This is a genomic window from Bradyrhizobium sp. CCGB20 (genome assembly GCF_024199855.1).
Lineage (GTDB): Bacteria > Pseudomonadota > Alphaproteobacteria > Rhizobiales > Xanthobacteraceae > Bradyrhizobium.
On the sequence record NZ_JANADN010000001.1, the window covers coordinates 343,030 to 453,517 of the forward strand.

The following is a 110,488-nucleotide window of genomic DNA, read 5'->3' on the forward strand; positions in this document are numbered from 1 at the left end:
TTTGCGAAGCTGCGAGCTCGATCAGCACGGGTGCGGTGAACTCGCCTTCGGCAAGCTTGCCGGCGGGCGGCTGCTCGCCGCGGCCCAGCGCCAGGCCGAGCGCGAAATTGCGCGATTGCGGGCTAGAGCAGGTCAGGATCAGATCGCCGAAGCCGGACAGGCCGGTGAGTGTCTCGCCGCGCGCGCCGAGCGCGCGACCCAGGCGCGTGAGCTCGGCAAAGCCGCGGGTCGTGAGCGCAGCCTGCGCCGAGGCGCCGAGCTTGCGCCCGACCGCGATGCCGACTGCGATCGCCAGCACGTTCTTGGCCGCGCCGCCGATCTCGACGCCTCGGATATCGGTGGAGTGATAGGGACGGAAGGTCGGCGAGCCCAGCGCCTGCACCAGGCTGCTCGCCAACGTTTCATCCTTCGCCGCCAGTGTCACCGCCGTCGGCAGGCCGCGTGCGACGTCGTCGGCGAAGCTCGGGCCCGACAGGATCGCCGGCTGCGCCTGAGGCGCGGCCTCGGCAATGATTTCGGTCATGAATTTGTGGGTGCCGTGCTCGATGCCCTTGGCGCAGGCGACGATCGGCACCGGTTTTGTCAGGTGCGAGGCCAGCATGTTGACCGCGCCACGCAAATGCTGTGCGGGCGTTGCGATCAGCACCATGTCCGCGCGCGCGGCCTCCGCAAGCGCGTGCGTCACGACGATCTCCGGCGCCAGCCGCACGCCGGGCAGCCGCGGATTGTCGCGGGTCGAGGCGATTCGCGCGGCATGTTCGGCATTGCGCGCCCAGAGCGTCACGTTCCGTCCGGCGCGCGCCGCTACCGTCGCCAGTGCCGTGCCCCATGCGCCCGCACCGATCACTGCGACGGACTGAAACGCAGCCATTGCTAGTATCCCGCCCGCGTCTTGCCGTAACCGGCGGGCGCCGTCGCGTTTGCGTCGAGCAGCCAGCGCGCGCGGGGCTGGGCTTCCATCGTGTCGGTCATGCCCAGCGCGAGGCGCTCGGCACCGGCCCAGGCGATCATTGCGCCGTTGTCGGTGCAGAGCGCGGGCGGCGGCATGATCAGCTGCGTGTCCGCCTCTCGCGCGACGCCGTACAGGGCGCCGCGGATCGCATGATTGGCGGCGACGCCGCCGGCCGCCACCAGCGCATTTGGTGCGCCGAACCGCTCGCGGAAAAGCCTCAAGCCGACGTTGAGACGGTCGGCCGTCGAGTCCAGCACGGCAGCCTGAAAACTCGCGCAGAGATCGTTGATATCCTGCGGCGTGATCTCGGTGAGCCGGCTCGCTTCAGTGCGCACCGCGGTCTTCAATCCCGATAGCGAGAAATTGGCATCGGGCCGTCCCTGCATCGGCCGCGGGAACGCGAAGCGCGAGGCATCGCCGTTTGCTGCTGCGCGCTCGACCTGCGGACCGCCGGGATAGGGCAGGCCCAGCATCTTCGCGACCTTGTCGAAGGCCTCGCCGATCGCGTCGTCGACGGTGGTGCCGAGCCGCACATATTGGCCGACGCCGGTGACCGCGACGATCTGGGTATGCCCGCCCGAGGCGAGGAACAGGCAATAGGGAAACTCAATTCCGTCGGTGAGGCGCGGCGTCAGTGCATGTGCTTCGAGATGGTTCACCGCGACCAGCGGCGTGTCGTGCACCATCGCGATCGCCTTTGCGGTGGTGAGGCCGACGATGACGCCGCCGATCAGCCCCGGCCCCGCGGCGGCCGCGACGCCGTTGAGCTGCGCATAGTCGATGCCGGCCTCGTGCATGGCGCGGTCGATGATGCCGTCGAGCAGGTCGACATGCGCGCGCGCGGCGATCTCCGGCACCACGCCGCCGAAGCGGGCGTGCTCCTCGACCTGCGACCGCACGATGTTGGACAGGATCCTGCCGATGCCGTCGGGCGCGCGTTCGATGACGGCCGCGGCGGTCTCGTCGCAGGTGGTTTCGATGCCCAGCACCAGCATTGGCGAATCGTTATCCAATTTGCGCCCTTGCGCTCATCCGGAAAGCAGCGTTCTGGTACATCCGGTAGCATTCCGGGGTCGGCTTGCGCAATCGTCACGCGCAGCCGTCCTCGTGAATGCGTCACCGCCAGGTTCGGGAACACAAGCGATGTCCATTCTTGTCACACGGCCGCATCCCGACAATGAGGCGACGGCGGAGAATTTGCGGGCGCGGGGTCATGTGGTGCTGCTCGCGCCGATGCTCAGGTTCGAGCCGGTCGCCTTCCATGACGAGAGTGAGGCGGACTACAGCGCCGTCATCGTCACGTCGGCCAATGCGATCCGCGCCATCGCGTTGCAATTGCAAGATCTTGGCTTGAAGAATCTTGGCCTGCTGGAGCTGCCGCTGTTCGCGGTCGGCGAGCACACGGCTGCCGTGGCGCGCGACGCCGGCTTCACTGATGTGATCGTCGCCGGCGGCGACGCTGCGGCCTTGCGTGACAAGGTGATACAGAGCGCACGCGACAAGTTGCTGAAGAAGAAAAGCACGCTGCTCTATCTCGCTGGCGCGGATTTGTCGCGCGATCTCGGCGGCGAGCTTGGCGCGGAGGGCTTTAGCGTGGTGACGCAGACCACCTATCGCATGGCTCCGGTCAAGATCCTGCCGCGCGATGTCTGCGAAGGCTTTGCCGCGCATGGGATCGACGCGGTGCTGCATTACTCCCGTCGCAGCGCGCGGGCCTTCCTGGACGCGGCACGGGACGAAGGCGTCGAAATCTCGGCGCTGGCGATCCCGCAATGCTGCCTGTCCGAGACGGTCGCCAGCGTGCTGCGCGACGCCGGCGCGTCACAGGTTCTGGGGGCTGCGACGCCGGACGAAAATGCCTTATTTGATACCTTGGAGCGTGCTTTGCGGACCCGTTTGGCGTAAGAGGTCGAGCCGAATCCGACGCAATCGGGTCCGTTTGGGGCATGTAAGTGTGAGGAACCGTCACGATGGCCGACGACAAGCCTGAAGACGCAGGATTGGCTCCCGAGTCCGGCCGTGCCAGGCGCACCCCGCCCACCATCGACCTTGAGGCAACCGAAGTCTCGACCCAGCCGCAGGAGGTGACGGGCGAGCCGGAGGCTCAGGCGGCGTCCGAGCAAGCCACGCAGGAGCAGGCCACGGTCGACGAGTCCAAATCCGAGGCGGCTGACCCGGACCCGCAGCCCGCCGAGGAGCAGCCTTCCGTTGCGGCCGCACCCGTATCGCCCTGGATCGTCGCTCCGTTCTCTGGTGCCGTTGCAGCGGCCGTCGTGATCGGGGTCGGCTGGATGCTGGGCTGGCCCGCCGTGCAGGCGCCGCCGGCCGCTCCGCAAGTGACGAGCGCAACGGTCGACGCGCTCAGCGGACGTGTCGCCGCGGTCGAGGCCAAGGCGGGCAAGCCCGCGGCCGATCCGGCCATGGTGGCGCGGATCGACGCGCTGGAGAAATCCGTCAATGCCTTGCGCGGCGACGTCGCCAATCTGCGCGCGCAGTCCGACAAGACCGCGAGCGCGTTGAACGACGCGAAATCCACTCCGCGCGACGCCGCGGCATTGTCCGATCTCGCCAACCGCGTCGCGCAGCTCGAGCGCGCCAGCAAGACCGAACGCGCCGAGCTCGCGCAGCAGGGCGAGAAGATCGCCGATGCCAAGACGATGGACGACAAGCCGCTGCGCTATGTCGTGGCAGCGTCCCTGCTCGACGTCGCCGTTCGCCATGGCGACCCCTATCAGTCGCAACTGTCCGCGGCGCGGTCGCTGACCGCCAAGCCCGAATTGCTGAAGCCGCTCGACACCTTTGCATCGTCAGGGATCCCGACGCCGGTCGCGCTGAGCCGCGAGCTGCTCAACATCGTGCCAAAGCTCTCTCCGCCGGCGGAAGCCCCGGCGGCCAGCGCCGGCATCGTCGAGCGTCTCCAGGCGGGGGCCTCGAAACTCGTTCGCATCGAGCGCACCGACGGTGTCGGCAATGATCGCGGGGCCATCGTCGCACGGCTGACGGCGGCGGCGCTCCGCAACGATTTCGCAGAGGCGCGGCGCGAGCTGAAGACGCTGCCGGAGGCCGATCGCGCACCGGCGCAAGCCTGGCTCGACAAGGCCGATGCCCGCGACGCCGCCCTCGCCGCCTCACGCAAATTCGCCGACGATGCCATGGCGGATCTCGCCAAGTCCGATCCGGTCAAGCCTGCTCAGTAAAGGTTCGCGCAATAATCAGCGCGTAATAGGGATCGCCATGCTTCGCATCGTCCTCTTCCTCGTCCTGATTGCACTCGCTGGCGCCGGCGCGGCCTGGGTTGCCGACCAGCCCGGCGAAGTCGTGATGACCTGGGGCGGCTGGCGAGCCTCTCCGACCATTCCGGTGTTCGTGCTCCTTCTCGGCATATTTGCCGTGGCGATCGTCCTGCTCTGGAGCCTCCTGACCGCGACCTGGCGATTGCCGGGCCGCATGCGCCGCCGCCGTCACGAAAAGCGCCATGCCCGCGGTCGCCACGCCATCACCCACGGCCTGCTCGCGATCGGCCATGGCGATACCGCCCTCGCCCGCCGTCACGCCGATACCGCGCGGCGGCTGGCCGCCAACGATCCGCTCGCGCTGCTGCTGCACGCGCAGTCGGCCCAGCTCGAGGGCAATCGCGACGAGGCGCAGCGCGTCTTTCGCGTCATGGCCGAGCGCGAGGATACGCGCCTGCTCGGCCTGCGCGGCCTGTTCATCGAGGCGCAGCGTGCCGACGATGCGGTCGGCGCCGTGATGATCGCGGAGGAAGCCATCAAGCTGTCGCCGTCCTCGACCTGGGCTTCGCACGCGGTGCTCGGTTTCCGCTGCGCGCGCGGCGACTGGAGCGGCGCGCTCGCGATCCTGGACTCGAATCTGTCCGCGGGCCTGATCGACAAGGCGGGCTATCGCCGGCAGCGCGGCGTGCTGCTCACGGCGCGCGCGCTGGAATTGGAAACCATGGACCGCGACGTCGCGCGCGAAAGCGTGATGGAGGCGATCAAGCTTGCGCCGACGCTGGTGCCGGCCGCGGTGCTCGCCGCCAAATTCGAGAGCGAAGCGCATCAGGTGCGCCGCGCGATGAAGCTGGTCGAAGCTGCGTGGCTCGCCAATCCGCATCCGGATCTTGCCGACGCCTACGCGCATGTGAAGCTCGGCGATTCCGCGCGGCAGCGCTTGCAGCGCGTCGAGACGCTCGCGGCCAAGACAAACGACAAGACCGCCGACAAGCCCGGCCATGTCGAGGGCCAGCTGGCGATCGCGCGCGCCGCAATCGACGCGTCGGAGTTCGCCCGTGCGCGCGACGTGCTGGCGCCTTACGTCAACGATCCGACCCAGCGCGTCGCGCTGCTGATGGCCGAGATCGAGCGTACCGAGCACGGCGACGGCGGCCGTGCCCGCGCCTGGACCCTGCGCGCGGTGCGCGCCCGCCACGATCCGGCCTGGACCGCGGACGGCTATGTCAGCGACCGCTGGCGTCCGGTCTCGCCGGTCACCGGCCGCCTCGATGCCTTCCAGTGGCAGACGCCGGTCGCGAGCCTGCCCTCCGACAAGGGCGCCACGATCGAATCCTCGGCCTTCGAGGAAGCCATGCTGGCCGCTCCGCCGCCGAAGCGGGTGACGGCAGCCCCGAGCGAAGCCCCGGTGGAACCGGTTGTAACTACTCCGGTGCCAGCCGCGCAGGACAATTCACCTCCTGAGGCTGAGGCCAAGGAGACTGGCAAGGAAGCTGCCCAGGAGACCGTCAGGGAGACTGTCAAGGAAGAGCCCGCGGTCGCGCCTGCCGAGCCGGTCGCGCCGGCCCCGGAGGCGGCCGAATCATCGCCGGTGGCGGCAACCCCGGTGTTCCGGACCCGCGCCGACCTCGGCAAGCCCGCACAGGCGCCGATCCAGGCTGTCATCCCGATCGTCCGCGCCCCCGATGATCCCGGGATCGATGACGAGGGTCCCAGCGATGAATTTACGGAACAAATCGGAACGCCCGCCCATGCAAAGGCCCAGGCCGGTGGTTGGCGCGGATTCTGGTCCCGTTGGGGCGCGTGAGACGCATTTCGGACCCTGCTCCACCTTGCCAATTCGGGCCATGCCCGATATCAGGAGCGCGCGTATCGGGACCGGCATTGCCTGGTTCCGGCAGGGTTCGCCGCAATAGCTCAGTCGGTAGAGCACGTCATTCGTAATGACGGGGTCGGGGGTTCGAATCCCTCTTGCGGCACCAGCGCTCCCAATTCAACCAATCGTCATAAGTCAGCGTTTTGGCCGCGGCATCTGGCCGGCATGAGCGCGCGCAGGTTCGAGATCGCGCGGCACTCTGAGTGATCCCGGTCACATTATCCCCAACGCGAGATCCGTAATGTCCCGATCACGCCAACTCGGGGAGATCTCACATGCGCAAGATCATTCTGGTTGCCGCCATGGTCCTGGCTTCCGCGTCTGCCCATGCAGGCGACCGCAGCCTGTCGCTGGGCCAGGTCAACGCGCCGGCTCCGCAGGCCACCACGACAAGCACCGCTGCAACGACGCAAACCAGCGAAGTTGTGCCGGCGGTCGAAGCTCCGAAGTATATCGAACGTCCGTCGGCAGTCTCGGCTCCTGCACCCGCTGCAGCGAGCACTCCCGCAGCGACCACGACAACGACGGCCTCGGCCCCGCCGGTGACAAGCAAGCCTGCTACGAAGACGGCAAGAGCGAACAAGCCGAGACGTAACCATGAATGGACCGAGCGCCGCATCATCAGCGAGCTGCATCGCCACGGCATCTACTGGTAAGCGATCCCTACCCCCAAAAAGCAAATGGCCGGGCGAAGCCCGGCCATGCACGTTTTGGAACGGCGATTGAACAGTGCTTACTGCGAAACCGTCTGCACCACGCTCGAGATCGGACGCATACTCGTGCTGGCGGTCGGCACCTTCATGTCCTTCATCAGCGCCTCGTCGTATTCAGGCAGCGTCTGAAGCGTTGTCTTCGCTTTCATCTGCACGACCTTGTAGCCGCCGGCCTTGAGCCGTGCGAGCAGCGCCGGCATCGCTTCGCCGGTGTGCTTCTGGAAATCGTGCATCAGGATGATGCCCTTGCCGAGCTTGTCGAGCCGCGTCATCACCGTCTCGATGATCTTCTCCGGCGTCGCACCCTTCCGGAAGTCGAAGGAGTCGATGTCGGTCGAGAACATCGCGACGTTGCGGGTGCCGAAATAGCTCACGATTGCCGGATTGTGCTGAAGCTGCGGGAAGCGGAAGAACGGCGCGGGATTGGCACCGAGCGCGAATTTCACCGCGCTGATGCCCTTTTCGACCTCGTCCTTGGCCATCTGCTCGGTCATCTTCTTGCCGTTCAGATTGACGTGCGACCAGGTGTGGGTGCCGACCGTGTGGCCCTGGGCCAGTACCTGGCGCAGGATTTCCGGATGATAGGTCGCATGCTTGCCGACCGAGAAGAACAGGCCCTTGGTGCATTCATCCGCGAGCGCCTTCAGCACCGCGGGCGTGTTCACCGGCCAGGGACCGTCGTCGAAGGTCAGCACGACCTCCTTGTCGGTGAGGAAGTCGAACTGCTTGAAATGGTCGAAGCCGAAGCCGGGGCCGCCGGTGGTGTCGATCTCGACCACGCGGGAGACGCCCAGCGCGTTCGGGTTGGCGCAGGCCTGCTTCGGCTGAACTGGCGCGACCGGGGCGGGCGCAGGCGCGGGTGCCTGGGCAATTGCCGTCGGCTTGGCCGCGATCGTCGCGGTGGTCGCAACGTCGTCCTTGGCGGCGAGCTTCGCCTGTGCCGGCAATGGATCGGCGGCACGGGCGGCAACTGTCTTGGGAGCGCCCTGATCGGCGCGCGAGGAATAATAAAACCAACCGCCGGCGGCAATCACGACCGCGGCAACTACACTGGCCAGCATCAGGCCCAACGCATTACGCATCGCTATTCTTTCCAATTACGCAACCAACCCGGCGGAATTTCCCGCGCGACGAGCCATTAATGCGAAGGAACAGTTAACGTGACACCAACACGACAGCGTTTGCGCCGGATTTTCAGCGAGGTGCGCCAAAGTGACCGATGTCACAGAGGACCGGTCTCCCGTGATGGTCATCACAGTAGAAACTGTTTTGCTGGAGCATCGTAGTTCCCATCAACAACGGGCTCCGTTCCCAGCGGCGCCATTGGGAGCTTCAAATGACCACGTCTTTCTCCGACAAGTCCTCTGCAAAGTCCCTGACGAGCAGGATCCGCGACACCAGCCTGGCGCTGGGCCTTGCGGCCATCGTCTCGATCCTTTCGACGAGCGCGAGCTTCGCCTTCTCGTCTGAAGCGCAGCAGCAGTGCACCGGCGATGCCTTCCGCCTGTGCTCCTCGGAAATCCCCAACATCCCGAAGATCACCGCGTGCATGATGAAGCATCGGTCGGACCTCAGCGCGGGCTGCCGCGCGGTGATGGACAAGGACCTCGCCAAGGGCGCCTCACGCAAGGTCGCTGACGCCCAGAACCAATAAGAGCGACGTAGCGATCGTTGCGTCGGTTAGCTCCCCTCGCGATGTGCCCCGGCGTCAAGCCGGGGCCACGCGGTGGCGCCATGCAGCCCATCAATAAAGCCGTTGCGGCTCCGGGATCGTCGCACTAGCTTCGCCCGCTCATCTCGAGGGGTAAGAGGCATTACGCGATGACCAGATTTCTTTTCATTGTTTCTTTGATCCTGTGCGCATCGGGGGCATCCGCGCAGCAGCAGCCCGGGCACGATGCCTGCGCGCGCGACGTCACGCGCTTCTGCCGCGCCGTGATGAACAATGGCGATGGCGCCGTGCTCGCTTGCCTCAAGCAGAACCGCACCCGGCTGAGCAAAGGCTGCGACAAGGTGCTGACGGACCACGGGCAGTAAGACGTGGCGTCGTAGCCCGGATGAGCGAAGCGATATCCGGGACTTCTGTCCCGCATGTCGCTGCGCTCATCCGGGCTACGAACTTAAAAAAATCTACGTGCTGCTCCCCGCCGCGGTGGCGACCACCGGCAGCACCTCGGCGCTGGCACGATCCGGCGTCTCTTCCTTCCAGCGCACCGAGCCGAACGGACGCTCCAGCATGCGGCGGATCCGCACCGGATCAGGTCCGATGTGAAAGGCGATCGCCTCCTGATGCAGCGCGCGCTCGGACTGGGTCGAGCGGTTGCGCTGGCGTAAGTAGTCGAGCCAGGTCGGACAGTGGTAGCGCTCGGTCCACAATTCGGGGTCGGCGATGTCGCGCGCGATCGACCAGCCATAAGCGCCATTGCGCTGCCGGGAGAGTTGCACGTCTTGCATCACATTGTGGAAGGCGCGCGCGTTCTCCTGCGAGACCCGGTACTCGATCTCGACCACCAGCGGCCCGCTGCGCGCCGTGAGCGATAGTTTGACTTCCGGATCGGCCAGCACGTCCGCATCCTCGTTGCGCGCGCCGACGCGCGGCATCGTGAGCCAGAATCCGAGCAGTGGCGAGATCAGCATCAGGCCGGCGGCCGTCAGCAGCGCGATCTCGACGCCGGCATAGTCGGTGAGATGGCCCCAGCCCCAGGCACCGATCGCAATGCCGCCGGAAATCGAGGCCTGGAACGCCGCGAGCGAACGGCCCGCGACCCAGCGCGGCGCCGAGAGCTGCACGCCGATGTTGAACAGCGCGACCGCGGCCATCCAGACCGCACCGGCGAGCACCAGCGCGGTCGCGGTCAGCACCGGCTCCGTGCTCACGGCAAGCGCGGCCATCGCGAATGCCATCGAGATCGTACAGGCCCGGATCGCAGCCTCGCCGCTCATGCGCTTGCGCAATTCGTGGATGTTGAGCGCGCCGACCACGGCGCCCATGCCGAAGGCACCCAGCATGATGCCGTAGGTCTGCGCGCCGCCATGCAGCAGGTCGCGCGCGACCAGCGGCATCAGCGCCATGATGGCACCGCCGATCAGGCCCATCACCAGCGTGCGCAACAGCACGATCTTGATCGGCGGCGAATTGGTGATGTAGCGGAAGCCCGAGACCATCGCACGGTTGAGCTTCTCCCGCGGCAGGCGCGACGGCTCGGTGTTGCGCCGCCAGAGCAGCAGCACCACCAGCAGCGGCAGATAGAGGATGGCGTTGCAGGCGAAGGCGGCCACCGCGCCGAGCGCGGCGACGATGACGCCGCCGACCGCGGGACCGAAGCTGCGCGCGATGTTGTAGCTGATGCCGTTCAGCGCGACCGCCGACGGCAGCGCATCGGGCGGCACCTGCTCGCTGACCGAGGACTGCCAGGCCGGACCGAACAGCGCGTTGCCGCTGCCCACGACGAAGCAGAAGGCGAGCAGCAATTCCGGGGTAATGAGGTTGAGCCAGGCCAGCACCGTGAGCGCGGTCGCGCCGATCAGGGCGATTGCCAGCGAGACCAGGGTGACGATGCGGCGGTCATACATGTCGGCGATGGCGCCGGCCGGCATCGAGATCAGCATGATCGGCAGCATCAGGGCGGTCTGCACCAGCGCCACCTTGTCGGCCGAGGCCGCCATCTGCGTCATCGCCCAGGCCGCGCCCACGCCCTGGATCAGCAGGCCGAGATTGGAGAGCAGGCTGGCGAGCCAGATGCGCCGGAACACGGTGTACCGCAAGGGCGCGGTGATCCCGTCGCCGGCGAATTTCTGACGGTTCGGCTGCTCGGTCATATCCCCTTCCATATGGGCTGGCAGAAGTGGGCTTGGAGTGATCTTTGGGTGATTCCGGCAAATTCAGTGATGCCCGCGAAAGTCCTTCGCTGTCCAGTGGTTAGGCCGGTATAAGCGGTGCAAAGGCATGGTTTTCTCGGAGGAATATATGAAGCTGTCGCGACGGTTGATCTTGCTAGGGGCAGGCAGCTTGCCTTTCGCGGTTGCGAGCTTGCGGACGGCCGCCTACGCCCAGACCACGCCCGCGGCGCAGACTACCGAGGTGCCGCCGGTCCTGTTCGTCCACGGCAATGGCGACTACGACGCGCTCTGGATGACGACGCTTTGGCGAATGGAATCCAACGGTATCGCGCGCGACCGCATGGCGGCGATCAATTTCACCGATCCGCTGGCTCGCAGTGACGACAAGGTCGAGCAGGCGAACCGCTCCTCGACCGAGGACCAGCGCCGCGAGCTCACTGCTGCCATCGCGGACCTGAAGCGCCGCACCGGCGCGGCCCGCGTGGCACTGGTCGGTAGCTCGCGCGGCGGCTATGCGATCCGCAACGTCATCAGGAATGGCGGCGCCGGCGATGTCAGCCATGCCGTCCTGTGCGGCACGCCCAATCACGGCGTGTTCGCGACCGACGATCAGCCGTACAACGAATTCAACGGCCGCGGCACATACCTGCGCGGCCTGAACGAGGGCGAGAGCGAGGTGACGCCGGGCGTGGCCTTCCTTACGCTGCGTAGCGACGGCATGGACAAATACGCCCAGGCCGACGGCCGGTTCATCGGCAAGCCCGGCACGCCGACCGGCGTCACCGTTGAAGGGCCGGAATTGAAGGGCGCCACCAACCTCGTGCTCGGCGCGCTCGATCATCGCGAAGTGGCGTTCCACCCGCGCGCCTTCCGTGAGATCTACAAATTCATCGCCGGCCGCGAGCCCGCGCGCCTCGCGATCGTGCCGGACCAGAGCGTCAGGCTGAGCGGCCTCGTGACCGGCACACCGGGCGGCGTATCGACCAATCGTCCGGTGACAGGTGCAACCGTCGACGTCTTCCGCGTCGATCCCGAAACCGGTGAGCGCAAGGGCGGCGCCGTGCACAGCGCGAAGACCGGCGCCGACGGCCGCTGGGGTCCGGCGCAGGTCGAGCCGTCCTGGTCGCTCGAATTCGTCCTGACATCGCCGGATGCGCCGACGACGCACATTTACCGCTCGCCCTTCCCGCGCTCGTCCGATGTCGTGCATCTGCGTGCCGCGCGCCCGCTCGGGCCGGCGGACAAGGATGCCGGCGCCGTTGTGATCATGTCGCGACCGCGCGGCTATTTCGGCCTGCCGCGGGACGTGGTGCTGCTCGACGGCAAGGAGCCGGCCGACGTCAAGCCGGGTGTGCCCACGGATTCGGCAGCAACCTTGCGGCTTCCGGCCGCGGAGGTCGGGCGTAACATCGTGGCCCAGTTCGGCGAAGAACGAATTGTGGCACGCACCTGGCCCGCCTCCGAGAACAGGATTGCGGTTGCCGAGCTGACTTACTAGCTAATTGCCTGCGTCACATCTCTCGGGAGGGAGCCATGAATATCGCCAGTGTGCGTCGGCCCATCATCCCTCCGACCCCGCCGCGCGCGCCCGACGACATGTCGTTTTTCGGCAGGGTCGCGGTCCTCAGGCAGAACATGATCGCAACCTGGGGGCAGCGTGCGTACGAGGAAGACGTCATCAAGGGCCGTTTCTTCCTCCACAACAGCTTCATCCTGAATCAGCCGGATGCAATCCGGCACGTCCTGCTCAGCAACTATGAGAACTACACCCGCACGCCGGCGGGGATCCGCATGCTGCGTCCCGTGCTCGGCGAAGGACTTCTGATCGCGGAAGGCCACGCCTGGGCGCATCAGCGCCGGACGCTCGCGCCGGCCTTCACGCCGCGCGCGACCGCAAATCTGGTCCCGCACATGACGGCGGTGCTCGACGAGACCATCGCGAAGCTCGATGAACGAACAGGCGACCCGGTCGACCTGCGCGAGACGATGCAGCGCATGACGCTCGAGATCGCCGGGCGCACGATGTTCTCGTTCGGCATGGACCGGCACGGTGCGACCTTGCGCAATTTCGTCATGGAATATGGCGAGCGGCTGGGACGGCCGTATTTCCTCGACATGCTGCTGCCGGTGTCCTGGCCGACCCCGATGGATCGGGCGCGCGCCCGCTTCCGCAAACGCTGGACGGAATTCGTCGCCATGCTGGTCGCCGAGCGGCGTGCGATGGGCAAGAAGGACGGCGCGCCGCCGCGCGACCTGTTCGATCTCATGGACGCGGCGCGCGACCCTGAAACCGGCAAGGGCTTTTCCGACGAGCAGCTGGTCGATGAGGTCGCGACCATGATCCTGGCGGGTCACGAGACCACGGCGACCGCGCTGTTCTGGGCGCTCTACCTGCTTGCGCTCGATCCGGAGACGCAGGAAGAGGTCGCCTCCGAAACCCGCGGCGAACATCTCGACAGCATGGCCGACATCGATCGCCAGAAGTTCACCCGCGCGGTGATTGAGGAGACCATGCGGCTCTATCCGCCGGCCTTCCTGGTCGCGCGTGCCGCGCGCGAAAAGGACAATGCGGCCGGCGTCGAGATCGGCAAGGGCGACATCATCATGATCGCGCCCTGGCTGCTGCATCGGCACGAGAAGCTGTGGGATCAGCCGAACGCCTTCATTCCCAAGCGCTTCATGTCGGCGGAAGCGCCCGACCGCTTCGCCTATTTGCCGTTCGGCGCGGGCCCGCGCGTCTGCATCGGCGCGCCGTTCGCGCAGGCCGAATCCGTGCTGGCACTGGCCCGGCTGATCGGTGCTTTCCGTGTCGAGCTTGCCGAGACGACCAGTCCCGTGATTCCGCTCGGCGTGGTCACGACCCAGCCGGACCATTCACCCATGTTCCGCATCACGCGTCGATGACAGGCGCCCGCCTCGCCGACGGCGTGGTCCAACCCAGATAGAGCCCCTGCCATGAGCGACATCCAGGCCCAGCTTTCCGTTCTCAAGCAGACCGCCGATGCGAAGGTGGTCGACGCAATCGCGCGTCTCATCGAGGACGGCGAGGATCACGAGCTCAACCGCGTCAATGTCCTCGACTTTGCCACGCAGCATGGCGTCGACGAAGAGCATGCGATCTCCGCCTTCCTGCACGCGGCGCGGCTCGGGCTGTTCGATCTCGGCTGGAACGTGCTGTGCCCGGGCTGCGGTGGCGTGTTGGGGGCGCATTCGACCCTGAAGGCGCTCAAGCCGGGTGACTACCACTGCGCGCTCTGCGCCTGCGGTTACAAGGCCTCGGTCGACGACCAGGTCGAGGTGTCGTTCACCGTGAACTCGCGCGTCCGGCGCATCGCTGCGCACGACCCTGATACGCTTCCGGTCTGGGAATATTTCAAGCAGGTGTTCTGGAGCTCCGGCGTCGACTTCAACAAGGAATCGTTCGCGACGCTGGCCAACGAGGTGACGCTGGATACGATGGAGCTGCCGGCCGGCGAGAAGGCGACGATGTCGCTGCAACTGCCGAGCGACTTCATCATCATCTTCGAGCCGGTGACGCACGCTGCCCAGTTCATCGACGTCCAGGGCGAGCCGACCAAGGACCGTCAGCAACTCGGCATCATGTACAATAAGGTGCAGGCGCCGACGGGAACCACGACCATGCGGCCGGGTCCGCTGCGGCTGTCGCTGGAGAACCAGGCCGGCGTGCGCGTGCTGCCGTCGGTATTCATCGCGGCCGAGGCGCTCCATCATCTGATCGGCAAGCGCAAGCCGTTCCTCACCGCCAAGCGCATGCTGTCGAACCAGACATTCCGCGACGTCTTCAAGGCGGACAATCTCAGTCTCGACCAGCGGCTCCAGATCACCTCGTTGACCTTCCTGTTCACCGATCTGAAGGGCTCGACCGCGCTCTACGAGCGTGTCGGCGATCTCGCTGCCTTCGATCTCGTGCGCGCGCATTTCCATGCGCTGCTCGAGATCATCTCCTCCGAGAAGGGCGCCGTGGTGAAGACCATCGGCGACGCCGTGATGGCGACCTTCGTCCGTCCCGAGCACGCGATCGTCGCCGGCTTCCGGATGCGCGCGGCGATGGACGAGCTGAACAAGCAGCGCGGCACCGAGGATCTCATCGTCAAGATCGGCATCCATGAGGGGCCGTGTCTCGCGGTGATGCTCAACGAGCGGCAGGATTATTTCGGCCAGACCGTCAACATCGCCGCGCGCGTGCAGAGCTTGTCGACCGCGCAGGAAATCCACATCACCGGCCCCGTGCTCGATGCGCCCGCGGTCGCCGAGTTGCTCGAGCAGCGTGCGATCAAGCCGATCCAGAAGCAGGCGGCGCTCCGCGGCATCGCCGACAAGATGGTGGTGTACGAGATACCGTGAGGGGCTTTCGCTGTCGTCCGCGCGAAACGCGGGGATCCATACCGCGTGATTTCTGAAATCGGCAGGATGGTCGTTGCCCAAATCGTCGCCAAACCACAGCCTGTGGTTATGGGTCCCTGCTTTCGCAGGGACGACATCTGAGGGTCGGCTTGCTACTCGCGCCTAATCACAGCGGCCAGATTGCAGAAACGTAATGCGCGCGCGAAACTGACGCACGTTGCGGCGGTCGGGTTTCCCGCTCATATAGTGCTGGTGGCGGCCGCGACCCCCGCGGCTTCATTGATTTCGGTAGGATCTTATGCTCGACGGCCTGCGCCAATTCATTGCGGACATTGTCGCCCCTCAGGCGCAGGACCGCGCATTCGGTGATAGCGATTACCGGCTTGCGGCCACCGCGCTGCTGGTTCACGTGGTCTCGCTGGACGGTCAACCGACGGCGACCGAGCAGCGCAAGCTGCACAGCCTGATCGAGAGCCACTTTGGGCTGGATCGCGGCACCGCGGATCGCCTGATCGCGGACGCCACAGAGGTCGAGGGCGAGGCCGTCGACCTCTATCATTTCACCAGTGTCATCATGCGCTCGCTCGACGAAGGGGGCCGCAAGCGCATCGTCCAGATGATGTGGGAGCTCGTCTATGCCGATGGCCAGGTCACCGAGTTCGAGGACAACGTCGTCTGGCGGGCGTCCGACCTGCTCGGGATTTCCCAGCGCGACCGGATCGAGCTGAAGCATGCGGTCGCGGACCGCGCCGGTACCCAGATCAAGGACGACGCCGTCGGCGGGTGAGCTACGCCGGCACGATCGTATTGCCGGTTGTACGGACCACATGACAAAACTTTAATGTAGCCCTCGGCCGCGCGGGTTCCGGATTCCCCCGTGAATCCGCGGTTTTCCTGCTTTCCCTGCCGCCTGCTCAAGCAGCCATGCCACCGGCGCCGCTTGCCTGTCGAGCACGGCCTATGCTCTCGTTCCCTGATTGCGGGGCCTGAAAACTTCAATTCAAGAGACTTCGATCGTGGCTGAGCGGGTAACGTTGATCACCGGTGCTTCGGCGGGCATCGGCACGGAGCTGGCGCGTGTGTTCGCCGCCAATGGACACCGCCTCGCGCTGACGGCGCGCCGGGCGGACCGGCTGGAAGCGCTCGCGAACGAGCTGGTCGCCAAGGGCGGCAAGAAGCCGATCGTGATTTCCTGCGATCTGCAGGCGGCAGATGCCGGCGAGAAGATCGCCGCCGCGCTCGCGGCCGAAGGCGTCGAGCTCGATCATCTCGTCAACAATGCCGGCTTCGGCGTCTTCGGTGACGCAATCGAGCGCGACCGCGCCGAGCAGGTCGGCATCGTCGATGTCAACGTGCGGGCGCTGACGGATCTGTCGCTGCGCTTTGCCGATCAGCTCATCAGAAACAAGGGCGGTCTTCTCAATGTCGGATCGGTCGCGGGCTTTCTTCCCGGCCCCGGCATGGCCGTCTATTACGCGTCGAAGGCCTATGTGATTTCCCTCACCGAAGCCTTGCGGGCGGAGCTCGCGCCGCGCGGCGTTCGCGTCACCGTGCTTTGCCCGGGTCCGGTGCCCACCGAATTCCAGGCGCGCGCCGGCGTCGGGGCCGGACATGACACGGCCCTTCTCAATGTTCCTGCCGCCGAAGTTGCGCAGCAGGCCTATCGTGGCCTGATGGCCAACAAACGGGCTGTGCTGCCCGGTCTCGGCATCAAGATCGTGCCATTCGCGCTGCGTTTCTTCCCGCGCGGCTTCATCCTGTCCGCCACCAGCCGGTTCCAGCGGCAGAGGCACTAAAGAGTCCGTAGTGGCCCGGAGCTTGCTTCACTATCGGACGTGTGTGCGCAAACTCACACGAAATTAACGATCGCTTAGTTATGCTGGCGATCTGAACCGATAGCACTCGCAGGGGCCATGTTGTTCCGGACGGACAGGTTTGGTGGCGCAGAAGTGGTGCCCTTCCCCAGAAGGACGCCGAGCGCCGCCGCCTCCGAAACCCGCTTGCCGGTTCTGATCGTCCTGCATCAGGAATCCTCGACGCCCGGCCGCGTCGGCAATGCGCTACGTGCGCTCGGCCATCGCCTCGACATCCGCCGTCCCCGTTTCGGCGATCCCCTGCCCGAGACACTCGATCAACACGCCGGCGCTGTTTTCTTCGGCGGTCCGATGAGTGCCAACGATTCCGACGACTACATCCGCCGCGAGATCGACTGGATCGAAATTCCGCTCCGCGAACAGCGGCCGTTCCTCGGCATCTGCCTCGGCGCGCAGATGCTGGCGATGCAGTTAGGGGCCCGCGTTGCGCCGCATGCGGAGGCACTGACCCAGATCGGCTACTATCCGATCCGCCCGACCCCCGCGGGCCACGCGCTCTGCCCGAATTGGCCGGCGCAGGTCTATCACTGGCATCGCGAAGGATTTGAACTGCCAGTCGGCGCCGAACTGCTTGCGGAAGGCGATGATTTTCCGATCCAGGCGTTCCGCACCGGCAACGCTTTCGGGGTGCAGTTTCATCCTGACGTGACCTACGCAATGATGCATTGCTGGACCACGCGGGGCTATGACGGCCTCGGCGCGCCCGGCGCGCGCGAGCGGCATCACCATTTCGCGGACCGTGCCGTGTACGATGCGGCCGAACGCGCCTGGCTCGATCATTTCATCGACGGCTGGCTGGCGCGCCGGCCAATGCTGGCGCAAGCCGCCGAGTGATCGCGCCTTCGCGCGACAAGCCCCTGCCTCATCCTTTTATATGCTAGGCTCGCTCCCAACGAGCACGCGCGAAACCGTGCCGGCAGACAAAGGGAGAGCGCCATGGCCTACGAGCACATTCTCTACGACGTCAGCGACAAGATCGCGACCATCACGCTGAATCGTCCTGATCGCATGAATGCGTGGACCCCGATCATGGAGCGCGACGTGCGCCATGCGATGGAGGCATCGAGCGCGGATGACAATGTCCGCGTCATCGTGATCACCGGCGCGGGCCGCGCCTTCTGCGCCGGCGCCGACATGGGTGCGCTGAAAGTGCTCGATCCCAACGACGTCAGGCGCGCCTCGAACCTGCCGCCCTTCGACATGAACCGCCGGCCGGACTGGCAGACGCGCTACGGCTTCTATCCCTCGATCAAGAAGCCGGTCATCGCGATGCTCAACGGCGCGACCGCCGGCATCGGCCTTGTCCACGCGCTCTATTGCGACCTGCGCTTTGCCGCCGACAATGCCGTCTTCACGACGGCCTTCGCGCGGCGTGGCCTGATCGCGGAGCACGGCATCAGCTGGATGCTGCCGCGCATCGTCGGCCACGCCCATGCGATGGATCTGCTGCTCTCGGCGAGGCGTGTGACCAGCGATGAGGCGCTGCGGATCGGGCTGGTCAACCGGCTCTGCTCGCCTGAAAAGCTGCGCGAGGAGACCTACGCCTATGCGCGCGACCTTGCCGATTTCGTCTCGCCGAGCGCGATGGCCGTGATCAAGCGGCAACTCTACGAGGTGCCGTTCCAGACGCTGGCGGAGGCGACGATCGAGGCCAACCGGGAGATGATGGTCGCATTGAACGGCAGCGATTTCAGGGAGGGCGTGGCGAGCTTCATGGAGAAGCGGCCGCCGAGGTTTACGGGGAGGTAGGGGGAAGTGTTCCTCAGCCAGTCCGTCTTCGCCCTTTGGGCTTCGCCGGACACCACGCTTCGCCCTTCAAGCTCTGCGCGGCTGCGCCACGCGTAGCCCGAAGGGCGAAGCGTGGTGGAGCCAGGCGGGATCGAACCGCCGACCTCGTCATTGCGAACGACGCGCTCTCCCAGCTGAGCTATGGCCCCGTTTGCTGGCCGCTCTGGTGAATGCGGCCGACAACCGGGCGCCATTTAAGTCCCCGCCAAGGTCAAGTCAAGGACGCGTGTAACCCGGTTTTAGCCATCCTGGTACCGACTTCACTTGTTTGGGCCGAGGGGAACCGATATCTAGCAAAAAGCGTCAATCCCGACCGCAGCCAGAGTTTTTAAAAGCCATGCGTGCCGTTCTCGACATCGTCATCATCGTGCTCGACCTCTACGTCTGGCTGCTGATCGCTTCCGCGATCCTGTCCTGGCTGATCGCCTTCAACGTCGTGAACACCCGCAACCAGTTCGTTTCGGCGGTGGCGGAGTTCCTGTACCGGATCACCGAGCCGGTCCTGGCGCCGATTCGCAACTTCCTGCCCAGCCTCGGCGGCCTCGACATCTCGCCGATCATCCTGATCCTGCTCATCATGTTCATCGAGCGGGTGATCCTGTACTACATCTACCCGAACGTGATCTAAGCAGGCGGGAGCGCCTTGATTGCCAAAGAACCTTGTTTTCAAGGAGCCTTGGCGCTACTCGGCCACGGGAATCAGCATCGCGCTGCGGGTGACGCCGCGCGGCGGCCGCGACGATATCGACGGGATCGAACAGCTGGCCGATGGCCGCAGCGTGCTCAAGGTGCGGGTGCGCGCCATCGCTGATGGCGGCGAGGCCAACAGGGCCGTTCTGGTCCTGCTGGCGAAATCGCTTGGCGTCCCCAAGGCCAGCGTCAAGCTCCTGTCCGGAGCGACTTCGCGGCTGAAGCAGATTGCGGTGGACGGCGATCCGGCGCGGCTCGGCGACGTCCTGCGTAAGCTTGCCTCGGCCAAATCGACAGACCAAGGGAACTGACATGACCGCCAAGATCATCGATGGAAAAGTCATTGCCGCGGAACTCCGCGCGCGCGTCGCTGATGAGGTCGCCCGCGTCAAGCGCGAGCACAGCCTGGTGCCGGGCCTTGCTGTGGTGCTGGTCGGCAACGACGCTGCCAGTGAGGTCTATGTCCGCTCCAAGCACACGCAGACCCAGGCCGCCGGCATGGCCTCGTTCGAGCACAAGCTGCCGGCCGACGTCTCGCAAGCCGATCTGCTGGCCGTTGTTGCAAAGCTCAACCGCGATCCCGCCGTGCACGGCATTCTGGTGCAACTGCCGCTGCCGAAGGGCCTCAACACCGAGGCCGTCATCAATGCCATCGATCCCGCCAAGGATGTCGACGGTCTGCATCCGAACAACGCCGGCCGGCTCGCCGGCGGTTTCGAGGCCCTGTCGCCCTGCACGCCGCTCGGCTGCATCATCCTGACCAAGAGCGTGCACGCCTCGCTCGAAGGCATGAACGCCATCGTCATCGGCCGTTCAAATCTTGTCGGCCGCCCGCTGGTGCAATTGCTGCTGAATGAGAACGCCACGGTGACGATCGCGCATTCGCGCTCGCGCGACCTGCCCGGCCTCGTGAAGCGCGCCGACCTCGTCTACGCCGCGGTCGGCAAGCCTGAGATGGTGCGCGGCGACTGGCTGAAGCCGGGCGCGACCGTGATCGACGTCGGCATCAACCGGATTCCAAAGGACGACGGCAAGACGCGCTTGGTCGGCGATGTCGCCTATCAGGAAGCGCTCGGCATTGCGGGCGCGGTGACGCCGGTGCCGGGCGGTGTCGGTCAGATGACGGTTGCCTGCCTGCTGGTGAATACGCTGCGCGCGGCTTGCGCGATTGCAGGGCTGCCGAAGCCGGCGGTGTAGATTTTCTTCACCTCGCCCGCCTGCGGGGAGAGGTCGGAATTCGCGCGAAGCGCGGATTCCGGGTGAGGGGGACTCTCCGCGAGTCCAACTCTCACCTCACTCGCGGAGACTCCCCCTCACCCCGACCCTCCCCCGCAAGCGAGGGAGAAGGCCTCAGCCCTTCTTTTTCTTTTCGCGCTCGATGCCTTCGAGGATCAGCTTCTGTGCTTCCTCCGGGCCGCCCCAGCGCAAAATCTTCACCCACTTGCCCTTCTCGAGATCCTTGTAGTGCTCGAAGAAGTGCTGGATCTGCTGCAGCGTGATGTCCGGCAGGTCGGAGTACGACTTCACCTTGTCGTAGCGCTGCGTCAGCTTCGACGACGGCACCGCGAGAATCTTCTCGTCGCCGCCGGCTTCGTCTTCCATGAACAGCACGCCGACCGGACGCACGCTCATGACGGCGCCGGGGATGATGGCGCGGGTGTTGACGATCAGCACGTCGCAGGGGTCGCCGTCATCGGACAGCGTATGCGGAATGAAGCCGTAGTTACCGGGGTAACGCATCGGCGTGTAGAGGAAGCGGTCGACCACCAGCGTGCCGGCCTCCTTGTCCATCTCGTATTTGATCGGTTCGCCGCCCACGGGGACTTCGATGATGACGTTGACTTCGTGTGGCGTGTTTTTTCCGATCGAGACCGCATCGATACGCATTCAAGGCTCCGTTGTTGCCGAGGTTAAATCGCGCCCGGCAGCGATTTTGGCGCTGTCATACGCGGGCTTGGCCCGCCAATCCATCGTGTTTTTGTGAAATAATGAATCCAGCGACTACCGGCGCAAAAGGCGGGCGGTATCGACGGATGGGAAGCGCTGCCGGCTAGACTTTCAGCAGCTCAATTGGTCCAAGCGAAGGCAACCTTGTCGAGCGACTTCGGCCCGAAACGCTCGGAGGAGCGCGCCACCATGCGGCCGCCCAGGGCACGGTAGAACTCGGTCGCCGGATCGTTGTCCGAGAGTGCCCACACCACCATGCTCTTCAAGCCGCTCTGCATCAGGTCGCGGCGGGCGGCTGTGAACAGGCGACGGCCGAAGCCGAGACCCTGGAATTCCGGACGCAGATAGAGTTCGTAGATCTCGCCGTCGAAGTGCAGGCTGCGGGCGCGGTTGCGGCCGTAATTGGCGTAGCCGGCGATCTTGTCGCCGAACACCAGCACGCTGACGCGGCTGCCCTTGCGAATCGCGCTGTCCCACCACTGCGGACCGCGGCGGTTGATCAGCTTCTCCAGCTCGCCGCCGGGAATGATGCCCTGATAGGCGGAGCGCCAGGCTTCGTCATGGGTGGACGCCACCGCAGTTGCATCTGCGGCTTTGGCCGGCCGGACCTCGATCAGGGTTGTGCTCATGGACGCAATCAAACCAAGTCGCCGCGCCGGCGGCAAGACCTATCGTTAATTATCGGTTAACGTGTGGACTTTGTGCATCAGTATTTAACCATGTTGTGCCGAAAAAACACAAGACGCCATTTCGAACGGCACCGGCCTGCCGTCGTCGGTGCAAAACTGCCTTGCGGCAACCAATGAACCGCGATGGCAACGCAAAAAGTCCGCCGACAATGATTCGTTCCTACCGGTCTGTCGCTGTCCGTGTTCGCCTTCGGCAATTCATGCGGCGCTTCAACATCTTCGCCCTGCTGCCTCTGCTGGCTTTGTCGACGGCGCCGCCGCTGTGCGCGCAGGTCACGTTTGGGTCATCGGGTGCGGAGGGCGAGCCGTTTCGCCGGCAACAATGGCGTGTGCCATCGCCGGATACCGACATTGCCGCGCATGCGCTGCTGTTTCGCCCCGGCGGCGCCGGTCCGTTTCGGCTTGCGGTCGTCGCACATGCCTCGACGCAGAACGTGTTGCGTCGGGCGCAAATGCCGCAGCCGGAGTACCCCGCCCTTGTCGCGTTTCTCGTCGCACGCGGCTTCGCCGTGCTGGTGCCGGAACGGCTCGGCCATGGTGCAACCGGCGGCCGCTATGTCGAGGATCAGGGCGGCTGCGACGAGGCGGATTACGCGCGTTCGGGTCGCGTGACGGCCGCCGAAATCTCGCTCGCGCTGGACTATCTGCGCAAGCAGGACTTCGTGCGCAAGGATGCCGCGGTTGTCATCGGCCATTCCGCTGGCGGTTGGGGTACGCTGACGCTCGCGAACGCCGATCCGAACGCGATCTCCGCGATCATCGCGTTTGCGCCGGGGCGCGGTGGCCATGCCAATGATGAACCGAACAGGATCTGCGCGCCGCAGACGCTTCTTGCGGCCGTGGCCGAGTTCGGCAAAGCGGCGCGTATTCCCGTCACATGGCTCGTGGCGACCAATGACAGCTATTTCTCGCCGGCGTTCTCGCGGCGATTGGCGGATGCGTTTCGCGGCGGAGGCGGCAAGGTCGACTTCCGCACCTTGCCGGCCGTCGGCAGCGAAGGGCATTGGATGATCGAGAGCGAAGCCGGCGTCAAAGCCGCCAGCCGCGAGCTCGAGCTTGCGCTGAACCGGTCCAAAGCTGCGGCGGCCAAGAAGCCATGACGCTGTATTTCCTGGTCAAATTCCTCCACGTGCTCGGTGTCATCGTCATCCTTGGCACTGGAACGGGCATCGCCTTCTTCATGCTGATGGCGCATCGCACGAACGACGCAGAATTCATCGCGCGCACCGCGTCGGTGGTGGTGATTGCGGATGCGATCTTCACGCTGTCGGCCGTGGTCCTGCAACCGATCACGGGCGGCCTGCTGATGATGCTTTCGGCGATGCCGATCACGGAACGCTGGCTGCTGGCCTCGCTTGCGCTCTACGTCTTTGCCGGCCTGTTCTGGATCCCCGTCGTCTTCATGCAGATCGAGATGCGCGATCTCGCGCGCAAGGCGGCCGGGCAGCGCAGCGCTCTGCCTGAGCGCTACTTCGTGCTCTACCGCCGCTGGTTCGCGTTCGGCTTCCCCGGCTTCGGCGCGACGATGTTGATCCTGTGGCTGATGATCGCGAAACCGTTTTGAGAGATGCGATGACCCAGCGAACCATTTTGGTGCTCGGCGCCTCCGGCCTGATCGGCCGCTTCATCACCGACGATCTGCGCGCACGGGGATTTCGCATGGTTGGTGTGGCGCGCAGCCTGTCGCCGGCGCAGAAGATGGGCGCACAGGATATCGAGCGGCCGATCCTCTCGCTCGATACAGCCGCGCTGGCGCGGCTCATCAGCGAGCATGCCGTCGATGTCGTCGTGAACTGTCTCGGCGTGCTCCAGGACGGCCCCGGCAGCGATACCAGCGCGGTGCATCGCGATTTCGTTGCGCGCCTGCTTCAGGCGATCGGCGCCAGCGGCCGCGCGATCCGGCTGGTGCACATCTCGATCCCCGGGACCGCGGAGGCGGATCGTACCGCCTTCGCGACGACAAAGCGCGAGGCCGAGCGCCTGATCGCGGCCTCCGGCGTTCCCCACGCCATCTTGCGGCCCGGCTTTGTCGTCGCACCGTCAGCCTATGGCGGCAGCGCCATGCTTCGCGCGCTCGCCGCTCTCCCGCTCGATCTGCCGGGCAAGGAGATGGCGACGCCGTTCCAGCCTGTCGCTGTCGAGGACATCGCCGCCACCATCGCCTGGCTCGCTGCGCGCGACATCGACGATGCCTCGGTCAAAGCCGTGAGCTGGGATCTGATGCAGGCCGATCCGGTCACCATGGCCGGCGTCGTCACACAGTTTCGTCTCGCCTTCGGCACGGCCGGCTGGCCGCGCATCGCGATGCCGTCCCTTATGCTCGATCGCGGCGCAAGGCTTGGCGATCTCGCCAATCATCTCGGCTGGATGCCGCCCATGCGCACCACGGCTATTGCCGAGCTGCGCCGCGGCGTGAGTGGTGAACCCTCGGCGTGGATTGCCGCCACACGCATCACGCCGAAGACGCTGGCTGAGACGGTCGGACGCCATCCGGCAAGTATCCAGGACAAATGGTTCGCACGACTGTTTTTGGTCAAGGCGCTGATCTTCGCGAGCCTGGTCGCGTTCTGGATCGTCTCCGGCTTCATCGCGCTGTTCGTGTCCTATCGTGCCGCCGCCGGAATCCTCAGCGCGCATAACTTCCCGCCCGCGCTGGTCGATCCCATCACCATCGGCACCAGCCTCATGGACATGAGCATCGGCGTGCTGATCGCGTTCCGCCGCACCGCGGCGATCGGGCTGGTCGCAGGCATCGTCGCCTCGCTCGGCTATATGGTAGGCGCGGCGATCCTGACGCCCGACCTCTGGATCGAGCCCCTCGGCGCGCTGGTGAAGACGGGACCTGCGATCGTGCTGATGCTGGTGGCTTTGCTCATGCTGGATAATCGGTAGCGTTTTCGAGCGAAGTGGATCCCGGTTCGCGTGAAGAAAACGCGTCAAAAAGAGAGCGCTGATGCCCAAATGGCCCGACGACGACGTGATCCTGTTCGACGGCGTCTGCATCTTCTGCTCGCGCTGGGTTCGTTTCGTCGCGCAGCGCGACACGGCAAGGCGATTTCGCTTCACGCCGGTTCAATCGGACTATGGCGCGAAACTCGCGCGCACGTTCGGCATCGATCCGGATGATCCCGATACCAATGCCGTGGTCCATGGCGGTGAGGTGTTCACGAAGTCGGATGCCGCGCTGACCGTGCTGTCGCAGTTGCCGCGTTGGGGCTGGGTACGCATGTTGTTTGCCGTGCCAAAGCCGCTGCGCGACCCCGTCTACAGCCTCATCGCGCGCAATCGTTATCGCATCTTCGGGAAGTATGATGCGTGCTTCGTGCCGGATGGCGATTTGCGGGCGCGGGTGATCGAGTGATTTTGGCTGTGCAGAGAATCCGCTATCAGGCTATAAGAAAGCCCACTGCGGAGCAATAAAGTCCAAGGAATGCCGAAGGTAGTTCTCACAACGAAAGTGACTCCTGGGTACAAAGATTTGCCGGAAGTCCGCTACCATTTTCCTCGTACCTATCTCAATCAGGTTCGGCAGGCGGTCGGCGACTATGTTCTCTATTACGAGCCCAGGCGTACCACAGTAGATCTGTCGAGTTTCGGTGGGCGGCAATCGTACTTCGGAGTCGCGCGTGTAGTTGATCTCATAGAAGACAAGGACAAAGCAGATCACTATTACGCTCTCGTCGATGACTATTTGGACTTCGATCGACCAGTGCCTTTCGCCGAAGGCAGCCACTACTATGAAAGCGCTCTGAGAAAATCAGATGGAAGTACTAACAAGGGCGCCTTCGGCCGTGCCGTTCGGCTGATCCCTGATGCTGAATTTGATCAGATTTTGAAAGCCGGGTTTGCACCGATCCTCGGTGAGGAACCACCACGCCTTCAGCCGCGGCAGTTCGAAATATCTGAGCCAAATACTTCCTTTGAACGTCCGATAATCGAGATGACGATATCGCGGCCATTTCGCGAGAAGTCGTTCATGTACAACGTTCGTGCTGCGTATGAGAATCGATGCGCGATGACGGGACTTCGACTTATCAATGGAGGTGGTCGCCCGGAGGTCCAGGCGGCGCACATTCAGCCCGTCGCGGAGAAAGGACCGGACTCGATTCGCAATGGGTTAGCGCTTTCCGGCACCGTGCACTGGATGTTTGATCGAGGTCTTATCTCGATAGGGGACGATTACAAAATCCTAACTGCGGAAAATCACGTGCCAGACGACGCTCTACGGCTGCTCAATCAAAGCCGGACGATCAATCTCCCAAACGATCCAGCGTTCTATCCGAATGCGCTCTTTCTGAAGTTTCATAGAGACAAGATATTTAAGGGCTAGCGCTTCCCAGTCGCGGCTAATACTTCCTTCGCCGCCCGCTCCCCACTATCCCGCGCCCCATGCGCCGTCGTGAAAAACTCCGGCGACGTCGCTTCTCCCGCAAAAAACAATCGCCCATCCACCGGCGCAGCCAGCATGGCGCGATCACCGGCATGGCCGGGCAGCGCGTGTGAATACGAGCCGCGTGCAAACGGATCATGCGCCCAGCGCGACTCGTACAGCGGCTTCAGCTTGCGGCGGATGTCGTTGCCGAGAAAGCCCGCGATCTCGTCGATGCCTTGCGCGGCGATGGCGCCTTCGCCGGCGTTTTCCAGCGCGCGCGCAAAGCTGCCGCCGAAAAAGCCTTCGATGCAGGGCTGGCCGAACGGGCGGATGTGGTAGGTGCCCATCTCGGTGCGCATGGTGGCGCCGCGCAAATTGCCTTCCTTCGGGAAGGCTTCGGCATCGCTCAGCGCCAGCGTCACCTTGTCGTCGACGCCGAGCGGCAGGCCGGCTGCGGCATCGACCTTGGCCGGAAGCGGCGGCGAGAAACGGATGGCTTCATCGGCGATCAGGTTGGTCGGCACGGTGACGATCACCTTGTCCGCGGTCAGTGTGCCCTGCGACGTCGCGATGCGGATGCGCCTGTCCGAGTGATCGATCAGCGTCACGTTGCAGTTCAGCGCCACCGGGCAGGGTGCGCCATAGGCCGTAACAAGCGTGCCATAGCCGCGGCGGACGCGCCAGTTGAGGTCGCTGTCCTCATAGGCGTCCCAGTCCAGCGTCGACAGGTCCTTCAGTTCGCAGCCGTTGATGTAGGTCGAGACCGCGTCGATCATCGGATTCCAGCGATTGCCGGGCTCGAGGCTCAGGCTCGCGGGCTCGTCCTTGCCGTTTTGCGCGGTCTGCCAGAGGCGCTCATAGAACGCCCCCATCGCGCGCATGAAATCGTCGCGCTCGCTTTGCGGAAACGCATTGCCGAAGGCCCGCTCGCGCCAGGGCGGCAGGTCCCTGTTGACCTCGAAATCGAGCTGCTTCGCGATGGCGGCGAAGGAATTCTTGTCTGCCGAGTGTAGCCAGCCGCAGCCGACGTCGAACGTGACCTCGGGCGAGGCCTGCACGGTCCAGGCCCGGCCGCCGAGCCGGTCGCGCGCCTCCAGCACGATCACGGAGAGGCCGGAGCCGCCCAGCGCGTGCGCTGCGCCGAGGCCGGCGGCACCCGCGCCGATGATCGCGACGTCGACGGAGGAGGGTAGGGAAGCCATGGGTCGGCTCTAGCACGTTCGCGAAGTGCGCTGAAGCCGCTGCGCGCAAGTGTCATCACCCGGTGCGCAATTGCGCACTGGGGCGGGTGATCCAGTATTCCGGAGGCGGTTTCGTAGGGTGGGCAAAGGCGCTCTTGCGCCGTGCCCACCATTGTCGTCCGGGATTTCGCGTGGTGGGCACGCTACGCTTTGCCCACCCTACAGCACCACGGCGCGCGGTAGCTTACGCCACCGCTTCCTTGGCCTTTTCCGCGCGCTTGCGCTCGTTCGGATCGAGATGCTTCTTGCGCAGGCGGATCGACTTCGGGGTGATCTCCACCAGCTCGTCGTCCTCGATATAGGCCAGCGCCTTTTCCAGCGTCATGCGGATCGGCGGGGTCAGGCGCACAGCCTCGTCCTTCGAGGTGGTGCGGATGTTGGTGAGCTGCTTGCCCTTGAGAACGTTGATCTCGAGATCGTTGTCGCGGGTGTGCTCGCCGACGATCATGCCCTTGTAGACCTTCCAGCCGGGCTCGATCATCATCGGGCCGCGGTCTTCCAGCTTGAACATGGCATAGGCCACCGACTCGCCCTGGTCGTTCGAGATCAGCACGCCGTTGCGACGGCCCTGGATCGCGCCCTTGTAGGGCAGGTAGTTGTGGAACAGGCGGTTCATGATCGCCGTACCCTTGGTATCGGTCATCAGCTCGCCCTGGTAGCCGATCAGCCCGCGGGTCGGCGCGTAGAACACCAGACGCAGGCGGTTGCCGCCGGACGGCTTCATCTCGATCAGCTCGGACTTGCGCTCGCTCATCTTCTGCACGACGACGCCAGAATGCTCCTCGTCGACGTCGACCACGACCTCCTCGATCGGCTCCAAGGTCTGGCCGGTGGCTTCGTCCTTCTGGAACACGACGCGCGGACGCGACACGGAGAGCTCAAAGCCCTCGCGGCGCATGGTCTCGATCAGGATCGCGAGCTGCAATTCGCCGCGACCCGATACTTCCATCGCGTCCTTGTCCTGGGACTCGACGACGCGCAGCGCGACATTGCCTTCGGCCTCGCGCAGCAGGCGGTCGCGGATCAGGCGACTGGTGACCTTGTCGCCCTCGGTGCCGGCGAGCGGCGAATTGTTGACGATGAAGGTCATCGACACGGTCGGCGGATCGATCGGCTGCGCCTGCAGCGGGCTCTCGACCGCGGGATCGCAGAAGGTGTCGGCGACGGTGCCCTTGGTGAGGCCCGCGATGGCGACGATGTCGCCGGCCTCGGCGAACTCGACCGGCTGACGCTCGAGGCCGCGGAACGCCAGGATCTTGGTGATGCGGCCGCTCTCGATCAGCTTGCCTTCGCGCGACAGCACCTTGACGGCCTGGTTCGGCTTCACAGAACCCGACGCGATGCGGCCGGTGATGATGCGGCCGAGATAGGGATTGGCCTCGATGATGGTGCCGAGCAGCCGGAACGGGCCTTCCTGGACCACGGGGGGCGCCACATGCTTGAGCACGAGCTCGAACAGCGGCCTCATGCCGACATCATGGGAGGCGTCGGGCGAGTTCGCCATCCAGCCGTTCTTGCCCGAGCCGTAGAGAATCGGGAAGTCGAGCTGCTCGTCGGTGGCGTCGAGGGCGGCGAACAGGTCGAACACCTCGTTGACGACTTCGGAGATGCGGGCGTCAGGACGATCGACCTTGTTGATGGCGACGATCGGCTTCAGGCCGAGCTTGAGCGCCTTGCCGACCACGAATTTGGTCTGCGGCATCGGGCCTTCGGCGGCGTCGACCAGCACGATCACGCCGTCGACCATCGACAGGATGCGCTCGACCTCGCCGCCGAAATCGGCGTGGCCGGGGGTGTCGACGATGTTGATCTGGGTGTTTTCCCAAGTCACCGAGGTGCACTTGGCCAGAATGGTGATGCCGCGCTCGCGCTCCAGATCGTTGGAGTCCATGGCGCGCTCGGCGACCTTCTGGTTGTCGCGATAGGTGCCGGATTGCTGCAGCAGCTTGTCGACCAGGGTGGTTTTGCCGTGGTCGACGTGGGCGATGATGGCGATGTTACGAAGATTCATGAGTGAGCTTCTTTGCGGTCGGACAATGGGTTAAGCGCGATCTCGCCGGTCAAGCCGGGACCTTCTTTCGAAACAACGCTGGAAGACCTGGAAACGGGGCGCTTTCCGCCCAAAAAGGAAGCCCGGTCATATCGACCGGGCAGCCTATGCGTTGCGGCGCAATATAGGCAAAAACCGCCAAAAAACAATGTGTTCTTTGCCGCTTGGTTGACTGAATTTTGTCCGGGAATCTCCGGGGGTTAGGGGCGGTTCCGGGCCGGGCTAGCCTTTCGCCCCCTGATGGCCACCCAGATCAAGGCGACGCCTCCGATGCCGACGACCAATCCCAGGAAGACCAGCGGCGCGATGTCCGAGTCGATCCGTCCCCCGTCGACCACGGAGGCCCCGCCAAACAGCAGCGCACAAAGGCCCGGCAGCAACATGATGACCCCGAAGATCACCATGATCGCGGTCAGGCAGCCGCTGCGCTGCGGCGGGGCGGCCGGAGAAGGCGCGGGCGGGGGTTCGATGTTGCTCATGACGATGCGACGCTACTGCCGGGGCCCGGGTGGGGTCGCCACGCGGATGAAGAGGAAGATCGCGATTCCGATCAGGACCAATCCAATCGGGACAAATGCACCGGCTTGGGCGCCAAATGCCAGGAAGCATAGGCCGGGGAAAAGCAGCACCACGCCGGCGATCACCATGAAAGCGGTCAGGCAGCCGCTGCGCTGCGGCGGCGCGGCCGGGGACGCGTCCTCTTGAAGCGGCGGCTTCGGAGCCGGAGGAGGCGTGCCGGTGTCGCTCATCGCGGCATCGCCTCGCCCTGCCTGGCTTCCCGATAAGTCTGCCCCGCCAGCTCCGCGCGGATGCCGTCGATCTTTCCGTTGCGGTAGAACAGGTTGTAGGTGTCGAACGGAATGATCGCGCCGCTCTCGGTGACGAAATGGATGCAGCTGCGCTTGACGTTGCCGACGCAGAAATTGAAGCGATCGAGGAATTGCACGATGGTGACGCGGAATACGTTCTCGTAAGTGAGGCCCTGCGGCACCTCGAAGCTCGGCAGACAGCACAGCAATTCGCAGACGCGCTCGCTGGTGTTCAGCGGTCCCGATGACAGCGAAAACAGATCGACGAATTTTTCCCGCAGCACCGGATGTTTCTCCGGGCTGATGGTGTTGGGCATCACGGCCACGAGCTGATCCTGCGGGATCAGCGAGGTCAGCGGCAGCACCTTCTCGCCATTGCGCAGCCCGTAGCCGATCGAGATGCTTTCGGGATTGCAAGGCAGCGGGATCATGTCCTTGTCGCCGAACACGCCGGTTTCGACCACGCGCTTGCGGATCTCCGACAGCATGATGCGGTCGGTGTTCTTGTCGAAATTCTCGTTGCGGCCGGCGTCCTGAACCGGCTGCAGCGTGACGCCGCGAACGCACTTCCAGCTCAGGGCATGGCGGACGATATCGCCGATCTCGGCATCGTTGACGCCGCGCTTGATGGTCGCGACAAGCGTGGTCGACACGCCGTAATGCTCCAGATTTTCCAGCGCCTGCTGGCGGATCTTGCGCAGATCCGCGCCGCGCAGATTGATCAATGCGTCGCGCTCGAGCGAATCGAACTGGAGATAGATTTCCAGCCCGCGCTTGTTCTCGGCGAGCCGCGCCACGAAATCCTTTTCGCGGGCGATGCGCAGGCCGTTGGTGTTGATCATGACGTGGCGGATCGGTCGGGCGCGCACGGCTTCCAGGATCTCGAAGAAATCCGGATGCAGCGTCGGCTCGCCGCCGGAAATCTGCACCAGATCAGGCTCGCCTTCGCTCGCGACCAGCGCGTCCAGCATCTTCTCGACCGTCGCCAGCGGCGTGAAGCGCGTCCGCGCAGGCGAGGATTCGGCGAAGCAGACCGGGCAGGTGAGGTTGCAATGCTCGGTGATCTCGATCAGCGCCAGGCAGGAATGCTGCTCGTGGTCGGCACACAGGCCGCAATCATAGGGACAGCCGAATTCCGTGCGCTGCTGGAATTGCAGCGGCCGGTCGCCCGGCTTGATGAAATCCTTGCACAGGCGCCAATAGGCGGCATCCGTCGAAACCAGCGTCGACTGAACGCCATGCTCCTTGCAGCGCTTCTCGTACCAGACCTCGTTGTCGAGGATCTGGATCTTGGTCGGCACCAGCTTCAGGCAGGTTTCGCAAAGAGACTGGGTCTGGCCCCAGAAGATATAGGGCCGCGACTTACGCAACGGCGCGTTCATGCATGGGTCTCGCTTTGGGCGCCGTTGCCAGCATGGCGGCGGCGTAGAGCAGGATGGACAGCGACAGCAGGTGAAACAGGGTGAACGGGCCGATCAGCGTGCCGTAGGGCTTGAGGAATTCCCACAGGAAGCGTTGCGCGCCATAATAGAGGAGAACCAGGTAGAAACCATTGGTGATCACAAACCCGTTCCGGTTCACGACAGCCAGCACATAGACGAGCGCGAACACGGCCATTGCCGCGCTCTCGTAGAGCTGCACGGGATGGCGCAGAACGCCGTCGCCGAAATCATGGCCAAAAGGCAGCGCCGTCGGCGTGCCGTAGGTGAAATCGTCGAGGCCGGCGAAGTAGCAGCCGAGCCGGCCGATCGCGATGCCGAGCGCCAGCGGCAGCGCAAAACGGGCGCCGGTCCGCACGGCGATCCCAGCGGACCATTTGTAGAGCTCGATCGCCACGATGCCACCGGCGAGTGCGCCCTCGACCGAGCGCGCGATGCCGCTCTCGCCCGACAGCCACAGATTGGCAGAGCCGAACAAATAGGCCCCGAGACCCGCGCCGAACACCAGCGCGGCGATATAGGGCATTGCGAAGGATTGCGCCGGAAACCGCAAGCCCCGTCGCGACAGCCAGTAGACCGCCGCACCCGCGGCCAGCCACGCTGCGACATCGAAGAGAGTGTGAAGGAAAGCCCCGCTCATGCGCGACGAGCATAGCACGGCGAACATGGGGTCGCACGCTGACCTGCCTCGGGCGGAAGAATCAGAAGGGCGCGCCGGAGCGACTACCCTGCGTCGCCCGCTTCCTCGGTCGGATAGACCCCCCGCAGCACCTCCTCGAAGTGCATCTTCACCGCGTCGTTGCACAGGCAGGCGCGCAGATGCAGGCCATCGAGATTGCGGACCAGGATCGCGCCGCGCCGCGTATCGAGCACGCCCTCGGCCTTGAACGACTGGAGCACGCGGCTCGCATAGCTGCGGCCGACCCCGAGCAGCGTCGCGAGCTGCTCATGCGTCAGCGGCACGCTGCTCTGGTCGCCGGTCCGCTCCATCGCCGCAATGATCCACTTGGCCGTACGCTGCTCGATGGAGTGGATGGCGTTGCAGGCGGTGGACTGGAAGATCTGTGCCAGCATGCAGTCGGCATAGCGGGCGAAGATGTTGCGCAGCGAGGCCGAGCGCATCTTCGCCGCTTCCAGCTTGGCGACGTGAATGCGCGCAAATGGTCCGCCGAACTTCACGCAGATGCGGGTATAGGCCGGCAAGAACCCCTCGCTGACGATGCCGCCCACCGCGCCTTCGCGGCCGACCAGGATGGTCTCGACGTCGCGGCCGTCCTCGTTGGGAACGAGAAATGTCGCGAGCGACGGCCCGCAGGGAAAGTGCACGACCTGGACATCATCGCCGGGGCTGTAGAGCAGCTCGTTGGCCCCGGCATCGTCCAGGGTGATGTGCGGTGCCAGCAGCGCGTAGTCGGCCGGACTCAAGCGCCGCAGCAGATTGTTGGCCGGCCGGCTGCCGACCTCGGTTGTCTTGCTGATACGCGCATCCATCGTAAATCCCCTGCTCTCCTTTCGACACTAGCGAGGTCCGATCCTTGGCTGTGTGCACAAGTGGACAGACGTAAAAACTGTTCTGTGGTGAGTTTCGTTCCTGGAACCCTCCGATGCGCTGGGCGCAGGCGTCGGGATGCGGCTGTCCTTGGTGGATACGAACATGCAGCCCTCAATAGCCAACATCATGATACCTGCTACTCCGGACGGCTCGGCCGGCATGCCCGCGGATGTTCTGATCGTCGAGGACGATCCGATCATTGCGATCGATTTCGAGGATCGCCTGCTCGGATTTGGCGTGAAGAGCGTGCGCACCGTGGGGTCGGTGGGGCAGGCGCTTGCGGCGATCGCAGCGCGTGCGCCCGACTTCGCGCTGCTCGACGTCGAGCTCGGCCGCGAGAAAAGCTTTGCCGTCGCCGAGCGGCTGGCGGCTGCGCAAATTCCCTTTGTCTTCGTGACGGGCTACGGCGCCGAGGCGCGGATCGCTGCTGAATTCAAGGCACGGCCGCGGCTGCAAAAGCCCTGCTCGAGCGAGGCGCTGGAGGCCGCGCTGCGCGCGCGCGGCGCCTGATCGCTCGGCTGCGTTTTCCCAGCTTCAGGCAAATTTCGGATCGAGCGTGGTCGACCACAACGCGACGTCGGCGCGGTCGCGCAAGGTCACCGTCATCTGGCCGGATGCGCCGTCGATCTTGACGTGACCGAAGAATTGCATGCCCGCGGACGGCGGCAGGTTCTGGTTGTCCTTGCCCGGCGCCTTGACGAAGCGCACCTCCGGCCCAAAGGTGTTGTCGAGCGCGTTTGGACCGAAGGTGCCCGCATGCAGCGGGCCCGAGACGAATTCCCAGAACGGCTCGAACTCCTGGAATTGCGCCTTGTTCGGATCGTAATAATGCGCGGCGGCGTAGTGTACGTCCGCGGTCAGCCACACCGTGTTGTTGATCGGCGCCATCTTGATGAAGCGCAGGATGTCGGCGATCTCGAACTCGCGGCCGTGCACCGGGCCGTCTCCTTGCGCGAACGCTTCCGAGCCGCCCTTCGGCGTGTCCGACACGATGAGACTCAGCGGCATGTCGGACGCGATCACCTTCCAGGTCGCGCGCGAATTCAACAGGCCGCGCTTGAGCCAGGCGATCTGGTCCGGGCCGAGGAAGTAGCTGGCCGGTCCATATTCCGTTTCGAGATTGGCGCCGTTGGGGCCGCGATAACTGCGCTCGTCGAGCACGAACACGTCGAGATGCGGGCCGTACGAGATCTGGCGATAGACCCGGCCCGGCTCATTGATGCTCTCTCGCATCGGATACATCTCGTGGAAGGCGCGGGCGCCGCGGGCTGCGAGCAGCGCGATGTCGCGCACCTTGTAGGCTGCCGGCAGCTCTTTCGACAGCGACCAGTTGTTGGTCACCTCGTGGTCGTCCCACTGCACGAAGACCGGGACTTCGGCATTGAAGGCGCGGACATTGTCGTCGGTGAGATTGTACTTGTGCGCGGCGCGGTACTCGTCGAGCGTCTCGGCGACCTTGGCCTTCTCGGGGATGGTGAGGTTCTTCCAGAGTTTGCCGTCGGGGAGTTTGACTTCGGATTGAATGGGGCCGTCGGCGTAGATGGTGTCGCCCGAGTGCAGGAAGAAATCCGGACGATGCTTGCGCATCGCCGAGAAGGTCAACATGCCGCCGTCGTCGGGGTTGATGCCCCAGCCTTGTCCCGCGACGTCGCCGCCCCAGACGAAGCTAACGTCGCGGCGGTCGGCCGGCGCGGTGCGGAAGCGGCCGATGACAGCTTCGCCCTCGATCGCGCTATGTGAGAGGTCGCGGAAGCGGACGCGATAGAAGATGTCCTGTCCGCCCGGCAGGTTCTCGATCAGCATCTTGGCGGTGAAGTCGCTCTCCGGCAGGGCCGCGATCGGCGGCAGCGCGCGGGCATTCTTGAAGGATTCGGTCGTCGCCACCTCGACCAGCATCTGCGACGGCCGATCAGTGCGCGCCCAGACCACGCCGCCGTCGACGGTGACATCGCCGGACTGCACGCCATGCGTGACTGCCGGCCGGTCGGCCGCGCGCGACAGATGCGGCATCGCGATCGCGCCGAGCGCACCGGCGCCGGTGCTGAGGAAGCGGCGGCGGGAGAATTTGATGTTCATGAAGGTTTCGCTGGCTTTGCCGCGCGCATGTCGTGCGCTTCGGAATGACGTCGAAAACTATACTGAGACAGTGTGACGCAGCAATAACGACGCGTGCAAGCGGCTACGCGTTGCCCGCGGCCCTGAACTGCGCGCCAGCGCGTTGCAGATTCTGCGGCTGGCTGAACAGCACCGCCTTGCGGTCGGCGACGGCGGCGTGGAACTGATCGAGCACGATGTTGATGGCGGTGAGTCCGCCCTCCTCGATCGCGCCGTGGTCGAAGCAGCGCAACGTGTCGCGCAGGATCTCGTCGGCCTCGGTCTGCATCTGGTCGAGCTCGTCGGTGGTCTCGCTCTTGCGCGCGGCGGCAATCATGTCGAACAACCTGTCGCGCAGATGGCTGTTGTTGTCGCGCTCGTCCTTCTTCAGGTAGCCCGCGAACCAGGCGCCGATCGAGCCCATCGCCGAGAGCGCCATCAGGGTCCACCAGATGTAATCGCTGTATTTGTCGAGGAAGGTCTTTTCCTCGCCGTCGACGAAGGCGGCGGCGCCCGGATGCACGGGAATCACCGCATCCTTGTCGGTGTCGGGCGTCTCGATCTTCGCCGCCAGCGGGAATTCCGCCACCAGTTGCTGGCGCACGGCGAAGAGCTGGCGCGTGAACGCCGCGATGGTGGTGTCGGACACACCTTTGCGCGCCACGATGTGGTGCGAGAAGCTGATGGTCTTGACCTCGTCGTCGGGGCGATCGGGCGAGCCGCCATAGGTGCCGGCGGGAATCTCCGATGCTTCGTAGACGGGATGATTTTGCGCGATCGCGTCCGCGGAATCGATCGCGAGGAAGGTCGGCGTGCCGCCCTCCTTGGCCGTCGCTGCGATCGCATCCGACGTGATCTTGCTGTTGACGGGGCCGGCTGCGAGATAGGCATCGGCCTTCTGGGTCTTGATCGCCTCGGCGGCTTCATTGGCCGGGAACTGGATGACCTCGACCTTGGCGGGATCGACCCAGTATTGCTGGAGGATCACCTTGAGCAAATTGACGTTGGCCTGGGTGCGGCCGATCACCCCGACGCGATGGCCGGCGAGCTGCGCGATCTTGGTGATCTTCGCGCCCTTCTTCTTGCCCTTGCCGGGCACCGACCACAGCACCACGACGTTCTTGCGCAGGGTCGCAACCGCTTGCGCGTTCTTCGGCACGTCGACGTCGCCGCGCACGATGGCGAGATCGACCTTGCCTTCCGCGAGCGCCTCGGCACTGGCGGTGGCGCCGTCGGTCTGAATCGGCCGCAGCCGCACCTGGCTCTTGTTCTGCGTGAACGCCTGCGTCAGCGCCTGCACGACCCTGAGGTCGTCGCTGTTGCCGGGACCGACCGCGATCTTCAGCGTCACCGGCCGCATCGCGAAATAATACCCGCCGGCGAGAGCGCCGACGATCGCAAGCACGAGTGCCAGAGACACGAGCGCGGTCTTCCGCGCCGCTGATCGCGGTGAAGGAGGGGTGGGCGCTTCGGCCAGGTCCAGACCCCCGGTCATCGATCTCCCATACAGGCGTTTCAGGCTCAGCTTCATCTTGGCCGGCGATTTACGCCGGCAATTGTAGCAAATTTCTTGTCCGGCGGGGTTACATCTCCGTCATGGTTAGCGGATGGACGAAATCCCGCATGAACCCGGGCCGTATGCACGGTGTTAGGGTAAAGTTCCCCTGAAAACGGAGGTCATCATGGCAGAGCGGCTGACGGCGGAAGCACGCAAGCAGGCGCTGGGCGCCATATCGGGCTGGACCGAGGTCCAGGGCCGCGACGCCATCGGGAAGACCTTTGTCTTCAAGGATTTCAACGAGGCGTTCGGGTTCATGACCCGCGCGGCGCTGGTCGCCGAGAAGATGGATCATCACCCCGAATGGCGCAACGTCTACAAGACGGTGGAGGTGGTGCTGTCGACCCATGACGCCGGCGGCGTCACCAAGCTCGATATCGAGCTGGCCAAGGCGATGAACGCCATCGCCAGGCTGACACCGGGCTGACATCTTGCAGGGACGGGCCGCATCCCCATGTTGTGCTCAGCAAGGGATGCGGCGATCCGCCGCCCTCGGCTGAACGGGGAGTTTGTCGAACATGGCTGCCGAACACAGCGTCGGCTTCGAGCCGGCCGATCGGCTCGCGGAAGATCGCGAAAGCGTGCGCCGCCGCTTCTGGCGCAAGCTGAAGCGTGTCGCCGCGCAACTGCCGTTCGCGGAAGATCTGCTCGCGGCCTATTACTGCGCGTTCGACCGGCAGACGCCGCGCCATGTCCAGGCGTCGCTGCTCGGGGCGATCGCCTATTTCATCCTGCCGTTCGATTTCGTCCCCGACGTGATGCCGATCCTCGGCTTCACCGATGACGCCGCCGTGCTCGCCACCGCCATCCGCATGGTCGCCGGTCACATCACGACCGAGCACCGCGAAGCCGCGCGTGCCGTGCTGAAGCGCGGGGTGGATGAGGCGGAAGCAGCGTAGTGCGCCTTTGCTTCGTAGCCCGGAGTGCGCTGCGCTCCATCCGGGCTACGAAGTTTGCAATGACGCTCTCTACTTCTTCTGCGGTGCCGCCTCGGCCCGCGCCTTCTCCGCGTCCCATGCCTGGAATTGCTTGAATAGCGCTTCCTTGTCCGCATCGGACACCTTTGCGGCCGTCGGGCTCTGCTTCAAGAACGCCTCGAAGCGCTGCCGCGTCACCGGCTCGATGCCATGCTTGTCGAGCCATTGCTGTGCGACCGGCAATCTGTTCCAGCCGGACAGCGGGGCCGAAAGCGAGACCTCCTTCCACTTGGGATGGAAGGGCGGGTTCTGCAGCGCGGGGAATTTCGTGAAGAACGCGTCCACGAACAGCGCAAGCTTGCGATAGCGCTCGGTGTTCGGTGCCCAATTATAGGCTGCAAGCACCGCGGGCACCGCGATCGTGTCAACGCTCTCGCCCTCCTTGATCAGGTTCGGATAGTCCTTGGCGGTCAGCGACGCCGGCAGATAGTCGCCCTGGAGCGGCTTTTCATAGTCGACGCCCGCAAGATGGAAGCGCCCGTCGTTGGCGAAGGTCGAGACCGATTTGTACGGCTTGCCTCCGACCACGATGACGGCGTCGATCTGGCCGGCCTTCAGCTTCTCCATCGCGATGCGCTGCTCGACATAGACGAATTTCGCCTTGATCCCGAGCCGCTCGAACACGGTGAGCGCGGTGACGAAGGTGCCGCCATTCGGCAGGTCCACGCTGACAGTCTTGCCTTCGAGGTCCTTGAGCGTCGCGACCGATTTCGGCGCGATCACCTGCATCTCCTCGTTATAGAGCTTGGTCACATAGGTGAACTGCTTCTTGATGTCCTTGGCAAAACCCTTGCGCTCGAGATAGTCGAGCGTATCCGCCCGCACGACGCCGAGATCGACACCTTGGAGGAACAGGATGTCGGCGACGCTCTGCACCGAGCCGCGGCCGACGATCGGCAGCACGCGGATCTTGTTGCCGTCGTCGAGCACGGAGGCGAGGTCGGCGCCGAATTGCACATAGGTGCCGCCGATCGTGCCGGTGATCAGCGTGACGGTGTTCGCGTTCAGCGACTGCTTGGTCGAGGTCGAGCCGAACTGGAAGATGGCCTTCAGGCTGTCCGAGACCTTGGCTGGATCGTATTCGGTCTGCTCCGCGCGTGCCGCGAAGGCACAAATCGTCATGATGGCGGCAAGCGCCATTCCCAAAGCGTTACGCATGATATCCTCTGAAAAGTTTTAGTTCTGAAGCTGGGTGAGGCGTTGCCGCGCCTCCGCCGATCCGAGTGCCGCGGCCTTCTGGTACCAGTCGCGCGCGACGGTCGCGTCACCAGCGACGCTCCGCGCGTCGCTGGTGCCCAGCACGGCCGGGTCATGGGTCTGCGCCAGCAGAAATGCCGCTGTCGCATCCTGTGCATTGGCCGCGCGTTCGAGCAGCAAGCGGGCCGCAACAATATCGCCGACCTTCAACAGGTTCTTCGCGCGCGTCATCAGCCCGGCCAGCGTATCGGCGTCGAGCGCCTTGGCGGGCGGAGGGGGTGCAGGCGGCGCCGCGACGGGTGCGGGCAGGGCCACCGGCGTTTGGGCTTGCAGCGCGGTCTGATAGGCGGTCGCGATCGCCTCGCGGCTCGGCGTTGACGGCGCAGGGAGGCCCTGCGTGTCGGCGCTCGCCAGCTTCGTGCTTGTCACGCCGGCCGGATCCTTGAGCGAGGTCTGCGGCATGGCCGCCGCGTTGACCGACGCCATGGCCTGGTCCGACGCGACGACCATCCAGCGACCGGCATTGGCGGCGAAGAGGCCGCGAAGGTCGGACTGAAACAGTGTGACCACAACCGCCACGGTGGATGCCGTCAGAACGGCCGCGAGAACGCGCGGGACGATTCTGGAGCGCACCTCTACCGGCTCATATTCGCTTGGGTCCGGCGCACCGAGCGGATCGGACAAGAAGAGCGGAATTGGATCGTCCTGCGAAAGATCGGCCCGCGCGGCGCGCGCGCGGATAAAGGACGCGGTCGGCGGATGTAATGCGGCTCGATTGGCGTCGAGGGCTGTCGACTCCTTCGACTGGCGGTACGCCGTCGTTTCCATGGTGATCCTCCCCTTAACTAACGCAACGCAGGGGCATTTCCGGCTTCAGTCTTCTTGCTTTTGTCCAGAACTGTCCCGTAAATGGAACCGGTAAAACGCCGCGTGAATCAGCCCAAAAAACGACGACGGTTTGCGCGAATCTGGAAATAGTTGGGTTTGATTGAGGCGAGGTCGGGGAATGCACCGCAATTTCAGCGGTGATGGTTGAGGAAGGCTCTACCGGACGTCGCCGCGCCCGCCCGTGCTGCCTCCACATTCCCCGCCGTCCAGGACGCCGCGGCTTCTCGGTCAAGTCACTGTCATCTCCGGAAATACCGGGTCGCCCGGTCCCGGTTCCGCCACGGCTTCGCCGCGCCTTGTATGGGGCCGGCGTAGCTTCAGCGAAGACGGCAAACCGGACGACGACGGTCGAGCGCGTGCTGCGCAGGCCTCGACGAGGTCGCTACGCGCTCACATCACGGGTGCAAGATCACCTTGCCCATGGCCTGGCGTCCCGCGAGCACCTTCAGGGCGTCGGCGGTTTGTGCCAGCGGGAAGGTGCGGTCGACATGCGAGGAAATCTTTCCTTCCGCGGTCCACTTCACGAGCTTCTCGAGATTGGCGCGGTTCTTCTCCGGATTCTGCCGGGTCCATGCGCCCCAGAACACGCCGCGGATGTCGCAGCCTTTCAGCAGCGCGAGGTTCAGCGGCATCTTCGGAATGTCGCCGGCGGCAAAACCGATGACGAGGAAGCGGCCTTCCCAGGCGATCGAGCGCAGCGCCTGCTCGGCATACGCACCACCAACCGGATCGAAGATGATGTCGACGCCCTTGCCGCCGGTGAGCTTGCGCAAGCCTTCCTTCAAATCTTCCTTGGCGTAGTTCAGCGTCAGCTCGGCGCCATGCGCCTTCGCGAATTCGAGCTTCTCGTCCGACGAAGCGCAGGCGATCACCTTCAGGCCCATCAGCTTGCCGAGCTCGCAGGCAGCAAGGCCCGTGCCGCCGGCGGCGCCCAGCACCGCGAGCGTCTCGCCCGGCTTCGGGCTGGCGCGATCTTCCAGCGCATGCAGCGCGGTGCCGTAGATGATGATGATGCCGGCCGCGCGGTCATAGTCGAGATTGTCGGGGATCTTCACGATCGATGCCGCCGGCAGCGCGATCTTCTCGCGCGCGCCGTTGTGGCCGCAAGACGCAACGACGCGATCGCCGACCTTCAGATCGGTCACGCCGGGGCCGATGCTCTCGATCACGCCTGCGACTTCCGCGGCCGGCGAGAACGGGAACGGCGGCTTGATCTGGTACTTGCCCTGGATCATCAGGATGTCGAAGAAGTTCAGTGCCGCCGCCTTGATCGCGATCACGGCCTCGCCAGGACCTGCCACGGGATCCGGCACGTCGGCAAGCACGAGATCGTCGGGCTGGCAATATTGCGAGCAGAGGATGGCTTTCATGGCGGCACCTGGAGCGTTTCGGGGTGGAATTATAGTTGGCCCGTTTCTGCCGGATTTAGGCACGGGCGACAATCCGGTTTCTTTGCCCAAAGCAATGCACAGGCCTATCGTCACGCCATCGCGAGCGCAGCGAAGCAATCCAGAGTCCGTGCCGCGGAAATAGTCTGGATTGCTTCGCGGAGCCTGCTATCGGGCCGCGCTTTGCGCGGACTCGGTGGCCGCAACAACGAAACAAGAAAAAGAAGGATTCAAACGATGTTTGAAACGGGACTGCTCAAGGACAAGCGCATCCTCGTCACCGGCGGCGGATCCGGCCTTGGCGCCGCGATGGGGCGTCGCTTCCTCGCGCTCGGCGCCGAGCTCATCATCTGCGGCCGCAAGCTCGACCGGCTGGAGGCAACAGCGAGCGAGATGCGCGCGCAGACCAGCGGCAAGGTCACGACGATGGCCTGCGATATTCGCGACGGCGCGGCCGTCGAGAGCATGATGGATGCGATCTGGCGCGAGGCGCCGCTCGACATCCTCGTCAACAATGCCGCCGCGACCTTCATTGCGCAGAGCGAGCATCTGTCGTTTCGCGCCGCGGACGCGATCCTCGCGCCGACGCTGCATGGCGCGATGTATTGCACGCTCGCCGCCGGCAAGCGCTGGATCGACGGCAAGCATGGCGGTGTCGTGCTCTCGATCCTCTCGACCTCGACCATCACCGGCCGTGCCTTCACCGTTCCCTCGGCGATGGCGAAGTCGGCGGTGCTGGCGATGACCAGGAGCCTCGCGGTCGAGTGGGGCCCGAAGGGCATCCGCACCATCGCGATCGCGCCGGGGCCGTTCCCGACCGCGGGCGCTTCGGGCCAGCTCCGTCCCGAGGGCCGCGACGAAGGCTGGACCGCGCGGAACCCGATGGGCCGCACCGGCGAGCACAGCGAACTCACCGACCTCGCCAGCTTCCTGGTCTCGGACCGTGCCGGTTACATCAATGGCGAGATGGTCGTGATCGACGGTGGCGCGCATTTGCGCAGTTCCGGCGCCGAGGATCTGCTCGGCTGGACCGACGCACAATGGGCCGAGCAGCGCGCGGCGCGGTCCAGGGGCTGACCCGCTAACTGCCTTCCCAAATTGGACTTTCCCCGCTATCCCTGCTGCGGGGACAACGCGCGGCCGGGCCATCTTCCAGTCACAATATTGAGGGAACCACTCCAGCATGTGGCGGGTGCTGATTTTAGCCTTGATGACTGGCGTGATGGCCGTGGGAATCACCGATTCCGCGCGGGCGCAGACGGCGCAACCTGCGCCCAAGGCCGCACCGAAGGCGGCTGCACCGGCCGCCAGTCCGACTGCCAAGACGGCAGCAAAGCCCGAGAGCAAGCCGGCGGCTCCGGCCGCCGCGGTTGCGGGCGGCGCCGAGCCGACCCTGATCGGCCAGTTCGGCACCTGGGGCGCCTATTCGGCCACGCCCAACGGCAAGAAGGTCTGCTTCGCACTGGCCAAGCCGTCGTCGTCGAAGACCAACCCGCCGAACCGCCCGCGCGATCCCGCCTATGCCTTCGTCTCGACCCGGCCGGCGGAAAAGGTGAACAACGAAGTCTCGGTCATGATCGGCTACGCGCTGAAGCCGGGCTCGGAATCCTCGGTCGAGGTCGGCGGCGCCGCCTTCGCGATGTACACGCAGGGCGACGGCCTCTGGATCAAGAACGCGGCCGAGGAGGAGCGGATGGTGGAAGCCATGCGCAAATCCGCCGATCTCGTGGTCAAGGGCGTCTCGGCCAAGGGAACCGAAACGACCGATACCTTCTCGCTGAAAGGCCTCGCCCAGGCGCTCGACCGGATTTCGCAGGATTGCAGGCGTTAAGGCTGCGGGCGGTATCACGGTCGCAATCGGCTGTTCCGGTTGCTATATAGAGACGGTTCCAAGTTTTTCCGTCATTCCGGGATGGTCCGAAGGACCAGACCCGGAATCTCGAGGTTCCGGGTTCGATGCTGCGCATCGCCCCGGAACGACAAGACAATCAGGTCCATTCAATGCAACCGATGACCGAGCCGCACAACGCAACACTGGTGGAGAAGACTCCGCTCGAAACCTATGTGCCGCCGGCAAAGCCGTCGCTGATCGGCCTGTCGCGCACTGAACTTGCCGACCGCCTCGGCGAGATCGGCGTCGCGCCCGCCCAGCGCAAGATGCGCGTGCAGCAGCTCTGGCACTGGCTCTATTTCCGCGGCGCCCAAAGCTTCGACGACATGACCTCGATCTCGAAGGGCATTCGCGCCGATCTCGCCCAGCATTTTACCGTCGACCGGCCCGAAGTCGTGGCCGAGCAGATCTCCAACGACGGCACCCGCAAATGGCTGTTGCGCCTGCCGAGCGGCGACAACGCCGAAAGGGCGCATGAAGTCGAGTGCGTCTACATCCCCGAGACCGATCGCGGCACGCTCTGCGTCTCCTCGCAGGTCGGCTGCACGCTGAACTGCTCCTTCTGCCACACCGGCACGCAGCGTCTGGTGCGCAACCTCACCGCCGGCGAAATCGTGGGACAGGTGATGGTCGCCCGCGATCGCCTGAACGATTGGGCCGATCGCGAGGACGGCACGCGCCGCGTCACCAACATCGTGATGATGGGCATGGGCGAGCCGCTCTACAATTTCGACGCGGTGCGCGATGCGCTGCTCATCGTCGGCGACAATGAAGGCATCGGCATCTCCCGCCGCCGCATCACGTTGTCGACCTCGGGCGTGGTGCCGAACATCGTTCGCGCCGGCGAGGAGATCGGCGTCATGCTCGCGATCTCGCTGCACGCGGTGCGCGACGAGCTGCGCAACGAGCTGGTGCCGCTCAATCGCAAATATCCGATCAAGGAGCTGCTGCAGGCCTGCCGCGACTATCCCGGCGCATCGAACGCGCGCCGCATCACCTTCGAATATGTGATGCTCAAGGGCGTCAACGATTCGCTCGACGATGCGAAACTCCTGGTGAAGCTGCTCAAGGGCATTCACGCCAAGATCAATCTCATTCCGTTCAATCCGTGGCCCGGCACGGCCTATGAATGCTCGGACTGGGACCAGATCGAAAAATTCTCCGAATACATCTTCAACGCGGGCTATTCCTCGCCGGTCCGCACCCCGCGCGGCCGCGACATCCTCGCCGCCTGCGGCCAGCTCAAATCGGAGACCGAAAAGCTCTCGGCCCGGGAACGCCAGGCGCTGCGCGCCATGGCGATGACGGATTAGCCTTTCATGCTCGCGCTCTTTCGTCATTGCGAGGAGCGCAGCGACGAAGCAATCCAGACTGTCTCCGCGGACGCATCTCTGGATTGCTTCGCTGCGCTCGCAATAACGACAACGGTGGCTTCCCCCGCATGTCCCTGATCGGCCGCCTCGTCGTCATCTTCATCGGCTTCCTCGCCGCCTGTTTCGTCGGCGGCATGATCGTCGTCGTCGCGCTGCTGTTTCCGGAATTCGCCGACCTCGGCGCCGGCCCCGTCGATCAGGATGCGATCGATATCCTGCTGGGCTTCGGCTTCATCTTCGTCTCGGGCTTCGCGCTGGTGCCCGCGGCGGTGATCGTCGCGATCACCGAGGCGCTCTACATCCGCAGCGCGCTGGCCTACGCCGCTGGCGGCGGCCTCGTCGGGCTCGCCTGCTATCTCGGCCTCGTTCCCTTCCACTCCGATACGTTGCAGTTCGAAGGCATCGTGCGGCGGCATCTGGAAATCATGACCGGCGCGGGCATCGTCGCCGGAATCGTCTACTGGCTGATCGCCGGCCGCAATGCCGGCGCCTGGCGGAATTCGCCGCCCCCGCACAAGCCGCCTCCGCCGCTGCCGTCGAATTCGCGGCCGGATGCGCGATGATCTCTGCTGTCATTCCGGGGCGATGCGCAGCATCGAACCCGGAATCTCGAGATTCCGGGTCTGGTCCTTCGGACCATCCCGGAATGACGCCGGCCAGGGTTTTCATCCCCGCCCCACTCCGCTAAACCGCGCGCCATGAACCGTACCGGACTCTTCATCGCCCTGGCGCTGTGGCTCGTGATCGGCGTCGTTTTCGGCCTCTATCCCGAGCTCGACCTCAAGCTCGCCGCGCTGTTCTTCGATCCCCAGACGAAGACGTTTCCGCTCAAGCTGAACGACTGGGCCGGCTTTGCGCGTGACGCTGCGATGTGGGTCGCCTGGGCGTTCGTGCTGCCGTCACTTGTCGCACTCGTGGTCAAGATGTTCCGGCCCGACCGGCCGCTGATGGTGTCGGGGCGCGCGATCGTGTTCCTGCTGGCCACGATCATCCTGTCGGCCGGCATCCTCACCAATCTGACCTTCAAGACCTATTGGGGCCGGCCGCGGCCGGTGGTGGTGACGCAGTTCGCCGGCGACCAGCAGTTCGTGGCGTGGTGGGATCCGCGCGGCGAGTGTGCGCGCAACTGCTCGTTCTTCTCGGGCGAAGGTGCGACCGCGTTCTGGACCCTGGCGCCGGCCGCGCTGGCGCCGCCGGCGTGGCGGCCGCTCGCTTATGCCGCCGCGGTGGTCTTCGGCATCGTGACCAGCGGGCTACGGATGGCCTTCGGCGGCCACTTCTTCACGGATGTCTCGATCGCCGGCCTCGTGACCTTCGTCGTGATCTGGTTCGCCTACGCGTTGATCTACCGCTGGCCACGGTCCCGGTTCTCGGACGAGGCGGTCGATGCCGCCCTGACCCGGCTGAACATGCCCGCCTACCGGCTCCGCCAGCGCCTGTTCGGCCGCAAGACGGGCGCCGAGCCATCGGTTTGAGCCATTAAATGGGTGCCGAGGCGTGCGAAATTTGATATTCGCGCGGTCAAGTTCACCCTCACATCAGCCCTTTGAGACCCGATTGGAAGCGCCATGACCACGATCCTGAAAAGCCTGCCCAAGGGTGAGAAAGTCGGCATTGCTTTTTCGGGCGGCCTCGACACCAGCGCGGCGTTGCTCTGGATGAAGCAGAAGGGCGCGCGCTGCTACGCCTATACCGCCAATCTCGGCCAGCCCGATGAGGCCGACTACAACGAGATCCCGCGCAAGGCGGAAGCGTTCGGCGCCGAGAAGGCCGTGCTGGTCGATTGCCGCACCCAGCTGGTCCACGAAGGCATCGCCGCGATCCAGTCCGGCGCCTTCCACATCTCGACCGGCGGCATCACCTATTTCAACACCACGCCGCTCGGGCGCGCGGTGACCGGCACGATGCTGGTCGCGGCGATGAAGGAGGACGGCGTCAACATCTGGGGCGACGGCTCGACCTTCAAGGGCAACGACATCGAGCGCTTCTACCGCTACGGCCTGCTGACCAACCCATCCCTGCGCATCTACAAGCCCTGGCTCGACCAGCAGTTCATCGACGAGCTCGGTGGCCGCGCCGAGATGTCGGCGTTCATGACGGCGCAGGGCTTCGCCTACAAGATGAGCGCCGAGAAGGCGTATTCGACCGACAGCAATCTGCTCGGCGCCACGCACGAAGCCAAGGATCTCGAGAGCCTCGACAGCGGCATCAAGATCGTCAACCCGATCATGGGCGTGCCGTTCTGGCGCGACGACTGCAACGTCAAGGCCGAGAAGGTCGTGGTGCGTTTCGAGGAAGGCCAGCCTGTTGCATTGAACGGCCAGACCTTCTCCGATCCCGTCGCGTTGTTCCTCGAAGCCAACGTCATCGGCGGCCGTCATGGCCTGGGCATGAGCGACCAGATCGAAAACCGCATCATCGAGGCCAAGAGCCGCGGCATCTATGAAGCGCCGGGCATGGCGCTCCTGCACATCGCCTATGAGCGCCTCGTCACCGGCATCCACAACGAGGACACGATCGAGCAGTACCGCATCAGCGGCATGCGCCTCGGACGTCTGCTCTATCAGGGCCGCTGGTTCGATTCGCAGGCCCTGATGCTGCGCGAGACCGCGCAACGCTGGGTCGCGCGCGCCGTCACCGGCGAGGTCACGCTGGAGCTGCGCCGCGGCAACGACTACTCGATCCTCAACACCGAGAGCCCCAACCTGACCTATGCGCCGGAGCGGCTCAGCATGGAGAAGGTCGAGGACGCCGCGTTCACGCCGGCCGACCGCATCGGCCAGCTCACCATGCGCAACCTCGACATCGCCGACACGCGCACGAAGCTTGGTCTCTATTCGAAGACCGGCCTGCTGTCGGGTAGCGAAGGCTCGCAGATCTTCCGGCTCGAGAGCGACAAGGGCTGAGGCCGTAGGGCGGGTTAGCCGAAGGCGTAACCCGCCACGCCTCCGCGTTTGGCAAACGAAGTCGGCGGATTACGCTTCGCTAATCCGCCCTACAACAAGAAACAAGAATGGCCGGGCTCGCTCCCGGCCATTTGCGTTTCTGACCTTTGCCTCAGCGCGGCGGCGCGGTGGCTCGGCAGCGTGCCGCGCGACATTATGCGGCACTGTGTTCCACGAGACCGGAAGGTGTCTGAAACGACCGAATGAGTGGGGCCTGTCACGACGGAGCGACCCATGGCCAGACACAGACACGATCTGCCGCAGCATCGAGGCGGCATCTTCCTGACCGACGGTGGCATGGAGACCACCCTGATCTTTCACAAGGGACTGGAGCTTCCCCACTTCGCTGCATTCGTGCTGCTCGAGAGCGCGGAAGGCCGATCACATCTGAAGGAATATTACGACGCCTATCTCGCCATCGCGCGGCAGCGTGGGCTCGGCTTTGTGCTCGACAGTCCGACCTGGCGCGCCAATGCTGATTGGGGTGCCAAGCTTGGTTATGATGAGGACAGGCTCAAGGCGCTCAACATGCGTGCCATTCGCTTTATCGAGGAATTGCGCGGTGCCTGGGAGGCTCCTGGCCGGCCTTGCGTGATCAACGGCGCGATCGGCCCGAGGGGCGATGGCTACAAGGCCGGCAACATGGATGCGGCCGAGGCGATGGCCTATCACTCGCCTCAGATCGCGGCATTTGCCGAGGCTGGCGCGGACATGGTGACCGCGTTCACGCTGAACAGCGTCAATGAAGCCATCGGCGTTGTGCGTGCGGCGAAGATGCAGGCGATTCCAGTTGCGGTCTCGTTCACAGTCGAAACCGACGGTCGTCTGGTCAGGGGAGAGACCCTGCGTGAGGCGATCGAAACGGTCGATCATGCAACGGAACGCGCGTGCGAATATTTTCTGATCAACTGTGCTCATCCAACACATTTCGAGGGTGCTCTCGAAGCCGGCGAGCCATGGGTCGAGCGCATTCATGGCGTTCGCGCCAACGCCTCGATCAAGAGCCATGCCGAGCTTGACGAATCGGAGGCGATCGACAGTGGCGATCCCGTCGATCTCGGCCGCCGCTATCTGGCGCTCAGGCGCGCGTTCCCGCGCATGCAGTTGCTCGGCGGCTGCTGTGGCACTGATCACAGGCATCTCGCAGCCATCTGCGATGCCTGCATGCCGCATCAGGCGTCAGGTGCATGATCAAAACAAAAATGGCCGGGATCGCTCCCGGCCATTTTCCATTCGTGCCTCGCCTCAGCGCGGCGGTGCGGTGCCGGGTGGGGGCGGCGGCAGCGAAGCCTGACCACCATTGAGCAACGGCGTGATGTTGCGGATGGTCACACGCCGGTTGATCGGGCTCGGCCCCTGCGTCTGCTCCTTCAGATACTGCTCGCCATAGCCCTGTGACGTCAGGTTCTCGGCGGGCACATTGAACTGCTGCGTCAGCAGTTCGGCCGCGGACTGCGCACGGCGGTCCGACAGCGACAGATTGTCGACGTCGTTGCCGACCGCGTCGGTGTGTCCCTCGATCAGGAACACCTCGCGCGGGTTGCGCTGGATCGCCTGGTTCAGTCCGTCCGCGATCACCTGGAGCCGGGCCGCCTGGTCCGGCGGGATGGTCCACGATCCCGTCTCGAAGTTGATCGTGTTGACGTCGATGCTCGGCATCTGCATGCGAACATTGGGGCTGTAGCGGATCTCGTCGAGCGAGTAACGCCGATCGATCCGCTGCACCGGCGGTGCCACCATGGTCTGGTAGATCACGTCCGGCGACGCCTCCTGAGCGTCGACGATGTAGCGATCATAGGGAATGTTCACGACCGGCGGCGGCACGTCGACATAGAAGCCGCCGACCGCCCGCGGATCGCGATAGGTGTTGTCGATGATGATGATCTCGCGTCCGCGCGGGTCCCTGCGGATACGCCGCAGCAGCGAGCCGTCCGCGCCGACCACGGTGATCACCTCGCTGCCGTCGGGACGGACCACGACGGTGCGGGTTTCGCCGCCGACGGTGTCGGTGCGGATGTCGCGGGCGCCGTAGCGGAAGCGATAGAGGTCGTTGCCGCGGACATAAGCCTGCCCGCCCGGATCGCGGATGATGATGCGGTCCGGCTCGGTGTAGACGGTGCGGCCGCCTTCGACGACCTCGCGCCGCTGGCTATGCATGTCGGCGATGGTCGCGCCGATCACGGCACCGGCCACCACGCCCGCGCCGATCGCGAGCGGCGTCAAGTCACGCTGCTGCGGACGCGGCGGTGGCGGCAGCGGAGCTGCGACTGTCGGCGCGGCACGGAAGGCCGGTGCGACCGTCGGCGGCGCGTATTGCGCCCTGTTGGGCGGCGGTGCCGCGGCCGGCGTACCGGGGACGACGGTCGGTGCCGCGGCGCCGGCGGGAGGAGCCGGTGGCCGGGGCGGCAGACCGGCCTGGGGCGGCGCGGCCGGGGCTCCGGCAGCGGGCGCGCCGGCAGGAGGCGTTGCACCCTGTTGGCCGGGGGGCGGCGTCGTGGTCGGGGCTGCACCAGGCGCGGGCGCTGGTCCCGCACCGGGACGTCCGGGCGGCGGCGTTGCGGCACCGGGGGCCGGTGTGGCCGTCGGAGCGGGCGCGGCACCGGGAGCCGGTGTTGGCGATCCCGCAGCCGGAGGGGTGCCGGGCCGTGCGCCGGGCGGCGGCGCGCCGGGGCGGCCAGCAGGCGGTGCGCCAGGCGTGCTGCCCGGAGCCGGCGTTGCGGTCGGCGCAGGTGTGGTCGCCGGTGCAGGTGTGGTTGCCGGGGCAGGCGCGTTCGGGCGAGCCGTGGGTGCTGCTGTCGGAGCAGCAGGTGTTGCCGCCGGCGCGGGGCGCCCCGCAGGACCCGCTGCCGGAGGCGGCGTCGGAGTCGGGCGAGCCGCAGGCGGCGGTGGCGTCGGCGCGTGCTGCTGCGGAGCCGCCGCGGGAGGCGGTGCTGGCGGCGTGGGAGCCGGACGTGCCGCGGGCGGTGCCGGAGGCGGCGGTGTCGGAGCGTGCTGCTGCGGCGCTGCAGCCGGCGGCGGCGAAGGCTGCTTCGGAGCGGCAGGCGGCGGTGGGGGCGGCGGCGGTGCCGGGCGGGCCGCAGGTGGCGGCGGAGGCGGTGGCGGCGCTGCAGGGCGCGGCGGTGCGGCAGCCGGCGGAGGCGCAGCGGGCGGGTGAGGCGGTGCAGCCGCGGGCGGCGGTGCCGCGGGGCGCGCGGGCGCCGCAGGCGGCGCGGCCGCTGGCGGTCCCTTCGGAGGCTGCTTCGGTTTTCCGTCAGGGCCCGTCTCTTGTTGTGGCTGGGCCTGCGCAACCACGAGCGGCGGCGCGCTTTGCGCATGCGATGCGGAGCTTGTGAACTGCATCGCGGTCAGAGCCGTCGTTGCAAGCAGCACGAAACGAAGGTTGGTCATGATAGTGAACTTCCCCGGAAGGTTCTTTGACGAAGTGTCGGGATGAACGGCTACGCGTTAGGCCGGAATGTGGCGGGCGAAGAGGTCGCGGTCCGATTTATTTCTGCACGCAAATCACCTCACTATGGTGACGTTCATTGCGCATTCAGAAGCAGGTTGCAATTGCCTCACATGTGATGCTTCGCCTCATATGTGATCCCGCGGCGAACTTGCATCCGTCGCGGGATTCGGCGTGAGCGGTCCGGTCGGTCCGCGCGATGGAATCTCTTCCGGCATGTGGCCCGGCAATTCGTCGGGTCGCGGTGGCGAGCCGGGCTCGCGCACCGGCGGCGTGATTTCAGGCTGCGGATTGCCCGGTGGAATTCCAGGCGGCGGCTCGGAAGGCGTGCCGGGAGTCGACGGCGGAATCTCGGGTGGCTCAATCGGCATCAGCATCATCGGGGTCAGTTGTCCGGAGAACGATAACGATGATGCCGCGCCGATGTTCCTCGCGCCGTCGTCCTGAAACTTGCCTATTCCGGTGCGTGGCAGACGGCCTCGATGTTGTGGCCGTCGGGATCGCGCACGAACGCGCCGTAATAGTTCGCATGATAATGCGGGCGAATGCCGGGCGGTCCGTTGTCGCGTCCGCCGGCCGCCATCGCCGCCTTGTAGAACGCATCGACCGTGGCGCGGTCTTTGGCGACGATCGCAACATGCACGGGCTTGTTCATCGCGCCTTCGGCGCCGAACCAGAAGTCCGGCTTGCCGTTGGCGCCGAAGCCCGCAGCAGCGGAGTGGCCGGTCCGCTCCGCCGTCACTTCCATGATCAGGCTATAGCCGAGCGGAGCCAGCGCCGCCGCGTAGAACGCCTTCGCGCGCTCATAGTCGGAGACGGAGAAACCCAAATGGTCGATCATCGCAACCTCCGTTGTTCGCCCCTGTCAGCGCGACAGGAACGTATTGCTCCGCGTCTTGCGCACGATCGCAAAGCCGCGTGCGACCATGTCAGCAATACAATCCTGCTGCCATTCGTTTTGTGACAGATGCTCGATCACGACCGCGCGCGGCCACTGCGATTGCGGCGCGTCGCGGAAGAAGCCGATCAGCACACGGTCCTCGAAGCCCTCGACGTCGATCTTCAGCGAATCGACCTGCGCAACTCCGGCTTCGTCCAGGATGCGCGTCAGCCGCAGTGAAGGCACCTTGATCGCATCCGTGCTGGCTGCGCCGGTCACGACATGCGTGGCGCCGAGATTACCGCCGCCGCTCTCGATCATCAGCTCGCCGTCGCTGTCGCCGGCGGCGGCCTGCACCAGGCGCACCTGCGTTGCGTTCGATGCGGCCTGGTTGAACGACAGCCGCCCGAACGTCATCGGATGCGGCTCGATCGCGACCACCTTGCCCTTGGTGCCAACCTGCCGCGCCATCACCAGCGCAAAGGTGCCGACATTGGCACCGACGTCGACGAACGTGCCCCCCGCAGGCGTGTGCCCGCGCAGGAAGTCGAGCTCGTCGAGATTGTAGTCGGGGTTGAACAGCGCGCCGCGCTCGGTCGCGCTGCCCTGGTGATAGAGCCGGAACGAGGCGCCCTGGTATTGCACGTCAACGGGGCCGCCGCGCAGCAGATTGACGAGCCGCGACATCCACGGACGGAACGCGCCGCGCTTCAGCCCCGACTGCGTCGCGAGGCGAATGATGGCAGCCTGCGCAGCATTTGGCGCGAAAGCGCCGAATGGCGCGGACGAAGGGGCGTTGTCGGGCGTCAAGCAGGCGGTCCTCGTTGCAAGCGGCGCATGCATAGCCGGTTTTGATGAGAGCTACAATTTCGCTGTCGTTCCGGGGCGCGAAGCGAACCCGGGACCCATAACCACAGGGAGGAATTGTGGTGCAAGATGCCCACTCCGAGTCTTCGCCACACTGCTCCCTGGGGGTATGGGTCCCGAATCTGCGCTCCGCTTCGCTGCGCTTGTCCGGGATGACGGAGAGAGTGTGCTACGCCGCCTTCTTCGGTGTCGCCTTGCGCTGGCGCAGGAAGCGGCCGAGCAGCTTGCGCCGGCCCTTGCGCGGGATCAGCTCGATGTCGCTGACGAGCTTGGCGCCGCCCTTGCGGCGCTCCAGCACGATCTTGCGGCTGTGGAAGGCCTCCAGCTCGACGCGATGCGCGACGCTGACGATGGTCGCCTTCGGCAGCGCGTCGGTGACCATCTGCATCATCTTGTCCTGGCTCTTCTCGTCGAGCGCCGAGGTCGCTTCATCGAGCACGACGATGTCGGGGTTGTGCAGCAGCAGCCGGGCGAAGGCGAGGCGCTGCTTTTCACCGCCCGACAGCGTCTGGTCCCACGGTCCCTCTTCCTCGATCTTCTCCTTGAGATGATCGAGGCCGACCTTGTGCAGCGCTTCGCCGATCTCCTCGACGGTCCAGTGATCGGCCGCGCCGGGATAGGCGACAGCACGGCGCAGGCTGCCGGACGGCACGTAGGGCCGCTGCGGCAGCATGAACAGCCGCCGGTCGGGATGGAAATTGACGCTGCCGCCGCCCCATGGCCAGAGCCCCGCGATGGCGCGCACCAGCGTGCTCTTGCCGGTGCCGGATTCGCCGGCGACCAGCAGCCGCTCGCCGGGCTCGATCACCACCTCGGTCTCGCCGACAACCGCGGTGCCGTCGTCGAGCGTGACCGAAAGGTCGTTCAATTCCAGCATGGCGTCGTTGCTGGTCTCGCCGCGCTTGATGCGGCCGAGGCCGTCGCCCTGCTCGGCGCGCTCGAGGCCGTCGAGCGACATCATCAGCGAGGCGATGCGGCGGGCGCAGGCGTTCCAGTCGGCGAGCCGCGGATAATTGTCGACCAGCCAGCCGAACGCGCTCTGCACGATGGTGAAGGCGGAGGCAGCCTGCATCACCTGTCCGAGCGTCATGCTGCCCTCGAGGAATTTGGGCGCGCAGAGCAGCAGTGGCACGACCGGCGCAACGAGGCTCGAGCCTTGCGAGACCAGCGTTGTGCGCATGTGCTGGCCGGCGAGGCGCGCCCATTGCCTGAGCACGCTGGTGAAGTTGCGGTCGATGCCGCCGCGCTCTTCCTCCTCGCCACCGAGCAGTGCGACGCTCTCGCCGTTCTCGCGCACGCGCGTCAGCGTGTAGCGGAAATCCGCCTCGGCCTGGTTCTTGTCCTCGGAGACCTGCACGAAGCGCCGGCCGATCACCAGGATAGAGCCGGAGGCGATCGCGGCATAGAGGATCGCGGCGATGACGAGGAAGCCCGGAATGGTGATGGTCGAGCCGCCGAGCGTGACCGTGAGCGCGCCGCCGATGGTCCAGAGCACGATGATGAAAGTGACGGCTGACAACAGCGCCGAGGTCACGCCGGCGAGAAAATCGACCGGAGAATCGGTCGCAACGCGCAGATCCTCGGCGATGCGGTATTCCGGGTTCTTGTGGTCGCCGCCGACCAGGTTGAGCTGATAGTAACGCCCGTTGGCAAGCCAGCGCGTCAGCACGCTGGCCGTGAGCCAGGCCCGCCAGCGCCGCTGAATGCCCATGCGTGCAAACACCTGGGCGACGCCGAGCATGATGCTGCCGATCGCGAGCGGGAAGAACATGGCCGTGAGATGGAAGACGGTGGCTGCGTTGCGCTTCTCGATGGCGTCGAAGATCGCGCGATTCCAGACGTTGATGCCGTACTGGAAGCCGACGGTCAGGATGATCAGCACGCCGAGTCCGATCGAGAATGGCCAGGCGAGACGGTCGCCGTTGCGGCCCCAGAAGCCGCGTGCGCTGATCCAGAAGCGCGTCAGCAGATAGTCCTTGCGGGCCTGCTCGGCCTCTTCGGGCGACAGCTCGGGGTCAGGTTCGACCAGCTCGGGCGGCGGCGGTGTGACCTCATCGCCGCCCTCGCCGGTGATCTCGATGATGGGCGGCTCCTTGCCCTGTTCGCGCTTTGCGGCCGGCTTCTGCATGCGCGGCTAACGCGAAAGAAATCAGTCGGTTCCCGCAGGTTCCTGGCCGGCCTCACTCGGCGGCGCCGTCGCGGACCGGCCGCAGCCTCGCGGCCCGATGGAGAACGCGCGACAATTCCTCTATCGAATAAGGCTTTTGCACGAGGTCGAAGCCGGCGGCGCCATCCTGTGACAGGGCCTGACTGTAGCCCGTGGTCAGCACGACCGGCACGCGGATGCCGCGGTCGCGGATGGCCTGCGCCAGATCGAGCCCGGTCATGACAGGCATCACCACGTCGGAGAACACGACGTCGAAGCGATCCGAATCCACGACCAGCTCGGCGAGCGCGTCGGTGGCGTTGTCGACCAGGGTGATGCTGTAGCCGAGCTCGGTGAGACCGTCGGCCGCGAAATTGGCCAGCTCGATATTGTCCTCGACCACCAGCACCGACATGCCGCTGCCTGCCTCCGCCGGCGCGGTGTTCGGCGCCTGCCGCTGCGGCAGCAGGTCCGCCGGCACGCGCGGCAGATAGAGCGAGAAGGTGCTGCCCTGGCCGACCTCGCTCGTCACGGTCACCTCGCCGCCGGATTGCCGGGCGAAGCCGAACACCTGCGACAGGCCGAGGCCGGTGCCCTGGCCGACCTGCTTGGTGGTGAAGAACGGCTCGAAGATGCGCCCCAAGCGTGCGGCGGGAATGCCGATGCCGGTGTCGCTGACGGCGACGCTGACGAAGCCGCCGTTTCCGGGGATGTGGCTGCCTGAGAGGTGTGCGAGCGTATCAGGAACGGTCGCCGCCGCCTGCACGACGAAGGTGATCCTGCCTTTGCCCTGCATGGCATCGCGCGCATTGGTCGCCATGTTGATCAGCGCTGTCTCGAACTGGCTGGCATCGGCATTGACGAGGCACGGCTCCGCCGGGAGCCGCATCGCGATCTCGATCGCCGGGCCCAGCAGCGTCGCGAGCATGTCGTGCAGCGACTGTATCCGCTCGCCGATATCGAACACCTCGGGCTTCAAGGTCTGGCGCCGCGCAAACGCCAGAAGCTGCGAGGTCAGCTTGGCCGCGCGCGCGACCGCGTCCGCAATGGCGGTGATGTAGCGCTCCCGCCGCTCCTCCGTCAGTTGCGTCCGGTTCAACAGGTCGACCGAGGCGCGGATCACGGTGAGCAGATTGTTGAAGTCGTGTGCGACGCCGCCGGTGAGCTGCCCGAGCGCTTCCAGCCGCTGGCTGTGCTTGAGCGCCTCCTCGGCCTCGCGCCGCGCGGTGGCCTCGGCGTGAAGATGCCGGGTGCGCCGGAGCGCGAACGCGAGCAGCAGAAACAGCAGCGCCGTAGCCGGAATGCCGAACACCAGATGCTGGCCCATGGTGGCGAACCAGCGCGCGCGGATCGCCGAGGTCTCGAGCCCGGCGCTGACATAGATCGGATATTCCGCAACGCGCCTGTAGCCGATGCGCCGCTCGATTCCGTCCGAGGGCCAGGCGATGGTGATGAGGCCGTGCTCGGGGTGAGCGGCGATCTGCCGCCCGACCGGCCCGGTCGGATCGAGCCGGAAGTCGCGGTCTACCCGCGGAAAATGCGTGAGCAGCACGCCGTCCGTGCGCCCCATGGCGAAGAAGCTGCCGGGATCGGAGCCGATCCTGGCATAAAAGCTCTCGAAATATTCCGGCAGGACGGAGGCCTGGATGACGCCGACGAAGCTGCCATCGTCGGTTTCGCGGCGCCTGCTCACGCCGAAGAAGCGTGCACCCTGATAGGGCGGACGCGGCGTCAGGGCCGCGCCGACGAACGTGCCGATGTTCTGGTCGACATGGGAATAGAAATAATCGCGGTCCGCGAAACTCAGATCCTGCGGTGGGGAGGCGAGGCTGTTGACCAGCGACTTTCCATTCGCGTCGAAGATCCAGGCCGATTTGAGCTGCGGCAGCGAATCGGCGAGCCGTTTCAGGCGGCGGTGCAGCGCCGGTTCGCGCGAGCGGATGACGTCGTCGGGAAGGCCGCGCACCACCTCGTTGATCTCGGCGAGGCTGCGGTCGATGGTCTCGAACACCTTGAGCGCGTGCTCATGGGCGACATCGAGGGTGCGCTCGATCTCGCGGTCGGCGATGTCTTTGGTCGATGTGTAGGAAATCGTGGAGGTGAAGACGAACAGCGCAATCGGCAGCGCCAGGGATGCAGCCATCATCCACTGCAACAGTCTCAACGAATTGCGTTGCGCGCCCTGCACTGCTCCGGTCCCTGACCGGAGAGCTTACTTGAAATTCCCGCCGGGAAGGAAGCGGCTTGTCGATGGAACCGGAGGTTGCAATCCGGAACTTCGCCCGTGGCGCGCGCTGGAAGAAAAATCTGCTCGAATCCGCGCCGGCCGTAGCATGCCCCGGCCGGCCCGGCCGGGGATCGTGACGTGAGCGGCGGCTAGACCTGGCGCTCGACCATCTTGAGCTTGAGCTCGGCGATGGCTTCCGCCGGGTTCAGGCCCTTCGGGCAGGCCTTGGCGCAGTTCATGATGGTATGGCAGCGGTAGAGGCGGAACGGGTCCTCGAGATTGTCGAGCCGCTCGCCGGTCGCCTCGTCGCGGGAGTCGGAGACCCAGCGGTTCGCCTGGAGCAGGGCGGCGGGACCGAGATAGCGGTCGCTGTTCCACCAATAGCTCGGGCATGAGGTCGAGCAGCAGGCGCACAGGATGCACTCGTAGAGGCCGTCGAGCTTCTCGCGGTCCTCGTGGCTCTGCTTCCATTCCTTTTGCGGCGTCGGCGAGGTCGTCTTCAGCCACGGCTCGACGGAGGCGTACTGCGCGTAGAAATTGGTCAGGTCGGGGACGAGGTCCTTCACCACCGGCTGGTGCGGCAGCGGATTGATCTTCACCGCGCCGTCCTTCACGTCGTGCATCGAGCGGGTGCAGGCCAGCGTGTTCTGGCCGTCGATGTTCATGGCGCAGGAGCCGCAGACGCCTTCGCGGCAGGAGCGGCGGAAGGTCAGCGACGGATCGATGTTGTTCTTGATCCAGATCAGACCGTCCAGCACCATCGGACCGCAATCATGGGTGTCGACGTAATAGGTGTCGACGCTCGGATTCTTGCCGTCGTCGGGATTCCAGCGATAGACGCGGAATTCGCGAGTTTCAGTCGCGCCCGCGGGCTTCGGCCAGGTCTTGCCGCCGGTGATCCTGGAGTTCTTCGGAAGTGCGAATTCAACCATTGCTCTAACCTTTCGTCATTCCGGGATGGTCCGAAGGACCAGACCCGGAATCTCGAGATTCCGGGTTCGATGCTGCGCATCGCCCCCGGAATGACGAGCTACTGTTGTTTCTCAGTACACGCGCGCCTTGGGCGGGATGTACTGCACGTCGTTGGTCATGGTGTAGTCGTGAACCGGGCGGTACTCGATCTTGACCTTGCCGGAGTCATCCAGCCAGGCCAGCGTATGCTTCATCCAGTTCTTGTCGTCGCGCTCGGAGAAGTCCTCGCGGGCATGCGCGCCGCGGCTCTCGGTGCGGTTGGCGGCCGAGTTCATCGTCACCACCGCCTGCGAGATCAGGTTGTCGAATTCCAGCGTCTCGACGAGATCCGAATTCCACACCAGCGAGCGGTCGGACACGGCGATGTCGGTGATGCCGCTGTGGACCTTCTCGATCAGGTTCTGGCCTTCGCTCAGGATCTCGCCGGTGCGGAACACCGCGCAATTGTTCTGCATCACGTGCTGCATGCCTTCGCGCAGCTTTGCGGTCGGCGTGCCGCCGGAGGCGTAGCGGTAATGGTCGAGGCGGCCGAGCGCCAGCTCGGACGAGTTCGCCGGCAGCTCCGGCTGGTTGGCGTTGGGCGTGAGCTTCTCGGCAAGGCGCAGCGCGGCGGCACGGCCGAACACGACGAGGTCGATCAGCGAGTTCGAGCCGAGGCGGTTGGCGCCGTGCACGGAGACGCAGGCCGCTTCGCCGATCGCCATCAGGCCGGGGATGATGGCGTTGTCGTCGCCGTCCTTCTTGGTCAGCACTTCGCCGTGATAGTTCGTCGGGATGCCGCCCATGTTGTAGTGCACGGTCGGCACGATCGGGATCGGCTCGCGCGTCACGTCGACATTGGCGAAGATCTTGGCGGATTCGGAGATGCCCGGCAGGCGCTCGGCGAGCACCGCGGGATCGAGATGGTCGAGATGAAGGAAAATGTGGTCCTTCTTCTTGCCGACGCCGCGGCCTTCGCGGATCTCGATGGTCATCGCGCGCGAGACGACGTCGCGGGAGGCCAGATCCTTCGCGGACGGCGCGTAGCGCTCCATGAAACGCTCGCCCTCGGAGTTGACGAGATAACCGCCTTCGCCGCGTGCACCTTCGGTGACGAGGCAGCCCGAGCCGTAGATGCCGGTCGGGTGGAACTGCACGAACTCCATGTCCTGCATCGGCAGGCCGGCGCGCAGCACCATGCCGCCGCCGTCGCCGGTGCAGGTGTGCGCCGAGGTGCAGGAGGCGTAGGCGCGGCCGTAGCCGCCGGTCGCCAGGATCACGGTCTGGGCCCGGAAGCGGTGCAGCGTGCCGTCGTCCAGCTTGAGCGCGATGACGCCGCGGCAGGTGCCCTGGTCGTCCATGATCAGGTCGATGGCGAAGAATTCGATGAAGAACTCGGCCGCATGGCGCAGCGACTGGCCGTACATCGTGTGCAGCATGGCATGGCCGGTACGGTCGGCGGCGGCGCAGGTACGCTGCGCCTGGCTCTTGCCGAACTCGGTGGTCATGCCGCCGAACGGACGCTGGTAGATCTTGCCGTCCTCGGTGCGCGAGAACGGCACGCCCCAATGCTCGAGCTCGTAGACCGCCTCGGGCGCGTTGCGCACCATGTATTCGATCGCGTCCTGGTCGCCGAGCCAGTCCGACCCCTTCACGGTGTCGTACATGTGCCAGCGCCAGTCGTCCTTGTGCATGTTGCCGAGCGAGGCCGAGATGCCGCCCTGCGCCGCAACCGTGTGCGAGCGGGTCGGAAACACCTTGGTGATGCAGGCGGTGCGAAGACCCGCTTCGCTACAGCCGACCACGGCGCGCAGGCCCGCGCCGCCGGCGCCGACCACGACGACGTCATAGGTGTGGTCTTCGATCGGATAGGCTTTGCCGTTGGTGGCGGGAGCGCCGGTGCCCTTGCCATTGGTCTCTGTGGCCATGGGTTACACTCCGGATGAAAGCTTCAGGATCGCGTAGGTCGAGGCGAGCGCGACGGCGACCGAGAAGAAATTGTTGAGCATGATCGAGACGAGCTTCAGCTTCTCGTTATGGACGTAGTCTTCGATCACGACCTGCATGCCGATCTTCATGTGCCAGGCGCTGGCGGCGATGAAGAGCAGCATGATGATGGCGATCGGCAGCGAGCCGAGGATCTGCGCCGCGAACGCCTGGTTGCGGCCGAACAGCATCACGATGACCACGATCACCGGGATCATCAGCAGCACCATCGCGACGCCGGTGATGCGCTGACGCCAGAAGTCGGACGTGCCCGAATGCGCCGCGCCGAGATTGCGGACGCGGCCGAGCGGGGTGCGCATGCTGCGCTTGGGCGAATCGGTTGCGCTCATCGTCCACCTCCGGTCGCGTAGGCGATGATCCAGATCAGCACCGTCAGCACGATGCCGCCGATCAGCGCGCCCCAGGTCAGGGCCTCGCGCTCGTTGGCCTTGAAGCCGTAGCCGAGGTCCCACACGAAGTGCCGGATACCGCTCAGCATATGGTGCATCAGCGCCCAGGTGTAGCCGAACACGATCAGGCGGCCGATGATGCTGCCGGTGAAGGCCTGGACGTGGCCATAGGCGGCCGGGCCGGAGGCCGCCGCGATCAGCCACCAGGCCAGCAGCAGGGTGCCGACATAGAGGGCGATACCGGTGGCGCGATGGACGATGGACAGCGCCATCGTCAGCGTCCAGCGGTAGACTTGCATGTGGGGGGAAAGCGGTCGTTCGATCCGTGCGGTCATGGGCTTTTGATGTTTATTGCGGCCCAGCATGGGGCGCGCGGGGATCGCGAAAGGTCGGCTCTATTTACGGAGTCGATTTCACCTGCGCAATCACCAAATCGCCATAAATCGAACCGCGGTTCAGCCCTAGACCCTTGATGAAACAAGGCCAATCAGGGGCTTGGTATACCAGAGCCTTGGCCTATCGACCAAAAACCGAATATATCTTCATTACTTCAAGCTCGCGCCCGAAGCATTGAAATCGCTATTGGAACACCTCTAAACGGACCATGCCGTCCAAATCGTCGCAGGTGCCGGCCGGCGGCCTCTCCTGATCCAACCATCCGGCGACGACCCGCTGCCGCACCCGTTTTTCGTTGCCAGTCGCGGATATGCGCAACCTGCATCCCACCCAAGACGGCCGGCGTGACGTGTCGACCGGGCAAATCAGATCGCCTACAGCTTGGACCGCAGCCGAATCCGGGCGGACGATTCGGAGACGCTGCGGCCAGTCGCCGGGGCAGGTCAGGGGTGATTGCAGGTCTTGATATCAAGGAGATCATCGAACTCGCGCTGTTGCTGATCGCAACCGGCGCGCTCTCGGGATTCCTGGCCGGCGTGTTCGGCATCGGTGGCGGCGCGATCCTCGTGCCGGTGTTCTACGAATGCTTCCGGATCGCCGGCGTGCCGCTGGAGGTGCGGATGCCGCTCTGCATCGGCACCTCGCTCGCGGTGATCATCCCGACGTCGATCCGCTCGTTCCAGGCGCATTACAAGCGCGGCGCCGTCGACATGACGATCCTGCGCGTGTGGTGGCTGCCGATTGTGATCGGCGTCATCGCCGGCAGCGTGATTGCGCGCTACGCGCCGGAAAAGCTGTTCAAGATCGTCTTCGTCGCTGTCGCCTATTCGGCTGCAGCCCGCCTCATCTTCGCGCGCGAGGGCTGGAAGTTCGGCGATGATCTGCCGAAGGGTCCCTTGATGCGAATCTACGGCTTCTGCGTCGGCATCCTCTCGACGCTGATGGGCATCGGCGGCGGACTGTTCTCGAACCTGCTGATGACCTTCTACGGCCGTCCGATCCATCAGGCCGTCGCGACCTCGTCGGCGCTCGCGGTGCTGATCTCGATCCCCGGCGCGCTCGGCTACATCTATGCTGGCTGGCCGGCGGCGGCGACCTATCCCGGCGTTTCGGCTCTGCAAGTGCCGTTCGCACTCGGCTACGTCTCGCTGATCGGCGCCGTGCTGGTGATGCCGATGAGCCTCGTGACGGCGCCGTTAGGGGTGAGGGCCGCGCATGCGATGTCGAAGCGGACGCTGGAAGTCGCGTTCGGATGCTATCTCTTCATCGTCGGCAGCCGGTTCGTGATGAGCCTGGTGGGCGGGCAGTGATTGGCTTGGGGCACGCGCGTCCCACACGCTCCACTGTCATCGCCCGACTTGATCGGGCGATCCAGTATTCCAGAGACAGCAGTGATTGAGCCCGAGAGGCCGCGGCGTACTGGATGCCCCGGTCAAGCCGGGGCATGACAGTGTGGGTGTGGCGCGGTCTTGTCTAAAGTCAGCCCCCTCACTTCTTCGCGTAAATATCCTTGTAGGTATCGCGCAGCACGTTCTTCTGCACCTTGCCCATGGTGTTGCGCGGCAGCTCGTCGACGACGAAGACGCGCTTGGGCATCTTGAACTTTGCAAGGCGCCCGTCGAGCGCCTTCAGCACTGCGGCCTCAGTCACATCGGCGCCCTTGTTGCAGACCAGCACCGCGGTGACGCCCTCGCCGAAATCGGCATGCGGCACGCCGATCACGGCGGACTCGATCACGCCGGGCATCGCGTCGATCTCGCTCTCGATCTCCTTGGGGTAGACGTTGAAGCCGCCGGAGATCACCAGATCCTTGCCGCGGCCGAGGATGTGGACGTAGCCCTTGTCGTCGATCTTGCCGAGGTCGCCGGTGATGAAGAAGCCGTCGGGGCGGAATTCCGATTTTGTCTTCTCCGGCATGCGCCAATAGCCCTTGAACACGTTCGGGCCCTTGACCTCGATCATGCCGATCTCCTCGCGCGGCAGTTCCTTGCCCGTCTCGGGCTCGGTCACGCGGACGGACACGCCGGGCAGCGGAAAGCCGACCGCGCCCGGCACGCGCTCGCCGTCATAGGGGTTCGAGGTGTTCATGTTGGTCTCGGTCATGCCGTAGCGCTCGAGCACCGCGTGCCCGGTGCGCGCCGACCATTCGCGATGGGTTTCGGCGAGTAGCGGCGCCGAGCCCGAGATGAACAGCCGCATATGCTTCGTCGTGTCGCGCGACAGTGACGAGTTCTGGAGCAGCCGCGTGTAGAAGGTCGGCACGCCCATCAGCACCGTCGCGCGCGCCATCAGCTTGATGATGAGGTCCGGGTCGAGCTTCGGCAGGAAGATCATCGAGGCCCGCGAGAACAGCGTCACGTTGGTCGCCACGAACAGGCCGTGGGTGTGATAGATCGGCAGCGCGTGGATCAGCACGTCCTTGTCGGTGAAGCGCCAGTAGCCGACGAGGCTCAGCGAGTTCGACGCGAGATTGTCGTGCGTCAGCATCGCGCCCTTGGAGCGGCCGGTGGTGCCCGACGTGTAGAGGATCGCGGCGAGATCGTCGTTTGCGCGCGACACCGTCGCGAATTCGCTGCTGGCCTTGCCGGCGGCGTCCGTCAGCGAGCCCTTGCCGTCAGGCCCGAGCGTTTCGACCCTGGCCTTCACCTTGGCCGCGATCGGGGCGAGCCCCTCCGCCTTGGAGGGATCGCAGACCACCAGCGACGGCTCGGCATCGCCGATAAAGTAGTCGAGCTCGTTCAGCGTATAGGCCGTATTGAGCGGCAGGTAGACCGCGCCGGCCCTGACAGTGCCGAGATACAGCACGATATTGGCGACCGACTTTTCGACCTGCACCGCGACGCGGTCGCCGGGCTTCACGCCGCGCGCGACCAGCACATTGGCCATCTGCCCGGCTCGCGCAATCAGCTCGCCATAGCTGATATGGGCGCCGTCCTGCGTCTCGATCGCGAGGCGTTCGGGATCGTCGAGGCCGTCGAACAGGCGGGAAAACAGGTTGGCGTTGGCTGCTTGGTTCATGCAAGATTTCCTCGACCGCAAGACTGACAAGGCCGGTCAAAGCCGGGGGCTGGATTAGCAAAAACCGCCCCAATGAAGCAACGGAGACAGTTTGCATGACCAAAGGTGGGAAACGCGTGGCCTGGGTGACGGGCGGGGGCAGCGGTATCGGGGAAGCCGGTGCCGAGGCGTTGGCTGCCGACGGCTGGACCGTCGTGGTCTCGGGCCGCCGCAAGGACGCCCTCGATGCCGTGGTTGCCAGGATCACCAAGGCCGGCGGGGCGGCCGAGGTCATCGCGCTGGATGTGTCCAACGCGACCGAGGCCCAGAAGGCGGCCGATCAAATCGTCGCGAAGCATGGCCGGATCGACCTGCTCGTGAACAACGCCGGCATCAATGTCCCCAAGCGGAGCTGGAAGGACATGGAACTGGACGGCTGGGACCAGCTGGTCCAGGTCAACCTCAACGGCGTGCTCTATTGCATGCGCGCGGTGCTGCCGACGATGCGCAAGCAGCAGGACGGCTCGATCATCAACGTCTCGTCCTGGGCCGGCCGCCATGTCTCGAAGATGCCGGGCCCGGCCTACACCACCACCAAGCATGCGGTGCTGGCGCTGACCCATTCCTTCAACATGGACGAGTGCGTCAACGGCCTGCGCGCCTGCTGCCTGATGCCCGGCGAGGTGGCGACCCCGATCCTGAAGCTGCGCCCGGTGGTGCCGAGCGAGGCGGAGCAGGCCAAGATGCTGCAATCCGAAGATCTCGGCCGCACCATCGCGTTCATCGCGAGCATGCCGCCCAGAGTGTGCATCAACGAGCTCCTGATCAGCCCGACGCACAATCGCGGCTTCATCCAGACGCCGAACAACAGGGATTGAAGCGGGCACACTGCGCGGCAATCTCTCCTCGTCGTCCCGGGGCGCGACGCAGTCGCGAACCCGGGACCCATAACCACAGGGAGAAGTTGTCGCGCGAGATAGGTACTCCGAGTCTTCGCCAAACGACTTCCTGTGGTTATGGGTCCCGGATCTGCGCTGCGCTTGTCCGGGACGACAGTGAAGCGTGTGGCCGCATCCATCACACGAACTCACCGCCCCATAGTTTCACGCATCACAAAGAATTTTTGTTCGAAACCCCATCGCAAACCCTCCCGTAGTTCGGCCAACGACGGCGCTGCTGCCTCACGTCAAACTGTCGCAGCCACCGTTGTTGCCAACTCAGACGCCGGCCATTGCCGGTCACAGCTCATCGGGAGACTCTCCATGTCGAAGCGTATTGCCTATCTCGCTGCCGCCGCCTTCAGCGCCCTGGCCATCACCGCGACCGTCGTCGCGCCGGTTCGTGCCGAGGAGAAGACCGTGATGGTCGGCGGCGCCGCAATGTTCCCGTCCAAGAACATCGTCCAGAACGCCGTCCACTCGAAGGACCACACCACACTGGTGGCGGCGGTGAAGGCGGCCGGCCTGGTGCCTACGCTGGAAAGCAAGGGCCCGTTCACGGTGTTCGCGCCGACCAACGCCGCCTTCGGCAAGTTGCCGGCCGGCACCGTCGACAACCTGGTCAAGCCGGAGAACAAGGCGACCTTGACCAAGATCCTCACCTATCATGTCGTGCCCGGCAAGCTCGAGGCCTCCGACCTCACCGACGGCAAGAAGATGAAGACCGCCGAAGGCGAGGAACTGACGGTGAAGAAGCAGGACGGCAAGGTCTGGATCGTCGATGCCAAGGGCGGCACCTCGATGGTGACGATCTCCAACGTCAACCAGTCGAACGGCGTCATCCATGTGGTCGACACCGTGCTGATGCCGGCGACGTAACACCGCCCAGCCCTGTTTCATCCCTCGAACAGGATGCTTTGAGACGGCGAGCCGGGGGGACCCGGCTCGCTTGTTTGTGACCACGATAGCCTGATGGCATCGTTTCAATGCGAAACGGGGCGTAACGAAAGCGGAAGTATCGGCGTATATTCAGGGTCACACGGCGTTCAGGACGGAACCATCATGTCGAGCCTCACAGTCACCGACGAACAGGTCAGCGCCACCCCGGCCAAAGTGATCCAGCCGGCCTGGGTCCGCGTCATGCACTGGATCAACGCGCTCGCCATGATCCTGATGATCCTGTCGGGCTGGCAGATCTACAACGCCTCGCCGCTGTTCGGCTTCAGTTTCCCGCGCGAGTATACGCTTGGCGGCTGGCTCGGCGGCGGTCTGCTCTGGCACTTTGCGGCGATGTGGCTCCTGATGATCAACGGCCTCGCCTATCTCGTCACCGGTTTCGCCACCGGCCGCTTCCGCAAGAAGCTGCTGCCGATCACCCCGTCCGGCGTGCTCCACGACGTCAGGGCTGCCCTCACCTTCAAGCTCGGCCATGACGATCTCACCGTCTACAATTACGTGCAGCGCGTGCTCTATGCCGGCATCATCGTGGTCGGCGTGCTGATCGTGCTGTCCGGCCTTGGAATGTGGAAACCGGTCCAGCTCTATTATCTGGTAATGCTGTTCGGCGACTATCCGACCGCGCGCTACGTGCACTTCTTCTGCATGGCCGCGATCTGTGCGTTCCTCGTCATTCACGTTGTTCTTGCGCTGCTGGTGCCGAAGAGCCTGCGCGCGATGATCATTGGCCGCTGAGCGGAGGGAGAACCATGGCCAAGCGCTCGTTCCTGATCCCCGGCGTCGACAAGCGGCTGCTGATCAAGGACTCCATCAAGGCGATGCCTGACTTCACGCGACGCCGCTTCATCGCGGGCGGCGCCAGCTTAGGTGCGCTGACGCTGCTCACCGGCTGCGATGTCGTCGACTCCTCCTCGGCCGAAACCATGCTGGCGAAGGTCTCGAAGTTCAACGACGCCGTGCAGGCTTTCATCTTCAATCCCGACGCCTTGGCGCCGACCTTCCCCGAGAGCGCGATCACGAAGCCGTTCCCGTTCAACGCCTATTACGATCTCGACGACGCGCCCGACATCGACGGCAAGGACTGGAAGCTCGAGGTGCGCGGTCTCGTCGACAACAAGAAGTCGTGGACGCTGGACGAGCTCTACAAGCTGCCGCAGGTGAACCAGATCACCCGTCATATCTGCGTCGAAGGCTGGAGCGCGATCGGCAGCTGGACCGGCACGCCGCTGCGCGATTTCCTCAAGCTGATCGGCGCCGACACGCGCGCGAAATATGTCTGGTTCCAGTGTGCCGACAAGGACGGCTACAATTCGCCGCTCGACATGCGCAGCGCGCTGCATCCGCAGACCCAGATGACGTTCAAATACGCCAACGAGATTCTGCCGCGCGCCTACGGTTTCCCGATGAAGATCCGCGTGCCCACGAAGCTCGGCTTCAAGAACCCGAAATACGTGGTCTCGATGGAAGTCACCAACGACTACAAGGGCGGCTATTGGGAAGACCAGGGGTACAATTCGTTCAGTGGGAGCTAGCTCCGCTGCCGTAGGGTGGATTAGCCGAAGGCGTAATCCGCCACGCTTCCGCGTCTGCCGAACGAAGTTGGTGGAATACGCCAAGGGACTGCGCTTCGCGCAGCCCGGGGCTAATCCACCCTACGGCACCGAAGCCTTCGGCCCGACCTTCCGCTGGCACAGAGCCGCCACCGCCCCGAGCGCCAGCAACGCCGCCGACACATTCAGCGCGTAACTCAAACTCCCCAGCGCATCCGTGATCGCGCCGACCACGATCGGACCGAGCGTCTGCCCGACGCCGAACGAGATTGTCATCGCCGCGATCGCGGTCGGCCACACCTCCGGCGGGTAGTTGAAGCGGACGAACGCGGTGGTCGAGCCGACCACGGCGAAGAAGGCGACGCCGAACACCACCGCCGACACCGCGAGCCAAGCGGGCGAATGCCCCAGCATCGGCAGGGCCGCGCCGAGCGCGTTGGTGCCGAGGATGATCGCGGTGGCGAGGCCACCGCGATCCAGCGCCAGCACGCCGCGCCAGGCCCACGGCGTCGCAAAGGCGCTGAGGCCGATCAGGCTCCAGAACGCAGCCTGTGCCGCGGCCCCGCCACCGCTGTCGCGCACATAGGCGATCATGAAGGTCATGTAGGCGATGTAGCCCGCGCCGAACAGGAAGTAGCCGGCGAGATAGATCAGCACCGGAACAATCGCGAAGGCGGCGTGGCTGCCTTCCGAGAAACGCACGTCGCTCGCGATGCGGACCAGGAACAGGGGCACGGTCATGACGACGGACAGCAGCGTCAGTGCCCACCACACCATCCACCACGAGCCCGGCCCGAAATATTGCAGCGTGAACGGGGCGATCAGCCCTGAGGCGAGAATGCCGATACCGGGCCCGGCATAGAACAGGCTCAGCAGGAAATTGGCCCGCTCGGGACGAGACTGCGCGATGGAAGCGGCCAGCGCGCCGCCGGCGACGAAGCCGGCCGCGGCACCCAGGCCCAGCACGAGACGCGCAAGGCTCAGCGCGACGAAATTGCCTGTCAGCGCGCAAGTGGCGAGCGCGGCGACGCAGGCCAGGGTTCCGCCCCGGATCGCCGCCGACCAGCCGACGCGCTGGATCAGCCGCGACGCCACAAGCGCGCCCGCGAGGTAGCCGACGGCGTTGATGGTGTTCATGAAACCGGCCGCCGAGTAGGACCAGCCGAGGGTCTCCCGCATGTCCGGCAGCACCAGCGCATAGGCAAAGCGGCCGATGCCGAGCCCGACCGTCGCCGCCAGCGACAGGGTCAGGATTAGCCGCGCGGGATGCGCAGGAGGCAGAGGGCGATCAGGGGCGTGCAAGGGCTACTCCGGCATCCGGCAGTGTGGCAGGCCCCGCCCGCCTTGCACAGCCGCGAGGCGGCAATGGTGTCTTGCCAAGCGCGCAACGCCGCTCTAGCACTCCGGCCGAATTCGATCTGAGAGGAAACGACCATGGCGACCCACAAACTGCTGCTGCTCCCCGGCGACGGTATCGGCCCCGAGGTGATGGGCGAGGTGAAGCGGCTGATCGACTGGCTCAATTCGGCGGGGATCGCCAAATTCGAGACCGATACTGGCCTCGTCGGCGGCTCCGCCTATGACGCCCACAAGGTGTCGATCTCCGAGGGCGACATGGTCAAGGCGAAAGACGCCGACGCGATCATCTTCGGTGCCGTCGGCGGCCCGAAATGGGACGCGGTGCCCTACGAGGTGCGCCCCGAAGCCGGCCTGCTCCGGCTGCGCAAGGATCTCGGTCTGTTCGCCAACCTCCGCCCCGCGGTGTGCTATCCGGCGCTGGCCGATGCCTCGAGCCTGAAGCGCGAGGCGGTCGAGGGCCTCGACATCGTCATCGTGCGCGAGCTCACCGGCGGCGTCTATTTCGGCGAGCCCAAGACCATCACCGATCTCGGCAACGGCCAGAAGCGCGCCATCGATACCCAGGTCTACGACACCTATGAGATCGAGCGCATCGCCCGCGTCGCCTTCGAGCTTGCCAAGAAGCGCAAGAACAAGGTGACGTCGATGGAGAAGCGCAACGTCATGAAGTCGGGCGTGCTCTGGAACGAGGTCGTCACGCAAGTCCACAAGCGCGAATATGCCGACGTCACGCTCGAGCACCAGCTCGCCGATTCCGGCGGCATGATGCTGGTGAAGTGGCCGAAGCAGTTCGACGTCATCGTCACCGACAATCTGTTCGGCGACATGCTGTCCGACATCGCGGCGATGTTGACGGGCTCGCTCGGCATGCTGCCATCGGCCTCGCTCGGCGAGGTCGATGTGAAGAGCAAGAAGCGCAAGGCGCTGTACGAGCCCGTGCACGGCTCGGCGCCCGACATCGCCGGCAAGGGCCTCGCCAATCCGATCGCGATGATCTCGTCCTTCGGCATGGCCCTGCGCTATTCCTTCGACATGGGCGATCTCGCCGACAAGGTCGATGCCGCGATCGCCGCCGTGCTGGCCAGCGGCCTGCGCACCGCTGACATCAAGTCGGAAGGCACCACGGCCGCCTCGACCACGCAGATGGGCGAAGCGATCCTGAAGGAATTGCAGAAGCTGCACGCGTAAGGCGGGCACAGCACTCGTAGCAAAATCGTAGGGTGGGTTAGCCCCGGGCTGCGCGAAGCGCAGTCCCTTGGCGTAACCCACCTCTTCTGTCTCCGCGGAAACCAAAGTGGTGGGTTACGCCTTCGGCTAACCCACCCTACGGTCCGCTATCGGAGCCACCTCATGGATGCCTCACCCCGCCCCAAGATCGCGGAAACCATCATCCATGAGACGGTGCGCCAGCGCGAGGCGCAGATCGGGCGCCGCTGCGAGATCCTCGCCAACACGCGCATCGAGTATGCTTCGCTCGGCGACTATTCCTATCTCGGCGAGAACTGCGAGGTCGCCGACGCGGAAATCGGAAAGTTCACGGCGATCGCCAACTCGGTACGGATCGGTGCGCCCAATCATCCGATGGGTCGCCCGTCGCAGCATCGCTTCACCTATGTTCCCGAATATTACGAGGCGAGCGCCACCCGCGACCGCGATTTCTTCGCGGATCGCCGCGGCGATCGCGTCATCGTCGGCAATGATGTCTGGATCGGCCACGCCGCGATTCTGCTGCCGGGCGTCACGGTCGGTGACGGCGCGGTGATTGCCGCAGGCGCGGTCGTCAGCCGCGATGTGCCGCCCTACACGATCGTCGGCGGCGTTCCCGCGCGCGCGATCCGCAAGCGCTTCGACGATTCCGTCGCGGACAGCCTGCGTCGCATCGCGTGGTGGAATTGGCCGGACGAGCTCATCTTCGAACGCCTTGGCGATTTCCGCTCCGAGGCGATCGAAGAATTTTGCAGGCGCTACGATCCGGCAGCCAACGCGTAGAGCGGGCGCACCTCCCAAAACAAAAATGGCCGGGCGCGAGCCCGGCCATTTTGATTCGTCAGGTAGGTCCGCCTCAGTACAGCGGGAAATTCTGCGGATAGCCGCCGACATCGAGCGGCGGGCTCAGCGGCTGGCGATCGATCGGGCGGTTGAGGTTTTCGCGGCCGAAGGACGGATAACCGACGGCCGGCGGGAAGGCGTAGTCGGAGTACTTGCGGTCGCCCGGATTGACCTCGGTGCCGCCGTCGAGCCAGGAGCGCTTGCTCACATAGATACGGGTGCGGCCCTGCTGATAGACCGCGTTGGGGCCGCTCGGGCCGTAATAGGGACGGCCGTTGTCATAGCGCTGCTTCTTGGTGTCGGCCGAGGCTGGTGTCGCGAGGGCTGAGGACATGGCAATGACGGCGCCGGCCGCAAGCCACATCGCCAGTTTGTTCGCGGCAGAGAAATTCGAGCTCATCACGTCCCCTTCAGGCGGCAAGCCGCCAATCGATTTCATCTCCATACTAGCCCGGGCGGGGCGGCCGCAACTAGGTCTATTGGGTCACACCAGCACGGAATAATCGTGCGCGTCGGCAAAAGTTGCATCAATACCAGCCACTTGGGCTTGATGCAGGTCAAAGCGCCCCGCGCAATTGCGCGTTCGCGGCGCCGAGCAGCCAGTCCGACGAGCCCTGGGGCGCGCAGGCGCGGCGCTTCAGCTCCGCATGGGCGAACAATTCCGCCAGCTTCGGCTCGTTGCCCGAGGTCAGCAGCGTCAGCCGGTTCAGCGTGCAGGCGATCGCGGCGCGCCGGGCGGGCAGGGTGTCGCCCTGGCAGGAGAAGCCGGAAATCTGCAGCGCCGGCTCTTCGCTGCGCTTGAGATAGGCCAGGCACGCCCGCGCGCCCTCCGCCGTGCCGGTTGGCCGGAACAGGGCGACGGGGCCGAATTTCGTGTCGATCAGGCCGGCCTGCTCAAGCGGGGTTGCCTCACCCAGGCCCATGTGGACCGCCAGATCGGCTGTTGCCGGGCGGGTCACGTCGAATTCGCCGCCCTCCCGGTAAATCTCGAGCTCCGCCACGGGGCTGTCGGCCTCGCCGGTCCAGCGCATCACGTCCCTGCGGCCGCCCTCGGGGTGCCTGAGAATGATGTAAGATGCTGTTTTTTCTGATGAATCGATCCGGCTGAGGGCGAAGGCCGGATGCGAGCGGTCGGCGACGCTCCATCCCGGTCTCGAAGCGGGCTCGTCGTCAGGCAGGTTGGGCAGCTGGCCGAGCGCCGCGAGGCCGAGGATGGCAAACAGGACGAGCGCCCCCACATAGGCGAACAGGCGCGCCAGCGTCCCGACCACCTCGTCGGCGAAGGCTGCAAGCGCCAGATGGAATTGGGCGGGAGTTGCGGCCGTTCTGGCCTCAGGCGACTGCATCCACGGCCTTCAGGCAGGGTCCAACGTTGTCTTGAGGCCGGTTCTCGCATAGAAGCGCTGCTCTTCCTGTTTAAGCGTCAGCTTCAGGAACGGGCTTTTTCATCGGAGAGTGAACGATGGGTTACAAAGTCGCAGTCGTCGGCGCGACCGGCAATGTCGGACGGGAAATGCTCAACATCCTGGATGAGCGCCAATTCCCCGCGGACGAGGTCGTGGCCCTGGCCTCACGCCGCAGCGTCGGCGTCGAGGTCTCTTATGGCGACCGCACCCTGAAGGTCAAAGCGCTCGAGCATTACGACTTCTCCGACGTCGACATCTGCCTGATGTCCGCCGGCGGCTCGGTGTCGAAGGAATGGTCGCCGAAGATCGGCGCCGCCGGCACCGTCGTGATCGACAATTCGTCCGCCTGGCGCATGGATCCGGACGTGCCGCTGATCGTGCCCGAGGTGAATGCGGACGCGACGGCCGGCTTCAAGAAGAAGAACATCATCGCCAACCCGAACTGCTCGACCGCGCAGCTCGTGGTCGCGCTGAAGCCGCTGCACGACAAGGCGAACATCAAGCGCGTCGTGGTCTCGACCTATCAATCGGTCTCGGGCGCCGGCAAGGACGCGATGGACGAGTTGTTCTCGCAGACCAAGGCCGTCTACACCAATGACGAGCTGGTCGCGAAGAAATTCCCAAAGCGCATCGCCTTCAACGTCATCCCCCACATCGACGTCTTCATGGAGGACGGCTACACCAAGGAAGAGTGGAAGATGATGGCGGAGACCAAGAAGATCCTTGATCCCAAGATCAAGCTCTCCGCGACCTGCGTGCGCGTGCCGGTGTTCGTCGGCCACTCCGAGGCCGTCAACATCGAGTTCGAGAATCCGATCACGGCGGACGAGGCGCGCGACATCCTGCGCAAGGCGCCCGGCTGTCTCGTCATCGACAAGCAGGAGCCCGGCGGCTACGCCACGCCGTATGAAGCGGCCGGCGAGGACGCGACTTATATCAGCCGCATCCGCGAAGACGCCACGGTGGAGAACGGTCTCGTGCTGTGGTGCGTGTCCGACAATCTGCGCAAGGGCGCCGCGCTCAACGCGATCCAGATCGCGGAAGTGCTGATCAACCGCAAGCTGATCAGCGCGAAGAAGAAGGCGGCGTAAGCCGAGCTGCTGTAGGGTGGGTTAGCCGAAGGCGTAACCCACCTCTTTAGTTTCCGCGGAGACAGAAGTGGTGGGTTACGCCAGCGGATCGCGCTTCGCGCGACCGCGGGCTAACCCACCCTACGAGCCACGAATTCACCCCGCGTCCCTGACGCTCTTGAATTCCTTGCTCGCCTTGTCCAGCACGAACAGCGATCCCTCCGCCACGCCGAAATAGGCGCCGTGGGTCTGCATCTGGCCGGCGTCCACGGCCTTGCGCACGAACGGGAACGTCATCAGGTTTTCCAGGCTGCGGAACACCGCGGCCTTCTCGATGCGCTCGACGAATTGCGCCATGGTCTCGTGGTCGCGCTGCTCGACCACTTCGCCCGGCTTGATGAACATCTGCATCCACTTGCCGATGAAGTCGCCCGGCGTGAGCGGCTCGATCTTGTCGACAAAGGCGCGGATGCCGCCGCATTGCGCGTGGCCGAGGATGACGATGTGCTTCACCTTAAGCACCGTCACGGCGTATTCCAGCGCCGCGGAGACGCCGTGCGCATTGCCGTCGGGCTGATACACCGGCACCAGGTTGGCGATGTTGCGGACCACGAACAGTTCGCCCGGGCCGACGTCGAAGATCACCTCGGGCGAGACGCGGCTGTCGCAGCAGCCGATCACCATCACTTCCGGGAACTGCCCCTTCACCGACAGCTCGCGATAGCGGCTCTGCTCGGTCGGCAGCCGCTGGGTGGCGAAGGCCTTGTAGCCTTCCAGCAAATGCTCTGGGAATGTCATCATGACCTATGCCTAATCATAGACCGCAGGGGCGAACAAGCCTTTCGAATAGGCAGGCCAGATGCTATCGGCTTCGGTCAGACGTGAGACGAGGAAACCGGAAGGAACGCTTGCATGACCCGCCCGCGCCGCAGCCATCTGTTCATGCCCGGCTCCAACCCCCGCGCGCTGGAAAAGGCACGGAATCTCGCTGCCGACGGCCTGATCCTCGATCTCGAGGATTCCGTCGCCCCCGATGCCAAGGCGGCGGCGCGCGACGGGATCGCCGCCGCGATCGCGGCCAGGGGCTTTGGCAAGCGCGAGATTTTGATCAGGACCAACGGCCTCGACACGCCCTGGTGGGCCGATGACGTCGCGATGGCCGCCAAGGCCTCGCCGGACGGAATTCTGGTTCCGAAAGTTTCAAGCATCGAAGATCTCCAGACGATCGGCAGCCGCCTCGCCGAGCTTGGCGCCGCGCCGACCGTCAAGGTCTGGGCCATGATCGAGACCGCGCGCGCCGTGCTGCATGCGGAGGAGCTGGCTGCGGCCGGGCGCGATCCATCGAGGCGCCTCTCAGGCTTCGTGTTCGGCCCCAACGATATCTCGCGCGAGACGCGCATCAAGATGCTGCCCGGCCGCGCCGCGATGATCCCGATGATCACGCACTGCATCCTGGCAACGCGCGCTTCCGGCCTCGAAATCCTCGACGGCCCCTACAGCGACATCGCCAACCCCGATGGCTTCGCCACGGAGTGTGCGCAGGGCCGCGACCTCGGCTTCGACGGCAAGACGCTGATCCATCCCTCGCAGATCGAAGCCTGCAACGTCATCTTCACGCCGCCCGAAGAGGAAGTCGCGCGCGCCCGCAAGATCATCGCGGCGTTCGAATTGCCGGAGAACGTCTCGCGCGGCGCGATCCGTCTCGACGGCGCCATGGTCGAGCGCCTGCACGCCGACATGGCCCGGCGCACGATCGAGATCGCGGATGCGATTGCGGCGATGGGGAAAGGCTAGGGCGTCTGCTTCAGAACAGCGATCGCTGCTTTTCCGACGCCATCAGTCAATCTTCTGTTTACCGAGGGCATGACCGCTTCTGAACGAAGGCGGCGCTTCGTCTCTTTGGCACAAACTGCACAGGACATTCGGATAGCCGCTGTTACTCTCTTTCGAAAAATCGATAGAGGGTGCCATGAAAAGAGCAGCGCTCGGATCCGCTCTCTGCGTGCTTTCGCCACTCGTCCTTTTCGGCCCGGTCTTGATTTCGGCCGCTGACGCGCAAACTGTTTCCAGGGAGCAGGCTTACGAAATCGCCCGCGACGCATACGTCTTCGCATATCCAATCGTCACCATGGACGTGTCCAGGCGCCAATCGACGAACGTGCCGGATCCCAATGCGGTGCCGTTGCGTGCGCCCATCAATCAGTTTGCCCATGCACGCAGCTACCCTCGCGCCGAGGACCGAGACGTCGTACGCTACAATTTCGATACGCTTTATTCTCCGGCTTGGCTCGACCTTGGGCCTGAACCCATCGTACTATCCGTTCCTGATACGGCGGGACGCTACTATTTGCTTCCCATGCTCGATGCGTGGACCGACGTATTTTGCGTCGTCGGCTCGCGGACGACCGGAACGAAGGCAGGCAATTTCGTTCTTGTGGGCCCGGACTGGCGCGGGTCACTGCCCGACGGCATGACCAAGATTGTAGCCCCGACACAGATGATCTGGATACTCGGGCGCACCCAGACGAATGGGCCTGCCGACTACGAGAATGTCCATAAGGTCCAGGATGGCTACAAGCTGACGCCGCTGAGCCAATGGGGCAAAAGCTACGTTCCGCCGGCGAGTGCCCCGACCGACCCGGCCATCGACAGCAAGACGCCCCCACTCGTTCAGGTAAACCGGATGGACGGCATCGAGGTGTTGGGCCGTTTCGCCGAACTGGCGGCAAAGAATCCGCCGCATTCGAACGATTATCCACTTCTGCTCCGCATGAAGCAGATTGGCCTTGAACCCGGCAAGGCGTTCGGCACATCGACGCTCGATCCCGCTCTCATCAAAACGATCAATGCGGCCGCGAAGGACGCGCTCGCTGATCTCGAGCAGTCGGGCAAGAGTGGGGCCGGCATCGGCCTTCACGTCAACGGCTGGTTTTATCAGACCAGCACAGTTGGCACTTATGGAACGGCATACAAGCTTCGTGGCATGGCAGCTTTGATCGGGCTCGGCGTAAACCTACCGGAGGACGCCATTTATCCTGCGTCCTTTGTCGATGCAGAGGGCAGGCCTTACAACGGAACGAGCCGCTACGCATTGCACTTCGACAAGGGGAGACTGCCGCCCGCCGAGGCCTTCTGGTCGGTCACGCTCTACGACAGGGACGGGTTTCAGTCGCCAAATGCACTCAACCGTTTTGCGCTCGGCGACCGGGACAAGCTCAAGTTCAACAGCGATGGATCGCTCGACATTTTCATCCAGAACGAGACGCCTGGCCCGGACAAGGAGAGCAACTGGCTTCCAGCGCCGGCAGGCGAGTTCAATCTCGCCATGCGGCTTTACTCACCGATGCGCGAAGCCATAGACGGCCGCTGGACGCCGCCACCGGTCAAGAAGGTGAACTAGCGCGACGTCGACGCGTCGCATTGGACCGTTTGCGTGAGGCGAAGCTGATCGGCGGCCTCACGCAAACCCGATGGTGTCATAAGGGGCGGTTGCGCTTTGCCCCAGGTTGCTACGCAGCCTTGGGCTGAGTTGCGGCTGCGAGGGTATCGCGCAGGTGCTGCTCTTTCTTTTCATCGAGCGAGGTCTTGAGAACCACCCCTCCCGCATCCTTGATCTCATTGAGAACCTTGTCTGCGGTCATGCTCTTGATCAGCAGGAATAGAACGGCATCGCCCGATTTCACCTTCGCGGCCAGATCCTTCATGAACTGATCTCTGATCCCGAAGTCGGTGAGAGCGCCGCCCAATGCGCCTGCGCCGGCACCGAGAGCCACGCCGATCAGAGGATTCAGGAACACCAACCCGAATAGCAGTCCCCAGAAGCTGCCGCTTGCGGCGCCCGTCATCGCGGTGTTCACAAGCTGATTGAGTTTGACGGAATCCCCGGTTTTGACCGCGATCACGGCATCGTGGATCGTGATCAGATACTCTTTCTGAAGCGTGAGAATCTTCTGCCGGACTTCCTCTGCCTTGGCTTCGGATGGGTACACGATCGCAACGAGGTCTGACATTGAATACTCCCGTACTGACTGGAAGTGCTGCCCCTGCTCCGCTTGATACGCGCGGCTAGGTTTAACACAGACCGAAAAGCCTCTTGTCGGCGAATCGGTGCCATGTGTTCACAAGTCGGAGATGGTTTTGAGTGCCCGCGCAATTGAGTAAGCGGGATTGTCTTACATCTCGTCAGGGGCGCTTTCCGGCTACCCAGTAGGCCGCTCGTCAATGCGTTGCTGCGACGTCGCGATCGAGCGACTCCAGTGTGGAGGCATTCGGGCAATAGCCCTGATAGTTCTCCGCAGCAGTGCCGTCGGCGAGATCGCGGTCGCACTGTCCCTTGTTATGGCAAAGCGCGCAGACCCGCTCCATGTCGCGCAGCAGCAGCGGCTGTGCGCGTCCTAACCCTTCTGCGCTGATGCCGAGCTGTTCGAGCATCTTCGGCAGCTCGTCGGCGGCATGCTTACCATGGCGGACCAGCTCCTCCAGATCGTCAGGCGCGATCCTCAGATCGCTCGCGATTCGGTCGAAATCGGCGCGATCGAGCTGTCGCATCTCGTTCATCTCGCGGCGATGCTTCAGCCAGGCGGCAAAGGATTCGATGAGGTCCTGGACGATGGGATACGGCCTGCTTGCGGTGCTCATGCGAGGCTCCATTCGATTAACGGGATTGGAGCGAGACTAGGCACAATCATGCAGAAGCGCGTTGCGCTGGATCAAATTCGGCTCTCGTACCCGGGACACGGAGGGAGCTACGCGAACCGCTCCGCGGCCCAGGCATACAGGCTGCCCGGAATCGGCTTCTCGCCGCCGCGTCCCTTGGGCGAGATGTGCAGGCCGATGATCTCGGGGTTGGTGACGAGGCCGAGATAGCTAGAGGGATCGAAGAACAGCTTTGGCTCGGCATGCACCGCGTAGAATGATTGCTTCGGAAGCGCGCGTTCCAGCTCGCCGGTGCGGCGCGCGAGTGCCGTGAGTGCGGCAGGCCCGAAGATCGCGACGCGGATGTCGGAGAGACGGTTCGAGCCGCCGCGCAGGCGGCGCATCATGAAGGTGATGCGATGGCGCACCGACAGCCAGTTCGGCGTGAGCTCCTCCTGCTCCATCAGCTCCTCGAAGGCGGCAACGATGCCGTGTTCGGGCGGCAGGTAGATCACGGAATTGCCGAGCTGGCGTGGCCGCTCCCAGGCGAAGTACGGCTTTGCCGGATCGATCTCGACGGGTTTCAGCAGCAGCACGTCGGCGTCGAGCCAGAGGCCGAGGTTCTTCGCCATCAGCTTCATGCGGAAGAAATCGCTGAACTGAAGCGTGGTCCAGTCGCGCCAGCTTCCGTCCGGCTGCGGCGGCCGCAATCGTTCGGAGAAGGCATGCGGCAGAATCGCCTCGGCGTCCGCGTTCGCAATGCCCGCGGGCAGGCCGGGAATGGTGTCGAAGCTGTAGACCGTGACCTTGTGGCCGGCAGCCAATTGCGAGCGCAGACAGGTCTGGCGCAGTGCGTCCATCGGGCCATGCCAGAAGGTGACGATGTCGGGCAGCATGCGTGCAAACTTAGGAGATAATCAGGGCAAAGAAAAAGCCCCGGCGCCGTCAGCACCGGGGCTCGAACCGGATATCGAGATCAGGCCCAGGCGCGTTCGTGCTTGAGCTTGTCTTCATAGGTGTCGATCGAGGACTTTTTCTCCATCGTGAGACCGATGTCGTCGAGGCCATTGATCAGGCAGTGCTTGCGGAACGGATCGATCTCGAACTTGACCTTGCCGCCGTCGGGGCCGCGGATCTCCTGGTTCGGCAGGTCGATCGTCAGCGTCGCGTTGGCACCGCGCTCGGCATCGTCGAACAGCTTGTCGAGGTCTTCCTGCGAGACGCGGATTGGAAGAATGCCGTTCTTGAAGCAGTTGTTGTAGAAGATGTCGCCGAACGAGGTCGAGATCACGCAGCGGATGCCGAAGTCGAGCAGCGCCCAGGGCGCGTGCTCGCGGCTCGAGCCGCAGCCGAAATTGTCGCCGGCGACCAGCACCTTCGAATTGCGATAGGCGGGCTGGTTGAGCACGAAATCCGGGTTCTCGCTGCCGTCGTCCTTGTAGCGCTGCTCGGAGAAGAGCCCCTTGCCAAGGCCGGTGCGCTTGATGGTCTTGAGGTACTGCTTCGGAATGATCATGTCGGTGTCGACATTGATGATCTTCAGCGGCGCCGCGACGCCTTCCAGCGTGGTGAACTTGTCCATGGTTGCGCTTTCCCGGGGGTGGTTCAGGGGAACCGATTATCTATCGCGATCGATGTCCGAATCCTAGGCCGAATTCGGCAGATCTAGTCTGCTTGAGCCTCAATCGCGGCCATATCGTCGTCCGAGAGGCCGAAATGGTGGCCGATCTCGTGGATCAGGACGTGGCGGACGATGTGGCCGAGGCTCTCGTCGTGTTCGGCCCAGTAATCCAGGATCGGCCGCCGGTAGAGCCAGACCATGTTGGGCAGCCGCGCCACGTCGCCAAAACTCTGCTGGGGCAGGCCGACGCCCTGGAACAGGCCGAGCAGGTCGAACTCGCTCTCGCATTTCATCTCGTCCAGGACTTCCTCGGTCGGGAAATCGTCGACGCGGATGATCACGCCCTCGCAGAGCTTCCGAAACTCCGCCGGCAGGCGCTCGAACAGGTCGTGGGCCGTCGCTTCCATTTCGGCCAGCGAGGGCGCTTTCAGTTCCGTCCACATAAGCACCTCTTAGCGCGGGTTCCCCGTTGATGCATCTGGCTTTATAAGCGCGTCGAGGTTGACGGGCGCCGCCAAAACGGGGAGCGTGGGGCCTCGAATGGGACGTTTCAGGTGGGCGGAAAAATGCGAGCGAAAACAGCGCTGACGCTACTGTGCATGGGGTTGTTTTCGCAGTTTTGTGTTGGCGCGGAAGCCCAGACCGCCGGCGCCGAAGTCCGGATGGCTCAGGCGGACGTGCCCGACGCCCCGCCGCCGCGCAAGCGGCCGCCGCCGCGGATCCGCGTCACGCCCTATTACAGCCCGGACGGCGTCTATCCGCGCTACGACCCGGGTCCCGACGCGGTCCGCGAATGCAACGCCACCTATGTGCAGGAATACAGGCCGAGCGGCACGGTGATCGTGCCGCATATGAGCTGCTACTGGCGGCGGGGCTGATCGACCCTCCTGGCGCAGCAGAGGTGATCATGACGAGATGGATCGGATTGGCCGTCGTCGTCGGGCTCGTTGCTGGCATGCAATGCGCGTCCGCGGCGCAGGGTACGGTGAAGCCGGAAGCCTCGGCGGGGACCGCGGTGTTCGATGCGCGGCGACACGGGCGCTCCTACGACATTGTGCGGTCCGCTGGGCGCCATGACCCGCGCTATTACGCGCGGCCTGTCTACTACCGGCCATATCCCTACGGCGTGCCTGCACCGTTCGTGTTCGGCTTCGGGCCGTTCTGGTGATCGGCTAGCCGCCGGGCGCAAATCCCCTGACCAGCAGCACAGTCGCTTGCGCGCCGGCCTTGCGATCGCGCGAGATGTCTTCGTAGTCGGGCGAATTCGAGAACGCGAGGAATGCGGCCTCGTCGGGAAACGACATCATGACGAGCTTGTCGAACGGCCATGCGCCTTCGAGCACGCGCGGCTGTTCGTCGGCGGCGAGCAGGCGTCCATCGTATTTTCTGAACACGTCGAAGAAGCGCGCCTGATAGCGGTCATAGGCCGCGCGATCCGTCATCTTCAATTGCGCAATCGCGTAGACAGTCATCTCTCAAATTCCTCTTGTCTCGCAGCCCGGATGGAGCGCGCCGCGACGGGAACGTCGTTCATTCATGAGGCGTTCACGTCGCCATCCCTAATTCTAATCTTGGGAGCGACCGCAAATGAACAGCGATGGCGTGAGACGCTGCGCCAAACTGACGTTGTCCAGATCCAGGGAGAAGTCCATGCTGAGGATATTCGGTCTCAGGGCAAGGCCGATGCGCTTGCTCGGGATCGCGGCCGCCACGACGTTGATGCTGGCGGCCGGGACCGCGCGTCGTGCTGAAGCGCTGAGCTTGATCAATCCGGCAACATCACCTGCGACCAAGGCCGCGACCGACGACCTAGTCACGCAGGTTCGCCATGGTGGCGGCGGGCACGGCGGTGGCGGACATGGCGGAGGTTTTCACGGCGGAGGTTTTCGCGGTGGTGGCTTCCATGGTGGCGGAGGACATTTCGGCGGTTTCCGCGGCGGTGGCTTTCGTGGCGGCCATATCGGTGGCTTCCGTGCTGCGCCGGCCTTCCACGGCGGCGGCTATCGCTATGGCGGATTTCACCGCTATGGCGGCTATCATCGCCACTGGGGCTATCGCCCGCATTATGGCTATCGTCATTTCCACCGGCGCTATTATTACGCCGGCTATTATCCCTACTACCACTATCCGCGCCGCTGCCGGGTGATCTGGACCTATTACGGTCCGCGCCGCATCTGCCGGTGGCATCGCTGGCATTATCCGTACCGCTATTGGTAAGTGCGATCGACATGAAAAGGGCGCCTCGACGGCGCCCTTTGTTTTTGGCTAGAGCCAATCCTTCAGCTTCCATGACGTCGACTTCCACCGCGTCAAATTCTCGAGCTTCCACTGCTTGAACATCGCCGGCGGCCAGCGGCTGAGCCTCGAGGCCTCCTCGACCTCGGGCCTGGCGACGGCGCGCAGCGGCGTCGCGCGCCGTCGGTGCTGGCGCGTCGCATCGCCGATCAGGTCGACATATTCAGGCTTGTTGGCCATGAGAAGCGTCCTCGCGAAACCGTCGCGAGGACGCAGTGTCGGTGCTGGCGATTAACGGCCGTTTGCCGCTTTCGCTCAAATTGCGGGGAACGGCTTACCGCCACTCCCTGACATCGACGAAGTGGCCCGCGATCGCGGCTGCTGCCGCCATTGCCGGCGACACCAGATGCGTGCGGCCCTTGAAGCCCTGGCGTCCCTCGAAGTTGCGGTTCGAGGTCGAGGCGCAGCGCTCTTCCGGCTTCAGCTTGTCCGGGTTCATCGCGAGGCACATCGAGCAACCGGGCTCACGCCATTCGAAGCCGGCCTTGATGAAGATCTTGTCCAGACCTTCGGCTTCCGCCTGCTCCTTCACGATGCCGGAGCCCGGCACGACCATGGCGTTGACATGCCCCGAGACGTGCTTGCCTTCGGCAATCTTCGCCGCGGCGCGCAGGTCCTCGATGCGGCCGTTGGTGCAGGAGCCGATGAAGATGCGATCGACCTTGATGTCGGTGATCTTCGTGCCCGCCGTCAGGCCCATGTATTTCAGCGCACGATGCTTGGACAGGCGCTTGGCCTCGTCCGCGATCTTGTCGGGATCGGGCACGAAGCCGGTCACCGAGATCACGTCCTCAGGGCTCGTGCCCCAGGTCACGATCGGCGGCAGCTTGGCGGCGTCGAGGCGCAGCTCGTTGTCGAAATGCGCGCCCTCGTCGGAGCGCAGCTTCTCCCAGTAGCGCATCGCCGCATCCCAGTCCGCGCCCTTCGGCGCCTTCGGGCGGCCGCGCAGGAAGTCGTAGGCCTTCTGGTCGGGCGCAACGAGGCCGGCGCGGGCGCCGCCTTCGATCGACATGTTGCAGACCGTCATGCGGCCTTCCATGCTGAGCGCGCTGATCGCGTCGCCGGCGTATTCCAGCACGTAGCCGGTGCCGCCCGCGGTGCCGATCTCGCCGATGATGGCCAGGATGATGTCCTTGCCCGTCACGCCTTCCGGCAATTTGCCGTCGACGGTGACGCGCATGTTCTTCGCCTTCTTCTGGATCAGCGTCTGCGTCGCCAGAACGTGCTCGACCTCGGACGTGCCGATGCCGTGCGCAAGCGCGCCGAACGCGCCATGCGTCGAGGTGTGGCTGTCACCGCAGACGATGGTGGTGCCGGGCAGCGTAAAACCCTGCTCGGGGCCGATGACGTGGACGACGCCCTGGCGCTTGTCGAACTCGTCATAATATTCGATGCCGAATTCCTTGGCGTTCTCGGCCAGCGCCTTGATCTGCTCGATGCTCTCCGGATCCGGATTCGGCTTGGTGCGATCGGTGGTCGGCACGTTGTGGTCGACGACGGCGAGCGTCTTCTCCGGCGCATGGACCTTGCGGCCGGTGGCGCGCAGGCCTTCGAACGCCTGCGGCGAGGTCACCTCGTGCACCAGATGGCGATCGATGTAGAGCAGGCAGGTGCCGTCCTCGGCTTCGTGCACCAGATGATCGTTCCAGATCTTGTCGTACAATGTGGTCGGCTTGGACATGAGCGTCAGCTCCGAAGGAATGTTGTGTAAGCGGATGTGCGCGGGTGGCGCGCGGGCAACAAAATCGTCAGCGCAGCTTTTAGGCTGCGCGCGTAAGCTCTGACGTTGCCGAGGTCGCGAAGCGTCCGAAGAACCGGCCGGGCAGCCGCGAGCGATCGTCGATGACGATGCGCTTGACGGACGAGGGGCTGGTCAGATCTGGAAACATTCCAAGAATATATAGCAGGCCGATTTGGAAGCGCGAGAGGTTTGACGCGCACGGCTGACGCAACAAAAAAGCGCGGGGTTTGGCCCCGCGCTCTCTGAAACTTGCCTGGTGGCGGAGATTACTCGCCGACGGCAGTCGCGCGGTCCTGCTTCTCGACGATGCGGGCCGACTTGCCGCGAAGGTTGCGGAGGTAATAGAGCTTGGCGCGACGCACCTTGCCGCGGCGCACCACCTTGATCGAGTCGATCATCGGCGACATCACCGGGAACACGCGCTCGACGCCCTCGCCGTAGGAGATCTTGCGGACGGTGAAGCTCTCGTTGAGGCCACCGCCGGAACGGCCGATGCAGACGCCTTCATAGGCCTGCACGCGGGTGCGGTCGCCTTCGACGACCTTCACGTTGACGATCACGGTGTCGCCGGGACCGAATTCCGGGATGGTCTTGCCGGCGGAGAGCTTGTCGAATTGCTCTTGCTCGAGCTGCTTGATCAGGTTCATGGGTAAATCTCCATCGGCGCGCCCAGCCGTGAGAACCGGGGGCTGCGCGAAATTCGTTGATCCAGCTATTGCGGATGTGGGCGCTCCTATAAGGCAAGCCGGAGCGTTTGTCACCCGTCTGTCTTGTTTTTTGGCGTTTTTTGGCGTCCGGCGCGATTCGGGGCCTTGGCCGGGATTTGGGCCCATAAATCGGGCCGCCGGGCCGCCGTCAGGGCCTCGGATTGCGCCCGCCGCCAGCTCGCAACCTTGGCGTGGTCGCCTGAGGTCAGGGTTTCCGGGATTGGAGCCCCCTCGAACAGCTGCGGGCGGGTGTATTGGGGGTATTCGAGCAGGCCTTCGGAGAAGCTTTCCTCGGTTCCCGAGGCTTCCTTGCCCATCACACCAGGCAGCAGCCGGACGCAGGCGTCGATCAGGGCCAAGGCGGCGATTTCGCCCCCGGAGAGGACGTAATCGCCGATCGAGACCTCCTCCAGGCCCCGCCCGTCGATCACCCGCTGGTCCACCCCCTCGAACCGCCCGCAGACGATCAGGGGACCTGGACCCTTGGCGAGCTCCGTCACCCGGGCCTGGGTCAATGGCCGACCCCGCGGGCTCATCAGCAGGCGCGGCCGGTCCGGGCCGATCTCCGCCGCGTCGATCGCGGCGGCCAGAACGTCCGCCCGCAGCACCATGCCCGGCCCGCCGCCGGCCGGGGTGTCGTCGACGCTCCGATGCCGGTCGGTGGCCGAGGCCCGGATGTCCCGCGCCTCAACCGCCCAGAGCCCGGCGGCCAGCGCGCGGCCGGCCAGGCTCACGCCGAGCGGTCCCGGAAACATCTCCGGAAACAGCGTCAGCACGGTCGCGCGCCAGGGTGAGGGGTTGGTCATCGGATCTCAGTTCTCGTCGTCCCGGACAAGCGCAGCGCAATCCGGGACCCATAATTACGGCAGCCAGTTTTGCGATGGCTGGAGCGATCAGCTTAGCCAAAACCACGGCCTGTGGTTACGGGTCCCCGCGTTCGCGGGGACGACTCGCGGAGGGATCGTCACCCTCGTCCCGATCGCCTTCGACCTCGAGCGGCAGCGCGATCACGACGCGGCCGCCGGCAAGATCGACCTCCGGCACCACCGCATTCGAGAACGGCAGCAGCATCGTCGGGCCCTTGAGGGGCGCGATCTCGATGATGTCGCCGGCGCCGAAATTATGGATCGCGAGCACGCGGCCGAGCGGCTCGCCGTCAGTGGTGACGGCGGCGAGGCCGATCAGGTCGGTGTGGTAATATTCGTCCGCATCGGTCGCGGGCAGCTTGTCGCGCGCGACGTAGAGTTCGATGCCGTTGAGGCGCTCGGCCTCATCGCGGGTCGTGACGCCCTTGAACGTCGCGACCAGATGATCCCTGGCCTCACGCGCCGTTGCGACCTCGAACTGGCGCTTGCCGTCCTTGGCGAGCAGCGGGCCGTAGCGTTTGATGGCAAAGGGATCTTCGGTAAAGGTCCACAGTTTGACCGCACCGCGCACACCATGCGCGGCGCCGATCCGCGCGACGCAGACCAGCGCCGACATGTCCTGGCCTTAGCCCTTCGCGGCGGCTTCGGCCTGCGCCTTGCGCTCCTTGCGCGGCACGGCCTTCTGCGGATTGTTGCGGGCTTCACGCTTCTTGACGCCGGCGGCGTCGAGGAAACGCGACACGCGGTCGGACGGCTGCGCGCCCTTGGCGACCCAAGCCTTCACCTTGTCCATGTCGAGCTTGAGGCGGGCCTCGTTGTCCTTCGGCAGCAGCGGGTTGAAATAACCGAGACGCTCGATGAAACGGCCATCGCGCGGGAAGCGCGAGTCGGCGACGACGACGTGATAGACGGGGCGCTTCTTGGTGCCTGCGCGAGCGAGGCGGATAACGACGGACATTTAGTTCTCCTTCAAAGTACGTTTTGTTCGGTTGATCGGTATTTTCGCGTCACGCGGGACATTTGCGACCCGTGCGACGAATTCCTCATTTCTTCTTGCCTGGGAAACCGCCGAGGCCCGGCAGCATCGGCTTGCCGCTCAGCCCGGTCAGTCCTGGAACGTTCGGCAGACCCTGGCGCAGCCCGGCCGGCAAATCCTTCGGCAGATTCGGCAGGCCACCGCCGCCGCTCTGCATCTTTTCCTGCAACGCCTTCATCTCTTCCGGCGAAGGCGGCTTCATGCCGCCGCCAAAGCCCATCGCCTGTGCGATGCCGGCGAGCGGACCACGCTTGCCCGAGCCCATGGCCTTCATCACGTCGGCCATGTTCCGGTGCATCTTGAGCAGCTTGTTGACCTGCTCGACGCTCTGGCCACTGCCCGCGGCGATGCGCTTCTTGCGGCTGGCCTTGAGCAGGTCGGGATGACGGCGCTCGTCGCGCGTCATGGAATCGATCACCGCAACCTGGCGCTTCAGGATCTTGTCGTCGATGCCGGCGGCCGCGATCTGGTTCTTCATCTTGGCGATACCGGGCATCATGCCCATCAGGCCGCTGATGCCGCCCATGTTGGCCATCTGCAGCAGCTGCTCGCGCATGTCGTTGAGGTCGAACTGACCCTTGCGCATGCGCTCGGCGGTGCGCGCGGCCTTTTCGGCGTCGATATTGGCGGCGGCACGTTCGACCAGCGAGACCACGTCGCCCATGCCGAGGATGCGGCCGGCGATACGGTCGGGATGGAAATCTTCCAGCGCATCGGTCTTTTCACCGGTGCCGATCAGCTTGATCGGCTTGCCGGTGACCGCGCGCATCGACAGCGCCGCGCCGCCGCGGCCGTCGCCGTCCACGCGGGTCAGCACGATGCCGGTGAGGCCGACGCGCTGATCGAAGGCGCGGGCGAGGTTGACGGCGTCCTGGCCGGTGAGGCTGTCCGCGACCAGCAGCACTTCATGCGGGTTCGCGGCGGCTTTGATCGCAGCCGCTTCCGCCATCATCTCTTCGTCGAGCGTGGTGCGGCCGGCGGTGTCGAGCAGCACGATGTCGTAGCCGCCGAGCTTGCCGGCCTCCAGCGCGCGCTTCGCGATCTGCGGCGGCTGCTGGCCCGCCACGATCGGCAGGGTCGGAATGTCGAGGTCGCGGCCGAGCACGGCCAGCTGCTCCATCGCCGCCGGACGATAGACGTCGAGCGAGGCCATCAGCACCTTGCGCTTGTCGCGCTGGACCAGGCGGCGGGCGAGCTTTGCGGTGGTGGTCGTCTTACCCGAGCCTTGCAGACCGACCATCATGATCGGCACCGGCGGCACGGAATTGACGTCGAGGGCCTGGCTCTCGGCGCCGAGCGTGTTGATCAGCTCGTCATGGACGATCTTGACCACCATCTGGCCGGGCGTGACCGACTTGACGACGGTGGCGCCGATCGCCTGCTCGCGGACGCGCTCGGTGAAGCTGCGCACCACTTCGAGCGCGACGTCGGCCTCCAGCAGCGCGCGGCGCACCTCGCGCATCGCGGCATCGACGTCCTTTTCGGTCAGCGCACCGCGCCCCGTCAGACGATCGAGAATGCCACCAAGCCGTTCCGACAGATTGTCGAACAATGCCGTTGTCCTGTTGCTGTCCCCGGGTGAGGGGCGCGCCGCTACTCTCCGCTGTCATGCCCCGGCTTGACCGGGGCATCCAGTACGCCGCGGCGTCCCGGTTCTAGCCGAGCCGCCTCTGGAATACTGGATCCCCCGCTTTCGCGGGGGATGACCACTTACCTGGGTAAGCGATCTTCCAAACACCTTCACGCCCGAGGGCGCACAGCGCTGTCGGGCGTTGACCTCTGGCCTCCAGGGCCAGTCGGCGGGTCGAAAAGAAAGCCTTTCCGAGAAAGTGGCGGGGTTAAACGCCGCTCCCGCCCAAAAGTCAAGGAAAGTTAGGGTGCTGCGGCCTCTTTGCCAGGGCAAGGTCCTGAAAATATGGCTCTTTTGGTCGCGGGTTCCTTTTCCGCCGGCCCCGCCCATATGAGAGGCTGATGTCTGACCGCCTCGATCATCCCTGAAGCCCGTGCCGATCACCCGACGCCGCCTTTTCGGACTGCTTGCCGGAACCGGTGCGCTGGTCGGTCTTCCGTCCCTTTGGATCTCCCGCATGAAGAACTACGACGGCCCCGTCTCCGATCATTTCGACGGCCTGCACTTCTTTGATCCGAACGGCGCGCCGCCGAGATCGCTCGGCGAAGTGTTCCGCTGGCAATTCGGCGGCGGACGGAAACGCGAGACCTGGCCGGATTGGGTCCCCAACCCCCAAGCCGACACGCCGCCGCCCCGTGTCGACGGCGACAAGGTGCGGCTCTCCTTCGTCGGCCACGCCAGCTGGTTGATCCAGACCGGCGGCCTCAACATCCTCGTCGATCCCGTCTGGTCGATGCGGGTCTCGCCGGTGGGATGGGCCGGACCGAAGCGCCACAACGATCCCGGCATCGCGTTCGACAAATTGCCGAAGATCGACGTCGTGCTGGTTTCGCACGGCCACTACGATCATCTGGACATCGTGACGCTGTCGCGGGTCGCCAAGAATTTCGCACCGCGTGTGGTAACCCCGCTCGGCAACGACGTGACGATGCGTAGCGCCGATTCCGCCATCAAGGTGGAAGCGTTCGACTGGCACGACCGCGTCGAGCTCGGCGGCGGCATCGCCGTGACACTGGTGCCGACCCGGCACTGGACCGCGCGCGGCATGTTCGATCGTAACAAGGCGCTGTGGGCAAGCTTCGTGCTGGAGACGCCGGCCGGCAAACTCTACGTCGTCTGCGATTCCGGCTATGGCGATGGCGGGCATTTCCGCCGCGTCGCCGAGAAGCACGGGCCGCTCCGCCTGGCGATCCTCCCGATCGGCGCCTACGAGCCGCGCTGGTTCATGCGCGACCAGCACATGAACCCGGAAGATGCAGTGAAGGCCCTATGCGATTGCGGCGCGCAGCAAGCGCTCGGGCATCATCACGGCACGTTCCAGCTGACCGACGAGGCGATCGACGCGCCGGCCAAGGCGTTGGTCGAGGCGCTCGATGCGGCGCAGATTCCGCAGGAGCGGTTCGTGGCGATGAAGCCGGGGCAGGTGGTGGAGATTTAGCCCCGCTGTCGTCCCGGACAAGCGAAGCGAAGGCAGTGTGCCTGTTCCGGCCTATTGCTCCTTGGCCTTGATCGCCCAGCTCACATTCACCGTCACCGACAGTGTCTCCTCGCCCGGCGCGACCGCAGCGGGCGCGGCCATCGGCGCCGTCGCCATCCGCGACTTGAACAGCGGCACCGGAGCGCCGCCCTCGGACACGCTGAGCGGGGCGCCCAGCGTCACGCCGGTGGCCTTGGCATAGATCTCCGCCTTGCGGCGGGCATCGGCGACCGCCTGCTCGCGGGCGTCGTCGAGCAGTTTTGAGGCCTGCGTCACCTCGAAGGAGATATTGCCGATGTCGTTGGCGCCGGCGCCGACCAGCGTGTCGATGATGCCGGCGACCTTGGTCACGTCGCGAATCTTCACGGTGACGCGGTTGGAGGCACGGAAGCCGACCACGGGCGAGGCGCCGGTGGATTTGTTCTGGCCGTATTGCGGCTGAAGCGACAGACGCGAGGTCTGATAGTCCTTCTCGGCGATGCCGGCGCCCTTCAGCGCCAGCAGCACCTTGCCCATCGCGGCGTTGTTGGCGTCGGACGCTTCCTTCGCCGTCTTGGCATCGTTGGCGACGCCGGCGTCAATGTGCGCCAGATCCGGCGCCGCGGACGTCGTGGCTTCGCCGCTCACGGTGATGGCGGCGGGAAAATCATCGGCGCGTGCGGGCGTTGCCAGCAACGTGGCGGCGACAACGGCGGCAAGGGTAACAGCGGCAGGCTTTTTCATCGGTCTCACTTCAGCGGCACGAACACGTTGATCACGAGCTTGTCCTCTGCCGTCTTCAGGGGATCGGTGAGGTATTCCTCGACGAAGGTGTCCTTGGCTTCCAGCTTCTTGTCGTCGAGGTGATTGGTGATCGCCTCGTAGGTATTGTCCATGTTGTCGTAGGAGCCGCGATGGACGAATTTCAGCGCCTTGCCTTCCGGCGATTTGCCGACGCTCATGTCCTTGGGCAGGTTCTTCGGGTCCTGCTCGACCGGAATCTCGGCGAGGAAGGTGAAGCCCGTGTCGTCGGTCGAGGTGTAGACGATCATCGAATTGCCGGCGTGCTTGATGCCCTGCTTGTCCAGCAGCGTGTTCAGCGCCTTGAAGGCGTCGATCAGCGTGTCGAAGGCCGAATCCCAATTGGCAGTTCCCTTGACCATCACGACCTTCTTCGGCTCGAGCGTGGTCTCAAGGCCGAAGGGATCGGCGGTCTGCACCGGGGCAGGCGTCGCGGCCGCAGCGGGCGGCGGGGCGGCAGGACCGGGTGACGGCGAAGCGCTGGCCGCAGGCGATGGCGCCGGAGAAGGCGTTGCCGCGGGCGCAGGCGCGGCACTTGCGGCCGGGGCGGGCGAAGCCGACGGTGCCGGCGAGGGGCTGGCCGATGCGGCGGGCGCCGGGCTCGCGGTCTGCGCCAGGGCGCCGGGCACGCCAAACGACATGGTCGCTGCCGGGATCAGCGCGAACAGAGCAAGACGGCAAAAACGATACATTCTATTCTCCCCAAGAGCTTATCCGCCAAGGCCTTACACCCCCAAAGGCCTTAGGCCCCCCAAAGCCTTAAGCCGGCCGCGCGTCCCGGATTGCGCCAACCGCGCCGTTCTAACACGCGAGTGCCGAATTCGTCCCATGACAGATGCGTCATGGCAGTGTCCTGGCCATGGCGGCAAATCACTGGCCAAGGCGGCAAGGATCGCCATATAAGGCAGGCGAAATTCGGGAATTTTCATGAGCGCGCTGGCCAACCACGCATTTGCCAAGATGAACGGCATCGGCAACGAGATCGTCGTTGTCGACATGCGCGATTCCACGGCAAAGGTGACGCCGGACGACGCCCGCGCGGTGGCGTCGGCGCAAGGCGGTGTGCCCTACGACCAGCTCATGGTGCTCCAGAAGCCGCGGTTCGACGGCACCGAAGCCTTCATCAGCATCTACAACAATGACGGCTCCGAGGCCGGCGCCTGCGGCAACGGCATGCGCTGCGTGGTGCGCCGCATCTTCGAGAAGAGCGGCCAGACCACGGCGACGTTCGAGACCGCTGCCGGCCTGCTCAACGCCTGGCAGGGGCCGGCGCCCGATCTCTACACCGTCGACATGGGCGCGCCGAAATTCGGCTGGCAGGACATTCCGCTGGCGGAAGAGTTTCGCGACACCCGCTACATCGAATTGCAGATCGGGCCGATCGACAATCCGATCCTGCATTCGCCGTCGGTCGTGAGCATGGGCAATCCGCACGCGATCTTCTGGGTCAATGACGTCAACGCCTACGATCTGGAGCGTTTCGGTCCGCTGCTGGAAAATCACCCGATCTTCCCCGAGCGCGCCAACATCACGCTGGCCCAGATCGTCGATCGCGAGCACATCACGATGCGCACTTGGGAGCGCGGCGCCGGCTTAACTCGGGCCTGCGGTTCGGCGGCCTGCGCGACCGCGGTTGCGGCTGCGCGTCTGAAGCGCACCGAGCGCAATGTCGAGATGACGCTCCCGGGCGGCAAGCTCGGCATCGAATGGCGCGAGCGCGACGACCACGTGCTGATGACAGGCACCGCGACCTTTGAATACGAAGGCAAGTTCGATCCGGCGCTGTTCGCGCCGGTCGGCTGATGGCCGTCGACATCGTCACCTTCGGCTGCCGCCTCAATGCCTTTGAGGCGGAAGTCATCCGCCGCGAGGCCGAGGGCGCGGGGCTTTCCGACACCATCGTCATCAACAGCTGCGCCGTTACCAACGAGGCGGTGGCGCAGGCGCGTCAGTCGATCCGCAAATTGAAGCGCGAGCGGCCCGGTGCGCGCATCGTCGTCACCGGCTGCGCGGCGCAGACCCAAAGCCGGATGTTCGCCGAGATGGCCGAGGTCGACCGCGTCGTCGGCAATGACGACAAGATGCGCGGCGAAGCCTGGCGCGAGGCGCGTGCCGCTTTCGATCTCGGTGCGAACGAAAAAATCGCCGTCAGCGACATCATGTCGGTGAAGGAGATGGCCCCGCATCTGATCGACGGTTTCGCGAGCGGCCTGCCGCGCGTGTTCGTGCAGGTGCAGAACGGCTGCGACCATCGCTGCACCTTCTGCATCATCCCCTTCGGCCGCGGCAATTCGCGCTCGGTGCCGATGGGCGCGGTTGTCGATCAGGTGCGGGCGCTTGTCGCGCGCGGCCATGCCGAGATCGTGTTGACCGGCGTCGATCTCACCAGCTACGGCGCCGATCTGCCCGGCGCGCCGAAACTCGGCCTGCTGACGAAGCAGATCCTGCGGCATGTGCCGGAGCTGAAGCGCCTGCGCATCTCCTCGATCGATTCGATCGAGGCCGACAACGATCTGCTCGACGCCATCGCCGACGATGCGCGGCTGATGCCGCATCTGCATCTGTCGCTGCAATCCGGCGACGACATGATCCTGAAGCGCATGAAGCGGCGGCATTCGCGACAGGATGCGATCGCGTTCTGCGACCGGGTGCGCCGCCTGCGCCCGGACATCGCCTTCGGCGCCGACATCATCGCGGGGTTCCCGACCGAGACCGAGGAGATGTTTTCGCGTTCGCTGGATCTGGTCGAGGAGTGCGGTCTGACGTTCCTGCACGTCTTCCCCTATTCCCCGCGCCCCGGCACGCCGGCCGCGCGGATGCCGCAGGTTGCGGGGCCAGCGATCAAGGCGCGTGCGAAGCGGCTGCGTGCGGCGGGCGAGGTCGCGTTGCGGCAGCGGCTGCAAGCCGAAGTGGGTGCGACGCGCGATGTGCTGATCGAGAGCGAAGGGCAGGGGCGTACGGAGCATTATCTGCCGGTTGCGATTGCGGGTGAGCGTGTGGGAAGTGTTGTGACGCTCGTGATTGGCGGCAGCGATGGCGAACGTCTCACCATATAACAGGTGTCGTCGCCCGGCTTGACCGGGCGACCCAGTACGCCGCGGCTTCTCCGTACCCCACCATTGTCTCTGGAATACTGGATCACCCGCTTTCTGTTTAGCCCGGACAGATCACTGACGGGTGTTCGGAGACATAGCTGACACATCAACATTGGCTGGATTGGTCCGATTCGGGAGGCCGTCCATGCCTTGGAATGAGGTGTCAGTAATGGATCAGCGCCACGAGTTTGTGCGGCTTGCTTTGCAAGAGGGAGCCAATCGGCGCGAGCTCTGCCGCCGGTTCAACATCAGTCCTGATGTTGGCTACAAGTGGCTGGCGCGCTGGCAGGCCGGTGATCGGGAGCTGGCCGACCGCTCGCGGCGCCCGCACGCGATGCCCAGGCGGAGTGAGCCCGCGGTCGAGACGCAGGTTCTGGCTGTGCGCGACAAGCATCCGGCCTGGGGAGCGCGGAAGATCGCCCATTGCCTGAAGCGGGGCGGGCAGACGGTGCCTGTGCCGTCAACGGTGCACCAGATCCTGTGCCGGAACGGCCGGGTCAGCCCCAGCGAGAATGCACCGCCAAATCCGGGGCACCGCTTCGAGAAGGAAGCTCCCAACCTGCTGTGGCAGATGGACTTCAAGGGGCACCTGCCGCTCGCCAACGGAACGCGCTGCCATCCGCTCACAATCGTCGACGATCACTCGCGCTATGTTCTGTGCCTGAAGGCCTGTGCCGACGAGCAGCGTCTGACCGTGCAGGATCACCTGACGGCGACGTTCCGCTGCTATGGCCTGCCGGAGGCCTTCTACACCGACAACGGCTCACCCTGGGGCGACACGTCCGGCATTCGTTGGACCGGACTGAAGGTGTGGCTGCTCAAGCTTGGCGTCAGGGTGGTCCATGCCAGGCCGTGCCATCCACAGGCCCGCGGCAAGAACGAACGCTTCCATCGCACCCTGAAGGCCGAGGTCTTTGCCATGCGCCGCTTCCGCACCCTCCCGGAAGTCCAGCGTGCCTTCGATGCCTGGCGGCCGGTCTACAATCTGGAGCGGCCCCACGAGGGCCTGGATATGCACGTCCCTGCCGATCGCTTCCGGCCAAGTGCCCGTGCCATGCCGGCCCGCGTTCCGAACGTCGCGTATGACAGCGGCGAGATCGTGCGCAGGGTCTCATCGACAAGACCCTACATCTCCTTCAAGGGGCGCTTCTGGAAAGTTCCCCAGGCTTTCGCACGCGAACGTCTCGCCATCCGACCGCTGGATCGTGACGGCCACTACGGAATCTTCTTCGCCAGCTGGCAGGTCGCATCCATCGACTTGACCAACGCCCAACCTGTCAGTGATGTGTCCGAACAGGTGTCAGCTATGTCTCCGGACTAAACATTTCGCGGGTGATGACACCATCCGTGTGGTAGGCAGTGTGCCTAAATGCGCGCGTCGCTACGACGCCCTTACTTGCCAGAACCGCAGCGTCCGCCGCGCATTCTCCGGCGTCATCCTTGCGTAATGTCCCTGCGCCCTCGCGATGTCCGCCGGCTTCATCGCACCGGTGGCGAAACGGCTTTCGAGCACGGCGACGGTGGTTTCCCAGCTGAGCTGCGCCGCTTTGCACGGCACCAGCAGGCCGTCCTCGCGCAGGCTCTGCATCAGCGGGCGAATCACTTCGACGGTCGATCCGGACAGCGCCGCCAGGGCAGCCACGGCTTCCTCGTAGCGCCGCTGCGTGGCGAAGCCGAGCAGCGTTGCTTCGGTCAGCTGGCCCGCGGCCTTGAGGTTTGCAATCGCCCGCTTGGCGCCTTCGAAGTCGCGGACGCCCGACATCTCGCGCTCGACGCCGACGGTGACGGCGGCGATGGCGGTCTGGATTTCCTCGAACAGATGCGGCGGCGCGCGCGACAGCAGGCGGGTCCGCACGGCATCCGTGGCCGAGCGCAGCAACTGGCGGCGCAAGTCGGACGGCAGGTCGACGCGGACGCCGACGCTCACGGCGAGCTCGGGATCGGCCTCGGCCTGTCCGACGATGACGGCAAACCCCTTGCCGGAAACGCGCGCGCCGGGATTGGCGGCAAGCCGCCGGCTGACGCTGGGATAGCGGCGCGCCAGCAAGGCATCGGTGACGATCTCCTTCAGCCACCAGCGCCCGGCGACCGCGAGCAGATGCGGCTCGCCCTTGCTGGAGGCGATCTTCACCAGCTCACCGTCGTCGAGCCGCGCGGATTCCTGCAGCACGGGACCGGCGATGCGGATCTCGTCATTGTTGGCGAGGCGGCGCATCACGGAGGGCGGCGCCTGCGCGACCGGCGCAAGCTGCGCGCTGATCTCGGCCAGCGCGACGCGTGCACCCATGTCGGCGATGGCGCGCAGCTCGATGGTGCCGATCAGGCGCTCGAGCACGTCGTCGAACAGCGCGATCTGCTCGTCGTCAAAACTGCCGGCGGAGGAGAGGAACAGGTCGGTGACGCGGCGGGCCGTTTCCAGGCCCTTTTCCGCCGAGCCGAGCCGAATCGCGGATTCGACTTCGTCGATGATCGATAGCCCGGCCGTGGACATGACGCGTAGCTCGTCCTGAGCAGATTGACGGAAGCTTGTTCTAAGCAACCGCTATCATTAGAGACGAGCCCTGAACGTTTCGTAAACCATGGCGCGGTAGCCGGGCACTGTTCCTCATCCTGAGGAGCCCGCGCAGCGGGCGTCTCGAAGGATGGCCGCGGGCGAGATGCGGCAGCGGGGCCTCTATGGTTCGAGACGGCGCTTCGCGCTCCTCACCATGAGGGTTTCGAAGGCTACTCTCCATTCCATCCGCAGGCGCGGAGCTTCTCGTGCATGTGGGGCGGCGCCGGCGCGACCACGCGGACCGGCTCCTTGTTCCGGGAGATCGGCACCACGATCTCGCGGGAATGCAGGTGCAGCTTCGGCTCGCCGAAGCGCGGGCCGTTGCCGTAAATGTTATCGCCGAAGATCGGCCAGCCGGTCGCGGACGAATGCACCCGCAATTGATGGGTTCGACCGGTTACCGGTTCCATGGCGAGCCAGGTGAAGCCGTCGCCCCGGCCCATCACCTTCCAGTTGGTGATCGCCTTCTGCCCTTCCGGATCGGGCTTCTGCCACCAGCCGCGCTCGGCGTTGAGCCGGCCGAGCGGCATGTCGATGGTGCCTTCGTTTTCGGCAGGGCCGCCCTCGACCACGGTCCAGTAGGTCTTGCCGATCTTGCCGTGCTTGAAGAGGAGGCCGAGCGAGGCCGTCGCCTTGCGGTGGCGGCCGAGCACGAGGCAGCCGGAGGTGTCCTTGTCCAGCCGGTGGGCCAGCACCGGCGGTCGCGGCAGGCCGAAGCGTAGCGCGTCGAACGATGTTTCGAGATTAGCCCCGCCCTTGGGGCCGCGATGCACCGGCAGGCCGGCCGGCTTGTCGATGACCAGCATAAGCCCGTCGCGATGGAGCACGCGCGCCAGGATCTCATCAGCGGTCAATTCGGGAACATCGAGCAATTGCAAGACTTTCGTTTGGGAGCCGGAACGGCTAACACACCAGTGCGGTGGATTTGGCATTCGCTCAGCGCTCGCCGCGAAACGTGAAGCGAATGCCAAATCCAGGGCCGCACTGGCAACAATATTTTCTCGTGCCGCTCTTCGATTTGAAGTTCCTAACCGAACTTGCGGCAAGAGAGTAGGAACTTCAAATCGGCGGCACGAGCACCATGAACGATACCTCCGAGACCCCCAAGCTGAGCTGGTGGCGCCGCCTGTCCAACGGGCTGAAGCGCACCTCGTCCTCGCTCGGGACCGCGGTCGCCGACCTCGTCACCAAGCGCAAGCTCGACCGCGCCATGCTCGATGACATCGAGGACGTGCTGCTGCGCGCCGACCTCGGCACCCAGGTCGCGGTTCGCATTGCGGACGCCGTCGGCACAGGTCGCTACGACAAGGCGATCTCCGCGGACGAGGTCAAGGACGTCGTCGCGACCGAGGTCGAGAAGGTGCTGTCGCCGGTGGCGAAGCCCCTCGTGATCGATACGGCGAAGAAGCCGTTCGTCATCCTCGTGGTCGGCGTCAACGGCTCCGGCAAGACCACGACCATCGGAAAGCTCTCGCAAAAATTCGCCTCCGAGGGCCGCAAGGTGATGCTCGCCGCCGGCGACACGTTTCGCGCCGCAGCCATCGAGCAGCTGAAGGTCTGGGGCGAACGCACGAAGACGCCGGTCGTCGCCGGGGCGCAGGGCTCGGATTCGGCGAGCCTCGCCTTCAACGCGCTGACCGCGGCAAAGGAACAGGGTGTCGACGTCCTGCTGATCGACACCGCCGGCCGCCTCCAGAACAAGGCCGAGCTGATGAACGAGCTCGAAAAGGTCGTGCGCGTGATCCGCAAGGTGGATGACACTGCGCCGCATGCGGTGCTGCTTGTGCTTGATGCGACCGTCGGCCAAAACGCTTTGTCGCAGGTCGAGGCCTTCCATCGCACCGCCGGGGTCACCGGCCTCGTGATGACGAAGCTCGACGGCACCGCGCGCGGCGGCATCCTGGTGGCGCTCGCGGAGAAATTCAAACTGCCGGTGCATTTCATCGGCGTCGGCGAAGGCGTCGACGATCTCGCGCCGTTCACCGCGCGCGATTTCGCCCGCGCGATCGCCGGAATCGAAAGCTGAGAATGGACAAGACCCAGCCGCATCCGCTGTTCAAGCTTGCGACCGAGCTCGGTCCGCTGCTCGTCTTCTTCTTCGTGAATGCGAAGTTCAATCTGTTCGCCGCTACCGGCGCCTTCATGGTCGCGATCGTCGCGGCGATGATCGCGTCCTATGTGGTGACGCGCCATATTCCGATCATGGCGATCGTGACAGGCGTGATCGTGCTGGTGTTCGGCACGCTGACGCTGGTGCTGCACGACGAGACCTTCATCAAGGTCAAGCCGACCATCATCTACGGCCTGTTTGCCGCGATCCTCGGCGGCGGCCTGTTGTTCGGCCGCTCCTTCATCGCCGTGATGTTCGACCAGATGTTCAACCTGACCCCGCAGGGCTGGCGCATCCTCACGCTGCGCTGGGCGCTGTTCTTCGCCGGCATGGCCATCCTGAACGAGATCGTCTGGCGCACCCAGAGCACCGACTTCTGGGTGAACTTCAAGGTGTTCGGCGTGACCCCGCTGACCATGGTCTTCGCCATCGCCCAGATGCCGCTGACCAAGCGCTACCACCTCGAGCCGGTGTCGCTCGAAGCGAGCGAGGCCGAAGCGGGGGATGTGCGGAAGGGCTAGCGAAGCGTTCGCCCCACATACCGCTGTCATGCCCCGGCTCGACCGGGCATCCAGTACGCCGCGGCCTCTCCGTAAACGATTGACGTCTCTGGAATACTGGATCGCCCGATCAAGTCGGGCGATGACAGTTGAGTGTGTGGCACGAAAGCAGCGATCAGCTCCCCGCCTTCAACGCCTTTTCCATTTGCGGCAGCAGCACCGTGCGCAAATTGTCCGGCGTGATCGGTCCCACCAGCTTGTAGACGATGGTGCCTTCGCGCCCGACGATGAACGTCTCCGGCACGCCGTAGACGCCCCATTCGATCGAGGCGCGGCCGTTGGCATCCACGCCGACGCGGCCGAACGGGTTGCCGTAGCGGCCGAGGAAGCGGCGCGCGTTGTCGGCGGCGTCCTTGTAGTTGATGCCGATGAGCTGGAAGCGCTTGTCCTTGGCCAGCTCGGTCAGGAGCGGCGCCTCGTCATGGCAGGGCACGCACCAGGAGGCCCAGACATTGACGAGGCTGACCTTGCCTTTGAACACGGCGGGATCGAGGCCCGGCACCTGCGCGTTGTCGGCCTGCAATCCCTCGAGCTGCGGCAGCACGGTCTGCGGCGCGGGCCGGCCGATCAGCGCGGAGGGAATCCGCGAAGGATCGCCACTGCCGAGCCGGAACCAGAACAGCAGCGCCAGGGCAATGAAGGCGAGCAGCGGCAGCACCATCAGGAAGGTGCGGCGCTGCGGTCCGGAGGTCGACTGATCGCTCATGATGGATGCCTCACGGCCGATCTGTCGCGCTGCGGCCCGAACGGCGCGTGACGCCGCTGCGGTCGAGCTCGCGCAGGCGCTCCGTCTGGCTGCGATAGTCGAGCACGATCCAGCCGATCAGGATCACGACGACGAGCGCCGCAGCGGCGTACGACGTCACGATGAAGGACGCGTAGGGACCGAGGGACATGATCACGCAGCTTTCTGGCTCGCCTGCATCATCTGCAGCGAACGGACACGGCGGCGCAAAATCTCGTTGCGCATCGCCGCCAGATGTAGCGTGACGAACAGCAGCGTGAACGCGATTGCCATCACCAGCAGCGGAATCAGGAACGATTTGTCGAGCGTCGAGCCGCCCATGCGCATCACCGACGCCGGCTGGTGCAGCGTGTTCCACCAGTCGACCGAGAACTTGATGATCGGCAGGTTGATCGCACCGACCAGCGTCAGCACCGCGGCGGCGCGCGCCGCGCGCGAGGGATCGTCGACCGCGCGCCACAGCGCCATCAGGCCGAGATACATCAGGAAGAGAATCAGAACCGAGGTCAGCCGGGCGTCCCATTCCCAATAGGTGCCCCACATCGGCCGGCCCCACAGCGAGCCCGTGAGCAGCGCGAGGAAGGTGAAGCTGGCGCCGATCGGTGCAGCGGCCTTCGCGGCAACATCGGCGAGGGGGTGGCGCCACACCAGCGTGCCCAGCGAAGCGATGCTCATCACGCCCCAGACGAACATCGACAGCCAGGCGTTGGGCACGTGGATGAACATGATCTTCACGGTCGCACCCTGCTGATAGTCGTCGGGCGCAAGCGCGGACTGGTAGAGGCCGATGGTGAGCAGGATGACGGTCGCGGCCGCAAGCCATGGCAACACCCGCGCCGTCAGCGCGAGGAACCGTGTCGGATTGGCGAGGTCGATCAGCGTCATGGTATTCTGATAATCACAGCTAAGCGCTCAGGCAATCAGCACGAAAGCGAGCGACGAAAATTGATCGGGGTCAAGGTCAGTCGGGCCCATCTCAGTCGAGACCATGCCGCAGGCTCGCCGCCGCGGCGAAGGGGCCGACCACAAGGCTGACCAGCGACAGTGCGCACAGGATCGAGAACGGTGCGCCGAACGTCATGGGGCCGACGATCACGGCCTGCGAGGCCGCGACCCCGAAAATCAGGACGGGAATCGACAGCGGCAGCACCAGCACGGCCATCAGCAACCCGCCCCGGTGCAGCGTCACCGCCAGTGCTGCGCCGATCATGCCGGTGAAGGTGAGGGCCGGGGTGCCCGCCAGCAATGTCAGCGCCACCGCGCCGGTGGCGACCATGTCGAGGTTGAGCAAGAGGCCGAGCACGGGGGTTGCGACAATCAGCGGCAGGCCCGCCGCCAGCCAATGCGCCAGCGCCTTGGCGGCGCAGGCGAGTTCCAGCGGGGTCCGGCTCATCGTGATCAGGTCGAGCGAGCCGTCCTCGTGGTCGGCCATGAACAGCCGGTCCAGGGTCAGCAGGCTCGCCAGCAGTGCGCCGAGCCACAGGATCGCCGGCCCCAGCCGCGACAGCAGCGCCAGATCCGGCCCGACCGCAAACGGCATCAGCACCACCACGGTCAGGAAGAACAGCACCCCGATCAGCGCCCCGCCGCCGACGCGGACCGCGATCCGGATGTCCCGGCGAATGAGGGCGGACAGGGCGGTCATGAGGGGCTCCCTTCGGACACCGGGGCCTCGCACCGCAAGCGTCCCGCGCCCGAGAAAAGCTGAGGGTCCGCGAATCTCATGCCGCACCCCCGATCCGCAGCTCGCGCGATTCGATGCCCAGCGGGGCGTGGGTGGCGGCGACGATCAGGCCGCCGCGGGCGAGATGGTCGCGCATCAGGCCCTCAAACATGTCCTGGCCGGCCGCGTCGAGTGCCGTGGCCGGCTCGTCCAGCAGCCAGACCGGGCGGCGCACCGTCAGCAGGCGGGCCAGCGACAGCCGGCGGCGCTGGCCGGCGGACAGGAAGCCTGCGGGCAGGTGGGTGGCATGGTCGAGCCCGACGATGGCGAGGCTCTCGGTGGCGTCACAGCGCTCGCCGCCGAGAAAATCAGCCCAGAACGACAGGTTTTCCTTCACGCTCAGCGCCGGCTTCAGGGCGTCGCGATGGCCGAGATAGTGGCATTGCTCCGGCAGCGTCAGCTCGGCATCGCCGCCGTCCAGTGCGATCGTCCCGCCGGCTGGAATGAGCAGGCCCGCGATCAGCCGCAGCAGCGAGGTCTTGCCCGACCCGTTGCGGCCGACGACCGCCACGGCTTCGCCCGAGACCGCCTCGAAATCGAGCCCGGAAAACACCTCGCGGCCGCCCCGCACGCAAATGACCCTGTGTCCGAACAGCCGCATCTTGCCTCGTATCAACCCGCTCAAAGCCAGGCCTCAGGAAATCTTGGGGTAGCGCATGGGAATTTTTGGCTCGCGAATTGCTGCGGCACGATTGTGGCTGTGGCGGCGCGGTTAGAAAGCTTCTATAAGCCCGGAACTACTTGATGCAGCAACTCAACCTGCCCCTGCAAGCGACCCAGCCGGACTCGCTGACGGTGTTAAAATACCCCTTGCCGGGTATAACTAACAATTGGGATTTTCCTACATGACCTCGCTCGACAGCTTCAAATGCAAAAAGACCCTCAAGGTCGGCGCCAAGACCTATGTCTATTACAGCCTGCCCACGGCCGAGAAGAATGGTCTGAAGGGAATTTCGAAACTCCCCTACTCGATGAAGGTCCTGCTCGAGAACCTCCTGCGCAACGAGGACGGCCGCTCGGTCAAGAAGGAAGACATCGTCGCGGTGTCGAAGTGGCTGCGCAAGAAGTCGCTGGAGCATGAGATCGCATTCCGCCCGGCCCGCGTGCTGATGCAGGATTTTACCGGCGTGCCGGCCGTCGTTGACCTCGCCGCGATGCGCAACGCGATGCAGAAGCTCGGCGGCGATGCCGAGAAGATCAACCCGCTGGTGCCGGTCGACCTCGTCATCGACCACTCCGTGATCGTGAACTTCTTCGGTGACAACAAGGCCTTCGGCAAGAACGTCGCCGAGGAATACAAGCAGAACCAGGAGCGCTACGAGTTCCTGAAGTGGGGCCAGAAGGCGTTCTCGAACTTCTCCGTCGTGCCGCCCGGCACCGGCATCTGCCACCAGGTCAACCTCGAATATCTCTCCCAGACGGTCTGGACCAAGAAGGAGAAGATGACGGTCGGCAAGAAGACCGGCACCTTCGAGGTCGCCTATCCCGACTCGCTCGTCGGCACCGACTCCCACACCACCATGGTCAACGGTCTCGCCGTGCTCGGCTGGGGCGTCGGCGGCATCGAGGCGGAAGCCTGCATGCTCGGCCAACCGCTGTCGATGCTGCTGCCCAACGTCGTCGGCTTCAAGCTGAAGGGCGCCATGAAGGAAGGCGTCACCGCGACCGACCTCGTGCTGACCGTCACGCAGATGCTGCGCAAGCTCGGCGTGGTCGGCAAGTTCGTCGAGTTCTTCGGCCCCGGCCTCGACAATCTCTCGGTCGCCGACAAGGCCACGATCGCCAACATGGCGCCGGAATACGGCGCGACCTGCGGCTTCTTCCCGGTCGACGCCGCCGCGATCGACTACCTCAAGACCTCCGGCCGCGCGCCGGCGCGCGTCGCGCTGGTGCAGGCCTATGCGAAGGCGCAGGGGCTGTTCCGCACCGCCAAGTCGGTCGATCCGGTGTTCACGGAAACCCTGACGCTCGACCTCGCCGACGTCGTTCCCTCGATGGCCGGTCCGAAGCGTCCCGAAGGCCGCATCGCGCTGCCGTCGGTCGCCGAAGGCTTCTCGCTCGCACTCGGCACCGAGTACAAGAAGGCCGAGGAGCCGACCAAGCGCTTTGCCGTCGACGGCAAGAATTTCGAGATCGGCCACGGCGACGTCGTGATCGCCGCGATCACGTCCTGCACCAACACCTCGAACCCGAGCGTGCTGATCGGCGCCGGCCTCCTGGCGCGCAACGCCGCCGCGAAGGGCCTCAAGGCAAAGCCGTGGGTGAAGACCTCGCTCGCCCCGGGCAGCCAGGTGGTCGCCGGCTATCTCGCCGATTCCGGGCTGCAGGCCGATCTCGACAAGGTCGGCTTCAACCTGGTCGGCTTCGGCTGCACCACCTGCATCGGCAATTCCGGTCCGCTGCCTGAGGAGATCTCGAAGTCGATCAACGACAACGGCATCGTCGCAGCCGCCGTGCTCTCCGGCAACCGCAACTTCGAAGGCCGGGTCTCGCCGGACGTTCAGGCGAATTATCTGGCCTCGCCGCCGCTGGTCGTCGCACACGCGCTCGCCGGCAGCGTCACCAAGAACCTCGCGGTCGAGCCGCTCGGCGAGGGCAAGGACGGCAAGCCGGTGTACCTGAAGGACATCTGGCCGACGACCAAGGAGATCAACGCCTTCATGAAGAAGTTCGTGACCGCGTCGATCTTCAAGAAGAAGTATGCCGACGTGTTCAAGGGCGACACCAACTGGCGCAAGATCAAGACGGTCGAGAGCGAGACCTATCGCTGGAACATGTCTTCGACCTATGTGCAGAACCCGCCCTATTTCGACGGCATGAAGAAGGAGCCGGAGCCGGTCACCGACATCGTCGAGGCGCGCATCCTCGCCATGTTCGGCGACAAGATCACCACCGACCACATCTCGCCGGCCGGTTCGATCAAGCTCACCTCGCCCGCCGGAAAATATCTCAGCGAGCACCAGGTGCGTCCCGCCGACTTCAACCAGTACGGCACGCGTCGCGGCAATCATGAAGTCATGATGCGCGGCACCTTCGCCAACATCCGCATCAAGAACTTCATGCTGAAGGGCGCCGACGGCAACATTCCCGAGGGCGGTCTCACCAAGCACTGGCCCGACGGCGAGCAGATGTCGATCTACGACGCCGCGATGAAGTACCAGCAGGAGCAGGTGCCGCTCGTGGTGTTCGCCGGCGCCGAATACGGCAACGGCTCCTCGCGCGACTGGGCGGCGAAGGGCACGCGTCTGCTCGGCGTGCGCGCCGTGATCTGCCAGAGCTTCGAGCGCATCCACCGCTCCAACCTGGTCGGCATGGGCGTGCTGCCGCTGACCTTCGAGGAAGGCACCTCATGGTCGTCGCTCGGCCTGAAGGGCGACGAGAAGGTCACGCTGCGCGGCCTCGTCGGCGACCTGAAGCCGCGTCAGAAGCTGACCGCGGAGATCGTCTCGGGTGACGGCTCGTTGCAGCGCGTTTCGCTGCTTTGCCGCATCGATACGCTGGACGAGCTCGACTACTACCGGAACGGCGGCATCCTGCACTACGTGCTGCGCAAGCTCGCGGCCTAAGCGCGAATTTGTGAACGGTGGCTCACCGCGACGTGAGTAGAAGGTTAAACGAAGGCGGCCTATCAAAAGGCCGCCTTCGCGCGTTTGCGGCATGCTTCTGTGGGCCCGCCCGGCGGAAAACCTCCCCTTGGACGGTTGCCTGGACGGATGAATATGCTGCGCCCCGTAAGACTACGGTGACCATCAGGCGATAAGATTTCCCTTCACGAGCAATGGTGTGCGGCGTTCGACATGACAACAATGACGGCTTCTCATCTGGTTTCGCGCTGGTCCGGTGCCCTCTGGTCGGGAGCACTTGGGATCTGCGCAATCGTCGCCGTCATCCGCCCCGCCGAGGCTGATCCCCGCGCCGTGGTCGAGCTTTTCACCTCGCAGGGCTGCTCCTCCTGCCCGCCCGCCGACAAGGTCATCGGCGATCTCTCCAACGACCCGTCGATCATCGCGCTGAGCATGCCGATCGACTATTGGGACTATCTCGGCTGGAAGGACACGCTTGCGGATTCGCGCTTCTCGGCGCGGCAGCGCGCCTATTCGCGCATGCGCGGCGACCGCGAGGTCTATACGCCGCAAGTCGTGGTCAACGGTTCCACGCATGTCATCGGCAGCGATCGCGCCGGCATCGAGAGCGCGATCGGCAAGACCGACAAGGGCATGGGCGTGATGAGCGTGCCGGTGACGATGTCGCTTGCGGGCAAGCACATCAATGTCTCGGTGGCGGAGAGCAAGGAGCCGGCGGTCTCGCACGGCGAGGTCTGGATCTGCTCGATCACGAAATCGGTGCCGATCGAGATCAGCCGTGGCGAAAATCGCGGACAGCAGCTCACCTATCACAACGTCGTGCGCAATCTACTCAAGGTCGGCGACTGGAACGGACGTCCGGAAAGCTGGACGGTACCGCTGGAAAATCTCACGCGCGACGGCGTCGACGGCGCTGTGGTCTATGTCCAGGACGGCAACCGTGAAAAGCCGGGCGCGATGCTCGGCGCGGCGTACACGTCGCTGCACTGATTCGATTCTCTCTCTGACGTCGCGCTCAGTTTCGCTCCTCATGGTGAGGAGCGCGCCCTTGCGCGCGTCTCGAACCATGCAGGCCCGGCTCGTGCAACTCGGCCTCGATCCTTCGAGACGCCGCGCATGCGCGGCTCCTCAGGATGAGGGGAGAGAGTGTCTACGCTGATCGAAGAGAACGTCGGTCGTGCCGGAAACATCCCGACACAAACAAAAAAGGACCAACTTGCGTTGGCCCTCCTTGTCGCGCGTACAGACCCGATCCTGACGGCCCCGGGGGGCTGGGGGCTGAGGAATCCGGAACCGAAAGGACCGGGTCAACGCACACAAGTCTTTTCGCAATGCAGGGCGGCAGGCGCTTGGCGGAAAAGAGGCGATACTATGATTCCTTCTAACGATCCCGTGACGGTTCGTCGCGACAGAGTTCCACTCCTGCGTGTGCTCCGATTCGCACCCGATTCAATGAGTTGAGTAAGGGAGCCCCTTGCGGTGCGGAACGGTTGGCGCAATCATGCAACTGTCATGATCCGCGGTTCCGGGGACGGTCTTCGCGGACGCGATCATGCTGATGCGACAGGAGCCGCTCCATGGGTGTGATGTCGGAGGATGCCGATCCGAGCGGACAGCGCGCAGTGGCGCACCCCGCCGCTGCGAACGCCCAGCCGAACCGGGTGACGTTCAACCGGCTCGAACTGCACCGCATCCTCAATCTCTACGGCCGCATGGTCGCCGACGGCGAGTGGCGCGATTATGCCATCGACTTCCTGAAGGACCGCGCCGTGTTCTCGGTGTTCCGCCGCGCCTCGGAGGTGCCGATCTATCGCATCGAGAAAGACCCGCGCCTCGCGCGCAAGCAGGGCATGTACAGCGTGATCTCCGCGACCGGCCTGATCCTGCGCCGCGGCCACGAGCTCGAGCGCGTGCTGCTGGTGATCGATCGGAAGCTGGCGGTGGTATAGCCGCCGTCCGTAGCCCGGATGAGCGAAGCGACATCCGGGTCTTAGCTTGCAGCGTTCCCAGGTATCGCTGCGCTCACCCGGGCTACGAGACCGCCCCTACTTCCCCGGCACCGTGCTCGCGCCCTCGCCGAGGTCGCGCTGCATCATCACCGTGTCCAGCCAGCGGCCGAATTTCAGGCCGACACTGGGATGCGTGCCGATCATCTTGAAGCCGCCGCGCGTGTGCACGCCGATCGAGCCGGCATTGGCGGAATCGCCGATCACCGCGATCATCTGGCGGAAGCCGCGCGCCTCGCATTCCGTGATCAGGCGGTCCAGCAGCAACGAGCCGATGCCGCGGCGGTGGAAGCTGGGGTCGAGATAGATCGAGTTCTCGACCGTGAAGCGGTAGGCCGGCCGCGGCCGGTAGGCGCCGGCATAGGCATAGCCGGCCACGCGACCGTCGAGGATGGCGACGAAATAGGGATAGCCGCCATCGACCAGCGCGCGGTAGCGGCGCGTCATTTCAGTGAGGTCGGGCGGCTCCAGCTCGAACGTCGCGGTGCCCTCGCGGACGGCCTGCTGGTAGATGGCGGTGATGGCGGGAAGGTCGGCCTCGGTTGTAGGCCTGATATCAGGTGCGGACATGAGGGAAGACTAGAGCCTTCCCGCGGCCGCTGGAAGGCCCACCGGCGCCTCCACCCCCGTCATTGCGAGCGCAGCGAAGCAATCCAGAGATGCATCCGCGGTGGGACTCCGGATTGCTTCGTCGCAAGGGCTCCTCGCAATGACGGCGCGCGTGGGACGAGCCCCCGCCCAAACAAAAACCCCGGCCTCCCGGCCGGGGTTTGCGTCCGTTCCCTCAGGTCCAGCGCTTAGTCGCGCTGGCCGAGGAGCTGCAGGAGCAGCGTGAACAGGTTGATGAAGTTCAGGTACAGCGACAGGGCGCCGGTGATGGCCGCACGCTCTGCGATTTCACCGCCGGCCGAAGCGTAGCCGTAGATGTAGTCGTTCTTCAGCCGCTGGGTGTCCCAGGCGGTGAGGCCCGCGAACACCAGCACGCCGACCACCGACACGATGAACTGGAGCAGCGAGCTGCCCAGGAACAGGTTCACCAGGCTGGCGATGATGATGCCGATCAGGCCCATGAACAGGAACGAGCTCATCCCGCTCAGGTCACGCTTGGTGCTGTAGCCGTACAGGCTCAGTGCACCGAACGTGGCGGCCGTGATGAAGAACACGCGCACGATCGAGGTGTGCGTGAACACCAGGAAGATCGACGACAGCGAGATGCCCATCAGCGCCGCGAACACCCAGAACAGGATCTGTGCGGTCGAGGGGGCGAGACGGTTGATGCCCGCCGAGATCACGAACACCATTGCGAGCGGCGCGAGCATGAACAGCCACTTCAGGGGGCTGACGAACATCGCGTAGCCGAACGGCGTCAGGAACAGCTTGCCGACGCGGACCGCTTCCGGGGTCGGAACGTCGGTCACGGCGGCCATATAGACGCCAAGCGCGGCAAGGCCGGTGATGGCCAGGCCGATGCTCATGTAATTGTAGATGCGCAGCATGTAGGCGCGCAGGCCGGCATCGACCGTCGCGGCGTCAACACGCCCGGCGGCCCTGCCGAAAGGAGAAGCGTAGTTACGGTCTAGGTCCGACATGGTCGAATTCCCGTTGGTTGGCCCGGTCCGGCATGAGGGTCGCCATGCCGCCGGTTCGTCAAATTCTATCTCGGATACCGGTGTGCGCCGACATTAAATTTGGCTCACAATCGGGGGTCCGAACCCATTGGATATGTGGGAAACTAACACATTCGCTGCAACCGTCCACGCGCGGCTGAATGTCGCCCTCGCCCGCAATCCTGACGAGCAGGCGTGGTTAATCGCTGGAATCGTGCAATTCCGACATTGCGCGGCTACCCGCTACCATTTGTCACAAATTCCGCAACACCGTGGCGGGCTTTTTGTTCAAAGCCAGCAGCGTCCCGGCGAGCCCGAGTCCGACCGTGACGACCAGGGCAGCCGCGACCACGCCGGCCGCGCTGCCGGCCTGCCAGACGAACGTCAGCGTCATCAGCCGCGTCACGATCATCCAGGCCGCGATGCTGCCGGCGATCACGCCGAACACCGCGGTGGCGAGGCCGATCAGCAGGTATTCGAGGGCATAGGCGCCGAGCAGCCGCAGCCGGGTCGCGCCCAGCGTCTTGAGGATCACGGCATCGTAGACCCGGTGGCGGTGGCCGGCGGCGAGCGCCCCGCCCAGCACCAGGATCGCCGAGATCAGGGTGATCGCGCTGGCGCCGCGGATCGCCAGCGCCAGATTGGTCACGACCGAGCCGACCGTCTCCATCACCTCGCGCACGCGCACGCTCGTCACCATCGGATAGGTGTCGGCGACTTGCCTGATGATCTTGCCGTCGCCGGCCGCATCGCCGCCGGCCTCGGTCAGCGTCGCGATATGGGTGTGCGGCGCGCCCTTGAAGGCGTTCGGCGAGAACACGAGAACGAAATTGATGCCCATCCCCTGCCAGTCGATGGTGCGCAGATTGCCGATTTTGGCGGGGATGTCGCGGCCGAGCACGTTGACCACGACCTCGTCGCCGAGCTTGAGGGCGAGCCCGTCGGCGATCTTCTTCTCCATCGAGACCAGCGGCGGGCCGGAATAGTCGGCCTTCCACCATTCGCCTTCGACCACCTTGGAGCCCTTCGGCAGCTCCGCGGTATAGGTCAGGCCGCGGTCGCTTTGCAGCACCCACTCCGAATCGGTGGTGGGCTTGAGCTCCTCGGCGCGCACGCCGCGCGCACCGACGATGCGCCCGCGCAGCATCGGCACGTCCTCGACTGTCGCGCCCGGCGCGATCTGGCGCAGATAGCCGTCGAACTGCTCGGCCTGCGTGCTCGGGATGTCGATGAAGAAGAACGACGGCGCGCGGTCCGGCAATGCCGCGAGGAATTGTCGGCGCAGATTGCCATCGATCTGGGTGATGGTGACGAGCACCGCGAGCCCGAGCCCGAGCGACAGCACGACGGAGGGCGTCAGCGCGCCCGGCCGGTGGATGTTGGCGATCGCAAGCCGCAGCATCGGCAGGCGCGTGCGCGGCAGCCGCCGCGCGATTCCCATCAGCAGGGCGGCAATGCCGCGCAGCAGGGCGAACACCACGACGGAGGAAGCCACAAACACCGCGGCGATGCGCTTGTCGAAAGAAAGTCCGATCACGACCGCGATCAGCAGCGCCACCACGACGGCCATGAACACGAGATAGCCCAGGCGCGGCCGGTGCCATTCCGAGCTGACGGTGTCGCGGAACAGTGCCGCCACCGGCACGTCGTGCACCCGCCCGAGCGGCCACAGACCGAAGGCCAGCGCGGTCAGCAAGCCATAGACGAAGGACAGCGCCAGCTCGTCGGCGTGCACGGCCGGCACCACCGGCAGCGGCAGCAGTTTGCCGAACAGGCCGACGATGGCGAAGGGCATGGCGGCGCCGAGCGCCAGCCCGATCACCGAGCCGATTCCGGCCAGCAGGAGGACCTGCGCCAGGTAGATGCCGAACACGTCGCGCCCGGTGGCGCCGACGGCCTTGAAGGCTGCGATGACCTCGAGCTTGCGGTCGATGTGGCTCTTGACGGCATTGGCAACGCCGACGCCGCCGACCAGCAGCGCGGCGAGGCCGACCAGCGTCAGGAATTGCGTGAAGCGGCTGATGTTGCGTTCGAGCTGCGGCGAGGCATTGGAGCGGCTGCGGACCTCCCAGCCGGCCTGCGGCGCCGCGTTGCGCGCATCCGCGATGAAGGCCTCCGTGGCGCGCTCGCTGTTGCCGGTATCAGGCAGCTTCACCCGGTAGACCCAGCGCACCAGGCTGCCGGGCTGGATCAGTCCGGTGGCGCGCAGGCCCGCCTCGCTGATCAGGAAGCGCGGCCCGAAGCCGATGCCGCCGGCGAGCTTGTCGGGCTCGGCTTCGACGGTGCTGCGGATCTGGAACGTTGCGCTTCCGATGGTGACGCGGTCGCCGGTCTTCAGCGACAG

At 65.0% G+C, this 110,488-nt stretch carries 111 protein-coding genes and 2 tRNA genes (2 of these 113 running past the window's edge); 54 read left to right on the forward strand and 59 right to left on the reverse strand.

Translation table 11 applies throughout. The features are described from left to right. Positions 1-871, reverse strand: partial view of an NAD(P)H-dependent glycerol-3-phosphate dehydrogenase gene (locus tag NLM15_RS01560; protein WP_254114899.1) — the 5' portion only. Its footprint begins 110 nt before the window's first position; 871 of the gene's 981 nt are visible here — the first part of the coding sequence; it begins with the start codon at positions 869-871; the stop codon falls past the left edge of the window. 2 nt (positions 872-873) lie between these two features. After that, positions 874-1,947, reverse strand: coding sequence for a tRNA (adenosine(37)-N6)-threonylcarbamoyltransferase complex transferase subunit TsaD (gene tsaD, locus NLM15_RS01565; RefSeq protein ID WP_254114901.1), 1,074 nt, complete (start codon positions 1,945-1,947; stop codon positions 874-876). A gap of 148 nt (positions 1,948-2,095) precedes the next feature. Here tsaD and NLM15_RS01570 point away from each other — a divergent pair, with 148 nt between their 5' ends. The 5 genes from NLM15_RS01570 (at position 2,096) to NLM15_RS01590 (ending at position 6,714) form a co-directional block, all read left to right on the forward strand. Next, positions 2,096-2,857 (forward strand): uroporphyrinogen-III synthase, encoded by a 762-nt coding sequence (locus NLM15_RS01570; RefSeq protein ID WP_254124120.1) that lies wholly within the window; start codon positions 2,096-2,098, stop codon positions 2,855-2,857. A gap of 65 nt (positions 2,858-2,922) precedes the next feature. Next, complete coding sequence (locus tag NLM15_RS01575; RefSeq protein WP_254114903.1) at positions 2,923-4,149, forward strand: COG4223 family protein; 1,227 nt, start codon at positions 2,923-2,925, stop codon at positions 4,147-4,149. 37 nt (positions 4,150-4,186) lie between these two features. Further along, positions 4,187-5,989, forward strand: coding sequence for a heme biosynthesis protein HemY (locus NLM15_RS01580; RefSeq protein ID WP_254114905.1), 1,803 nt, complete (start codon positions 4,187-4,189; stop codon positions 5,987-5,989). 99 nt (positions 5,990-6,088) lie between these two features. Beyond that, a tRNA-Thr gene (locus NLM15_RS01585) sits at positions 6,089-6,164 on the forward strand. Positions 6,165-6,333: 169 nt separating this feature from the next. Further along, positions 6,334-6,714, forward strand: coding sequence for a hypothetical protein (locus NLM15_RS01590; protein ID WP_254114906.1), 381 nt, complete (start codon positions 6,334-6,336; stop codon positions 6,712-6,714). Positions 6,715-6,791: 77 nt separating this feature from the next. Here NLM15_RS01590 and NLM15_RS01595 read toward each other — a convergent pair whose 3' ends face one another. Continuing rightward, positions 6,792-7,853 carry a polysaccharide deacetylase family protein gene (locus tag NLM15_RS01595; RefSeq protein WP_254114907.1) on the reverse strand — a complete coding sequence of 354 codons (1,062 nt, stop codon included), beginning with the start codon at positions 7,851-7,853 and terminating at the stop codon, positions 6,792-6,794. A gap of 254 nt (positions 7,854-8,107) precedes the next feature. Between NLM15_RS01595 and NLM15_RS01600 the strand changes: the two genes are divergently transcribed. After that, entirely contained in the window at positions 8,108-8,425 is a 318-nt protein-coding gene (locus NLM15_RS01600) for a hypothetical protein (RefSeq protein ID WP_254114908.1), read from the forward strand. Positions 8,426-8,592: 167 nt separating this feature from the next. Next, on the forward strand, positions 8,593-8,808 hold the full coding sequence (locus tag NLM15_RS01605) for a cysteine rich repeat-containing protein (protein ID WP_254114909.1): 216 nt from the start codon (positions 8,593-8,595) through the stop codon (positions 8,806-8,808). Positions 8,809-8,901: 93 nt separating this feature from the next. Here NLM15_RS01605 and NLM15_RS01610 read toward each other — a convergent pair whose 3' ends face one another. After that, positions 8,902-10,590: an MFS transporter gene (locus tag NLM15_RS01610; RefSeq protein WP_254114911.1), complete on the reverse strand. Its 1,689-nt coding sequence runs from the start codon at positions 10,588-10,590 to the stop codon at positions 8,902-8,904. Between the two features lie 148 nt (positions 10,591-10,738). Here NLM15_RS01610 and NLM15_RS01615 point away from each other — a divergent pair, with 148 nt between their 5' ends. From NLM15_RS01615 to NLM15_RS01645, 7 genes are all read left to right on the forward strand, one after another. Beyond that, a complete protein-coding gene (locus tag NLM15_RS01615; protein ID WP_254114912.1) occupies positions 10,739-12,109 on the forward strand; it encodes a hydrolase in 1,371 nt (456 codons plus the stop codon). 35 nt (positions 12,110-12,144) lie between these two features. After that, a complete protein-coding gene (locus NLM15_RS01620; protein ID WP_254114914.1) occupies positions 12,145-13,515 on the forward strand; it encodes a cytochrome P450 in 1,371 nt (456 codons plus the stop codon). Positions 13,516-13,566: 51 nt separating this feature from the next. Continuing rightward, positions 13,567-14,976 carry an adenylate/guanylate cyclase domain-containing protein gene (locus tag NLM15_RS01625; protein ID WP_254114916.1) on the forward strand — a complete coding sequence of 470 codons (1,410 nt, stop codon included), beginning with the start codon at positions 13,567-13,569 and terminating at the stop codon, positions 14,974-14,976. Positions 14,977-15,274: 298 nt separating this feature from the next. Continuing rightward, the gene (locus tag NLM15_RS01630) at positions 15,275-15,763 is read left to right on the forward strand and encodes a TerB family tellurite resistance protein (protein WP_254114918.1); all 489 of its coding nucleotides are present in this window, start codon (positions 15,275-15,277) and stop codon (positions 15,761-15,763) included. Positions 15,764-15,992: 229 nt separating this feature from the next. Continuing rightward, positions 15,993-16,772, forward strand: a complete 780-nt coding sequence (locus NLM15_RS01635) for an SDR family oxidoreductase (protein WP_254114920.1) — start codon at positions 15,993-15,995, stop codon at positions 16,770-16,772. A 117-nt stretch (positions 16,773-16,889) separates the two neighbouring features. Beyond that, positions 16,890-17,684: a glutamine amidotransferase gene (locus NLM15_RS01640; protein WP_254114922.1), complete on the forward strand. Its 795-nt coding sequence runs from the start codon at positions 16,890-16,892 to the stop codon at positions 17,682-17,684. Positions 17,685-17,786: 102 nt separating this feature from the next. Beyond that, complete coding sequence (locus tag NLM15_RS01645; RefSeq protein ID WP_254114923.1) at positions 17,787-18,599, forward strand: enoyl-CoA hydratase; 813 nt, start codon at positions 17,787-17,789, stop codon at positions 18,597-18,599. A 112-nt stretch (positions 18,600-18,711) separates the two neighbouring features. Here NLM15_RS01645 and NLM15_RS01650 read toward each other — a convergent pair. Then, a tRNA-Ala gene (locus NLM15_RS01650) sits at positions 18,712-18,787 on the reverse strand. Positions 18,788-18,975: 188 nt separating this feature from the next. Between NLM15_RS01650 and NLM15_RS01655 the strand changes: the two genes are divergently transcribed. From NLM15_RS01655 to NLM15_RS01665, 3 genes are read left to right on the forward strand one after another with little or no spacing between them, the layout of a single operon-like run. Then, positions 18,976-19,266 carry a YggT family protein gene (locus tag NLM15_RS01655; RefSeq protein ID WP_007598721.1) on the forward strand — a complete coding sequence of 97 codons (291 nt, stop codon included), beginning with the start codon at positions 18,976-18,978 and terminating at the stop codon, positions 19,264-19,266. Positions 19,267-19,285: 19 nt separating this feature from the next. Next, the gene (locus tag NLM15_RS01660) at positions 19,286-19,639 is read left to right on the forward strand and encodes a DUF167 domain-containing protein (RefSeq protein ID WP_254114924.1); all 354 of its coding nucleotides are present in this window, start codon (positions 19,286-19,288) and stop codon (positions 19,637-19,639) included. A 1-nt stretch (position 19,640) separates the two neighbouring features. Further along, positions 19,641-20,525 (forward strand): bifunctional methylenetetrahydrofolate dehydrogenase/methenyltetrahydrofolate cyclohydrolase, encoded by an 885-nt coding sequence (locus tag NLM15_RS01665; protein ID WP_254114925.1) that lies wholly within the window; start codon positions 19,641-19,643, stop codon positions 20,523-20,525. 153 nt (positions 20,526-20,678) lie between these two features. Here NLM15_RS01665 and ppa read toward each other — a convergent pair whose 3' ends face one another. Together ppa and NLM15_RS01675 are read right to left on the reverse strand one after the other, a co-directional pair. Beyond that, positions 20,679-21,215 carry an inorganic diphosphatase gene (gene ppa, locus NLM15_RS01670; protein WP_254114926.1) on the reverse strand — a complete coding sequence of 179 codons (537 nt, stop codon included), beginning with the start codon at positions 21,213-21,215 and terminating at the stop codon, positions 20,679-20,681. 179 nt (positions 21,216-21,394) lie between these two features. Beyond that, positions 21,395-21,904 carry a GNAT family N-acetyltransferase gene (locus tag NLM15_RS01675; RefSeq protein WP_014490714.1) on the reverse strand — a complete coding sequence of 170 codons (510 nt, stop codon included), beginning with the start codon at positions 21,902-21,904 and terminating at the stop codon, positions 21,395-21,397. A 260-nt stretch (positions 21,905-22,164) separates the two neighbouring features. Here NLM15_RS01675 and NLM15_RS01680 point away from each other — a divergent pair, with 260 nt between their 5' ends. From NLM15_RS01680 to NLM15_RS01700, 5 genes are all read left to right on the forward strand, one after another. Further along, entirely contained in the window at positions 22,165-23,064 is a 900-nt protein-coding gene (locus NLM15_RS01680; RefSeq protein ID WP_254124121.1) for a S9 family peptidase, read from the forward strand. Next, positions 23,061-23,528 (forward strand): DUF2269 domain-containing protein, encoded by a 468-nt coding sequence (locus NLM15_RS01685; protein ID WP_254114928.1) that lies wholly within the window; start codon positions 23,061-23,063, stop codon positions 23,526-23,528. Before NLM15_RS01680 ends, NLM15_RS01685 begins: the two co-directional genes overlap by 4 nt. Before the next feature lie 8 nt (positions 23,529-23,536). Then, positions 23,537-24,856: an SDR family oxidoreductase gene (locus NLM15_RS01690; RefSeq protein WP_254114930.1), complete on the forward strand. Its 1,320-nt coding sequence runs from the start codon at positions 23,537-23,539 to the stop codon at positions 24,854-24,856. A 61-nt stretch (positions 24,857-24,917) separates the two neighbouring features. Beyond that, positions 24,918-25,325 (forward strand): thiol-disulfide oxidoreductase DCC family protein, encoded by a 408-nt coding sequence (locus NLM15_RS01695; protein ID WP_254114932.1) that lies wholly within the window; start codon positions 24,918-24,920, stop codon positions 25,323-25,325. Between the two features lie 69 nt (positions 25,326-25,394). Further along, complete coding sequence (locus NLM15_RS01700) at positions 25,395-26,294, forward strand: HNH endonuclease (RefSeq protein WP_254114934.1); 900 nt, start codon at positions 25,395-25,397, stop codon at positions 26,292-26,294. On the opposite strand, the gene NLM15_RS01705 is transcribed toward NLM15_RS01700, so the two are convergent. The 7 genes from NLM15_RS01705 to NLM15_RS01735 all read right to left on the reverse strand — a co-directional run bounded on the left by NLM15_RS01705 (position 26,291) and on the right by NLM15_RS01735 (position 33,366). Then, positions 26,291-27,538, reverse strand: coding sequence for an NAD(P)/FAD-dependent oxidoreductase (locus NLM15_RS01705; protein WP_254114936.1), 1,248 nt, complete (start codon positions 27,536-27,538; stop codon positions 26,291-26,293). The two genes, NLM15_RS01700 and NLM15_RS01705, sit on opposite strands and share 4 nt — an antisense overlap. A 223-nt stretch (positions 27,539-27,761) precedes the next feature. Beyond that, the gene (typA, locus tag NLM15_RS01710; RefSeq protein ID WP_254114938.1) at positions 27,762-29,588 is read right to left on the reverse strand and encodes a translational GTPase TypA; all 1,827 of its coding nucleotides are present in this window, start codon (positions 29,586-29,588) and stop codon (positions 27,762-27,764) included. A 239-nt stretch (positions 29,589-29,827) separates the two neighbouring features. Next, entirely contained in the window at positions 29,828-30,106 is a 279-nt protein-coding gene (locus NLM15_RS01715; protein WP_254114940.1) for a hypothetical protein, read from the reverse strand. Positions 30,107-30,118: 12 nt separating this feature from the next. Beyond that, positions 30,119-30,376: a hypothetical protein gene (locus NLM15_RS01720; protein ID WP_254114941.1), complete on the reverse strand. Its 258-nt coding sequence runs from the start codon at positions 30,374-30,376 to the stop codon at positions 30,119-30,121. Beyond that, positions 30,373-31,818 carry a radical SAM protein gene (locus NLM15_RS01725; protein ID WP_254114942.1) on the reverse strand — a complete coding sequence of 482 codons (1,446 nt, stop codon included), beginning with the start codon at positions 31,816-31,818 and terminating at the stop codon, positions 30,373-30,375. Before NLM15_RS01725 ends, NLM15_RS01720 begins: the two co-directional genes overlap by 4 nt. After that, entirely contained in the window at positions 31,799-32,515 is a 717-nt protein-coding gene (locus NLM15_RS01730) for a prolipoprotein diacylglyceryl transferase family protein (RefSeq protein WP_254114943.1), read from the reverse strand. The genes NLM15_RS01725 and NLM15_RS01730 overlap by 20 nt, the downstream gene beginning before the upstream one ends. Positions 32,516-32,598: 83 nt before the next feature. Continuing rightward, complete coding sequence (locus NLM15_RS01735) at positions 32,599-33,366, reverse strand: Crp/Fnr family transcriptional regulator (protein ID WP_254114945.1); 768 nt, start codon at positions 33,364-33,366, stop codon at positions 32,599-32,601. 163 nt (positions 33,367-33,529) lie between these two features. On the opposite strand from NLM15_RS01735, the gene NLM15_RS01740 reads away from it, so the two are divergent. Further along, entirely contained in the window at positions 33,530-33,937 is a 408-nt protein-coding gene (locus NLM15_RS01740; protein WP_254114947.1) for a response regulator, read from the forward strand. A 24-nt stretch (positions 33,938-33,961) separates the two neighbouring features. On the opposite strand, the gene NLM15_RS01745 is transcribed toward NLM15_RS01740, so the two are convergent. Next, complete coding sequence (locus NLM15_RS01745; RefSeq protein WP_254114948.1) at positions 33,962-35,503, reverse strand: alkaline phosphatase; 1,542 nt, start codon at positions 35,501-35,503, stop codon at positions 33,962-33,964. Positions 35,504-35,606: 103 nt separating this feature from the next. Then, positions 35,607-37,052 carry a TAXI family TRAP transporter solute-binding subunit gene (locus tag NLM15_RS01750; RefSeq protein WP_254114949.1) on the reverse strand — a complete coding sequence of 482 codons (1,446 nt, stop codon included), beginning with the start codon at positions 37,050-37,052 and terminating at the stop codon, positions 35,607-35,609. Between the two features lie 151 nt (positions 37,053-37,203). On the opposite strand from NLM15_RS01750, the gene NLM15_RS01755 reads away from it, so the two are divergent. Continuing rightward, on the forward strand, positions 37,204-37,506 hold the full coding sequence (locus NLM15_RS01755) for a 4a-hydroxytetrahydrobiopterin dehydratase (protein ID WP_254114951.1): 303 nt from the start codon (positions 37,204-37,206) through the stop codon (positions 37,504-37,506). 91 nt (positions 37,507-37,597) lie between these two features. Next, positions 37,598-37,978: a YkvA family protein gene (locus NLM15_RS01760; RefSeq protein WP_254114952.1), complete on the forward strand. Its 381-nt coding sequence runs from the start codon at positions 37,598-37,600 to the stop codon at positions 37,976-37,978. 69 nt (positions 37,979-38,047) lie between these two features. Here the strand turns inward: NLM15_RS01760 and NLM15_RS01765 are convergent, their stop codons facing one another. From NLM15_RS01765 to NLM15_RS01775, 3 genes are all read right to left on the reverse strand, one after another. After that, positions 38,048-39,214 (reverse strand): TAXI family TRAP transporter solute-binding subunit, encoded by a 1,167-nt coding sequence (locus NLM15_RS01765; protein WP_254114954.1) that lies wholly within the window; start codon positions 39,212-39,214, stop codon positions 38,048-38,050. Between the two features lie 18 nt (positions 39,215-39,232). After that, entirely contained in the window at positions 39,233-40,081 is an 849-nt protein-coding gene (locus NLM15_RS01770) for a hypothetical protein (RefSeq protein WP_254114955.1), read from the reverse strand. A 455-nt stretch (positions 40,082-40,536) separates the two neighbouring features. Then, positions 40,537-41,511 (reverse strand): NADPH:quinone oxidoreductase family protein, encoded by a 975-nt coding sequence (locus NLM15_RS01775; protein WP_097660586.1) that lies wholly within the window; start codon positions 41,509-41,511, stop codon positions 40,537-40,539. Between the two features lie 255 nt (positions 41,512-41,766). Here NLM15_RS01775 and NLM15_RS01780 point away from each other — a divergent pair, with 255 nt between their 5' ends. The 7 genes from NLM15_RS01780 (at position 41,767) to NLM15_RS01810 (ending at position 48,929) form a co-directional block, all read left to right on the forward strand. Continuing rightward, positions 41,767-42,606 (forward strand): SDR family oxidoreductase, encoded by an 840-nt coding sequence (locus NLM15_RS01780; RefSeq protein ID WP_254114957.1) that lies wholly within the window; start codon positions 41,767-41,769, stop codon positions 42,604-42,606. A 106-nt stretch (positions 42,607-42,712) separates the two neighbouring features. Continuing rightward, on the forward strand, positions 42,713-43,360 hold the full coding sequence (locus NLM15_RS01785; RefSeq protein WP_254114959.1) for an invasion associated locus B family protein: 648 nt from the start codon (positions 42,713-42,715) through the stop codon (positions 43,358-43,360). A 170-nt stretch (positions 43,361-43,530) separates the two neighbouring features. Continuing rightward, positions 43,531-44,733 carry a 23S rRNA (adenine(2503)-C(2))-methyltransferase RlmN gene (gene rlmN / locus NLM15_RS01790; protein WP_254114961.1) on the forward strand — a complete coding sequence of 401 codons (1,203 nt, stop codon included), beginning with the start codon at positions 43,531-43,533 and terminating at the stop codon, positions 44,731-44,733. A gap of 128 nt (positions 44,734-44,861) precedes the next feature. Continuing rightward, positions 44,862-45,356 (forward strand): hypothetical protein, encoded by a 495-nt coding sequence (locus NLM15_RS01795; protein ID WP_254114963.1) that lies wholly within the window; start codon positions 44,862-44,864, stop codon positions 45,354-45,356. A 135-nt stretch (positions 45,357-45,491) separates the two neighbouring features. Continuing rightward, entirely contained in the window at positions 45,492-46,268 is a 777-nt protein-coding gene (locus tag NLM15_RS01800; RefSeq protein ID WP_254114964.1) for a phosphatase PAP2 family protein, read from the forward strand. Positions 46,269-46,361: 93 nt separating this feature from the next. Further along, complete coding sequence (gene argG, locus NLM15_RS01805; protein WP_254114965.1) at positions 46,362-47,699, forward strand: argininosuccinate synthase; 1,338 nt, start codon at positions 46,362-46,364, stop codon at positions 47,697-47,699. A 273-nt stretch (positions 47,700-47,972) separates the two neighbouring features. After that, complete coding sequence (locus NLM15_RS01810) at positions 47,973-48,929, forward strand: homocysteine S-methyltransferase family protein (RefSeq protein ID WP_254114966.1); 957 nt, start codon at positions 47,973-47,975, stop codon at positions 48,927-48,929. Positions 48,930-48,983: 54 nt separating this feature from the next. Here the strand turns inward: NLM15_RS01810 and NLM15_RS01815 are convergent, their stop codons facing one another. From NLM15_RS01815 to sdhC, 10 genes are all read right to left on the reverse strand, one after another. Continuing rightward, positions 48,984-51,125: an OmpA family protein gene (locus tag NLM15_RS01815; RefSeq protein WP_254114967.1), complete on the reverse strand. Its 2,142-nt coding sequence runs from the start codon at positions 51,123-51,125 to the stop codon at positions 48,984-48,986. A gap of 186 nt (positions 51,126-51,311) precedes the next feature. Continuing rightward, entirely contained in the window at positions 51,312-51,554 is a 243-nt protein-coding gene (locus NLM15_RS01820; RefSeq protein ID WP_254114969.1) for a hypothetical protein, read from the reverse strand. Between the two features lie 83 nt (positions 51,555-51,637). Continuing rightward, on the reverse strand, positions 51,638-52,024 hold the full coding sequence (locus tag NLM15_RS01825; protein WP_254114971.1) for a VOC family protein: 387 nt from the start codon (positions 52,022-52,024) through the stop codon (positions 51,638-51,640). Between the two features lie 24 nt (positions 52,025-52,048). Beyond that, positions 52,049-52,873, reverse strand: coding sequence for an FkbM family methyltransferase (locus NLM15_RS01830; protein ID WP_254114973.1), 825 nt, complete (start codon positions 52,871-52,873; stop codon positions 52,049-52,051). Between the two features lie 226 nt (positions 52,874-53,099). Next, the gene (locus NLM15_RS01835; RefSeq protein ID WP_254114974.1) at positions 53,100-55,058 is read right to left on the reverse strand and encodes an ABC transporter ATP-binding protein/permease; all 1,959 of its coding nucleotides are present in this window, start codon (positions 55,056-55,058) and stop codon (positions 53,100-53,102) included. Positions 55,059-55,110: 52 nt separating this feature from the next. Beyond that, positions 55,111-57,264, reverse strand: coding sequence for a hybrid sensor histidine kinase/response regulator (locus NLM15_RS01840; RefSeq protein ID WP_254114975.1), 2,154 nt, complete (start codon positions 57,262-57,264; stop codon positions 55,111-55,113). A 188-nt stretch (positions 57,265-57,452) separates the two neighbouring features. Next, on the reverse strand, positions 57,453-58,235 hold the full coding sequence (locus NLM15_RS01845; RefSeq protein ID WP_254114977.1) for a succinate dehydrogenase iron-sulfur subunit: 783 nt from the start codon (positions 58,233-58,235) through the stop codon (positions 57,453-57,455). Positions 58,236-58,346: 111 nt separating this feature from the next. Then, positions 58,347-60,182 carry a succinate dehydrogenase flavoprotein subunit gene (gene sdhA, locus NLM15_RS01850; protein ID WP_254114979.1) on the reverse strand — a complete coding sequence of 612 codons (1,836 nt, stop codon included), beginning with the start codon at positions 60,180-60,182 and terminating at the stop codon, positions 58,347-58,349. Between the two features lie 3 nt (positions 60,183-60,185). Then, complete coding sequence (gene sdhD / locus NLM15_RS01855; protein WP_254114981.1) at positions 60,186-60,590, reverse strand: succinate dehydrogenase, hydrophobic membrane anchor protein; 405 nt, start codon at positions 60,588-60,590, stop codon at positions 60,186-60,188. Then, positions 60,587-60,985: a succinate dehydrogenase, cytochrome b556 subunit gene (gene sdhC / locus NLM15_RS01860; protein ID WP_254114983.1), complete on the reverse strand. Its 399-nt coding sequence runs from the start codon at positions 60,983-60,985 to the stop codon at positions 60,587-60,589. Before sdhC ends, sdhD begins: the two co-directional genes overlap by 4 nt. A 510-nt stretch (positions 60,986-61,495) precedes the next feature. Between sdhC and NLM15_RS01865 the strand changes: the two genes are divergently transcribed. Further along, positions 61,496-62,356, forward strand: coding sequence for a TSUP family transporter (locus NLM15_RS01865; RefSeq protein WP_254114984.1), 861 nt, complete (start codon positions 61,496-61,498; stop codon positions 62,354-62,356). 178 nt (positions 62,357-62,534) lie between these two features. On the opposite strand, the gene NLM15_RS01870 is transcribed toward NLM15_RS01865, so the two are convergent. Then, positions 62,535-64,064 (reverse strand): malonyl-CoA synthase, encoded by a 1,530-nt coding sequence (locus NLM15_RS01870; RefSeq protein ID WP_254114985.1) that lies wholly within the window; start codon positions 64,062-64,064, stop codon positions 62,535-62,537. 95 nt (positions 64,065-64,159) lie between these two features. Between NLM15_RS01870 and NLM15_RS01875 the strand changes: the two genes are divergently transcribed. The 4 genes from NLM15_RS01875 (at position 64,160) to NLM15_RS01890 (ending at position 67,470) form a co-directional block, all read left to right on the forward strand. Continuing rightward, on the forward strand, positions 64,160-64,921 hold the full coding sequence (locus tag NLM15_RS01875) for an SDR family oxidoreductase (protein WP_254114986.1): 762 nt from the start codon (positions 64,160-64,162) through the stop codon (positions 64,919-64,921). Between the two features lie 384 nt (positions 64,922-65,305). Continuing rightward, positions 65,306-65,860, forward strand: a complete 555-nt coding sequence (locus NLM15_RS01880; RefSeq protein WP_254114987.1) for a fasciclin domain-containing protein — start codon at positions 65,306-65,308, stop codon at positions 65,858-65,860. A gap of 183 nt (positions 65,861-66,043) precedes the next feature. Then, positions 66,044-66,673, forward strand: coding sequence for a cytochrome b/b6 domain-containing protein (locus tag NLM15_RS01885; protein WP_254114988.1), 630 nt, complete (start codon positions 66,044-66,046; stop codon positions 66,671-66,673). A 14-nt stretch (positions 66,674-66,687) separates the two neighbouring features. Next, positions 66,688-67,470 carry a molybdopterin-binding protein gene (locus tag NLM15_RS01890; RefSeq protein WP_254114990.1) on the forward strand — a complete coding sequence of 261 codons (783 nt, stop codon included), beginning with the start codon at positions 66,688-66,690 and terminating at the stop codon, positions 67,468-67,470. Positions 67,471-67,590: 120 nt separating this feature from the next. Here the strand turns inward: NLM15_RS01890 and NLM15_RS01895 are convergent, their stop codons facing one another. Further along, on the reverse strand, positions 67,591-68,790 hold the full coding sequence (locus NLM15_RS01895) for a YbfB/YjiJ family MFS transporter (protein ID WP_254114992.1): 1,200 nt from the start codon (positions 68,788-68,790) through the stop codon (positions 67,591-67,593). Between the two features lie 132 nt (positions 68,791-68,922). On the opposite strand from NLM15_RS01895, the gene leuB reads away from it, so the two are divergent. Then, a complete protein-coding gene (gene leuB / locus NLM15_RS01900) occupies positions 68,923-70,035 on the forward strand; it encodes a 3-isopropylmalate dehydrogenase (protein WP_254114994.1) in 1,113 nt (370 codons plus the stop codon). A 162-nt stretch (positions 70,036-70,197) separates the two neighbouring features. Further along, positions 70,198-70,836 carry a DapH/DapD/GlmU-related protein gene (locus NLM15_RS01905; RefSeq protein WP_254114995.1) on the forward strand — a complete coding sequence of 213 codons (639 nt, stop codon included), beginning with the start codon at positions 70,198-70,200 and terminating at the stop codon, positions 70,834-70,836. A 73-nt stretch (positions 70,837-70,909) separates the two neighbouring features. Here NLM15_RS01905 and NLM15_RS01910 read toward each other — a convergent pair whose 3' ends face one another. Continuing rightward, entirely contained in the window at positions 70,910-71,296 is a 387-nt protein-coding gene (locus tag NLM15_RS01910; protein ID WP_254114996.1) for a hypothetical protein, read from the reverse strand. Between the two features lie 157 nt (positions 71,297-71,453). Beyond that, positions 71,454-72,242, reverse strand: coding sequence for a hypothetical protein (locus NLM15_RS01915; protein WP_254114998.1), 789 nt, complete (start codon positions 72,240-72,242; stop codon positions 71,454-71,456). Between the two features lie 116 nt (positions 72,243-72,358). On the opposite strand from NLM15_RS01915, the gene NLM15_RS01920 reads away from it, so the two are divergent. After that, positions 72,359-73,393 carry an aspartate-semialdehyde dehydrogenase gene (locus tag NLM15_RS01920; protein ID WP_254115000.1) on the forward strand — a complete coding sequence of 345 codons (1,035 nt, stop codon included), beginning with the start codon at positions 72,359-72,361 and terminating at the stop codon, positions 73,391-73,393. A gap of 135 nt (positions 73,394-73,528) precedes the next feature. Here NLM15_RS01920 and NLM15_RS01925 read toward each other — a convergent pair whose 3' ends face one another. Then, positions 73,529-74,173: a carbonic anhydrase gene (locus NLM15_RS01925; RefSeq protein WP_254115002.1), complete on the reverse strand. Its 645-nt coding sequence runs from the start codon at positions 74,171-74,173 to the stop codon at positions 73,529-73,531. A 111-nt stretch (positions 74,174-74,284) separates the two neighbouring features. Here NLM15_RS01925 and NLM15_RS01930 point away from each other — a divergent pair, with 111 nt between their 5' ends. Next, positions 74,285-75,166: a CoA ester lyase gene (locus NLM15_RS01930; RefSeq protein ID WP_254115003.1), complete on the forward strand. Its 882-nt coding sequence runs from the start codon at positions 74,285-74,287 to the stop codon at positions 75,164-75,166. A 175-nt stretch (positions 75,167-75,341) separates the two neighbouring features. Then, positions 75,342-76,772, forward strand: a complete 1,431-nt coding sequence (locus tag NLM15_RS01935; RefSeq protein WP_254115004.1) for a DUF1254 domain-containing protein — start codon at positions 75,342-75,344, stop codon at positions 76,770-76,772. 109 nt (positions 76,773-76,881) lie between these two features. On the opposite strand, the gene NLM15_RS01940 is transcribed toward NLM15_RS01935, so the two are convergent. From NLM15_RS01940 to NLM15_RS01960, 5 genes are all read right to left on the reverse strand, one after another. Beyond that, the gene (locus NLM15_RS01940; RefSeq protein WP_254115006.1) at positions 76,882-77,382 is read right to left on the reverse strand and encodes a DUF1269 domain-containing protein; all 501 of its coding nucleotides are present in this window, start codon (positions 77,380-77,382) and stop codon (positions 76,882-76,884) included. A gap of 208 nt (positions 77,383-77,590) precedes the next feature. Beyond that, positions 77,591-78,010, reverse strand: a complete 420-nt coding sequence (locus tag NLM15_RS01945; protein ID WP_254115007.1) for a hypothetical protein — start codon at positions 78,008-78,010, stop codon at positions 77,591-77,593. Between the two features lie 107 nt (positions 78,011-78,117). Beyond that, a complete protein-coding gene (locus NLM15_RS01950; protein WP_254115008.1) occupies positions 78,118-78,903 on the reverse strand; it encodes a capsular polysaccharide synthesis protein in 786 nt (261 codons plus the stop codon). Between the two features lie 80 nt (positions 78,904-78,983). After that, complete coding sequence (gene leuD / locus NLM15_RS01955) at positions 78,984-79,589, reverse strand: 3-isopropylmalate dehydratase small subunit (RefSeq protein WP_254115010.1); 606 nt, start codon at positions 79,587-79,589, stop codon at positions 78,984-78,986. 83 nt (positions 79,590-79,672) lie between these two features. Further along, positions 79,673-80,071 carry a metallopeptidase family protein gene (locus NLM15_RS01960; RefSeq protein WP_254115012.1) on the reverse strand — a complete coding sequence of 133 codons (399 nt, stop codon included), beginning with the start codon at positions 80,069-80,071 and terminating at the stop codon, positions 79,673-79,675. Positions 80,072-80,227: 156 nt separating this feature from the next. On the opposite strand from NLM15_RS01960, the gene NLM15_RS01965 reads away from it, so the two are divergent. Next, positions 80,228-80,506, forward strand: coding sequence for a hypothetical protein (locus tag NLM15_RS01965; RefSeq protein WP_254124122.1), 279 nt, complete (start codon positions 80,228-80,230; stop codon positions 80,504-80,506). Between the two features lie 29 nt (positions 80,507-80,535). Continuing rightward, the gene (locus NLM15_RS01970) at positions 80,536-80,796 is read left to right on the forward strand and encodes a hypothetical protein (RefSeq protein WP_254115013.1); all 261 of its coding nucleotides are present in this window, start codon (positions 80,536-80,538) and stop codon (positions 80,794-80,796) included. Between the two features lie 4 nt (positions 80,797-80,800). Here the strand turns inward: NLM15_RS01970 and NLM15_RS01975 are convergent, their stop codons facing one another. Next, complete coding sequence (locus NLM15_RS01975) at positions 80,801-81,100, reverse strand: DUF1330 domain-containing protein (RefSeq protein ID WP_254115015.1); 300 nt, start codon at positions 81,098-81,100, stop codon at positions 80,801-80,803. A gap of 178 nt (positions 81,101-81,278) precedes the next feature. On the opposite strand from NLM15_RS01975, the gene NLM15_RS01980 reads away from it, so the two are divergent. Further along, a complete protein-coding gene (locus NLM15_RS01980; protein ID WP_254115016.1) occupies positions 81,279-81,845 on the forward strand; it encodes a hypothetical protein in 567 nt (188 codons plus the stop codon). A gap of 48 nt (positions 81,846-81,893) precedes the next feature. Here the strand turns inward: NLM15_RS01980 and NLM15_RS01985 are convergent, their stop codons facing one another. From NLM15_RS01985 to ffh, 7 genes are all read right to left on the reverse strand, one after another. After that, the gene (locus NLM15_RS01985) at positions 81,894-82,103 is read right to left on the reverse strand and encodes a hypothetical protein (RefSeq protein WP_254115018.1); all 210 of its coding nucleotides are present in this window, start codon (positions 82,101-82,103) and stop codon (positions 81,894-81,896) included. Between the two features lie 94 nt (positions 82,104-82,197). Beyond that, a complete protein-coding gene (gene leuC, locus NLM15_RS01990; RefSeq protein WP_254115020.1) occupies positions 82,198-83,604 on the reverse strand; it encodes a 3-isopropylmalate dehydratase large subunit in 1,407 nt (468 codons plus the stop codon). Positions 83,605-83,930: 326 nt separating this feature from the next. Beyond that, a complete protein-coding gene (rplS, locus tag NLM15_RS01995) occupies positions 83,931-84,311 on the reverse strand; it encodes a 50S ribosomal protein L19 (protein WP_254115021.1) in 381 nt (126 codons plus the stop codon). Between the two features lie 110 nt (positions 84,312-84,421). After that, complete coding sequence (trmD, locus tag NLM15_RS02000) at positions 84,422-85,177, reverse strand: tRNA (guanosine(37)-N1)-methyltransferase TrmD (protein WP_254115022.1); 756 nt, start codon at positions 85,175-85,177, stop codon at positions 84,422-84,424. A gap of 115 nt (positions 85,178-85,292) precedes the next feature. Then, on the reverse strand, positions 85,293-85,853 hold the full coding sequence (gene rimM, locus NLM15_RS02005; protein ID WP_254115023.1) for a ribosome maturation factor RimM: 561 nt from the start codon (positions 85,851-85,853) through the stop codon (positions 85,293-85,295). A gap of 9 nt (positions 85,854-85,862) precedes the next feature. Then, on the reverse strand, positions 85,863-86,195 hold the full coding sequence (gene rpsP, locus NLM15_RS02010) for a 30S ribosomal protein S16 (RefSeq protein WP_254115024.1): 333 nt from the start codon (positions 86,193-86,195) through the stop codon (positions 85,863-85,865). Between the two features lie 85 nt (positions 86,196-86,280). Further along, a complete protein-coding gene (gene ffh, locus NLM15_RS02015; RefSeq protein WP_254115025.1) occupies positions 86,281-87,825 on the reverse strand; it encodes a signal recognition particle protein in 1,545 nt (514 codons plus the stop codon). Between the two features lie 451 nt (positions 87,826-88,276). Between ffh and NLM15_RS02020 the strand changes: the two genes are divergently transcribed. After that, positions 88,277-89,341, forward strand: coding sequence for an MBL fold metallo-hydrolase (locus NLM15_RS02020; RefSeq protein ID WP_254115026.1), 1,065 nt, complete (start codon positions 88,277-88,279; stop codon positions 89,339-89,341). A gap of 51 nt (positions 89,342-89,392) precedes the next feature. Here the strand turns inward: NLM15_RS02020 and NLM15_RS02025 are convergent, their stop codons facing one another. Together NLM15_RS02025 and NLM15_RS02030 are read right to left on the reverse strand one after the other, a co-directional pair. Then, positions 89,393-90,103 carry an SIMPL domain-containing protein gene (locus NLM15_RS02025; RefSeq protein WP_254115027.1) on the reverse strand — a complete coding sequence of 237 codons (711 nt, stop codon included), beginning with the start codon at positions 90,101-90,103 and terminating at the stop codon, positions 89,393-89,395. A 5-nt stretch (positions 90,104-90,108) separates the two neighbouring features. After that, on the reverse strand, positions 90,109-90,852 hold the full coding sequence (locus NLM15_RS02030; RefSeq protein ID WP_254115028.1) for a GyrI-like domain-containing protein: 744 nt from the start codon (positions 90,850-90,852) through the stop codon (positions 90,109-90,111). Positions 90,853-91,087: 235 nt separating this feature from the next. Here NLM15_RS02030 and dapF point away from each other — a divergent pair, with 235 nt between their 5' ends. From dapF to NLM15_RS02045, 3 genes are all read left to right on the forward strand, one after another. Then, the gene (gene dapF, locus NLM15_RS02035) at positions 91,088-91,963 is read left to right on the forward strand and encodes a diaminopimelate epimerase (protein WP_254115029.1); all 876 of its coding nucleotides are present in this window, start codon (positions 91,088-91,090) and stop codon (positions 91,961-91,963) included. Next, positions 91,963-93,216 (forward strand): tRNA (N(6)-L-threonylcarbamoyladenosine(37)-C(2))-methylthiotransferase MtaB, encoded by a 1,254-nt coding sequence (gene mtaB, locus NLM15_RS02040; protein ID WP_254115030.1) that lies wholly within the window; start codon positions 91,963-91,965, stop codon positions 93,214-93,216. The genes dapF and mtaB overlap by 1 nt, the downstream gene beginning before the upstream one ends. A 184-nt stretch (positions 93,217-93,400) precedes the next feature. Further along, complete coding sequence (locus tag NLM15_RS02045; RefSeq protein WP_254115031.1) at positions 93,401-94,576, forward strand: IS481 family transposase; 1,176 nt, start codon at positions 93,401-93,403, stop codon at positions 94,574-94,576. A 60-nt stretch (positions 94,577-94,636) separates the two neighbouring features. Here NLM15_RS02045 and NLM15_RS02050 read toward each other — a convergent pair whose 3' ends face one another. Together NLM15_RS02050 and NLM15_RS02055 are read right to left on the reverse strand one after the other, a co-directional pair. Beyond that, complete coding sequence (locus NLM15_RS02050; RefSeq protein WP_254115032.1) at positions 94,637-95,746, reverse strand: DUF2336 domain-containing protein; 1,110 nt, start codon at positions 95,744-95,746, stop codon at positions 94,637-94,639. A 233-nt stretch (positions 95,747-95,979) separates the two neighbouring features. Continuing rightward, entirely contained in the window at positions 95,980-96,681 is a 702-nt protein-coding gene (locus tag NLM15_RS02055; RefSeq protein WP_254115033.1) for an RluA family pseudouridine synthase, read from the reverse strand. A gap of 209 nt (positions 96,682-96,890) precedes the next feature. Here NLM15_RS02055 and ftsY point away from each other — a divergent pair, with 209 nt between their 5' ends. Together ftsY and NLM15_RS02065 are read left to right on the forward strand one after the other, a co-directional pair. Further along, positions 96,891-97,835 carry a signal recognition particle-docking protein FtsY gene (gene ftsY / locus NLM15_RS02060; protein ID WP_254115034.1) on the forward strand — a complete coding sequence of 315 codons (945 nt, stop codon included), beginning with the start codon at positions 96,891-96,893 and terminating at the stop codon, positions 97,833-97,835. A gap of 2 nt (positions 97,836-97,837) precedes the next feature. Further along, the gene (locus NLM15_RS02065; RefSeq protein ID WP_254115035.1) at positions 97,838-98,440 is read left to right on the forward strand and encodes a septation protein A; all 603 of its coding nucleotides are present in this window, start codon (positions 97,838-97,840) and stop codon (positions 98,438-98,440) included. Positions 98,441-98,594: 154 nt separating this feature from the next. On the opposite strand, the gene NLM15_RS02070 is transcribed toward NLM15_RS02065, so the two are convergent. The 5 genes from NLM15_RS02070 to ccmA form a co-directional block, all read right to left on the reverse strand. Then, positions 98,595-99,185, reverse strand: coding sequence for a DsbE family thiol:disulfide interchange protein (locus NLM15_RS02070; RefSeq protein ID WP_254115036.1), 591 nt, complete (start codon positions 99,183-99,185; stop codon positions 98,595-98,597). Positions 99,186-99,195: 10 nt separating this feature from the next. Then, complete coding sequence (ccmD, locus tag NLM15_RS02075; protein WP_254115037.1) at positions 99,196-99,381, reverse strand: heme exporter protein CcmD; 186 nt, start codon at positions 99,379-99,381, stop codon at positions 99,196-99,198. After that, positions 99,378-100,109 (reverse strand): heme ABC transporter permease, encoded by a 732-nt coding sequence (locus NLM15_RS02080; protein WP_254115038.1) that lies wholly within the window; start codon positions 100,107-100,109, stop codon positions 99,378-99,380. The genes ccmD and NLM15_RS02080 overlap by 4 nt, the downstream gene beginning before the upstream one ends. 91 nt (positions 100,110-100,200) lie before the next feature. After that, positions 100,201-100,869 carry a heme exporter protein CcmB gene (gene ccmB, locus NLM15_RS02085; RefSeq protein WP_254115039.1) on the reverse strand — a complete coding sequence of 223 codons (669 nt, stop codon included), beginning with the start codon at positions 100,867-100,869 and terminating at the stop codon, positions 100,201-100,203. A 76-nt stretch (positions 100,870-100,945) separates the two neighbouring features. Then, positions 100,946-101,548 (reverse strand): heme ABC exporter ATP-binding protein CcmA, encoded by a 603-nt coding sequence (ccmA, locus tag NLM15_RS02090; RefSeq protein ID WP_254115040.1) that lies wholly within the window; start codon positions 101,546-101,548, stop codon positions 100,946-100,948. A 244-nt stretch (positions 101,549-101,792) separates the two neighbouring features. On the opposite strand from ccmA, the gene acnA reads away from it, so the two are divergent. From acnA to NLM15_RS02105, 3 genes are all read left to right on the forward strand, one after another. Then, positions 101,793-104,513 (forward strand): aconitate hydratase AcnA, encoded by a 2,721-nt coding sequence (acnA, locus tag NLM15_RS02095; protein ID WP_254115041.1) that lies wholly within the window; start codon positions 101,793-101,795, stop codon positions 104,511-104,513. A 231-nt stretch (positions 104,514-104,744) separates the two neighbouring features. After that, complete coding sequence (locus tag NLM15_RS02100) at positions 104,745-105,521, forward strand: thioredoxin family protein (protein ID WP_254115042.1); 777 nt, start codon at positions 104,745-104,747, stop codon at positions 105,519-105,521. A 587-nt stretch (positions 105,522-106,108) separates the two neighbouring features. Next, entirely contained in the window at positions 106,109-106,480 is a 372-nt protein-coding gene (locus NLM15_RS02105) for a DUF2794 domain-containing protein (protein ID WP_254115043.1), read from the forward strand. A 96-nt stretch (positions 106,481-106,576) separates the two neighbouring features. Here NLM15_RS02105 and NLM15_RS02110 read toward each other — a convergent pair whose 3' ends face one another. From NLM15_RS02110 to NLM15_RS02120, 3 genes are all read right to left on the reverse strand, one after another. Then, a complete protein-coding gene (locus tag NLM15_RS02110) occupies positions 106,577-107,107 on the reverse strand; it encodes a GNAT family N-acetyltransferase (protein ID WP_254115044.1) in 531 nt (176 codons plus the stop codon). 227 nt (positions 107,108-107,334) lie between these two features. Continuing rightward, the gene (locus NLM15_RS02115; protein ID WP_254115045.1) at positions 107,335-108,126 is read right to left on the reverse strand and encodes a Bax inhibitor-1/YccA family protein; all 792 of its coding nucleotides are present in this window, start codon (positions 108,124-108,126) and stop codon (positions 107,335-107,337) included. 271 nt (positions 108,127-108,397) lie between these two features. Beyond that, positions 108,398-110,488, reverse strand: the 3' portion of a protein-coding gene (locus tag NLM15_RS02120) for an ABC transporter permease (RefSeq protein WP_254115046.1). Its footprint extends 480 nt past the window's final position; the window shows 2,091 of its 2,571 coding nt (coding positions 481-2,571); the start codon falls outside the window, past its right edge; the stop codon is at positions 108,398-108,400.

Coding starts and splice junctions, on each gene's coding strand:
- rlmN (WP_254114961.1), top strand. CDS start 43,531: ATGCAACCGATGACCGAGCCGCACAACGCAACACTGGTGGAGAAGACT.
- NLM15_RS01905 (WP_254114995.1), top strand. CDS start 70,198: ATGGATGCCTCACCCCGCCCCAAGATCGCGGAAACCATCATCCATGAG.
- NLM15_RS01925 (WP_254115002.1), bottom strand. CDS start 74,173: ATGATGACATTCCCAGAGCATTTGCTGGAAGGCTACAAGGCCTTCGCC.
- NLM15_RS01630 (WP_254114918.1), top strand. CDS start 15,275: ATGCTCGACGGCCTGCGCCAATTCATTGCGGACATTGTCGCCCCTCAG.
- rplS (WP_254115021.1), bottom strand. CDS start 84,311: ATGAACCTGATCAAGCAGCTCGAGCAAGAGCAATTCGACAAGCTCTCC.
- ccmA (WP_254115040.1), bottom strand. CDS start 101,548: ATGCGGCTGTTCGGACACAGGGTCATTTGCGTGCGGGGCGGCCGCGAG.
- rimM (WP_254115023.1), bottom strand. CDS start 85,853: ATGTCGGCGCTGGTCTGCGTCGCGCGGATCGGCGCCGCGCATGGTGTG.
- tsaD (WP_254114901.1), bottom strand. CDS start 1,947: ATGCTGGTGCTGGGCATCGAAACCACCTGCGACGAGACCGCCGCGGCC.
- NLM15_RS02105 (WP_254115043.1), top strand. CDS start 106,109: ATGGGTGTGATGTCGGAGGATGCCGATCCGAGCGGACAGCGCGCAGTG.
- NLM15_RS01915 (WP_254114998.1), bottom strand. CDS start 72,242: ATGCAGTCGCCTGAGGCCAGAACGGCCGCAACTCCCGCCCAATTCCAT.
- ppa (WP_254114926.1), bottom strand. CDS start 21,215: ATGCGTATCGATGCGGTCTCGATCGGAAAAAACACGCCACACGAAGTC.
- ftsY (WP_254115034.1), top strand. CDS start 96,891: ATGAACGATACCTCCGAGACCCCCAAGCTGAGCTGGTGGCGCCGCCTG.
- NLM15_RS01750 (WP_254114949.1), bottom strand. CDS start 37,052: ATGAAGCTGAGCCTGAAACGCCTGTATGGGAGATCGATGACCGGGGGT.
- NLM15_RS01580 (WP_254114905.1), top strand. CDS start 4,187: ATGCTTCGCATCGTCCTCTTCCTCGTCCTGATTGCACTCGCTGGCGCC.
- acnA (WP_254115041.1), top strand. CDS start 101,793: ATGACCTCGCTCGACAGCTTCAAATGCAAAAAGACCCTCAAGGTCGGC.
- ccmB (WP_254115039.1), bottom strand. CDS start 100,869: ATGACCGCCCTGTCCGCCCTCATTCGCCGGGACATCCGGATCGCGGTC.
- NLM15_RS01675 (WP_014490714.1), bottom strand. CDS start 21,904: ATGAGCACAACCCTGATCGAGGTCCGGCCGGCCAAAGCCGCAGATGCA.
- sdhC (WP_254114983.1), bottom strand. CDS start 60,985: ATGACCGCACGGATCGAACGACCGCTTTCCCCCCACATGCAAGTCTAC.
- NLM15_RS01945 (WP_254115007.1), bottom strand. CDS start 78,010: ATGAGCACCGCAAGCAGGCCGTATCCCATCGTCCAGGACCTCATCGAA.
- NLM15_RS01575 (WP_254114903.1), top strand. CDS start 2,923: ATGGCCGACGACAAGCCTGAAGACGCAGGATTGGCTCCCGAGTCCGGC.
- NLM15_RS01740 (WP_254114947.1), top strand. CDS start 33,530: ATGCAGCCCTCAATAGCCAACATCATGATACCTGCTACTCCGGACGGC.
- NLM15_RS01570 (WP_254124120.1), top strand. CDS start 2,096: ATGTCCATTCTTGTCACACGGCCGCATCCCGACAATGAGGCGACGGCG.
- NLM15_RS01975 (WP_254115015.1), bottom strand. CDS start 81,100: ATGACTGTCTACGCGATTGCGCAATTGAAGATGACGGATCGCGCGGCC.
- argG (WP_254114965.1), top strand. CDS start 46,362: ATGACCACGATCCTGAAAAGCCTGCCCAAGGGTGAGAAAGTCGGCATT.
- NLM15_RS01760 (WP_254114952.1), top strand. CDS start 37,598: ATGGCTGCCGAACACAGCGTCGGCTTCGAGCCGGCCGATCGGCTCGCG.
- NLM15_RS01680 (WP_254124121.1), top strand. CDS start 22,165: ATGCGGCGCTTCAACATCTTCGCCCTGCTGCCTCTGCTGGCTTTGTCG.
- NLM15_RS01870 (WP_254114985.1), bottom strand. CDS start 64,064: ATGAACCAAGCAGCCAACGCCAACCTGTTTTCCCGCCTGTTCGACGGC.
- NLM15_RS01810 (WP_254114966.1), top strand. CDS start 47,973: ATGGCCAGACACAGACACGATCTGCCGCAGCATCGAGGCGGCATCTTC.
- NLM15_RS01735 (WP_254114945.1), bottom strand. CDS start 33,366: ATGGATGCGCGTATCAGCAAGACAACCGAGGTCGGCAGCCGGCCGGCC.
- leuB (WP_254114994.1), top strand. CDS start 68,923: ATGGCGACCCACAAACTGCTGCTGCTCCCCGGCGACGGTATCGGCCCC.
- NLM15_RS01920 (WP_254115000.1), top strand. CDS start 72,359: ATGGGTTACAAAGTCGCAGTCGTCGGCGCGACCGGCAATGTCGGACGG.
- NLM15_RS01615 (WP_254114912.1), top strand. CDS start 10,739: ATGAAGCTGTCGCGACGGTTGATCTTGCTAGGGGCAGGCAGCTTGCCT.
- NLM15_RS01755 (WP_254114951.1), top strand. CDS start 37,204: ATGGCAGAGCGGCTGACGGCGGAAGCACGCAAGCAGGCGCTGGGCGCC.
- NLM15_RS01715 (WP_254114940.1), bottom strand. CDS start 30,106: ATGAGCAACATCGAACCCCCGCCCGCGCCTTCTCCGGCCGCCCCGCCG.
- NLM15_RS02025 (WP_254115027.1), bottom strand. CDS start 90,103: ATGAAAAAGCCTGCCGCTGTTACCCTTGCCGCCGTTGTCGCCGCCACG.
- leuC (WP_254115020.1), bottom strand. CDS start 83,604: ATGTCCAAGCCGACCACATTGTACGACAAGATCTGGAACGATCATCTG.
- NLM15_RS01725 (WP_254114942.1), bottom strand. CDS start 31,818: ATGAACGCGCCGTTGCGTAAGTCGCGGCCCTATATCTTCTGGGGCCAG.
- NLM15_RS01825 (WP_254114971.1), bottom strand. CDS start 52,024: ATGATCGACCATTTGGGTTTCTCCGTCTCCGACTATGAGCGCGCGAAG.
- NLM15_RS01665 (WP_254114925.1), top strand. CDS start 19,641: ATGACCGCCAAGATCATCGATGGAAAAGTCATTGCCGCGGAACTCCGC.
- NLM15_RS01815 (WP_254114967.1), bottom strand. CDS start 51,125: ATGACCAACCTTCGTTTCGTGCTGCTTGCAACGACGGCTCTGACCGCG.
- NLM15_RS01940 (WP_254115006.1), bottom strand. CDS start 77,382: ATGTCAGACCTCGTTGCGATCGTGTACCCATCCGAAGCCAAGGCAGAG.
- NLM15_RS02065 (WP_254115035.1), top strand. CDS start 97,838: ATGGACAAGACCCAGCCGCATCCGCTGTTCAAGCTTGCGACCGAGCTC.
- NLM15_RS01890 (WP_254114990.1), top strand. CDS start 66,688: ATGGCCAAGCGCTCGTTCCTGATCCCCGGCGTCGACAAGCGGCTGCTG.
- NLM15_RS01625 (WP_254114916.1), top strand. CDS start 13,567: ATGAGCGACATCCAGGCCCAGCTTTCCGTTCTCAAGCAGACCGCCGAT.
- NLM15_RS01930 (WP_254115003.1), top strand. CDS start 74,285: ATGACCCGCCCGCGCCGCAGCCATCTGTTCATGCCCGGCTCCAACCCC.
- NLM15_RS01620 (WP_254114914.1), top strand. CDS start 12,145: ATGAATATCGCCAGTGTGCGTCGGCCCATCATCCCTCCGACCCCGCCG.
- NLM15_RS01595 (WP_254114907.1), bottom strand. CDS start 7,853: ATGCGTAATGCGTTGGGCCTGATGCTGGCCAGTGTAGTTGCCGCGGTC.
- NLM15_RS01885 (WP_254114988.1), top strand. CDS start 66,044: ATGTCGAGCCTCACAGTCACCGACGAACAGGTCAGCGCCACCCCGGCC.
- trmD (WP_254115022.1), bottom strand. CDS start 85,177: ATGACCAACCCCTCACCCTGGCGCGCGACCGTGCTGACGCTGTTTCCG.
- NLM15_RS02030 (WP_254115028.1), bottom strand. CDS start 90,852: ATGTATCGTTTTTGCCGTCTTGCTCTGTTCGCGCTGATCCCGGCAGCG.
- NLM15_RS02045 (WP_254115031.1), top strand. CDS start 93,401: ATGCCTTGGAATGAGGTGTCAGTAATGGATCAGCGCCACGAGTTTGTG.
- NLM15_RS01980 (WP_254115016.1), top strand. CDS start 81,279: ATGCTGAGGATATTCGGTCTCAGGGCAAGGCCGATGCGCTTGCTCGGG.
- NLM15_RS01730 (WP_254114943.1), bottom strand. CDS start 32,515: ATGAGCGGGGCTTTCCTTCACACTCTCTTCGATGTCGCAGCGTGGCTG.
- NLM15_RS01765 (WP_254114954.1), bottom strand. CDS start 39,214: ATGCGTAACGCTTTGGGAATGGCGCTTGCCGCCATCATGACGATTTGT.
- NLM15_RS01605 (WP_254114909.1), top strand. CDS start 8,593: ATGACCAGATTTCTTTTCATTGTTTCTTTGATCCTGTGCGCATCGGGG.
- dapF (WP_254115029.1), top strand. CDS start 91,088: ATGAGCGCGCTGGCCAACCACGCATTTGCCAAGATGAACGGCATCGGC.
- NLM15_RS01935 (WP_254115004.1), top strand. CDS start 75,342: ATGAAAAGAGCAGCGCTCGGATCCGCTCTCTGCGTGCTTTCGCCACTC.
- NLM15_RS01880 (WP_254114987.1), top strand. CDS start 65,306: ATGTCGAAGCGTATTGCCTATCTCGCTGCCGCCGCCTTCAGCGCCCTG.
- NLM15_RS01775 (WP_097660586.1), bottom strand. CDS start 41,511: ATGAAAGCCATCCTCTGCTCGCAATATTGCCAGCCCGACGATCTCGTG.
- NLM15_RS01655 (WP_007598721.1), top strand. CDS start 18,976: ATGCGTGCCGTTCTCGACATCGTCATCATCGTGCTCGACCTCTACGTC.
- NLM15_RS02080 (WP_254115038.1), bottom strand. CDS start 100,109: ATGACGCTGATCGACCTCGCCAATCCGACACGGTTCCTCGCGCTGACG.
- NLM15_RS01705 (WP_254114936.1), bottom strand. CDS start 27,538: ATGGCTTCCCTACCCTCCTCCGTCGACGTCGCGATCATCGGCGCGGGT.
- NLM15_RS01965 (WP_254124122.1), top strand. CDS start 80,228: ATGGGGTTGTTTTCGCAGTTTTGTGTTGGCGCGGAAGCCCAGACCGCC.
- NLM15_RS01770 (WP_254114955.1), bottom strand. CDS start 40,081: ATGGAAACGACGGCGTACCGCCAGTCGAAGGAGTCGACAGCCCTCGAC.
- leuD (WP_254115010.1), bottom strand. CDS start 79,589: ATGGACAAGTTCACCACGCTGGAAGGCGTCGCGGCGCCGCTGAAGATC.
- NLM15_RS01745 (WP_254114948.1), bottom strand. CDS start 35,503: ATGAACATCAAATTCTCCCGCCGCCGCTTCCTCAGCACCGGCGCCGGT.
- NLM15_RS01690 (WP_254114930.1), top strand. CDS start 23,537: ATGACCCAGCGAACCATTTTGGTGCTCGGCGCCTCCGGCCTGATCGGC.
- NLM15_RS01970 (WP_254115013.1), top strand. CDS start 80,536: ATGACGAGATGGATCGGATTGGCCGTCGTCGTCGGGCTCGTTGCTGGC.
- NLM15_RS02070 (WP_254115036.1), bottom strand. CDS start 99,185: ATGAGCGATCAGTCGACCTCCGGACCGCAGCGCCGCACCTTCCTGATG.
- NLM15_RS01845 (WP_254114977.1), bottom strand. CDS start 58,235: ATGGTTGAATTCGCACTTCCGAAGAACTCCAGGATCACCGGCGGCAAG.
- NLM15_RS01800 (WP_254114964.1), top strand. CDS start 45,492: ATGAACCGTACCGGACTCTTCATCGCCCTGGCGCTGTGGCTCGTGATC.
- NLM15_RS01795 (WP_254114963.1), top strand. CDS start 44,862: ATGTCCCTGATCGGCCGCCTCGTCGTCATCTTCATCGGCTTCCTCGCC.
- NLM15_RS01960 (WP_254115012.1), bottom strand. CDS start 80,071: ATGTGGACGGAACTGAAAGCGCCCTCGCTGGCCGAAATGGAAGCGACG.
- NLM15_RS01720 (WP_254114941.1), bottom strand. CDS start 30,376: ATGAGCGACACCGGCACGCCTCCTCCGGCTCCGAAGCCGCCGCTTCAA.
- rpsP (WP_254115024.1), bottom strand. CDS start 86,195: ATGTCCGTCGTTATCCGCCTCGCTCGCGCAGGCACCAAGAAGCGCCCC.
- NLM15_RS01640 (WP_254114922.1), top strand. CDS start 16,890: ATGTTGTTCCGGACGGACAGGTTTGGTGGCGCAGAAGTGGTGCCCTTC.
- NLM15_RS01610 (WP_254114911.1), bottom strand. CDS start 10,590: ATGACCGAGCAGCCGAACCGTCAGAAATTCGCCGGCGACGGGATCACC.
- NLM15_RS01820 (WP_254114969.1), bottom strand. CDS start 51,554: ATGCCGATTGAGCCACCCGAGATTCCGCCGTCGACTCCCGGCACGCCT.
- NLM15_RS01645 (WP_254114923.1), top strand. CDS start 17,787: ATGGCCTACGAGCACATTCTCTACGACGTCAGCGACAAGATCGCGACC.
- NLM15_RS02050 (WP_254115032.1), bottom strand. CDS start 95,746: ATGTCCACGGCCGGGCTATCGATCATCGACGAAGTCGAATCCGCGATT.
- sdhD (WP_254114981.1), bottom strand. CDS start 60,590: ATGAGCGCAACCGATTCGCCCAAGCGCAGCATGCGCACCCCGCTCGGC.
- NLM15_RS01835 (WP_254114974.1), bottom strand. CDS start 55,058: ATGCAGAAGCCGGCCGCAAAGCGCGAACAGGGCAAGGAGCCGCCCATC.
- mtaB (WP_254115030.1), top strand. CDS start 91,963: ATGGCCGTCGACATCGTCACCTTCGGCTGCCGCCTCAATGCCTTTGAG.
- NLM15_RS01875 (WP_254114986.1), top strand. CDS start 64,160: ATGACCAAAGGTGGGAAACGCGTGGCCTGGGTGACGGGCGGGGGCAGC.
- NLM15_RS01910 (WP_254114996.1), bottom strand. CDS start 71,296: ATGAGCTCGAATTTCTCTGCCGCGAACAAACTGGCGATGTGGCTTGCG.
- typA (WP_254114938.1), bottom strand. CDS start 29,588: ATGAATCTTCGTAACATCGCCATCATCGCCCACGTCGACCACGGCAAA.
- NLM15_RS02100 (WP_254115042.1), top strand. CDS start 104,745: ATGACAACAATGACGGCTTCTCATCTGGTTTCGCGCTGGTCCGGTGCC.
- NLM15_RS01780 (WP_254114957.1), top strand. CDS start 41,767: ATGTTTGAAACGGGACTGCTCAAGGACAAGCGCATCCTCGTCACCGGC.
- NLM15_RS01985 (WP_254115018.1), bottom strand. CDS start 82,103: ATGGCCAACAAGCCTGAATATGTCGACCTGATCGGCGATGCGACGCGC.
- NLM15_RS01950 (WP_254115008.1), bottom strand. CDS start 78,903: ATGCTGCCCGACATCGTCACCTTCTGGCATGGCCCGATGGACGCACTG.
- NLM15_RS01600 (WP_254114908.1), top strand. CDS start 8,108: ATGACCACGTCTTTCTCCGACAAGTCCTCTGCAAAGTCCCTGACGAGC.
- sdhA (WP_254114979.1), bottom strand. CDS start 60,182: ATGGCCACAGAGACCAATGGCAAGGGCACCGGCGCTCCCGCCACCAAC.
- NLM15_RS01590 (WP_254114906.1), top strand. CDS start 6,334: ATGCGCAAGATCATTCTGGTTGCCGCCATGGTCCTGGCTTCCGCGTCT.
- NLM15_RS01685 (WP_254114928.1), top strand. CDS start 23,061: ATGACGCTGTATTTCCTGGTCAAATTCCTCCACGTGCTCGGTGTCATC.
- NLM15_RS01785 (WP_254114959.1), top strand. CDS start 42,713: ATGTGGCGGGTGCTGATTTTAGCCTTGATGACTGGCGTGATGGCCGTG.
- NLM15_RS02110 (WP_254115044.1), bottom strand. CDS start 107,107: ATGTCCGCACCTGATATCAGGCCTACAACCGAGGCCGACCTTCCCGCC.
- NLM15_RS01695 (WP_254114932.1), top strand. CDS start 24,918: ATGCCCAAATGGCCCGACGACGACGTGATCCTGTTCGACGGCGTCTGC.
- NLM15_RS02115 (WP_254115045.1), bottom strand. CDS start 108,126: ATGTCGGACCTAGACCGTAACTACGCTTCTCCTTTCGGCAGGGCCGCC.
- NLM15_RS01700 (WP_254114934.1), top strand. CDS start 25,395: ATGCCGAAGGTAGTTCTCACAACGAAAGTGACTCCTGGGTACAAAGAT.